Annotated in this window: 110 protein-coding genes (2 of these 110 only partly in view); 46 read left to right on the top strand and 64 right to left on the bottom strand. The window is 65.4% G+C overall.

The window, feature by feature from the left end:
• From JN280_RS07335 to JN280_RS07310, 6 genes are all read right to left on the bottom strand, one after another.
• Positions 1–57: the beginning of a DUF3309 family protein gene (locus JN280_RS07335; RefSeq protein WP_202311103.1), read on the bottom strand. It extends 102 nt beyond the left edge of the window; the window shows 57 of its 159 coding nt (coding positions 1–57); its start codon is at positions 55–57; the stop codon falls past the left edge of the window.
• A 307-nt stretch (positions 58–364) separates the two neighbouring features.
• Entirely contained in the window at positions 365–3,526 is a 3,162-nt protein-coding gene (locus tag JN280_RS07330) for an efflux RND transporter permease subunit (protein ID WP_202311101.1), read from the bottom strand.
• A 3-nt stretch (positions 3,527–3,529) separates the two neighbouring features.
• Positions 3,530–4,660, bottom strand: a complete 1,131-nt coding sequence (locus JN280_RS07325; RefSeq protein WP_202311099.1) for an efflux RND transporter periplasmic adaptor subunit — start codon at positions 4,658–4,660, stop codon at positions 3,530–3,532.
• Positions 4,661–4,851: 191 nt separating this feature from the next.
• A complete protein-coding gene (locus tag JN280_RS07320; protein WP_244743070.1) occupies positions 4,852–5,430 on the bottom strand; it encodes a hypothetical protein in 579 nt (192 codons plus the stop codon).
• Between the two features lie 14 nt (positions 5,431–5,444).
• On the bottom strand, positions 5,445–7,721 hold the full coding sequence (locus JN280_RS07315; RefSeq protein ID WP_202311095.1) for a xanthine dehydrogenase family protein molybdopterin-binding subunit: 2,277 nt from the start codon (positions 7,719–7,721) through the stop codon (positions 5,445–5,447).
• Between the two features lie 2 nt (positions 7,722–7,723).
• A complete protein-coding gene (locus tag JN280_RS07310) occupies positions 7,724–8,185 on the bottom strand; it encodes a (2Fe-2S)-binding protein (protein ID WP_202311093.1) in 462 nt (153 codons plus the stop codon).
• 100 nt (positions 8,186–8,285) lie between these two features.
• On the opposite strand from JN280_RS07310, the gene JN280_RS07305 reads away from it, so the two are divergent.
• The 3 genes from JN280_RS07305 to JN280_RS40255 all read left to right on the top strand — a co-directional run bounded on the left by JN280_RS07305 (position 8,286) and on the right by JN280_RS40255 (position 9,911).
• Positions 8,286–8,882 carry a TetR/AcrR family transcriptional regulator gene (locus tag JN280_RS07305; protein ID WP_202311091.1) on the top strand — a complete coding sequence of 199 codons (597 nt, stop codon included), beginning with the start codon at positions 8,286–8,288 and terminating at the stop codon, positions 8,880–8,882.
• Positions 8,883–9,015: 133 nt separating this feature from the next.
• Complete coding sequence (locus JN280_RS07300) at positions 9,016–9,708, top strand: hypothetical protein (RefSeq protein ID WP_202311089.1); 693 nt, start codon at positions 9,016–9,018, stop codon at positions 9,706–9,708.
• A complete protein-coding gene (locus tag JN280_RS40255) occupies positions 9,705–9,911 on the top strand; it encodes a PIN-like domain-containing protein (protein ID WP_202311087.1) in 207 nt (68 codons plus the stop codon). Before JN280_RS07300 ends, JN280_RS40255 begins: the two co-directional genes overlap by 4 nt.
• A 113-nt stretch (positions 9,912–10,024) precedes the next feature.
• On the opposite strand, the gene JN280_RS07290 is transcribed toward JN280_RS40255, so the two are convergent.
• From JN280_RS07290 to JN280_RS07275, 4 genes are all read right to left on the bottom strand, one after another.
• Positions 10,025–11,182: a patatin-like phospholipase family protein gene (locus JN280_RS07290; protein WP_202311085.1), complete on the bottom strand. Its 1,158-nt coding sequence runs from the start codon at positions 11,180–11,182 to the stop codon at positions 10,025–10,027.
• Positions 11,179–11,955 carry a 3-hydroxybutyrate dehydrogenase gene (locus JN280_RS07285; RefSeq protein ID WP_202311083.1) on the bottom strand — a complete coding sequence of 259 codons (777 nt, stop codon included), beginning with the start codon at positions 11,953–11,955 and terminating at the stop codon, positions 11,179–11,181. Before JN280_RS07285 ends, JN280_RS07290 begins: the two co-directional genes overlap by 4 nt.
• A gap of 274 nt (positions 11,956–12,229) precedes the next feature.
• Entirely contained in the window at positions 12,230–13,666 is a 1,437-nt protein-coding gene (gene pyk / locus JN280_RS07280) for a pyruvate kinase (protein WP_202311081.1), read from the bottom strand.
• Positions 13,663–14,115 (bottom strand): DUF1036 domain-containing protein, encoded by a 453-nt coding sequence (locus JN280_RS07275; RefSeq protein WP_342215988.1) that lies wholly within the window; start codon positions 14,113–14,115, stop codon positions 13,663–13,665. Before JN280_RS07275 ends, pyk begins: the two co-directional genes overlap by 4 nt.
• A 280-nt stretch (positions 14,116–14,395) precedes the next feature.
• Here JN280_RS07275 and JN280_RS07270 point away from each other — a divergent pair, with 280 nt between their 5' ends.
• Both JN280_RS07270 and JN280_RS07265 read left to right on the top strand, forming a co-directional pair.
• On the top strand, positions 14,396–15,193 hold the full coding sequence (locus tag JN280_RS07270) for an N-formylglutamate amidohydrolase (protein WP_202311079.1): 798 nt from the start codon (positions 14,396–14,398) through the stop codon (positions 15,191–15,193).
• 11 nt (positions 15,194–15,204) lie between these two features.
• Positions 15,205–15,513, top strand: a complete 309-nt coding sequence (locus JN280_RS07265) for a DUF1244 domain-containing protein (protein ID WP_202311077.1) — start codon at positions 15,205–15,207, stop codon at positions 15,511–15,513.
• Positions 15,514–15,546: 33 nt separating this feature from the next.
• Here the strand turns inward: JN280_RS07265 and JN280_RS07260 are convergent, their stop codons facing one another.
• Positions 15,547–16,413: an RNA polymerase factor sigma-32 gene (locus JN280_RS07260; RefSeq protein WP_202314599.1), complete on the bottom strand. Its 867-nt coding sequence runs from the start codon at positions 16,411–16,413 to the stop codon at positions 15,547–15,549.
• A gap of 131 nt (positions 16,414–16,544) precedes the next feature.
• On the opposite strand from JN280_RS07260, the gene JN280_RS07255 reads away from it, so the two are divergent.
• Together JN280_RS07255 and JN280_RS07250 are read left to right on the top strand one after the other, a co-directional pair.
• Positions 16,545–18,335 carry an acyl-CoA dehydrogenase gene (locus tag JN280_RS07255; protein ID WP_202311075.1) on the top strand — a complete coding sequence of 597 codons (1,791 nt, stop codon included), beginning with the start codon at positions 16,545–16,547 and terminating at the stop codon, positions 18,333–18,335.
• A gap of 113 nt (positions 18,336–18,448) precedes the next feature.
• Positions 18,449–18,928 (top strand): SRPBCC family protein, encoded by a 480-nt coding sequence (locus JN280_RS07250; RefSeq protein WP_202311073.1) that lies wholly within the window; start codon positions 18,449–18,451, stop codon positions 18,926–18,928.
• Positions 18,929–19,009: 81 nt separating this feature from the next.
• On the opposite strand, the gene JN280_RS07245 is transcribed toward JN280_RS07250, so the two are convergent.
• From JN280_RS07245 to JN280_RS07230, 4 genes are all read right to left on the bottom strand, one after another.
• On the bottom strand, positions 19,010–19,585 hold the full coding sequence (locus JN280_RS07245) for a CarD family transcriptional regulator (protein WP_202311071.1): 576 nt from the start codon (positions 19,583–19,585) through the stop codon (positions 19,010–19,012).
• A gap of 370 nt (positions 19,586–19,955) precedes the next feature.
• Positions 19,956–20,294: a ferredoxin FdxA gene (gene fdxA, locus JN280_RS07240; protein WP_202311069.1), complete on the bottom strand. Its 339-nt coding sequence runs from the start codon at positions 20,292–20,294 to the stop codon at positions 19,956–19,958.
• Between the two features lie 256 nt (positions 20,295–20,550).
• On the bottom strand, positions 20,551–20,934 hold the full coding sequence (locus JN280_RS07235) for an RNA-binding S4 domain-containing protein (protein ID WP_202311068.1): 384 nt from the start codon (positions 20,932–20,934) through the stop codon (positions 20,551–20,553).
• Positions 20,935–24,282, bottom strand: coding sequence for a helicase-related protein (locus JN280_RS07230; protein ID WP_202311067.1), 3,348 nt, complete (start codon positions 24,280–24,282; stop codon positions 20,935–20,937).
• An 881-nt stretch (positions 24,283–25,163) separates the two neighbouring features.
• Here JN280_RS07230 and aqpZ point away from each other — a divergent pair.
• Positions 25,164–25,853 (top strand): aquaporin Z, encoded by a 690-nt coding sequence (gene aqpZ, locus JN280_RS07225; RefSeq protein WP_202311066.1) that lies wholly within the window; start codon positions 25,164–25,166, stop codon positions 25,851–25,853.
• 328 nt (positions 25,854–26,181) lie between these two features.
• Here aqpZ and phbB read toward each other — a convergent pair whose 3' ends face one another.
• The gene (phbB, locus tag JN280_RS07220; protein ID WP_202311065.1) at positions 26,182–26,904 is read right to left on the bottom strand and encodes a beta-ketoacyl-ACP reductase; all 723 of its coding nucleotides are present in this window, start codon (positions 26,902–26,904) and stop codon (positions 26,182–26,184) included.
• Positions 26,905–27,034: 130 nt separating this feature from the next.
• Positions 27,035–28,219: an acetyl-CoA C-acetyltransferase gene (locus JN280_RS07215; protein WP_202311064.1), complete on the bottom strand. Its 1,185-nt coding sequence runs from the start codon at positions 28,217–28,219 to the stop codon at positions 27,035–27,037.
• A 312-nt stretch (positions 28,220–28,531) separates the two neighbouring features.
• Here JN280_RS07215 and phaR point away from each other — a divergent pair, with 312 nt between their 5' ends.
• Positions 28,532–29,137, top strand: a complete 606-nt coding sequence (gene phaR, locus JN280_RS07210) for a polyhydroxyalkanoate synthesis repressor PhaR (RefSeq protein WP_202311063.1) — start codon at positions 28,532–28,534, stop codon at positions 29,135–29,137.
• A gap of 396 nt (positions 29,138–29,533) precedes the next feature.
• On the opposite strand, the gene ppa is transcribed toward phaR, so the two are convergent.
• Complete coding sequence (gene ppa, locus JN280_RS07205) at positions 29,534–30,067, bottom strand: inorganic diphosphatase (protein ID WP_202311062.1); 534 nt, start codon at positions 30,065–30,067, stop codon at positions 29,534–29,536.
• 145 nt (positions 30,068–30,212) lie between these two features.
• On the bottom strand, positions 30,213–30,719 hold the full coding sequence (locus JN280_RS07200) for a GNAT family N-acetyltransferase (protein ID WP_202311060.1): 507 nt from the start codon (positions 30,717–30,719) through the stop codon (positions 30,213–30,215).
• Positions 30,720–31,009: 290 nt separating this feature from the next.
• Between JN280_RS07200 and JN280_RS07195 the strand changes: the two genes are divergently transcribed.
• Positions 31,010–31,714 carry a hypothetical protein gene (locus JN280_RS07195; RefSeq protein ID WP_210387835.1) on the top strand — a complete coding sequence of 235 codons (705 nt, stop codon included), beginning with the start codon at positions 31,010–31,012 and terminating at the stop codon, positions 31,712–31,714.
• 150 nt (positions 31,715–31,864) lie between these two features.
• Here the strand turns inward: JN280_RS07195 and JN280_RS07190 are convergent, their stop codons facing one another.
• From JN280_RS07190 to JN280_RS07180, 3 genes are read right to left on the bottom strand one after another with little or no spacing between them, the layout of a single operon-like run.
• Complete coding sequence (locus JN280_RS07190; RefSeq protein ID WP_202311056.1) at positions 31,865–32,503, bottom strand: TPM domain-containing protein; 639 nt, start codon at positions 32,501–32,503, stop codon at positions 31,865–31,867.
• A gap of 3 nt (positions 32,504–32,506) precedes the next feature.
• Positions 32,507–33,391: a TPM domain-containing protein gene (locus JN280_RS07185; protein WP_202311055.1), complete on the bottom strand. Its 885-nt coding sequence runs from the start codon at positions 33,389–33,391 to the stop codon at positions 32,507–32,509.
• A gap of 40 nt (positions 33,392–33,431) precedes the next feature.
• Complete coding sequence (locus JN280_RS07180) at positions 33,432–34,058, bottom strand: LemA family protein (protein ID WP_202311054.1); 627 nt, start codon at positions 34,056–34,058, stop codon at positions 33,432–33,434.
• A gap of 189 nt (positions 34,059–34,247) precedes the next feature.
• On the opposite strand from JN280_RS07180, the gene JN280_RS07175 reads away from it, so the two are divergent.
• From JN280_RS07175 to JN280_RS07155, 5 genes are all read left to right on the top strand, one after another.
• Entirely contained in the window at positions 34,248–34,490 is a 243-nt protein-coding gene (locus tag JN280_RS07175; protein WP_202311053.1) for a hypothetical protein, read from the top strand.
• A 7-nt stretch (positions 34,491–34,497) separates the two neighbouring features.
• Positions 34,498–35,382 carry a pyridoxal kinase PdxY gene (gene pdxY, locus JN280_RS07170; RefSeq protein ID WP_202311052.1) on the top strand — a complete coding sequence of 295 codons (885 nt, stop codon included), beginning with the start codon at positions 34,498–34,500 and terminating at the stop codon, positions 35,380–35,382.
• Entirely contained in the window at positions 35,379–36,143 is a 765-nt protein-coding gene (locus tag JN280_RS07165; protein ID WP_202311051.1) for a DUF429 domain-containing protein, read from the top strand. Before pdxY ends, JN280_RS07165 begins: the two co-directional genes overlap by 4 nt.
• Positions 36,144–36,258: 115 nt before the next feature.
• Positions 36,259–36,687 carry an OsmC family protein gene (locus tag JN280_RS07160; RefSeq protein WP_202311050.1) on the top strand — a complete coding sequence of 143 codons (429 nt, stop codon included), beginning with the start codon at positions 36,259–36,261 and terminating at the stop codon, positions 36,685–36,687.
• A 74-nt stretch (positions 36,688–36,761) separates the two neighbouring features.
• Positions 36,762–37,406, top strand: a complete 645-nt coding sequence (locus tag JN280_RS07155) for a carbonic anhydrase (RefSeq protein WP_202311049.1) — start codon at positions 36,762–36,764, stop codon at positions 37,404–37,406.
• Positions 37,407–37,520: 114 nt separating this feature from the next.
• Here JN280_RS07155 and JN280_RS07150 read toward each other — a convergent pair whose 3' ends face one another.
• Both JN280_RS07150 and JN280_RS07145 read right to left on the bottom strand, forming a co-directional pair.
• Positions 37,521–38,750: a multidrug effflux MFS transporter gene (locus JN280_RS07150; protein ID WP_202311047.1), complete on the bottom strand. Its 1,230-nt coding sequence runs from the start codon at positions 38,748–38,750 to the stop codon at positions 37,521–37,523.
• The gene (locus JN280_RS07145) at positions 38,747–39,223 is read right to left on the bottom strand and encodes a MarR family winged helix-turn-helix transcriptional regulator (RefSeq protein ID WP_202311046.1); all 477 of its coding nucleotides are present in this window, start codon (positions 39,221–39,223) and stop codon (positions 38,747–38,749) included. The genes JN280_RS07150 and JN280_RS07145 overlap by 4 nt, the downstream gene beginning before the upstream one ends.
• A gap of 135 nt (positions 39,224–39,358) precedes the next feature.
• Here JN280_RS07145 and JN280_RS07140 point away from each other — a divergent pair, with 135 nt between their 5' ends.
• Positions 39,359–41,404 (top strand): M3 family metallopeptidase, encoded by a 2,046-nt coding sequence (locus tag JN280_RS07140; protein ID WP_202311045.1) that lies wholly within the window; start codon positions 39,359–39,361, stop codon positions 41,402–41,404.
• A 60-nt stretch (positions 41,405–41,464) separates the two neighbouring features.
• On the opposite strand, the gene JN280_RS07135 is transcribed toward JN280_RS07140, so the two are convergent.
• Complete coding sequence (locus JN280_RS07135) at positions 41,465–42,577, bottom strand: class I SAM-dependent methyltransferase (RefSeq protein ID WP_202311044.1); 1,113 nt, start codon at positions 42,575–42,577, stop codon at positions 41,465–41,467.
• Positions 42,578–42,636: 59 nt separating this feature from the next.
• Here JN280_RS07135 and JN280_RS07130 point away from each other — a divergent pair, with 59 nt between their 5' ends.
• On the top strand, positions 42,637–43,716 hold the full coding sequence (locus JN280_RS07130) for an AraC family transcriptional regulator (RefSeq protein ID WP_202311043.1): 1,080 nt from the start codon (positions 42,637–42,639) through the stop codon (positions 43,714–43,716).
• Between the two features lie 102 nt (positions 43,717–43,818).
• Here the strand turns inward: JN280_RS07130 and JN280_RS07125 are convergent, their stop codons facing one another.
• The 8 genes from JN280_RS07125 to JN280_RS07090 form a co-directional block, all read right to left on the bottom strand.
• Complete coding sequence (locus JN280_RS07125; protein WP_202311042.1) at positions 43,819–44,748, bottom strand: dihydrodipicolinate synthase family protein; 930 nt, start codon at positions 44,746–44,748, stop codon at positions 43,819–43,821.
• Between the two features lie 80 nt (positions 44,749–44,828).
• Positions 44,829–45,170: a ferredoxin gene (fdxA, locus tag JN280_RS07120; protein WP_202311041.1), complete on the bottom strand. Its 342-nt coding sequence runs from the start codon at positions 45,168–45,170 to the stop codon at positions 44,829–44,831.
• Between the two features lie 4 nt (positions 45,171–45,174).
• Entirely contained in the window at positions 45,175–45,951 is a 777-nt protein-coding gene (locus tag JN280_RS07115) for an enoyl-CoA hydratase-related protein (RefSeq protein WP_202311040.1), read from the bottom strand.
• The gene (locus JN280_RS07110; RefSeq protein ID WP_202311039.1) at positions 45,948–47,159 is read right to left on the bottom strand and encodes a CaiB/BaiF CoA transferase family protein; all 1,212 of its coding nucleotides are present in this window, start codon (positions 47,157–47,159) and stop codon (positions 45,948–45,950) included. Before JN280_RS07110 ends, JN280_RS07115 begins: the two co-directional genes overlap by 4 nt.
• A gap of 14 nt (positions 47,160–47,173) precedes the next feature.
• Positions 47,174–48,523, bottom strand: coding sequence for an FAD-dependent oxidoreductase (locus tag JN280_RS07105; RefSeq protein WP_202311038.1), 1,350 nt, complete (start codon positions 48,521–48,523; stop codon positions 47,174–47,176).
• Between the two features lie 40 nt (positions 48,524–48,563).
• Positions 48,564–49,403, bottom strand: a complete 840-nt coding sequence (locus JN280_RS07100; RefSeq protein ID WP_202311036.1) for an ABC transporter permease — start codon at positions 49,401–49,403, stop codon at positions 48,564–48,566.
• A gap of 1 nt (position 49,404) precedes the next feature.
• A complete protein-coding gene (locus JN280_RS07095) occupies positions 49,405–50,223 on the bottom strand; it encodes an ABC transporter ATP-binding protein (protein ID WP_202311034.1) in 819 nt (272 codons plus the stop codon).
• A gap of 135 nt (positions 50,224–50,358) precedes the next feature.
• A complete protein-coding gene (locus JN280_RS07090; RefSeq protein WP_202311033.1) occupies positions 50,359–51,393 on the bottom strand; it encodes an ABC transporter substrate-binding protein in 1,035 nt (344 codons plus the stop codon).
• A 240-nt stretch (positions 51,394–51,633) separates the two neighbouring features.
• Here JN280_RS07090 and JN280_RS07085 point away from each other — a divergent pair, with 240 nt between their 5' ends.
• Entirely contained in the window at positions 51,634–52,599 is a 966-nt protein-coding gene (locus JN280_RS07085) for a LysR family transcriptional regulator (protein ID WP_202311032.1), read from the top strand.
• Positions 52,600–52,696: 97 nt separating this feature from the next.
• Here JN280_RS07085 and JN280_RS07080 read toward each other — a convergent pair whose 3' ends face one another.
• The 6 genes from JN280_RS07080 to JN280_RS07055 all read right to left on the bottom strand — a co-directional run bounded on the left by JN280_RS07080 (position 52,697) and on the right by JN280_RS07055 (position 60,543).
• On the bottom strand, positions 52,697–55,837 hold the full coding sequence (locus JN280_RS07080; RefSeq protein ID WP_202311031.1) for an efflux RND transporter permease subunit: 3,141 nt from the start codon (positions 55,835–55,837) through the stop codon (positions 52,697–52,699).
• An 84-nt stretch (positions 55,838–55,921) separates the two neighbouring features.
• Complete coding sequence (locus JN280_RS07075) at positions 55,922–57,004, bottom strand: efflux RND transporter periplasmic adaptor subunit (protein ID WP_244743063.1); 1,083 nt, start codon at positions 57,002–57,004, stop codon at positions 55,922–55,924.
• Positions 57,005–57,025: 21 nt separating this feature from the next.
• Positions 57,026–57,622 (bottom strand): TetR family transcriptional regulator, encoded by a 597-nt coding sequence (locus JN280_RS07070; protein WP_210387834.1) that lies wholly within the window; start codon positions 57,620–57,622, stop codon positions 57,026–57,028.
• A 79-nt stretch (positions 57,623–57,701) separates the two neighbouring features.
• Positions 57,702–58,202, bottom strand: coding sequence for a PaaI family thioesterase (locus JN280_RS07065; protein ID WP_202311028.1), 501 nt, complete (start codon positions 58,200–58,202; stop codon positions 57,702–57,704).
• A 107-nt stretch (positions 58,203–58,309) separates the two neighbouring features.
• A complete protein-coding gene (locus tag JN280_RS07060) occupies positions 58,310–58,774 on the bottom strand; it encodes a MarR family winged helix-turn-helix transcriptional regulator (RefSeq protein WP_202311027.1) in 465 nt (154 codons plus the stop codon).
• Positions 58,775–58,980: 206 nt separating this feature from the next.
• Complete coding sequence (locus JN280_RS07055) at positions 58,981–60,543, bottom strand: 4-hydroxyphenylacetate 3-hydroxylase N-terminal domain-containing protein (protein WP_202311026.1); 1,563 nt, start codon at positions 60,541–60,543, stop codon at positions 58,981–58,983.
• 159 nt (positions 60,544–60,702) lie between these two features.
• Here JN280_RS07055 and JN280_RS07050 point away from each other — a divergent pair, with 159 nt between their 5' ends.
• From JN280_RS07050 to JN280_RS07035, 4 genes are all read left to right on the top strand, one after another.
• Positions 60,703–61,308 carry an FAD synthetase family protein gene (locus JN280_RS07050; RefSeq protein ID WP_202311024.1) on the top strand — a complete coding sequence of 202 codons (606 nt, stop codon included), beginning with the start codon at positions 60,703–60,705 and terminating at the stop codon, positions 61,306–61,308.
• 5 nt (positions 61,309–61,313) lie between these two features.
• On the top strand, positions 61,314–61,796 hold the full coding sequence (locus JN280_RS07045; protein ID WP_244743484.1) for a flavin reductase family protein: 483 nt from the start codon (positions 61,314–61,316) through the stop codon (positions 61,794–61,796).
• Positions 61,797–61,812: 16 nt separating this feature from the next.
• Positions 61,813–62,757, top strand: coding sequence for a LysR family transcriptional regulator (locus JN280_RS07040; protein WP_202311020.1), 945 nt, complete (start codon positions 61,813–61,815; stop codon positions 62,755–62,757).
• Between the two features lie 97 nt (positions 62,758–62,854).
• Positions 62,855–64,006: a muconate cycloisomerase family protein gene (locus JN280_RS07035; protein ID WP_202311018.1), complete on the top strand. Its 1,152-nt coding sequence runs from the start codon at positions 62,855–62,857 to the stop codon at positions 64,004–64,006.
• Between the two features lie 15 nt (positions 64,007–64,021).
• On the opposite strand, the gene JN280_RS07030 is transcribed toward JN280_RS07035, so the two are convergent.
• Positions 64,022–64,909, bottom strand: a complete 888-nt coding sequence (locus tag JN280_RS07030; protein ID WP_202311016.1) for a LysR family transcriptional regulator — start codon at positions 64,907–64,909, stop codon at positions 64,022–64,024.
• Between the two features lie 213 nt (positions 64,910–65,122).
• Complete coding sequence (locus JN280_RS07025; RefSeq protein ID WP_202311014.1) at positions 65,123–65,998, bottom strand: dioxygenase family protein; 876 nt, start codon at positions 65,996–65,998, stop codon at positions 65,123–65,125.
• 257 nt (positions 65,999–66,255) lie between these two features.
• Between JN280_RS07025 and JN280_RS07020 the strand changes: the two genes are divergently transcribed.
• Both JN280_RS07020 and JN280_RS07015 read left to right on the top strand, forming a co-directional pair.
• Positions 66,256–66,642 (top strand): hypothetical protein, encoded by a 387-nt coding sequence (locus tag JN280_RS07020; RefSeq protein WP_202311012.1) that lies wholly within the window; start codon positions 66,256–66,258, stop codon positions 66,640–66,642.
• Positions 66,639–67,475: an alpha/beta fold hydrolase gene (locus JN280_RS07015; RefSeq protein WP_202311011.1), complete on the top strand. Its 837-nt coding sequence runs from the start codon at positions 66,639–66,641 to the stop codon at positions 67,473–67,475. Before JN280_RS07020 ends, JN280_RS07015 begins: the two co-directional genes overlap by 4 nt.
• A 219-nt stretch (positions 67,476–67,694) precedes the next feature.
• Here the strand turns inward: JN280_RS07015 and JN280_RS07010 are convergent, their stop codons facing one another.
• The 7 genes from JN280_RS07010 to JN280_RS06980 all read right to left on the bottom strand — a co-directional run bounded on the left by JN280_RS07010 (position 67,695) and on the right by JN280_RS06980 (position 72,029).
• Positions 67,695–68,303, bottom strand: coding sequence for a glutathione S-transferase family protein (locus JN280_RS07010; protein ID WP_202311010.1), 609 nt, complete (start codon positions 68,301–68,303; stop codon positions 67,695–67,697).
• Between the two features lie 20 nt (positions 68,304–68,323).
• Positions 68,324–69,070 (bottom strand): DUF899 domain-containing protein, encoded by a 747-nt coding sequence (locus JN280_RS07005; protein ID WP_202311009.1) that lies wholly within the window; start codon positions 69,068–69,070, stop codon positions 68,324–68,326.
• Between the two features lie 51 nt (positions 69,071–69,121).
• Positions 69,122–69,601: an SRPBCC family protein gene (locus JN280_RS07000; RefSeq protein WP_202311008.1), complete on the bottom strand. Its 480-nt coding sequence runs from the start codon at positions 69,599–69,601 to the stop codon at positions 69,122–69,124.
• Between the two features lie 16 nt (positions 69,602–69,617).
• Positions 69,618–70,091, bottom strand: a complete 474-nt coding sequence (locus tag JN280_RS06995; protein WP_202311007.1) for an SRPBCC family protein — start codon at positions 70,089–70,091, stop codon at positions 69,618–69,620.
• Positions 70,092–70,123: 32 nt separating this feature from the next.
• A complete protein-coding gene (locus JN280_RS06990; protein WP_202311006.1) occupies positions 70,124–70,462 on the bottom strand; it encodes an ArsR/SmtB family transcription factor in 339 nt (112 codons plus the stop codon).
• 2 nt (positions 70,463–70,464) lie between these two features.
• Positions 70,465–71,121: a glutathione S-transferase family protein gene (locus JN280_RS06985; RefSeq protein ID WP_202311004.1), complete on the bottom strand. Its 657-nt coding sequence runs from the start codon at positions 71,119–71,121 to the stop codon at positions 70,465–70,467.
• Between the two features lie 110 nt (positions 71,122–71,231).
• Complete coding sequence (locus JN280_RS06980) at positions 71,232–72,029, bottom strand: SDR family NAD(P)-dependent oxidoreductase (protein WP_202311002.1); 798 nt, start codon at positions 72,027–72,029, stop codon at positions 71,232–71,234.
• Between the two features lie 102 nt (positions 72,030–72,131).
• Here JN280_RS06980 and JN280_RS06975 point away from each other — a divergent pair, with 102 nt between their 5' ends.
• The 4 genes from JN280_RS06975 (at position 72,132) to JN280_RS06965 (ending at position 75,257) form a co-directional block, all read left to right on the top strand.
• Entirely contained in the window at positions 72,132–72,644 is a 513-nt protein-coding gene (locus JN280_RS06975) for a winged helix-turn-helix transcriptional regulator (RefSeq protein ID WP_202311001.1), read from the top strand.
• A gap of 47 nt (positions 72,645–72,691) precedes the next feature.
• Positions 72,692–72,814, top strand: a complete 123-nt coding sequence (locus JN280_RS39950) for a hypothetical protein (protein WP_274609068.1) — start codon at positions 72,692–72,694, stop codon at positions 72,812–72,814.
• Between the two features lie 115 nt (positions 72,815–72,929).
• On the top strand, positions 72,930–73,964 hold the full coding sequence (locus JN280_RS06970) for an aspartate-semialdehyde dehydrogenase (protein ID WP_202311000.1): 1,035 nt from the start codon (positions 72,930–72,932) through the stop codon (positions 73,962–73,964).
• 342 nt (positions 73,965–74,306) lie between these two features.
• Positions 74,307–75,257: an IS110 family transposase gene (locus JN280_RS06965; protein ID WP_202304435.1), complete on the top strand. Its 951-nt coding sequence runs from the start codon at positions 74,307–74,309 to the stop codon at positions 75,255–75,257.
• 211 nt (positions 75,258–75,468) lie between these two features.
• Here JN280_RS06965 and JN280_RS06960 read toward each other — a convergent pair whose 3' ends face one another.
• Positions 75,469–75,870: an ACT domain-containing protein gene (locus tag JN280_RS06960; RefSeq protein ID WP_202310998.1), complete on the bottom strand. Its 402-nt coding sequence runs from the start codon at positions 75,868–75,870 to the stop codon at positions 75,469–75,471.
• A gap of 107 nt (positions 75,871–75,977) precedes the next feature.
• Here JN280_RS06960 and JN280_RS06955 point away from each other — a divergent pair, with 107 nt between their 5' ends.
• The 12 genes from JN280_RS06955 to JN280_RS06900 all read left to right on the top strand — a co-directional run bounded on the left by JN280_RS06955 (position 75,978) and on the right by JN280_RS06900 (position 88,316).
• A complete protein-coding gene (locus JN280_RS06955) occupies positions 75,978–77,330 on the top strand; it encodes an MFS transporter (RefSeq protein WP_202310997.1) in 1,353 nt (450 codons plus the stop codon).
• 221 nt (positions 77,331–77,551) lie between these two features.
• The gene (gene rsfS / locus JN280_RS06950) at positions 77,552–77,923 is read left to right on the top strand and encodes a ribosome silencing factor (protein ID WP_202310987.1); all 372 of its coding nucleotides are present in this window, start codon (positions 77,552–77,554) and stop codon (positions 77,921–77,923) included.
• Positions 77,924–77,946: 23 nt separating this feature from the next.
• A complete protein-coding gene (gene rlmH, locus JN280_RS06945) occupies positions 77,947–78,429 on the top strand; it encodes a 23S rRNA (pseudouridine(1915)-N(3))-methyltransferase RlmH (protein WP_202310985.1) in 483 nt (160 codons plus the stop codon).
• 209 nt (positions 78,430–78,638) lie between these two features.
• The gene (locus JN280_RS06940) at positions 78,639–79,961 is read left to right on the top strand and encodes a murein hydrolase activator EnvC family protein (RefSeq protein ID WP_202310984.1); all 1,323 of its coding nucleotides are present in this window, start codon (positions 78,639–78,641) and stop codon (positions 79,959–79,961) included.
• Positions 79,951–81,276: a S41 family peptidase gene (locus JN280_RS06935; protein WP_202310983.1), complete on the top strand. Its 1,326-nt coding sequence runs from the start codon at positions 79,951–79,953 to the stop codon at positions 81,274–81,276. The genes JN280_RS06940 and JN280_RS06935 overlap by 11 nt, the downstream gene beginning before the upstream one ends.
• Before the next feature lie 273 nt (positions 81,277–81,549).
• Positions 81,550–82,710: a divergent polysaccharide deacetylase family protein gene (locus JN280_RS06930; RefSeq protein ID WP_202310982.1), complete on the top strand. Its 1,161-nt coding sequence runs from the start codon at positions 81,550–81,552 to the stop codon at positions 82,708–82,710.
• Between the two features lie 8 nt (positions 82,711–82,718).
• A complete protein-coding gene (locus tag JN280_RS06925) occupies positions 82,719–83,240 on the top strand; it encodes an RNA pyrophosphohydrolase (RefSeq protein WP_202310981.1) in 522 nt (173 codons plus the stop codon).
• 55 nt (positions 83,241–83,295) lie between these two features.
• The gene (locus JN280_RS06920; RefSeq protein WP_202310980.1) at positions 83,296–84,561 is read left to right on the top strand and encodes an MgtC/SapB family protein; all 1,266 of its coding nucleotides are present in this window, start codon (positions 83,296–83,298) and stop codon (positions 84,559–84,561) included.
• A gap of 119 nt (positions 84,562–84,680) precedes the next feature.
• Positions 84,681–85,901 (top strand): NAD-dependent epimerase/dehydratase family protein, encoded by a 1,221-nt coding sequence (locus JN280_RS06915; RefSeq protein WP_202310979.1) that lies wholly within the window; start codon positions 84,681–84,683, stop codon positions 85,899–85,901.
• Positions 85,898–86,725 carry a glycosyltransferase gene (locus JN280_RS06910; RefSeq protein ID WP_202310978.1) on the top strand — a complete coding sequence of 276 codons (828 nt, stop codon included), beginning with the start codon at positions 85,898–85,900 and terminating at the stop codon, positions 86,723–86,725. The genes JN280_RS06915 and JN280_RS06910 overlap by 4 nt, the downstream gene beginning before the upstream one ends.
• Positions 86,722–87,660, top strand: a complete 939-nt coding sequence (locus JN280_RS06905; RefSeq protein WP_202310976.1) for an NAD-dependent epimerase/dehydratase family protein — start codon at positions 86,722–86,724, stop codon at positions 87,658–87,660. Before JN280_RS06910 ends, JN280_RS06905 begins: the two co-directional genes overlap by 4 nt.
• 173 nt (positions 87,661–87,833) lie before the next feature.
• Positions 87,834–88,316: a methyltransferase family protein gene (locus JN280_RS06900; protein ID WP_202310975.1), complete on the top strand. Its 483-nt coding sequence runs from the start codon at positions 87,834–87,836 to the stop codon at positions 88,314–88,316.
• A gap of 19 nt (positions 88,317–88,335) precedes the next feature.
• Here JN280_RS06900 and JN280_RS06895 read toward each other — a convergent pair whose 3' ends face one another.
• The 10 genes from JN280_RS06895 to JN280_RS06850 all read right to left on the bottom strand — a co-directional run bounded on the left by JN280_RS06895 (position 88,336) and on the right by JN280_RS06850 (position 99,706).
• Positions 88,336–89,178, bottom strand: coding sequence for an aldo/keto reductase (locus tag JN280_RS06895; RefSeq protein ID WP_446720814.1), 843 nt, complete (start codon positions 89,176–89,178; stop codon positions 88,336–88,338).
• A gap of 121 nt (positions 89,179–89,299) precedes the next feature.
• Positions 89,300–90,445: a site-2 protease family protein gene (locus JN280_RS06890; protein WP_202310973.1), complete on the bottom strand. Its 1,146-nt coding sequence runs from the start codon at positions 90,443–90,445 to the stop codon at positions 89,300–89,302.
• 533 nt (positions 90,446–90,978) lie between these two features.
• Complete coding sequence (locus JN280_RS06885; RefSeq protein ID WP_202310972.1) at positions 90,979–91,386, bottom strand: F0F1 ATP synthase subunit epsilon; 408 nt, start codon at positions 91,384–91,386, stop codon at positions 90,979–90,981.
• 109 nt (positions 91,387–91,495) lie between these two features.
• A complete protein-coding gene (gene atpD / locus JN280_RS06880) occupies positions 91,496–93,043 on the bottom strand; it encodes a F0F1 ATP synthase subunit beta (RefSeq protein ID WP_202310971.1) in 1,548 nt (515 codons plus the stop codon).
• Between the two features lie 61 nt (positions 93,044–93,104).
• Positions 93,105–93,983, bottom strand: coding sequence for a F0F1 ATP synthase subunit gamma (locus JN280_RS06875; protein WP_202310970.1), 879 nt, complete (start codon positions 93,981–93,983; stop codon positions 93,105–93,107).
• 18 nt (positions 93,984–94,001) lie between these two features.
• Complete coding sequence (atpA, locus tag JN280_RS06870; RefSeq protein ID WP_202310969.1) at positions 94,002–95,531, bottom strand: F0F1 ATP synthase subunit alpha; 1,530 nt, start codon at positions 95,529–95,531, stop codon at positions 94,002–94,004.
• Complete coding sequence (locus tag JN280_RS06865) at positions 95,531–96,091, bottom strand: F0F1 ATP synthase subunit delta (protein WP_202310968.1); 561 nt, start codon at positions 96,089–96,091, stop codon at positions 95,531–95,533. The genes atpA and JN280_RS06865 overlap by 1 nt, the downstream gene beginning before the upstream one ends.
• Positions 96,092–96,327: 236 nt before the next feature.
• A complete protein-coding gene (locus JN280_RS06860) occupies positions 96,328–96,723 on the bottom strand; it encodes an AGROH133_08824 family phage infection protein (RefSeq protein ID WP_202310967.1) in 396 nt (131 codons plus the stop codon).
• Between the two features lie 430 nt (positions 96,724–97,153).
• The gene (locus tag JN280_RS06855) at positions 97,154–97,444 is read right to left on the bottom strand and encodes a type II toxin-antitoxin system ParD family antitoxin (RefSeq protein WP_202310966.1); all 291 of its coding nucleotides are present in this window, start codon (positions 97,442–97,444) and stop codon (positions 97,154–97,156) included.
• 78 nt (positions 97,445–97,522) lie between these two features.
• Positions 97,523–99,706, bottom strand: coding sequence for a primosomal protein N' (locus JN280_RS06850; RefSeq protein WP_202310965.1), 2,184 nt, complete (start codon positions 99,704–99,706; stop codon positions 97,523–97,525).
• A gap of 90 nt (positions 99,707–99,796) precedes the next feature.
• Between JN280_RS06850 and fsa the strand changes: the two genes are divergently transcribed.
• A complete protein-coding gene (gene fsa / locus JN280_RS06845; protein WP_202310964.1) occupies positions 99,797–100,450 on the top strand; it encodes a fructose-6-phosphate aldolase in 654 nt (217 codons plus the stop codon).
• A gap of 3 nt (positions 100,451–100,453) precedes the next feature.
• The gene (locus JN280_RS06840) at positions 100,454–101,269 is read left to right on the top strand and encodes a 2-keto-4-pentenoate hydratase (protein WP_202310963.1); all 816 of its coding nucleotides are present in this window, start codon (positions 100,454–100,456) and stop codon (positions 101,267–101,269) included.
• A 144-nt stretch (positions 101,270–101,413) separates the two neighbouring features.
• On the opposite strand, the gene JN280_RS06835 is transcribed toward JN280_RS06840, so the two are convergent.
• From JN280_RS06835 to leuS, 3 genes are all read right to left on the bottom strand, one after another.
• Positions 101,414–102,319 carry a 1-acyl-sn-glycerol-3-phosphate acyltransferase gene (locus tag JN280_RS06835; protein ID WP_202310962.1) on the bottom strand — a complete coding sequence of 302 codons (906 nt, stop codon included), beginning with the start codon at positions 102,317–102,319 and terminating at the stop codon, positions 101,414–101,416.
• 82 nt (positions 102,320–102,401) lie between these two features.
• Positions 102,402–102,974, bottom strand: a complete 573-nt coding sequence (locus JN280_RS06830) for an LPS assembly lipoprotein LptE (protein ID WP_202310961.1) — start codon at positions 102,972–102,974, stop codon at positions 102,402–102,404.
• Complete coding sequence (gene leuS / locus JN280_RS06825) at positions 102,961–105,606, bottom strand: leucine--tRNA ligase (protein WP_202310960.1); 2,646 nt, start codon at positions 105,604–105,606, stop codon at positions 102,961–102,963. Before leuS ends, JN280_RS06830 begins: the two co-directional genes overlap by 14 nt.
• Before the next feature lie 159 nt (positions 105,607–105,765).
• Between leuS and JN280_RS06820 the strand changes: the two genes are divergently transcribed.
• The gene (locus JN280_RS06820) at positions 105,766–106,428 is read left to right on the top strand and encodes a YggS family pyridoxal phosphate-dependent enzyme (RefSeq protein ID WP_202310959.1); all 663 of its coding nucleotides are present in this window, start codon (positions 105,766–105,768) and stop codon (positions 106,426–106,428) included.
• Between the two features lie 29 nt (positions 106,429–106,457).
• Here the strand turns inward: JN280_RS06820 and JN280_RS06815 are convergent, their stop codons facing one another.
• Complete coding sequence (locus tag JN280_RS06815; RefSeq protein ID WP_202310958.1) at positions 106,458–107,369, bottom strand: LysR family transcriptional regulator; 912 nt, start codon at positions 107,367–107,369, stop codon at positions 106,458–106,460.
• 120 nt (positions 107,370–107,489) lie between these two features.
• Between JN280_RS06815 and JN280_RS06810 the strand changes: the two genes are divergently transcribed.
• Positions 107,490–108,674, top strand: coding sequence for an MFS transporter (locus JN280_RS06810; protein WP_202310957.1), 1,185 nt, complete (start codon positions 107,490–107,492; stop codon positions 108,672–108,674).
• 32 nt (positions 108,675–108,706) lie between these two features.
• Positions 108,707–109,741, top strand: a complete 1,035-nt coding sequence (locus JN280_RS06805; protein WP_202310956.1) for an aldo/keto reductase — start codon at positions 108,707–108,709, stop codon at positions 109,739–109,741.
• A 142-nt stretch (positions 109,742–109,883) separates the two neighbouring features.
• On the opposite strand, the gene JN280_RS06800 is transcribed toward JN280_RS06805, so the two are convergent.
• Positions 109,884–110,156: an usg protein gene (locus JN280_RS06800; protein WP_202310955.1), complete on the bottom strand. Its 273-nt coding sequence runs from the start codon at positions 110,154–110,156 to the stop codon at positions 109,884–109,886.
• A gap of 305 nt (positions 110,157–110,461) precedes the next feature.
• Between JN280_RS06800 and acs the strand changes: the two genes are divergently transcribed.
• Positions 110,462–112,171: the 5' portion of an acetate--CoA ligase gene (acs, locus tag JN280_RS06795; RefSeq protein ID WP_202310954.1), read on the top strand. Its footprint extends 255 nt past the window's final position; the window shows 1,710 of its 1,965 coding nt (coding positions 1–1,710); it begins with the start codon at positions 110,462–110,464; its stop codon lies beyond the right edge, outside the window.

Here is a 112,171-nt window from a genome sequence, read left to right as displayed (position 1 = left end):
AAAAGCACCGAGCAGGAGAAGGATCAGGATGATGATCAGAAGTGTCGTGAGCGTCATGGAAATCCCCTGAAAGGTTTCGCATTGGACGAGCAATGCCCAAGCCCACGCTTTGTTCCGCTATCGTTCCGAGAATTTCGAGGAAGGTGCAGCTATAGCGAGACAGCCATCAGCCGGCCTCGCAACAGGGCGGGAAGCTGAGCCGGCAGGCGACATCTTCTCGATGGCCGCCCCTCGGCGGTCTAGGGCGGCGTCATTGCCGCACGTCGCCCTTTCCTTTTTGCTGCTGTTGTGGTGGAGGTGGCCACCCAGGCTTCGAAGAGCGGCTCGATAATCGGTCGCCGCGCCGGTCGTGCTGGGGCCTCTTTTACTCCGCAGCCTTCGGGAACGCTTCCGCCGGGGCACCGGGCTCCGCTGCTGCCGGCGCGGTCTCCTTGGCTTGCTTGCCGCGACGGAACAGCCGGCCCCACCAGCTCCTTTCGCCCTTGCGGTGCTTTTCACGGGTGAACACCATCAGCATCGCCGGGGTCACCACCAGCGTCAGCAGCGTCGCGAAGGACAGGCCGAACACGATCGCCGATGAGAGCGAGATCCACCATTGCGTCGACGGCGCATTGATCGTGGTCTCGTGATGGAAGATCTCCAGGCCGAGGCCAAAAGCGATCGGCAGCACGCCGAGGATAGCCGACAGCGCGGTCAGCACGACCGGTCGCGCACGCTCGCGGCAGGTCTGCAGCACGGCGTCGAGCTTGCCCCAGCCTTCCTCGCGCAGCCTGTCATAGGTGTCGATCAGCACGATGTTGTTGTTCACCACGACGCCGGCCAGCGCGATGACGCCGATACCGGACATCACCACGCCGAAGGGCTGCCCGGTGATCAGCAGGCCCAGGAAAACGCCGATCGTGGACATGACCACGCAGGACAGCACCAGCCACACGCTGGTGAACTTGTTGAACTGCGCGAGCAGCACGATGAAGATCAGGAAGATCGCCGCGCCGAAGGCTTTCGACAGGAAGTCCTGGGCAGCTTTGCTCTCCTCGTCTTCGCCGGCGAGCTTCCAGCGGATGGCGCCGAGATCCTGCTTGGCCATCATCTCGTTGACCTGGGCCTGCACCGCCGCCGGCTGGAAGCCGCTGGCGATGTTGGCCTGCACCACGATGGTCCGCTGGCCGTCGATGCGGTTGAGGACGCCGACGCGGGGCTCCGGCTTGCGATTGACGAAATTCGAGATCGGAACGGACCCCTCAGCGGTCTCGACGCGCAGCTGGTCGAGCGTCGCCAGCGTGCGGCGGTCCTCGGGCAGGCGCAGCCTGATGTCGACGGCGTCGTCGGCGCCGGCGGGCCTGTAGTCGGAGAGCTTCAGCCCGGTCGTGACGAGCTGCACCACGCTGCCGACCGCGAACGGGCTGATGCCGTATTGGGCGGCCTTGCCGCGGTCGACCTCCAGCGCCCAGTCGATGCCGGGCGGCGGCAGGCCGTCGGCGATGTCGATGACGCCCGGAATCGCGGCGAGCTGCGCGGCGACCTCCTTGGCCTTCTCGTTCAGGCCTTCGGGATCGGCCGCGGAAAGGCGGACCTGGATGGCCTTGCCGGTCGGCGGCCCGGCTTCGGGCACCAGCACCTCGATATCGACCCCCGGGATGCCGGCCATGGCCACACGAAGCTCGTCGAGCACCTCATGGGCGGGCTTGCGCTGGCGCCAGTCGATGAACTCGTACTGGATGACGCCGACCACATCCTCGGCAACGTTGTTGGCGCTGCCAGTTGCCTTGCCGGCGCGGGTGTAGACCGATTTCACGCCTGGCCAGCCGAGGATCCGCTCCTCGGCGAGCCCGGTCGCAAGGTCCATCTCGGCCAGCGAAAGATTGCCGCGGGCATGGACATAGAGCAGGCCGTATTCCGGCTCCACATTGGGGAAGAATTCGAGGCCGGCACCGTATTTGGAATAGGCGACCTGCACGCCGACCAGCAGGCCGACAGTGAGCAGCAGCACGGTCTTGGGGAAACGGACGGCGGCCTTGACGGTGGCCATGTACCAGCCGTCGCGATGCTCGGGCTCGGGATGCGCCTTGCCGAAGATCGCACCCAGCGTCGGGGTGAAGACAAGGGCGTAGAGCATCGATGCCGACAGCGTCACGATCAGCGTGATCGGCATGTATTTCATGAACTCGCCGACGATGCCCGGCCAGAACAGCAGCGGCGAGAAGGCGGCCACGCGCGTCATGGTCGCCGCGATCACCGGGCCGGCCATGCGATTTGCGGCAAGCGCATAGGCTTCCTTCCTGTCCATGCCCTCCGACATGCGCCTTTCGGCGAACTCAGTGACGATGATGGCATCGTCCACCAGCATGCCGACCGCGAGGATCAGGCTGAACAGCACCACGATGTTCACCGTGAAGCCGGCCATGGACAGCATCAATATGCCGAGCAGGAAGGAAGTCGGGATGGCGAGCCCGATCAGCATCGAGGCCCGGCCCGACAGCGAATAGAGGATGACGATGAAAACCAGGATGACCGCGATCATCACATGGTTCTGCAGGTCGCCGAGCAGTTGGCGGATGGTCGTCGACTTGTCCTGGCTGTAGGATACGACGGTACCCTCGGGAAGCCGCTTGGCGAACTCGCCCGCGGCGGCCTTCACGGCGTCGACCGTCTCGACCAGATTGGCGCCGGTGCGCTTCTTCACCTCGATAGCAATGGCCGGCTTGCCGTCGAGCCGGGTGACCGTCTCGGCATCTTTGTAGGTCGCGCGGATGGTGGAGATGTCGCGCGCGCGCACGACCGCACTGGGCGTGGCCACGACGGGCAGGTTGGCGACGTCTTCCGGCGTCTCGATCAGCGACGGCACCTTGACCGCGTAGCGCCCTTCGGAGCCTTCGATGTTGCCTGCGGCGACCAGGCTGTTGCCGGCGACGACGCCCTGGATGAGCTGGTCGAGCCTCAAGCCGTAGGACGACAGCCTCACCGGATCGATGATGACCTCGACGAGATCGTCGCGGGCGCCCTGCAGGTCTGCCTCCAGCACGCCCGGCACTTCCTCGATGCGGTCGCGCAGTTCGCGCGCTGCGGCCGTCAACGCACGCTCGGGCACGTTGCCGGCCAGCGTCACAACCAGCACCGGAAACTCCGACAGATTGACCTCGTTTACGGTCGGTTCGTCAGCGTCCTGGGGCAGGTCGCGCTTGGCATCCTGGACCTTGGCGCGCACATCCTCCAGTGCCGTCGAGAGATCGGCGCCGGCATTGAACTCGACCAGCACGAAGCCGCCGCCCTGATAGGCCGACGAGCGCATTTCCTTGACGTTGGAAAGGCTCTTCATGCGCGTCTCGACGGGCCGCAGCAAAAGCCGCTCGGAATCTTCCGGCGAGATGCCCTGGTAGGTCAGGCTGACATAGATGATCGGAATCTGGATGTCCGGCTCTGCTTCCTTGGGGATCGACTGATACGCGAGCGCACCGGCGATCAGGAAGAACACCATGATCGAAAGCGTGAGGCGAGCGTTCCGGATTGCGAGGCGGACGATATCCATGGGCTAGAGTGCCCCGCCGCTGACGTCGCCCACCAGCCGCTTGATCGTGTCCGGATCAGCCACGACGGGGTTCACGATGTCGCCCTCCGTGACCAGATCCTGACCGGCGACGATGATACGCGCATCGGCCGGAATGCCGCCGAGCACCAGCCCCTTGGGCGTGTCGTCGATCAGGTCGATCGGATAAAAGGCGACCTTGTTGTCCTTGCCGACCGCCCGGATGCCGAGGTCGCCGGCAGCGCTCAGCGTCACCACGGAACGCGGCAGCGCCACTGCATCGACGGGCTCGGAGCGCAGGATGACCTCCGCTGTCATGCCCGCCGGTATGGCCTTGTCGGGATTGGGGATCGCCACCTCGACGCGGAAGGTGCGTGTGGCGGCCGACGCGTCGCGGCTGATGTAGCGCAGTGTGCCTTTGACGGTCTCGCCATTGACCAGCCGAACCTCGGCTTCCTCGCCCTTGCGCAGGAACTGCAGGTCGCGCTCGCTCACCTCGCCGACGCCGATGACCGGGTCGAGGCTGATGATGGTGGCAACCTCGGTGCCCTGCATGATCATGGCGCCCCGCTCGACGTCGACGCGGTCGACCAGCCCGTCGAATGGCGCGCGAACCTCGTTGCGGGCGAGATCGGCGACCATGGCTTCAAGCTGCGACTTGGCCGTGGCGAGCTGGGAGCGCGCGAGCTCGAGCTGCAGCTTCGGCGTGCTGCCGGCCTTGTGGAGCCGCTCGGCGGCTTCCCATTCGGCCTGGCGCTGACCGAGCACGGCCTTGGCCATGTCGACGGCGGCTGCCTTTTCCTCGTCGGCAAGACGCAGGATCAGGTCGCCGGCCTTGACGCGGTCGCCCTGCCTGACCGGCAGTTCGTCGATGATGCCGCCGCTGCGCACGGCGAGCGCCGCGCGTTGATCGGCTTCGGTCTGTCCGGAAATACGGATCGCGCGGGCGTGCCGGAGCCGTGGCGGCGTCACGACTGCGACCGTGCGGGCGGGTGCCTTGGCTTCCTCCGCCGCCGGTTTCGCGCCGGCCTCGGACTGGGCGCTGCCCACTGACGAGAATTCACCCGTGGCAATCCAGGTGGCGAAACCGATCGTCACGGCCAGGGCCGCAAACTTGTGGTACCTGATTCTCGACATGCGTCGCTTTCCGTTGGCGGTCGCGGCCCGACCACTCCATCCTCCGAGCGCGACGCTCGATATGGGATCGCGCCCGGTCGAATTCAATTATCTGATGCCCGCATTCCCGCGGAGCGTGCGTCTTCTACAGCAAAGTCAACCTGCAAAATAGTCGGAAAAGCACTTCGCCCCACGACTGCCCCAGAACGACATCAGCCGCCGGGACAAGGCGCTCCCGCCGCGCTCCAGTTACGGATCGCTTCGTAGGTTTCCTGCGCCGAGCCCGGCGCCACCTCACGACCGGGCCCAGGCGCCCAGCCCCAGGCGACGAGCTTGTCGTCCCGGACATGCGTCGCGACCTCTTCCAGCGTGCGGCCGCCATTGCGCTCGGGATCCTTGATCTGGGCGCAGATCTCGGCCGACGACTTCTGCCACCAGACCATCTCAGCAGGCGCGAGATGCCACCCCTCGACACCGGGCGGTCCATGCAACGCGCTGGAATTGCTGTCGAAATGGCATGTCGTGCAACGCTGCCCGGCATTGCCGAAGCCGGAACCGTCGGCGCCGCGCCCGACATTGAAGCCGTGATGTCGCGCAACCGGAAACTCCGGCCCGGACCAGCGCGGATGCTCATCTTCAACATGGCAGTTGGCGCAACGCGGATGCGAGAAGACCGCATGGATCTTCTCCCATTCCCCGAGGCCTCGGGCAGGATCGGCTACAGTTGCCGGCGCTTCCTGCCCGCTCGCGCCTGCGGCGAGCGTGACCAGCATGGCAGCAGATGTCAGCAATCTGCCGCCCCCTGTCATGCGAAGCCGACTTCCTTGTTGAGCGGCAGCCGGCGGATGCGCTTGCCGGTGAGCGCGAAGACGGCATTTGCCAGCGCCGGGGCCGCCGGCGGCGTGCCGACCTCGCCGACGCCGCCCATCCGGTGATAGTTCTCCAGGATCGCGACTTCGAAAGTCGGGCATTGGAAGATGCGCATGGCGTCGAAGTCGTGGAAGTTCGACTGCTCGACCATGCCGTCGGCGAAGGTGATCTCCTGGCCGACCGCGGCCGACAGGCCGAAGACCGCCCCTGACGTGAGCTGCGCCTCGATGATGCCGGGATCGATGGCGGTGCCGACATCTGCGGCGATCCACACCTTCTCGATCCGGATGCCCTCAGGCGTGTCGGCGACCTGGACGATCTCGCCAACCCAGCTTCCGAAGGAGAGGGTAAAGGCGAAACCCCTGGCCTTGCCGGCTGGCAGCGCCTCGCCCCATTTCGACATCTCGGCAACCTTGTCGACCACCTTCACCGCGGCCGGGTAATCGGCCATCAGCTTGCGGCGCATCTCGACAGGATCGATTTTGCCTGATGCGGCGATCTCGTCCATGAAGCTTTCATGGAAAAAGCCGTTGTAGGAGTTGCCGACGGAACGCCAGAAGCCGACCGGCACCGAGACGGCGGCGGGGATCGCGGTGACCCTATAGTTGGGGACCGTATAGGGCTGATCGTGCGATCCTTCCGTGATCGTCTTGTCCGGCCCCGCGGCGGGAAGCGACGGGAAGGTGCGGCGCAGCGTGCTGGCAATCGTCGAGGGCGAGGCAATCCTCATATCGATCGCAACGGGCAATCCATCCTCGCCGAGCCGCGCCTGGAACCGTCCGGCTGCAGCCGGTCGATAGACGTCATGGCGGATGTCCTCCTCGCGGGTCCAGACCACCTTGACGGGGCGGCCCGCGGCCTCCCTGGCGAGCAGCGTGGCGAACATCGAATAGTCCATCTCGCCGCGTCGGCCGAAACCGCCGCCCAGATAGGTCGTATGGACGTTCGTCTTGTCCTGTGTGACGCCGGCGAGGCCGGCGCAGAGCTGGCGCGTGATGGTCGGCATCTGGTTCGGCGACCATATGTCGAGCACGCCGTCCTTCAGCCGCGCCGTGGCGTTCATCGGCTCCATGCAGGCGTGGGCAAGATAGGGGACCGCGTAATCCGCCTCGACGATCCTTTCGCGGGGCGCGTCGGCGAAGGCGGTGTCGACGTCACCATCGTCGCGCAGCACCGAACCGCCGCCGGCGGCGAGCGCATCCTGCAGTGCCTTTTCGATGGCTGCGCTGTCGGGCGGATATTCGGCGGCGCCCCATTCGACCTCGATCGCCTCGGCCGCCTTGAAGGCGGCCCAACTGTTCTCGGCGATCACACCGAAGCCCGAGCCGTAGGTGGTGTCGATGGGCACGATCTTGACGACGCCAGGCATCTTCTCGGCCTTGGACAGGTCGGCCTTGACCGGCCTGGCCCAGAAACGCGGGCTCATCTTCACCGTGCCATAGAGCATTTCGGGCAGGTCGACGTCGACGCCGAAGATCGGCGCCCCAGTCACCTTGGCCAGCATGTCCTGGCGCATCTGCGGCTTGCCGAGCAGCTTCCATTCGGCCTTATGACGCAGCGTGACCGTCGAAGGCGGGGAGGCGGCCCCGGCTGCGACCGCGACCTCGCCATAGGTGACCGACCTTCCCGTCGCCGGATGGCTGATCACTCCCTTGGACGTCTCGAGATCGACCGCCGGGACACCGAGCCTGTCGGCCGCGGCGGCGACCAGCATGAGCCGCGCGGCAGCACCCGCCTGCCGCATCTTGTCGAAACCGTCGCGCATCGAGGCCGAGCCACCGGTGCCCTGGAAGCCGAGGATCTTGCCAACCGCGCCCATCACATCGCGCATCGTCTCGGCGGCGATGCCCTCCTCGTAGAAGGCGAAGGGGCCGCCCTCGGCCAGCATTTCGGAATTGTAATAGGCCCATGAGGCCGGGCCGTGCTCGACCCTGACCTGGGCGAGATCGACGTCGAGTTCCTCCGCGACGAGAGCCGCGAGCGACGTCGAGATGCCCTGCCCCATCTCCGCCCGCGGCGCGACGACGGTGATGGTGTTGTCGTCGGCGATCTTCACATAGGGATTGAAGGTCGCCTCGCCGTCGGCGAGTTCGCCTTCGAGGGGGTTCGGATAGGGCCTGCGATAATAGTAATAGCCGACCGCCACGCCGCCGGCGATCGCGGCGGCCCCGATCAGGAAAGTACGGCGAGCGATTGTTCCAAGGCTTGCCATGGTTAGGCCCTCGCGAGTTTGAGGGCGGCCGCTTTCTTGATGGCCGCCCGGATGCGCGGATAGGTGCCGCAGCGGCAGAGATTGCCGCCCATCGCATTGTCGATGTCGGCGTCCGTGGGGTTGTCGATTTCGTCGAGCAGCGCCACCGCGCTCATAATCTGGCCGGCCTGGCAATAGCCACATTGCGCGACCTGGTCTTCCAGCCAGGCCTGCTGGACCGGATGCAGCTTGCCGTCGGCGGCCAGGCCTTCGATCGTCGTGATCTCGCCCTCGACCGCGCCGACCGGCAGCGAGCAGGAGCGTATCGGCGTGCCGTCGACCAGCACTGTGCAGGCGCCGCAGGCGGCGATGCCGCAGCCGAACTTGGGACCCTTGATGTTGGCCAGATCGCGCAGCGCCCAAAGGAGCGGCATGTCGGGATCGGCCTCGATGTCGATGTCCTTCCCGTTTACGGTCAGGCGCATGGGGATACCCTCCGTTGTCGTCCATGGCGCTGGCTTATGCAGCTAGGACATCTTGACAAATTCCGTCATTTTGTCAAGAGAGAGAGGAGGAACATCAGACATGACGCCGGAAGCCGAATTCACCGCAGATCCCAAACGCGCCCGCATCATAGAGGGCGCGATGCGGATGTTTCTTGCCTACGGCTTCGCGCGGACCACGATGGACGACATTGCCCGCGCGGCGGAGGTATCCCGGCCGGCGCTCTATCTCCTGTTCAAGAACAAGTCGGATATCTATCGGGCGATCGCGACGATGCTGTTCGACCAGTCGATCGCGACCGCGCAGGCCGAACTTGCCGTGGAGGCTCCTTTCGGCGAGCGTGTCGTGGCGGCGATCGACAAGTCGCTGATCGGCATGATGCAGCCCTTCGCCCAGTCGCCGCATGGCGCCGAGATCCTCGATATGAAGAACAGCCTCGCCGGCGAGCTGATGGGCGCCTGGAGGGAGAGGCTGGTCGGCCTGCTCGCCGAGGCAACCGCCGCGGAGGCCGCGCGCACCGGAACCGATCTCGCAGCGCGAGGGCTTTCGGCGCAGACCCTCGCCGAACTGCTGCTCGACGGGCTGGAAGGCATGAAGATGCGCACCAGCGACCCCGACGAGCAACGGCAAGCGGCGCGCGGGCTGGTCACCGTGATCGAACTGGCTCTGCGGGCCTGACGCCCGCGGTGGAATCTGACTGGCCCCGCCGGTGAAGAACTCTCCGGCTCTTGCCTCTTGCTCTCTCCCGCAATCCCGATTGACACCGGCAATGGTCGATGACTCTATGCCCGTGGAACGGGAGATTTCTCTCATGAGTGACGAACTGATCGGCATGGGAGTCTACACGCCATCGGAGGCCGGCCGGCTGTTGCACATCCCGGCTGCAAGGATCACGCGTTGGCTTCGTGGTCATAGGATCGGGGAGCAGGCGTACGAGCCTCTTTGGCGACCTGAAGTCACGCTCGACGACCGTGTGTTCCTCGGCTTCCGGGACCTCATGGAAGTGCGCGTTGTCGACGCCTTCATCCGAGCAGGCGTGCCTGCGCTTCGCCTACGTATGGCAATCCAACTGGCGCGCGACATTCTGGGCAACGATCATCCGCTCTCCACGAACCACTTTCGGACCGACGGACGGGAGATATTTCTCAGGGTCATTGAGACCGACCCGGACGGAAGTGAACGCGAGCGTCTGCTAAACCTCTTCAGGCGGCAGTATGAATTCAACGATATCATCAATCCCATCCTGAAGACGGTAGACTTCGATGATCACGGTGCGCCCTTTCTGTGGTGGCCTGGCGGCCGTCGCCTGAATGTAGTGGTGGATCCGGCTCGCTCCTTTGGTCAACCGATCGACGCAGCGTCGAGCGTCCCGACCGCCGTCCTGGCAGCCGCCGCAAAAACAGAAGGTGTTCAGGGAGCAGCCACGGCGTTCGAGGTCTCCGAAGCCTCAGTGCGTAGGGCCATCGAGTTCGAAGCATCGATGGAACAGAAGCTGGCTGCGTGAACGTCCTTTTCGACAACTGCACGTCACCGGTACTCGCAACGACCCTGCATGGCTTCATCCAGCATTTTGGCCACGCCGCTTACCACATCAAGGACGTACCGGGGCTGTCGAACGGACGCCACTCTGCCGATCTGGAATGGAAACGCCTCTTCATCAAGTCGCAGCGACGATCGTGTGGCGATGGCCGGATATTTCTCAGGTAATTCGCCTCGTCGCCGCGCCGTCAATGCATGAAGTTCCCATCGGCAGGCAGACGAAGCTGCGGCAGCTATCCGTCTGAGTGGTGGGCGGTCGAAACAGGGTACCAAGTCCCGGTTCACGCCTGCCGGACGGCAGCCGGCTTTCTCCTCCGCGCGAGGAATTCCCGGACCCGGTGTCCCGGTGCGGTGCTCGGTCTCGGCGTCATACCCGGCACCAGCATATCGGAAAGATCGAGCGTCGGTTCTTTTCCGACCTTGTCGAAATGCTCTTCCAGCCAGTCATCTGCGGCCGAGCGGCCGAGGTCGCGCAGATATTCAAGAAACGCCCACTCCGCATTCACCTTGGACGAAGCGCTGAGATCCTTGAACGCCTCGTCGGCGTCGATGCGATGCATGCGGATGTCGCGATAGTCGTCGTGGCCGATCTTTCCGCTGCGGATCAGTTCCTTGACGAAGGCGATGGCGCGGAACTCGCGCAGCAGCCCCGCATTGAAGGTGATTTCGTCGACCCGGTTCTGGATCTCGTTGACGGTCTTGGGCACACCCTCGCGGAAAACAGGATTGATCTGGATCAGCAGCACATCCTCGACCGCGCTGGCGTAGAAGAACGGATAAAGCGCCGGATTGCCGCCATAGCCGCCGTCCCAATAAGGGGCGCCGTCGATGCGGACCGCCTGGAAGATCTGCGGCAGGCAGGCCGAAGCCATGACCACGTCCGCGTTGATTTCTCCTGTCTCGAAGACCCGCAACTGGCCGGTCTCGACATTGGTGGCCGACAGGAACAGCTTGATGTCATGGCAGCCGCGGACATTGTCGAAGTCGATCTCGGTCTCGACGACATCGCGTAGCGGATTGACGTTGAAGGGATTGGCCGCATAGGGCGAGAACAGCCGCGACATCGCATCGAACCAGAAATAGCCCGGCGTGTTCTCGACCGACCAGTTGCCCCACAACACGTCCCACGGCGTGCGCTGGACGGGGCTGAACCGGCCTGTCCGGCCGACCGCGCGCCAGAAGTCGTCGAGCTTGCGCCGGGCGCCGTCGCGGCCGCCGCGAACCAGCCCGTCGGCGAGCGCCACCGCGTTCATCGCGCCGGCGCTGGTGCCTGAGATCGCCCTGAAATCCAGGCGCCCGTCCTCGAGCAGGCGGTCGAGCACCCCCCACGAAAAGGCGCCGTGCGAGCCGCCGCCTTGCAACGCAATGTTGATCGGCTTGCGCGACGCCGCTTCGACGACATCGGCCGGCCACGAGTCCTTGGCGGGGGCTATCGTCATTCCGCGGTCCAACCGCCGTCGACCGAGATATGGGTGCCGTTGATCTGGGCGGCGTCCTCCGAGCAGAGGAACGACACCGTCGCAGCGATCTGCTCGACCGTCACGAACTCCTTGGTCGGCTGCTTCTCGAGCATCACCTCGCGGATCACCGTCTCGCGATCCATGTCGTGCGCCTTCATCTGGTCGGGGATCTGCGCTTCGACCAGCGGGGTGAGCACATAGCCGGGGCATACCGCGTTGCAGGTGATCCCGTCGCGCGCGATCTCGAGCGCCACCGTCTTGGTGAAGCCCATGATGCCGTGCTTGGCCGAGACATAAGCCGATTTGAAGGGCGAGGCGACCAGCCCGTGGGCCGAGGCGATGTTGACGATCCGGCCCCAGCCGGCGGCCTTCATCAACGGGATCGCGGCCGCCGTCGTATGGAAGGCCGAAGAGAGGTTGATGGCGATGATGGCGTCCCATTTCTCGACCGGAAACGCCTCAACCGGCGCGACATGCTGGATGCCGGCATTGTTGACCAGGATGTCGGCCGTCCCGAAACGTTCGGCCGCCGCGGCGATCAGGGCGCGGCATTCCGCCGGCTTCGACATGTCGGCCTTGATATAGGCGGCGCGCGCACCATGCCTGGCAGCGATCGACTCGGCGGCGGCGTGATCCTCGGCCGTATCGGAGAAGGAGTTGACGACCACGTTGCAGCCTTGTGCCGCCAGCCTGTGGGCGATGGCGAGGCCGATGCCGGAGGTCGAGCCTGTGATGATTGCTGTCCTGGTCATCGGGTATCCTTTCAATTCCCTGGATATTGCGTTGCAGCATAGATACTGCATTGCAGCAGAATTGCGAACCCGGTCTGACGATCGCGCTTGCGCAGTCGAGCAAAAGTGACACGCCGGCAGGCCTGATCGAGCCTGACGGCGTCGATTGGGGACTTCCGATCGGCGAGCGGCCCTACAGCGTGTTGCGTGAAAACGGATTCACGCTCGCTGTAGGTCTTTGGTTTGACGCATGTCTTTGTCCCCGAAACCGGTACCCACTTTCGGGAGACATGCTTTAAAGCGCGCCCAGCCCGTCGGAGCCGATATAGGCGATGCGCAGCATATTGGTCGCGCCCGGCGTGCGCAGCGGCACGCCCGCGGTGATGATGACCCGGTCGCCCGGCTGGCCGAACTCCTCGGCAAACGCGATGCGGCAGGCGCGATCGACCATGTCGTCGAGGTCGGTGGCGTCCTCAGTCACCACGCAATGCGTCCCCCAAAGCAGCGAAAGGCGCCGCGCCGTCTCCAAGATCGGCGACAGCGCGATGATCGGCACCTGCGGCCTTTCGCGGGCGGCGCGCAGGCCGGTCGTACCCGATGCCGTGTAGGTGACGATCGCGGAAAGCTTCAGCGTCTCGGCGATCTGGCGCGCGGCGGCCGAGATCGCATCGGCGCCGGTCGCCTCCGGCTCCGAGCGCTGGGCGTTGATGATGCCGAGATAGACCGGGTCCTGCTCCACGCGTTCGGCGATCCTGTTCATCATGCCGACGGCCTCGATAGGATACTCGCCGGCTGCCGATTCGGCCGAAAGCATGATGGCGTCGGCACCCTCGAAGACCGCGATCGACACGTCCGAGACCTCGGCACGGGTCGGCACCGGCGCGCTGATCATCGATTCCAGCATCTGCGTGGCCACCACGACCGGCTTGCCGGCGCGGCGCGCGGCGCGCGTGATCTGCTTCTGGATGCCGGGCACGGCTTCCACCGGCATTTCGACGCCGAGATCGCCACGCGCCACCATGATGGCGTCGGACAGCTCGATGATCTCGGCCAACCGGGCGACCGCCTGCGGCTTCTCGATCTTCGACATCAGTGCGGCACGGCCGCGCGCGATCTTGCGCGCCTCGGCGAGGTCCTCCGGCCGCTGGATGAAGGACAGCGCCACCCAGTCGACGCCGGTCGCGAGCACCGCGTCGAGATCGCGCCGATCCTTCTCGGTGAGCGCACCGAGCGGCAGTTCCGTGTCGGGCAGGCTGACGCCCTTCTTGTCGGAGATCCTGGTGCCGGTGACGACCCGCGTCACGATAGACTTTCCGTCGGTCTCTTCCGCCACCAGATGCAGCCGGCCGTCGTCGATCAGCAGCCGGTCGCCCGGCTCCACCGATTTCAGGATCTCGGGATGCGGGAGATGGACGCGCTCGGCATTGCCGGGTTCGGGATTGTCGTCGAGCGTGAATGTCTGGCCCGGCTTCAGCTCTTCCCTGCCCCTGGCGAACTTGCCGACCCTGAGCTTCGGGCCCTGCAGATCGGCCAGGATGCCGATCGGACGGCCGACCGCCTGCTCGACCGCGCGGATGCGTCCGACCAGCGTGCGCATCAGCTCGTGGTCGGTATGGCTCATATTGATCCGGAAGACGTCGGCGCCTGCTTCGAAGAGCTTTCGGATCATGGCCTCGTCGGAAGAAGCCGGGCCGAGCGTTGCGAGGATCTTGACCTTTCGGCTGCGTCTCATTGAGTTCCTGTTCCCGTGACGGCCGGTGCGCCGCCGGTTGCGGGCTGATCGGTCAGCTGCACCATCCAGCTCGCCTGCTCGCCCGTGTCGTATTCCTGGAATCCTGCGCGCTGGAAGCCGCGGGCGACGCAGTCGCTGACGCCGGCGATCTTGAACTCCTTCTCGGCGACGCACATGTTGATCGGCCCGTCCCAGCGCCCACCGCGCTCGGCATCCTCTGCATACAGATAATAATAGCGTGATGACAAAGGCCCCTCGATCAGGGTCTTGCAGGTCGATCCTTCGACATGCCACCAGCCTTCGGTGACCCAGCCGGCCTTGGCGCGATAGCCGATCGACACGCCGATGAGGTTCTGGGTGGCATTGCAGACCCGAAAGTCCGCCAGGGCCGGGGAAGACGCAACGGCCGCGACGATGGGGATACCCGGCAAAAGCAAGAGCGCGGCCATCAGGTGGCGAAGGCGCAGCCTGCCGGCGAATATCATCCTGAAGCCCCTCGACAGTGAAATCGGCATCGTTGACGCCCCTTTTCGGCAAAGTCCGGGCGCATGTCAACGCGCGCCCGCTGCGGAACCCAATCGATTTAGAACGCGACCGCCGGACGAGTTCGTCACCCTTTTGGTCATTTCAGTAAAAAGATTGGCCAAACAACGGCATTGCAACCCCGACACCGCCGTGAAATGACGGGTCCCACGCCGAAATGGACGAACAGGGGACAATTCGACCCGCATGACACGCTCCGCAGTCTTTGCTCCCTTCGAGGTCGTCGAGGGCTCCCGAAAGCGTGGCCTCGTGCTGATCGCGGATCACGCGCGGCGCGACCTGCCCGAGGAATATGGCGATCTTGGCCTGCCGGCCGGGGAGTTCGACCGCCACATCGCCTATGACATCGGCGTCGAGCATGTCACGCGGCGGCTTGCCGCTCTGCTGGACGCGCCGGCCGTGATCGCCAATTTCTCGCGGCTGCTCATCGACCCCAACCGCGGCGAGGACGACCCGACGCTGATTCGCCAGCTCTATGACGGCACCGTCGTGCCGGGAAACTATCCGATGGCGCCGGAGGAGCGCGAAAGACGGCTCGAGCGCTTCTACCGGCCCTATCACGATGCGGTCGCGGCGGTTACCGCCTCGGCCGCGCATGATTCCGGCCATGCGCCCTTCGTCATGTCCATCCATTCCTTTACGCCGGTGATGCAGGGCTTCGTGCGCCCCTGGCATGTCGGCGTGCTGTGGGACCTCGATCCGCGCGCGCCGCTGCCGCTGATCGACCAGTTGTCGCAGGATCCGGACCTCGTCGTCGGCGACAACGAGCCCTATGACGGCGCCTTGCGCGGCGACACCATGTTCAGGCACGCCATCGTCAACGGCTTCGCCCATGCGCTGGTCGAGATCAGGCAGGATCTGATCGCCGACGAGCATCAGGCCACGCGCTGGGCCGAGCGGCTCGCGCCGATCGTTGACGCGATCAACCGTCGCCCCGATATACATGAGGTCAGGCGCTACGGCTCCCGCACCGGGCCAGTGTGAAGGAGATTGGAATGAGCGAACTCACCGACGAGCAGAGGCGTGATTTCGAGGCGGCCGCCTTCCGCACGCTGGTCGCGCATCTGCGCAATCGCGCCGACGTCCAGAACATCGACCTGATGAACCTCGCCGGCTTCTGCCGCAACTGCCTGTCGAACTGGTATCGCGACGCCGCCAACGCGGCCGGCCTCGACATGAGCAAGGAGGAATCGCGCGAGATCATCTACGGCATGCCCTATGCCGAATGGCAGGCGCGCCACCAGACGGAAGCCTCCGACGCCAAGAAGACGGCCTTCGAGGCCAACCGGCCGAAGGACCATTAGACCCGACGTTCTGTCTACGACGACGGCAGCCGGTCACGCGGCCTGCGATTCGAAGGCCGGATTGGCCTTGACCAGCGCGACCTTGAGCTTTTCGAGCGCACGGTTCTCGATCTGGCGAACACGCTCCTTGGAGATTCCCAGCGTCTCGCCGAGCGCCTCCAGCGTGGCGCCCTCGTCGCACAGGCGCCGCTCGCGGATGATCTTGAGCTCGCGCGGATTGAGCACGCAGAGCGCGCTGTTCAGCCAATCGCTGCGGCGCTCGTCGTCGATGGCGTCGCCGACGATCTCGTCCGGAAGCGGCTCATCCGAGATGAGGAAGTCGAGACGGTCCGAAGCGCCGCTGCCCTCTTCGGCGATCGGGGCGTTGAGCGAGGCGTCGGGACCGGACAGCCTGGAATCCATCAGCGCGACATCCGCCTCGGGCACGCCGAGCGCAAGCGAGATCTCCCGATAGGCTGCCGCGCTCGACAGCGGGTCGGATCCTTGCGCCAGGCGCGCGCGCAACCGCCTCAAATTGAAGAACAGGGCCTTCTGCGCCGAACTCGTGCCGCCGCGAACGATCGACCAGTTACGCAGTATGTAATCCTGGATGGAGGCGCGGATCCACCATGTGGCATAGGTGGAAAAGCGCACCTCGCGCTCCGGCTCGAAACGTGCCGCAGCCTCCAGAAGACCGACATGACCTTCCTGGATGAGATCGCCCATCGACAGCCCGAAATTCCGGAATCGCGCCGCCATCGAGATGACGAGCCGCATATGGGCGGTGGTGATGCGGTGGAGCGCTTCCTGGTCGTGATCCTTGCGCCAGCGGATAGCCAGCGCCAGTTCTTCATCGCGCTCCAGATAGGGCGCCTTCATCGCCGCCCGGATCATCGTCCGTCTCGCCGACTCGTCCGTCATCATGCGCTCCACAAGATGGCCGTTCACGAATCCCGGTCCGCAACGGACCGTGATAGGCATAGGGTGCGTCGAGCGGCTAAACTCCGGCCCGCCGTCCAGAACCATCAACGTACCGGATGAGGAAATGTTCCATGATCAGCGTCGACCGGACCGATCTCGCCTTCCAGCTTTTCGACGTGGTCAGGGCAGAGGAACTCGCTGCCGCGGCGCGCTTCGCCGACTATGACCGCGCGGCGATCGAGGCCGCGCTCGATACCGCCGAGCGCATCGCATTCGACCATTTCCTGCCCCACGCCGCCGCCCTCGACGAGAACGAGCCGCGCTTCGTCGACGGAAAGGTGGTCATGGACGGGCGCGTCGGCGAAGCGCTCGCCGCCTACCGCGAGGCGGGCTTCTTCGGTGCGGGCTTCGACCATGAATGGGGCGGCGCGCAGATGCCCGAAACCGTGCGCAGCGCCTGCGCCTTCATCTTCTCCATGGCCAATGTCGGCACCGCCGGCTACCCGTTCCTCACCGTCGGCGCGGCCAATCTGATCGCCGCCTTCGGCACCGCGGAGCAGAAGGAGCGGTTCCTGAGGCCAATGGTCGAAGGCCGGTTCTTCGGCACCATGTGCCTTTCGGAGCCGCAGGCGGGCTCGTCGCTCTCCGACATCACCACCCGCGCCGAACGGCAGGCCGACGGAAGCTGGCGGCTGACCGGACGCAAGATGTGGATCTCGGGCGGAGACCAGGAGATCTCCGAGAACATCGTCCACATGGTGCTCGCCAGGATCCCCGGCAGCCTGCCCGGGGTGAAAGGCATCTCGCTGTTCATCGTGCCGAAATATCTGGTCGCCGACGACGGCAGCCGGGGACCTCGCAACGGGGTCGCGCTGGCCGGCCTCAACCACAAGATGGGTTATCGCGGCACGACCAACACGCTGCTCAACTTCGGAGAGGGCACGCCCTGCACCGGCTATCTGGTCGGCGAGGAGAACAAGGGGCTCGCCTACATGTTCCAGATGATGAACGAGGCCCGCATCGGCGTCGGCCTCGGTGCGACGGCACTCGGCGCAGCCGGCTACCGCGCATCGCTCGCTTATGCCCGGGAACGGCCGCAGGGCCGCCAGCCCGACGGCAAGGACGCCGCCAGCCCGCAAATCGCCATCATCGAGCATGCCGACATCAGGCGCCTGCTGCTCGCCCAGAAGGCGGCGGTCGAAGGCGCGTTCGCGCTCCTTCTCCAGGCGGCCCTGCTTGTCGACACGATCCGCACCGAAACCGACGAGACGAAGCGCCGCGAGACAGAGCTGCTGCTCGACCTGTTGACGCCGATCGCGAAGTCCTGGCCATCGGAGTTCTGCCTCGAAGCCAACAAGCACGCGATCCAGGTGCTCGGCGGCTACGGCTACACCCGCGACTATCCCGTCGAGCGGCTCTATCGGGACAACCGCCTCAACCCGATCCATGAAGGCACGCACGGCATCCAGGGCATGGATCTGCTCGGCCGCAAGGTGGTGCAGGCGGGCGGCGACGGCATGCGCGTCTTTGCCGCCCGCGTCATGTCCGATGTGGCCGCGGCGAATGCGACCGATGCCTTGCGCGCCCATGCGGCGGATCTCGCCGCGCACCTCTCGGAGACCGTGGCGACGACGGGCAAGCTCGCCGCCGCACTAGCCGAGAACCCGCGACTGGCGCTGGCCAACGCCACCGCCTATCTCGACATGACGGGTCACGTCGCCATCGCCTGGATGTGGCTTAGGCAGGCGGTGACGGCATCGCGCAAGCTCGCAGCCGGCGAAGGAGACGCGGATTTCCTGCAGGGCAAGCTCGCCGCCTGCCGCTACTTCTTCACCTACGAGCTGCCGAAGGCGCGTACCCAGCGGGCCCTGCTCGACAGCCTCGACGATACGACACTGTCGATGCGGCCGGCCTGGTTCTAGCCTCTGCTGGTCCGCTTGGACACGCAAGGGACGCCCTGTAGCATCAAGGTCCGGAGATCGAGAATCCACTGTGTTGCGATTTTCGACGGGAACGACACGCAAGCAGAGAGACCATGCGAATCCGCAAGGCAGATTTCCTGCTCGACATGCGCCGGACCTTCCGCGCGCCGCCGTCGCTGGTGTTCGAGACCTTCACCCGCGCGGAGCTGCTGCGCCGGTGGATGTGCCCGCATGGCTACACTGTCCAGACGGCCCATGCGGATGCCCGGATCGGCGGTGGCTTCCGGATCGAGATGCAGTCACCCGAGGGGGTGGGCTACGAGGTGGCAGGCCGCTACCTCGAGATGCGTGCGCCCGAGCTTCTTGTCCTCAGCTGGATCTGGGAGAAAGGCCACGGCATGGCCGGCATCGAGACTATCGTCCGGGTCGAGCTTTCCGCGCAAGGCAGCGACACGCTGATGGTGATGACCCATTCCGGACTGCTCGGCGAGCACGAGCGCGCCGATCACGAACAGGGCTGGAGCGGCGCTTTCGACAATCTGGCGGGGCTGCTCGCCCGGCTCGGCGGCCCAGGCAGCGGCACGTCTGCGTAGGTACCAGCTTTCGGAAGACATGCTTCAAAGAAAAACCCGGCGCGACGGCCGGGCTCTTCGGTATCGTGACGGAATGCCGGCTCAGGCCGCCTCTTCCTGCTCGGCCTCTTCGTTGTCGGCCTTGGCTCCGCGCTTCGGCCCCTTGGCCAGATTGGCCTCGATGAGGCGCACGGCTTCGGTCTCCGACATCTTGTTCACGGCAGCGATCTCACGCGCCATGCGGTCGAGAGCCGCCTCGTAGAGCTGGCGCTCGGAATAGGACTGCTCGGGCTGGTTCTCGGCGCGGTAGAGGTCGCGCACCACTTCCGAGATCGATATCAGATCGCCGGAATTGATCTTGGCGTCATATTCCTGGGCGCGGCGCGACCACATGGTGCGCTTCACGCGGGCGCGGCCCTGCACGACCTTCAGCGCGCGATCGACATAGTCGGTCTCGGACAGCTTGCGCATGCCGATCGACGTGGCCTTGGCCACCGGCACCTTGAGACGCATCTTGTCCTTCTGGAAGTCGATGACGAAGAGTTCCAGCTTGTGGCCCGCGACCTCCTGTTCATCGATCGATACGATCTGGCCGACGCCATGCGCCGGATACACGATGAACTCGCCGGTCTTGAATCCGTGACGCGTCGCCGCTGTCTTCTTCTGGGGGGTTGCCATACGCCCTGCACTCCTTTGCGCTGCCGGCGGAATCGCCGGCCAGACTTGACATGGCCGCCGACATGGCGGGCCTTAGATTGCCGCACAACAGGTCTCACATCCGGAATAAGCCGAGCCGCAGCACAGGTACAAATCATACCCGCCTGGCCCAGTTCGCCTGGTCCGGAGTGTGTGCATCACCTTTCAATGATTTGAGGCGTTCGCCATCAATCGACGTTGTGTCACCGGCATGTTTTTTACGGATAGCACAAAAAGTCGACAGAATCAACAATTTGCTGCACACGCGAAGAATCGGCCGTTGTCAATGCGGCTGAGCAAGGTGACAATTCGGACGAAATTGATCAAGCCGGTTACAATTTCCGGGCGAAGATCAGTCCCCTTCGCCGGGCTCGGGAGAGAAGAATTTCTCGAACTTGCCCTCGATACCGTCGAACTCCTTGGCGTCGGCCGGCGGCTCCTTCTTGGAGGTGATGTTCGGCCAGGCCTCGGAATACTGGGCATTGATCTTGAGCCAGTCGTCGAGCCCGGGCTCGGTGTCCGGCTTGATCGCGTCGGCCGGGCATTCGGGTTCGCACACGCCGCAGTCGATGCACTCGTCCGGATGGATGACGAGCATGTTTTCGCCTTCGTAGAAACAGTCGACCGGACACACCTCTATGCAGTCCATATATTTGCATTTGATGCAGTTGTCGGTGACGACATAGGTCATGGAGGCGGCTCCGGGAGGTCCCGTATTCTACTGGTTGCGTTCGTGAGGTAGACCCTTTGACGGACCATGGCAAGGGCGGCCATTGCGCGCAGTCGCGCCCGCGAGGAACCGATTTTCGGGCCAGCCCGGACGGGCGCATTTTCCGCCTGCGGCGTATCGCCTGGAGGACGGTTCAAACGACACGCACTGCAGGTTCCTGATCAGCGCATGCCCTTTTCCCGAGACCGCTGCACGCTTTGGGGGGCATGCCTGGTATCTACTCGCCGGAGCGGAAGCGGTCGGTCTCGCGACGTTCCTTCTTGGTGGGTCGGCCGCTGCCCGCATCGCGCAAGGGCGGCAGCGCGTCGGACAGGGCTGCATCGCGCGGCGCCGGCGGCGGCGTCAGGTCTTCATAGAGGGTGCGCGCCTCCTCGGCCGGCCCGCGGCGGACGCCGCCGGCGAGCACCTTCAGCACGAGAATGCGCCGGTCGAGCGTGATCGTAAGAACATCGCCCGGCCTGACCGGATGCGCCGCCTGCTCGGCCTTGTCACGGTTGACCCGGACGCGGCCCGACTGGACCAGCTTGGCTGCGAGCGATCGCGATTTCACGACGCGCGCGAAGAACAGCCATTTGTCGAGCCGCCGCCGCCCGCCGTCCATCTATTTCTTGAGCTGGTCGCGCAGGGCGGCGAGCTTGGCGAAGGGCGAATCCGGGTCGAAGCGCGGGGCGCGCTCCTCGCGCGGCCGCGGCTGGAAGCGTTGCTTCTGCCCCTCGCCGCCCTTGCGCTGGTCGCGATCCCGGTCGCGCCGCTGGTCGCCGCTCCTGTCGCTTCGCTGGTCGCCGCTCCTGTCGCTTCGCTCCGGTCGATCGCCCCCGTCGGGCCCGTTGCCGGGCTTGCCGGCGAACTTCTTCTCGAAGCGCTGCTTGCCGCCCGGTCCGCCGTCGCTCGTACGCTCATGGCGCTCGCCGGGCGCGCTGTGACGCGGCCCGCCATGGCGCTGACCCTCCTTGCCGCGCGGGTGATGGCGGTGGCGCGGGCGCTGCTCGAATCGCGCCTGGCGCCAGAGCATGATCGGCTTCGCCTCCTCCGCGGCGGCTTCGGTGGTCGCGGTGGCCTCGTCGGCCTTGCCCCCGTCGCCGGCAGCCGCCACACCGGCTTCAGCCTGCGCAGCGGGCTCGTCGGCCGCCTGGGAACCGCCGGCAGCCGAGGCCGGGGCGATCTCGGCTTCGGTCGTTACGACTTCCGCAACGGGCGCTTCCGCAGCGGCCTGCGGCTCGACAGACATAGCTTCCGCGGCTTGCCCGCTTTCCTCGGCGGAAGACGTGTCGGCAGCAGCAGAGACGTCCTCAGGGGCCTCGGCCTCACCTGAGACGGCCGCGTCTACGGTCTCGTCTACGGCCCTCTCGGTGACTTCCGCTTCAACCGCCTCGGTCTGAGCCGGGGCGGCTTCCGCTGCTGCCGCTGCAGCAGCCTGGGCCGCAGCCTTGGCAAGGGCTGCCGCCTTCGCTGCCTCGTCGATCTCGGCGAGCCTCGCCTTCACCTCGGCCGCGGGTTTCGGTTCGCCGCGATAGCCAAGACCCTTCAGGATCTCCTCCATGTCGTCGGCGGTGGCGCCGAGGATCGACATCATGGGCGGGGTTACGAGGAAAGCGTTGCCGTCCCAGGCGCCGTCGGGACGGGCCCCGATGCCGGCCCGCCAGGCGAGCGCCGGACGGATCAGGTCCGCTAGCCTTTCCAATATGTCGACGCGCACGGCGCGACGGCCGAGGATGCGGAAGCCGGCAAGCTTGTAGAAAGCCCGATCGAAACTCTGGTTGACCACGACGGAGGTGCGACCCGCGGCCAGGGCATGGACGATGTCGCCGAAGCCTGCCTTGTCCTTGCCGTCGTTCTTCAGCGCCCAGAGCAGCGTCACCAGGCTGGCCGGGCCGGGCTTGAGCAGCGCCGGCGCAAAGACGTGGTAGGCGCCGAAGCGAACGCCAAGCTTGCGCAGCGCGGCGCGGCCGTCCTGGTCCAGCGACTTCACGTCTTCCGCGATATCGCGGCGGTTGATCAGGCCGAGTTCCTCGACCAGGCGGAAGGCGATGCCCTTGCCGATGCCAGGGATGTGTTCGGCGCCCTTCAGGTCGATCAGCGGCTTCAGCAGCGTGTCGATCTGGTAGTTGACGAAACGATCGGCCCGCGCCGCGACCTTGTCGCGCGCGGGGCCGGTGAGTTGATCGTCGGCCAGGAGGATGACGCGCGGCCGCAACGGATCCTCGCCGGCCACCAGCGTGCCGATCGGCGCGCCGATCCATCGCAATATGCCGTCCGAGGCAAGCGCGATGTCGCCGTTCGGCGCGATCGCGAACTTTTCCGCGCGCGCCTCGAACTCCGTGGCGAGCGCCTTCTGCGCGGCGGCGCGCACGGCCTTGGCATCCTCGCCGCCGGCGCTCTGGTCGGCGGTGAAGCGGAATCCCTGCAGTTCGCCGACGTGATGACCCTCCACGGTCACCGTCCCGGCAGGGCTGATCTCTGCTTCCAACATGCTATTCTCTCTCAGGCGCCTCATGAGCACGGATGTCCTGCGGTCTACGAAGCGTTTCGTCAACCGGTCATGCAGGGCATCCGACAATCTGTCCTCGATCTCGCGCGTTTTTTCCTGCCAGTGTGCCGGATCGGCCAGCCAGCCAGGCCGATTGGAGACAAAAGTCCAGGTCCTGATCTGGGCAATCCGGTGGGACAGGGCGTCGATGTCGCCGTCGGTGGAGTCTGCGCGGCGCACCTGCTCGGCCATGTAGTTCTCGTCGACATGGCCGGTGCGGACGAGGTCGAGATAGATCGAGCCGATGAGGTCGGCATGCTGCGCAGGCGCGATCTTGCGATAGTCCGGCAGGGCGCAGGCTTCCCACAACAGCGCCACCCTGGCGGTGCCGTGCGCCAGGTCGCGGATCTCGGGATCGCGCGACAATTGGTCGAGCGCCTGCTGGTCGACGGCCGGCAGCGCGCGCGTCAGTCCCTCGACCGGCGCCGTCGTCTCGATCGAGCGCTTCAGGGCATCGAGGCTCGCATAATCGAAGACTGCCGTGCGCCACTGCAGCACCTTCACCGGATCGAAATTGTGGCTCTCGATCTTCTCCACCAGTTCGTCGCCGAGCGGATCGACCTGGCCGGTGACGCCGAAGGTGCCGTCGCGCAGATGGCGGCCCGCGCGGCCGGCGATCTGGCCGAGCTCGGCTGCACTCAGGTCGCGATACTGATAGCCGTCGAACTTGCGGTTCTGGGCGAAGGCGACGTGGTCGAGATCGAGATTGAGCCCCATGCCGATCGCATCGGTTGCCACCAGATAGTCGACATCGCCATTCTGGTAGAGGGCGACCTGGGCGTTGCGGGTGCGCGGCGACAAGGCGCCGAGCACCACGGCCGCACCGCCGCGCTGACGGCGGATCAGCTCGGCGATCGCATAGACCTCGTCGGCGGAGAAGGCGACGATCGCCGAGCGGCGCGGCAGGCGCGTCAGCTTCTTCGAACCGGCATAGGCCAGATGCGACAGCCGCGGCCGCGTGACCAGCGACACGCCCTTGAGCAGGCGCTCCAGTATGCCGCGCATGGTGGCAGCGCCGAGCAGCAGGGTCTCCTGGCGGCCGCGCAGATGCAGGATGCGATCGGTGAAGATGTGGCCGCGCTCGAGATCGCCGGCGAGCTGCACCTCGTCGATGGCGACGAAGGCCGCATCCGTTTCGCGCGGCATCGCCTCGACCGTGCAGACGGAATAGCGCGCGCCAGCCGGCACGATCTTCTCCTCGCCGGTGATCAGGGCGACCTTGTTCGCGCCGACCTTCTCGCAGACCCGGCCATAGACCTCGCGCGCCAGGAGCCTCAGCGGCAGGCCGATCAGGCCGCTCTCATGGGCGACCATGCGTTCGATGGCGAGATGGGTCTTGCCCGTATTGGTCGGCCCGAGCACGGCAGTGACGTCACGGCCCGACAGCACGAGCGGAGCATTCGGTTTCGGCTGGATGTTCATGAAGCTTCTTCGGGCCTTTCGGCTGGAGCCCCCCGCGTGTCCATCTGGACGCACACGGGCGCTCTCTACTTTGAATCTACGCGTCGCGCTTGCCGGAAATCGAGCACGATTTTCGAGCCGATGCGGTAGAGGCGAGGATCCCCGATCCGCTGCTCAAAGGCAGGCCGCCTTGGATGGGCAGACATATAGGAACTGAAGCCGGCTGCAACAGGCAAAATCGTCGGATTTTCTGCCGCCTCACGCCGGAGACCCGGCCCGCCGCGACGCCGATCGATACAACACAGATTAAGCTTTGGAACGAGTCTGGAACGAATCAGCGACGAATCGCTGACTCCGGAAGATTCATCTTTTGTTCACGGCTAGATGTGGCCCCTGGACGAGGGATTCTAACCAGATGCTGAATCCGTCGTTCCGGATTTCCGACGCTTCATGAAGAACGCCATGGCACCCGTTAACTTTTGCGGCCGGCGGCCGGCGCATCCGATCACTCCATCGGGCAAGATTATGAAATTCTTCACTTTTCCTAAGCAGAGCCTAACCGGAGCGACGCCACGGGCGCGCTCTCGCGTTAACGATCGGGCCAAAGCCGGAACGAATCAGCGACGAATCGCTGATCGCGCGGCGTTCCCTGTCTGTTCACCGCGAGATGTTGTGGCCGGGCGCTGCCGATGACCGATTGCGGCAGCCATGCGGCCGATGTTTGTTTCCGTCGCGCTGGCTGGCGTTAACCGGCTTGCCCCGTTTCGGGACAGCTCGGCCGCCGGGTTATCAAAAAGCCTGTGACTTGCCGATAGGGAAGCTTTTGCCATCTTGCGTTGCGCTTCACGCGGGAGTTGGGTTGTCATGTTCGACAAGACACTTGGTACGAGGAGGGATCTACCATGTCGAAGAAACTTGTCGCCGAATTCCTCGGCACGTTCTGGCTGGTCTTCGGCGGCTGCGGCAGCGCCGTGCTGGCAGCCGCATTTCCGGATCTGGGCATCGGCCTGCTCGGCGTGGCGCTGGCCTTCGGCCTGACCGTGCTGACCGGCGCATACGCCTTCGGCGGCATCTCCGGCGGCCATTTCAACCCCGCCGTCTCGGTCGGCCTGATGGTCGCCGGCCGCTTCCCGGCGAAAGACCTCATTCCCTATGTGATCGTCCAGCTGATCGGCGCCATCGTGGCGGCGGCGGTGCTTTATGTCATCGTCACCGGAAAGGCCGACTTCACCACCATCGGCGGCTTCGCCGCCAACGGCTATGGCGAACACTCGCCGGGCGGCTATTCGCTCGCATCGGCTCTGGTCATCGAGGTCGTGCTTACCTTCATGTTCCTCATGATCATCCTGGGGGCCACCCACGGCCGCGTGCCGACAGGATTCGCCCCGATCGCCATCGGCCTCGCGCTGACCCTGATCCACCTGATCTCGATCCCGGTCACCAACACCTCGGTCAATCCCGCCCGCTCGACCAGCCAGGCGCTGTTCGTCGGCGGCTGGGCCCTGCAGCAGCTCTGGCTGTTCTGGGTCGCGCCAATCGTCGGCGCCGCGATTGCCGGTATCGTGCACAAGGCAGCACTCGGGGACGACTGATGAAGCCCGAAGCGCGGCGGCGCGATGGTCGATGAAAAAGGCGCGCGTCCTGTAAAGAACTGGATTTTTGCAGGACGAGGCCGGTTTTCGGGCTTCACGCCATCGGCGTCGGGCCAGAGCCCGTCTGGGCATGATCGGATCGCGGACGGTGCAGCAGAAAGGCTTCGCTGGCGAGAGCAGGCCGCAAGACCTCGACAGTGAAATGATGTGTCGGAAAATCGCTGAACCCGGCGCCGCGGTCAACCGCGAACGCCGGGGGTCATCGAGAATTGATCGAGGCTGCCTGGATGCGCCAGCGTCCAGGCCCGCCGGTCAGGCGAAATACTGGTCAGGCGAAATACTGGCCGCCATTGGCGGTGATCGTCGATCCCGTGACGAAGCCGGCGTCGTCGGAGGCCAGGAAAACCACGCAGCGCGCGATCTCGGCCGCTTCGCCCAACCGCCCTACCGGAATCTGGGCGATGATCGATTCGCGCACCTTCTCCGGCACCGCCATCACCATGTCGGTGGCGATGTATCCCGGGCAGACGGCATTGACCGTGATGCCGACGCGCGCCCCTTCCTGGGCGAGCGCCTTCGTGAAGCCGAGATCGCCGGCTTTGGAGGCGGAATAATTCGCCTGGCCGAACTGCCCCTTCTGGCCGTTGATCGAGGAAATGGTGACGATGCGGCCGAACTTGCGCTCCCGCATGCCGTTCCACAAGGGATGCGTCATGTTGAAGACGCCGTTCAGATTGGTGCCGATCACCTCGTTCCACTGCTCGCGCGTCATCTTGTGGAAAGGCGCGTCGCGGGTGATGCCGGCATTGTTGACGAGGATGTCGATCGGGCCGAGATCGGCTTCGACCTTGGCGATGCCGGCCGCGCAGGCGTCGTAGTCGGCCACCGACCATTTGTAGACCGGAATGCCGGTCTCGGCCTTGAACTTCTGGGCCGCCTCATCGTTGCCGGCATAATTGGCGGCGACCTTGTAGCCGGCGTCCCTGAGGGCGATGGAGATGGCCGCGCCGATGCCGCGCGAGCCGCCGGTGACGATTGCCGTTCTTGCCATGGTTCCTCCTCCCAGGAAGCAAAGTTCAATGTCGGAATAGTGAATGGCGAATGGGCGTCACGCAAGTATCAGGAGAAGCCGATCGACCTTCCCTAACGTAAGCCCATTCACCATTTCTCGATTCACCGGGTCAGAGTGCTTCGACGCACATCGCCACGCCCATGCCGCCGCCGATGCACAGCGTGGCGAGGCCCTTCTTCGCGCCCCGGCGCTTCATCTCATGGACGAGCGTGTTGAAGATGCGGGCGCCGGACGCGCCGATCGGATGCCCGATGGCGATGGCGCCGCCGTTGACGTTGACGATGTCGGGGTTCCAGCCGAGCCCCTTGTTGACGGCGCAGGCCTGGGCCGCGAAGGCTTCGTTCGCCTCGACGAGATCGAGATCGCCGACCGACCAGCCGGCCTTCTCCAGCGCCTTCCTGGAAGCCGGGATCGGGCCGGTTCCCATGACCTGCGGGTCGACGCCGGCGGTCGCCCAGGAGACGATGCGCGCCAGCGGGGTGATGCCGCGGCGGGCTGCCTCGGCCTCGGTCATCAGCAGCGCGGCTGCGGCGCCGTCATTGAGACCGGAGGCGTTGGCGGCGGTCACGGTGCCGTCCTTGTCGAAGGCGGGCCTGAGCTTCTGCATTGCGTCGAGGGTCGCGCCGTGGCGGATATACTCGTCCTGGTCGACGATGGTATCGCCCTTCCTGCCCTTGACGGTGACGGCGACGATCTCGTCCTTGAACCGGCCGGCCTTCTGCGCGGCCTCGGCCTTGTTCTGCGAGGCCAGCGCGAAGGCATCCTGGTCGTCGCGGGTGATCTGGAACTGCCGGGCAACGTTCTCGGCCGTGTTGCCCATATGATAGCCGTTGAAGGCATCCCACAGGCCATCCTTGATCATGGTGTCGATCAGCTTCAGGTCGCCCATCTTGGTGCCGGCGCGAAGATGCTGGCAGTGCGGGGAGAGCGACATGGATTCCTGGCCGCCGGCAATGATGACCCTGGCGTCGCCGGTCGCGATCTGCTGCATGCCGAGCGCGATCGCGCGCAGGCCCGAGCCGCAGACCTGATTGACGCCCCAGGCGGACGCCTCCTTGGGAATGCCGGCGCCGATGGCGGCCTGTCGCGCCGGGTTCTGGCCCTGGCCAGCCGTGAGTACCTGGCCGAGGATCACTTCGTCGACTTCGCTGGCGTCGACGCCGGCGCGGCCGAGCACTTCCTTGACCACGACCACGCCGAGCTCATGAGCGGGCGTGTTGGCGAAGGAGCCATTGAAGGAGCCGACCGGGGTGCGGGCAGCGCTGGCCACCACGATTGCATTGGACGCGGACATGTTCATCTCCAGACTTGAATGCCAGACTTGAATGAAGGCGGGGCGACGGTCTCTTCATCCTGTTTCTTGCCCTTTCCCGAACCCGAGTCAAACCGGAAATCGGCGGCGAGCCCGCGATGCCCGGCCATGCTGCACCTTTGCTGCGCTCATGCTGCACTCATGCTGCGCAGCATTTTTCGGGCCGCGCTGCGGCATAGCGGTTCCGCAGCGCACAAACCGCTTGGAATTGCATGCTCTTTGCGCATATCCTGATCGGAAAAGGTGATCGCAGCCGCGGCTTGCGAAAGCATCGCCGCTTCCGGGAGGATGGAAATGCCCGCCAAAGACGAACCGGTTGTCATCAAGAAATACGCGAACCGGCGCCTCTACAATACGGGCACGAGCACCTATGTGACGCTCGAGGACCTCGCCGAGATGGTCAAGAGGGGCGAGGACTTCACGGTCCAGGACGCCAAGACGGGCGAGGACATCACCCACCCGGTGCTGACGCAGATCATCTTCGAGCTGGAGAACAAGGACGGCCAGAACATGCTGCCGATCCCGTTCCTGCGGCAGCTCATCGCCTTCTACGGCGACCAGATGCAGATGATCGTGCCGAGCTTCCTCGAGCAGTCGATGATCGCCTTCGCGAAGGAGCAGGAACGCCTGCGCGAGCAGATGAAGTCGGCGTTCGGCAAGAGCCCGATCGACGTCATGAAGCTGACGCCGATGAAGGCGATCGAGGAGCAGACGCGGCGCAACATCGAGATGTTCCAGAACGCCATGCGTATGTTCACGCCATTCCCGCCCGCGGGTGTGCCGGGCGGCGCGGCGCCGGCCGAGGCGCCGAAGAAGGACGCGCCCGAAAAGGCGAACGAGCTCCAGGAACTCAAGGAGCAGATCGCCGCCATGCAGCGCAAGATCGATTCGATGGGGTGAGAAGTGGTCCGCGTAGCGGACGAAAAGCCAATTGCTTGGCTTTTCGAGCTTCGAACGCCCTGAGCGAGAGCGAAGGGCCGGGCCGCCGGGCGAGCGAACGCCGGGGCGCTGCGAAGCAGCGGGGACCCGGCAGGGGCGCGGTTCGCGTAGCGGAACGCTGCCTTCGTGTTGGAAAGACGGCGCTGCCCCTCATCCGCCTGCCGGCACCTTCTCCCCGCAAGCGGGGAGAAGACCGATGGCTTCGACGGCTTCGCCAACCGCCAAGGGTGCAGAATGAGAACTGTCGCTGCGGCAGGCTGTCATCTCCCCGCTTGCGGGGAGAAGGTGCCGGCAGGCGGATGAGGGGCCGGCGCCGGGGTTCCCGAACGCGGAGGCGCTCGCAGCCCAGACCGCCGATTACTTCGACTTCTTCGCCCGCTCGATCGCCTCGACGATCATCTTCCTGGCATAGGCGGCGTCGTGCCAGCCGCCGATCTTGACCCACTTGCCGGGTTCCAGATCCTTGTAGTGCTCGAAGAAATGCTGCACCTGCTCGCGGGTGATCTCGGGCAGCTGGGTGTATTCGACGACGTTCTCGTAGCGCCGGGTCAGATGCGGCGAGGGCACAGCGATGACTTTTTCGTCCTCGCCGGCATTGTCTTCCATGATCAGCACGCCGATCGGCCGGACATTGATGACGCAGCCCGGCATAAGAGCGCGCGTGTTGCACACGAGGACGTCGATCGGATCGCCGTCGCCCGACAAAGTGTGCGGCACGAAGCCGTAATTGCCGGGATAGCGCATCGGGGTGTAGAGGAAGCGATCGACGATCAGCGTGCCGGCTTCCTTGTCCATCTCGTATTTGATCGGCTCGCCGCCGACCGGAACCTCGATGATGACGTTGATATCTTCCGGCGGATTCTTGCCGGCACTGATCGCATCGATGCGCATGGCTATGTCCCTCGTTTCGGGCGGACCGATAGCGTCCCGAGCGCCATTGTGCAATGCACGAAAATCGGCAGCCGGCGTTGCTATTCGTGAAGGGCGTTCGAGGCGACAAGACGCCGCATCCGTCGGCCGGATCCGGCAGCAGTTTTCAATCCCAGACGAAAGCGACCTTGCGCAGCGCCTTGTGGTCGAAGACCTCGACGCCCTCGGCCACGTCGCGTCCGCCGGCGCCGGCATAGAAATCGAGCGCGCCGACATTCTCCTCGAGCGCCCAGACCACGAGGCCTCGAAGCCCGTGATCGCGCAGCCTCTGGCGGGCCGCGCCGAATAGACGGGTGCCCAGCCCGATGCCCTGATATTCGGGCTTCAGATAGAGCTCGTAGATCTCGCCCTCCTGCCTGAGCTCGCGGGCGCGGTTTCGACCGATCGTGGCATAACCGGCGATCTCGCCGCCGATCTCCAGGACCAGAACCGACGCGGCGCGGCGTATCGCATTCGCCCACCAGTCGCGGCCGCGGCGATTGATCATGGCGTTCAGCGCGCGGTGCGGGATGATCCCGGCATAGGCGCCGCGCCATGCCTCATGATGCACATCGGCGATCGCGGACGCGTCGCCTGGCTCTGCCTTTCGGATATCGATCGAGAGCGTGGTCATAACCCTTTAACCATAGCTGCTTCGCCCGCCGCTGCGCAAGCGATCGATATGGCTCCTCCTGCCGATACACCCTCCTGCAAAATCATGCGGCGCATCCGACGCGTTCCAAAGGTGAAGACCCGAATTGGGCTTCAGGGAAATGGGCCGCAAAGCAGCGCGGTGCGGAAGCCTCTGCCCGCGCCGGACAACGCCACGCCGCCACTTGGGCCGCAGGAGCAGAAATATTCGACTGCCAAAGACATCGACGGCGCCGGCTTTCTTATCTATTGTCGTGCGCCAGGCTCCGGCAATTGTCCAACAAGACATCCGAGGGGGTATCCATGAAAACGTGGCAGGACGTTCTGAACAAGACGAAGGAGCGCCGCAAGCTGGGAGATGACGAATCCGCGAACAAACTATCCGGCGTCACCACAAATATACTCTTCTCTCTCGCAAATGACAGCAAGGTACAAGAGCTGTCCAATACACTGAAGAATACGAAAGAACTGAGCCAGACGACGATCTCCGTCGGCATCACGAAGATACATGACTTTCCCTATGCGGTCATCTGCAAGAAAGGGTCCACGGACCAATTTGCCGATATCATCGCACAGGCGCTCGTTCGTGTCATCGGTCCCATCATCGTCATCGAGACCATCACGAACAATCAAACGGGGCTCCACGCCGAAATGGCGATCCTGAGACATTTTTCCCAGCTCGGGATCAGCAAATACAATATGGAAGACCGCGTCTTCATCATGTGCATCGGCAAGCCCGTATGCAAGGATTGCGCGGGCTACATGAATTCACAGTCGATCGGTCACTGCAGCCTCGTTTCGGACGGATCGATGGGGCTCATACAGTTCTCATGCGGCAGCGTGTCGACCATGGGTGGCGGACAGTGGGAACACCCCTTCACCGGCTCGGTCTATATCGGGGGAAACAACATAAACTCCTATCAGAACAAGAAGATGTCCCAATCGCTCAACCAGTTCAAGACGTCGTTCACCGTCTGACGTCGCGTTTCCTGGGTTCTGAAGCATGTCTCCCGAAAGTGTGCCGCGGTTTCGGGATAAAGACATGCGCAAGGTCAGGTATCTACAGAGTGTCGCGATAATCCTTTTTCGCGCGGCATGCTGTAGACTGGATCGGCACGGAGGCATGGTTCAGAGCTCGACGACGTGATCGTCGAGCTCGTTGAAGTCCGCCTCGCCGACGGGAAAATGCTGCGCCAGGAGCGAGCCGACGCTCCCGACCGCTGCGACGAAACCGTTGGCGAGATCGCCGCGCCGGGCATGGTCGAGGAGCATCGCGACCACATCGTTCCAGGCGACCTGGTCGACCCGCCGGTTGATGCCGGCGTCGGCCACGACCTCGGCATAGTGTTCGGCGAGCGACACGAAAAGCAGCACGCCGGTGCGTGCCGTGGTGATGTGCACATTGCGGGCGAAGAACTGCTTGAGCGCGTTCTCGTGGGCGCGCCGGAACTGCAGCCGCTTCGGCACAAGCCGGATACGCAGGGCGGGAAAGAACCAGAGCACGACCAGCGCGCAGGCGATGGCGAGCAGTTGCGCAAGCGCCAGCGTCGCCGGCCTGACGTCGAACCACCAATGGTGCAGCGCCAGCGACACGAAGAGGCTGAGCGTGACGATGGCGACCGTCACGAAGAAGGCCGCGGGGAACAGATAGCTGTCGCTCGCCCGCGCCACCACGCAGTAGATCTCGCCTGATGTCCGCGCCTCCGCCTCCCGCACCGCGGCAGCGATCAGGGCATGTTCCTTCTGCGTCATCGATCGCGTCGTCATCGCCTACCAGCTCCCGGACGCGCCGCCGCCGCCGGACGACCCGCCGCCGCCCGAAAATCCACCCCCGCCGGAGGACCAGCCCCCCGATGAGCTTCCCGACGACCAGCCTCCTCCCCCGGAGTAGCCGCCGCCGGAGCCGCCGCGCTGGTTGTAGTCGAAGTCCATGCCGAGCCAGCGATAGCGACCCGGGCCGATCTTGCGGCCGAACATCGGCGGCAGGAAGGCCATGGCCAGGCCGCCGAAAAACAGCGTGGCCCAGATGGCGATGAAGATGAGGACCGGCAGGTCGACGAAATCCGGGCCGGTCGCCTGGTTGCGTTCGGCACGGGCCTGAAGTTCCGCTCCGTTGCCTTCGAGCACCATGATGATGTCGTCGACGGCGCCGGAGATCCCGCCCGGGAAGTCGCCGGCCCTGAAGGCCGGCACCATGGTGTTCTCGATGATCAGCTTCGAATGCAGGTCCGTGAGCGTGCCTTCCAGTCCGTAGCCGACTTCGATGCGCATCTTGCGGTCGTCGCGCGCAACGAGCAGCAGGATGCCGTTGTCCTCGCCGGCCTGGCCCAGCTTCCAGGCACGGAACAGGCGGTTGGCATAGGGCTCTATCGCTTCGCCGCCTGTGGTCGGCACGGTTGCGACGACGATCTGGTCGGATGACTTCGTTTCGAAATCCGCGAGCTTCCGGGTCAGCGCTTCCGATGTCGCCGCATCGATCAGGCCGGCATCGTCGACCACCCGGCCTGTGAGAGCGGGCAGATCGTCGGCGATGGCGGCGAACGGCAGGAAAAGCAGCAGGAGAATGGCGCAGGCGATGCCCGCCGTTTCCGCGGACAACCCCTCTAGTCGCCGGCGAAGACAGACTTGCCGTGGGAGAGAGGAAGCAGCCGGCATCAAGAATCCCTGCGCTCGCGAAGGATGCTGAAGCGCGCCCTCAGCCGCCCTGCTTTGTGCCGAAATCGACCTTCGGCGCCTGAAGCTTGTCCTCGGCGACAGTGAAGTTCTCGAACGGCTCGTTGTTGGTGAACCAGAGGATCGCCCAGACGATCGACGGGAAGGTCTTCAGTGTCAGATTATATTCCCGCACGGCGTCTATATAGTCGCGGCGGGCGACCGCTATGCGGTTCTCTGTGCCTTCGAGCTGTGCCTGCAGGCCGAGGAAATTCTGGTTCGCCTTGAGATCGGGATAGTTCTCGACCACGGCGAGCAGCCGAGACAGGGCACCGGTGAGCCCGGCCTGGTTCTCCTGGAACGCCTTGAAAGCGTCAGGGTCGGACAATGTGGCCGGCGTGACGGTCACCTGCGTGGCCTTGGCTCGGGCCGCGACAACCGCATCCAGCGTGTCCTTCTCATGGGCGGCATAGCCCTTCACGGTCTCGACCAGGTTGGGGATCAGGTCGGCACGACGCTGATACTGGTTGAGCACCTCGCTCCAGGCGGCCTTGGCCTTTTCCTCGGCGGTCGGAATGGTGTTGTAGCCGCAGCCCGACAGCAAAGGCAGCAACAGAAGCAGCACGGCCGGCAGCAAGGCGACGGGCCGTGAAGCGGATCGAGCAAACATGGAGAACCCCTCGTGTCGTGACCGTCTGCGCCGCGACGATAGCCAGAATCTCGCGATATGGGAACATCCCGGCCGCCGCAACCTTCGGACGAGAAGATGGCGGCTCGATCATCGGGACTGTGACAGGCCCGTCGAACGCGCTAGATTGCATGGGTGTCCTGCGACGCAGCGAAGAGGGATGGATCGCGCATGGCCGACGACCGCGAGCGGCTGGCCGAATCCCGGCAGATTCTCGATCGTGTCGAACGCGAGGCCGATGCGTCCGGACTGCTGGGCGGCGCAGCGCGCCGGACGGGCGCCCGTCTGGCCGCACAGGACGCCGACCAGGAGGACCGTATCGAGCTCTGGGGAACACGCATCGGGCGCGTGCTCGGGCTTGTCATCACGCTCGGCCTGTTTGTATGGCTGGTTCTTTATCTCTTGCGCGGATGAGCAGCGAATGAGCGAAGAGCAAGCCGACGCGCCGCGGGCCGTCATCGTCATCTCCAGCCATGTCGCGCGCGGCTCGGTCGGCAACCGGGCGGCCGTCTTCGCGCTGGAGACTCTGGGCTTCCCGGTCTGGGCCGTGCCGACCGTCATCCTGCCCTGGCATCCCGGCCATGGGCGCGCGACCCGGATCGTGCCCGAGCCCGAACAATTCGCCGCGCTGATGAAGGATCTGGAACGCGCGCCCTGGCTCGGCGAAGTGGCGGCCGTGCTTTCGGGCTATCTGGGCGACCCAGAGCAGGCCGGGGCGGTCGCCTCGCTGGTCCGAACCGTCAAGGCCAGGAATCCGCAGGCGCTCTATGTCTGCGACCCCGTGATGGGCGATCTCGGCGGGCTCTATGTTCCCGAAGCCACGGCCGTGGCGCTGCGCGACGAGCTGATGCCGCTGGCCGATGTCGCGACCCCCAATCGCTACGAGCTGGAATGGATGACCGGGACGAAGCTCCCCGACCTGCGCTCGGTGATCGCCGCCGCCCTGCATGCCGGTCCGCGCATGGTTCTGGTCACCTCGGCGCCATCGCTGATGTCGGGCGGCACCGGCAACCTGCTGCTCACATCCAGCGAAGCGCTACTGGCCGAGCATCGCAGCATCGATCGTCCGCCCAACGGTCTCGGCGACCTCACGGGAGCCGTGTTCCTGGCGCGCCTCCTGCGGGGCTCGCCGGCGGGCAAGGCTTTGCAGTCGACGACCGCGGCCGTGTTCGAGATCCTGGCGCGCACGGCAAAACGCGGCGCCGACGAGCTCACACTCGAAACGGACGCCCAGAGCCTGTCGCATCCCATGGCCATGGTGCACCTGCGGCATCTTACCCACCCCAGCAGGGACCGGCGCGCTTGAGCGATCGGGTCGCCGCCGGGGTCGACGGCTGCAAGGCCGGTTGGATCGCCGTCGTGCGAGAGCCGGGACGCGCAGCCTATGCTTGTGTCGTCGGCAGCTTCGAGGCCCTGATCGCGATGCTTCCCGGCGATGCCGCGATCGCCGTCGATATGCCGATCGGCCTGCCGGACTTCACCCGTCATGGCGGACGCGGGCCCGAGACGCTGGTTCGGCGATTCCTCGGCGAGCGCCAGTCGAGTGTGTTCTCGATCCCCTCGCGGGCAGCCGTCTATGCCGCGGACGAGCCTTTCACGACGGTCGAGCGCTGGTACGAGACGCATCGCCTGGCCAGCCGTGTCGCGCGTGAGACCTCCGACCCGCCGCGCGGCGTGTCGATCCAGGCCTTCGGCATATTCTCCAAGATCCGCGAACTCGACCGCCTGCTGCTGGCCCGGCAGGAGCTGCGCGGCCGCATCATCGAATCCCATCCGGAGGCCGCCTTCTGGCGGTTGAACGGCGGCGAGGCCATGGCGCTGCCGAAGAAGATCAAGGGCCGGATCAACCCGCCAGGGATGGAGGAGCGCAAAGCGCTGCTGGCGCGCAGCGGTCACGATCGCACCTTCCTCGACCGACCGCCGCCGCGCGGCGCTGGCGAGGACGACCTGCTCGACGCCGCCGCGGTGACGCTGGTGGCCGAGCGCTTCATCCGCGGCGAGGCTGTGAGCTTTCCCGACCCACCCGGGAACGATCGCCTCGGCAACCCGATAGCGATATGGACCTGACCCAATGGACCTGACGCTGACGGCGCGAGATCCGGCTTCCGGCGACATCGTGGCCGGTGGTTTTTCCGTCCGCGATCGATTAGATGATCGATCGCGAAACGAAAGGATCACCTCCATGAAAGCGCGCGTGAAATGGGTCGAGGACCGGACCTTCGTCGGTGAATCCGGCACCGGCCACAAGCTCGTGTTCGGAACCGCGCATGGAGAGGGCGGACCGAAGCCCGGCCCGAGCCCGATGGAGCTTGTGCTGATCGGCACCGGCGGCTGCTCCGCCTTCGACGTCGTCCACATCCTGGAAAAGGGACGCGAGGCGGTCGAGGACTGCGTGGTCGAGCTGGATGCCGACCGCGCCGAGACCGACCCGAAGGTCTTCACCCGCATCCACATGCATTTCGTGGTCAAGGGCCGCAACCTGTCGGAGGCCAAGGTGAAGCGTGCGATCGACCTGTCGGTCGAAAAATACTGCTCGGCATCGGCGATGATGGCCAGGACCGCCACGCTCACCCACGATTTCGAGGTCGTCGACACGGCTGCGGCGAGTTGATCTCGCGCGACCCACACCGTGCCATGCGTAATTGCGTATTGATCGTCGGAACCGATTGCCGGTAGGAAAGGTCCATGTCACACCTGCCCGACCACCTGCTCGCCGGCTATCGAAACTTCATGAGCGGACGATACGTCGCCGAAAGCGGCCGATATCGTTCGCTCGCCCGCGAAGGCCAATCGCCCGAGACGATGGTCATCGCCTGCTGCGATTCCCGCGCGGCACCCGAAGCGATCTTCGACGCCGGGCCGGGCGAGCTGTTCGTGGTCCGCAATGTCGCCAATCTGGTGCCGCCCTATTCGCCCGACGGCGAGTTCCATTCGACTTCGGCCGCGCTCGAATTCGCCGTGCAGAGCCTCAAGGTCCGCAACATCGTGGTCATGGGGCACGGCCGCTGCGGTGGCATCCGCGCCGCTCTCAATACGGATGCAGCGCCGCTTTCGCCCGGCGACTTCATCGGCAAGTGGATGAGCCTCGTCGCCCCGGCGGCCGAGACCGTATCGGGCAACGCGCTGATGACGCCGGGCGAGCGCCAGACGGCGCTGGAGCGCATTTCGATCCGCTATTCCATCGCCAATCTCAAGACCTTCCCTTGCGTAAAGATCCTCGAGACCAAGGGGAAACTCACGATCAGCGGAGCCTGGTTCGACATTTCGACCGGCGAGTTGTGGGTGATGAACCGCGATAGCGGAGATTTCGAACGGCCCGACTTCGACTGATCGACGTCTCGATCTACAGCGGGTCGCGTGAAAGGATTCACGCGACCCGCTGTAGGTACTTGATTTTGCGCATGTCTTTATCCCGCACCGCGGCACACTTTCGGGAGACATGCTTTAAGCCTTGGGCTGGCCCATCGCCGGCTCCGGAAGCCGGCTCCAGGCCAGCCATGACAGGACCGCGATCAACCCCATGGCCGGGATCACCATCGCCATTGCCGTCACCGGCTCGGCGATCAGGGCACAGACCATGCCGCCGACCAGCCCGCCGCCCATCTGGAAGAATCCGTTCATCGACGCTGCCGCTCCGGCCATGTGCGGGAAGGGCGCCAATGCCGCCGTCGTCATGGCCGGCATGATGAAGGCAATGCCGAAGGCGAGGAACCCTACAGGTCCCATGACCAGCAGGAAGGTTGGTTCGTGGAGATGCAGACCAGCCACCAGGGCCGCGTCGCCGATCAGCACCATGCCGAGCCCGACCGGGACGAGCCGGAAGGCGCTGACGGTGGACAGCAGTTGGCGCACGGCCAGCGAGCCGATCAGGAACATGCCCGACTGCATCAGCATGCCCAGGCCGAACTGGGTCGGCGTCAGGCCGACCCGGTCCATCAATATGAAAGGCAGCACCGTCGCCTGCGTATAGATCGCGCCTACGGAACCCGCGGTGATCAGGCTCGCCAGCACGAAATAGGGCGAGGTCAGCAGGCTGCGGTAGGATTTCGCCAGAGCCTTGGGCCGGATGCGCGACAGGTCGCGCTGGACGGTCTCGACCATGCGCAGGTGGATGATGAGCATCATGATGACCGCTGCCGCGAACATCACGAGGAAGATCGCGTGCCAGCCGGCGATCTCCATGGTGATGCCGCCGAGCGTCGGTGACACAGCCGGGCCGATGCCCAGGATCAGGCCGATCAGGTTCATGATCCGCGCCGAACTCTCACGCGTGAAGAGGTCGCGCACCATGGCGCGGGAAATAGCGATGCCGACCGCGGCGCCGACGCCTTGCAGGAAGCGTGCCGCGATCAGGAGCTCGATGTCAGGGGCAAGAAGCGCCAGCAGCGAGGCGACGAGATAGATGCCGAGGAAGGCAAAGGTCACCGGCTTGCGGCCGAAACCGTCCGACAGGGGTCCGCAGACGAGCTGGGCGATGGCGAAGCCGGCGAAATAAAGCGACAGCGTCATCTTCACCGCCGCTTCCGTCGTACCGAAGGCGTGCACCAGCTCAGGCATCGCCGGCGTGAACAGCGCCATGGAAACCGGGCCGATGGCGGCCAGCATGGCGCCCAGCAGGCCGACGCGGCGCTCGCTCATCAAAGGCGCCAGCGGCGCGGAGAGCTGCATGTTCATGCGGCCGCACTTTCCCTGCGCGCACCTTCCAGCCGCGCTTCGGTAAGGTTGGCGCGCACGATCTTCAGCGTGTCCAGGAAACGCTGCCAGTCGGCCTGCGCGACGCCCTTCGAGGCATCCGCCCGCATCCCGGCGGCAATGGGCTGGATTCGGGCCAGCATGTCCTGGCCGGACTCGGTGACGTGGACCTGCTTGGCACGCCGGTCGGCAGGGTCTGGTTGTCGTTCGATCAGGCCATGGGCTTCCAGGCGGTCCAGCGCCGTGCTCAGCGTCATCGCCTCCACGCCCATTCGCTCGGCAAGCACGGTCTGGCGCACCGCGCCTGCGCGCGCCGCATGCGACAGGGTTCGGCCCTCGCCCGGCGTCAGGCCGAGCCCGGCCTCTCCGATGCGCCGGTCGAGCTCGGCGCGAACGAGGCGCTGCACGTCGGTGACGAGGAAACCGAAACTGTCGGGGTCGATGCGCTGCGGCATTTTACTAAGCCTTACTTATTATAAGTTCTACTTATTGTCTAAACTCAAAACCGTCAAGGCGATTGCGCGACGCCGTCGGCGCTCCTAAATGGTTGCGAAGCCCTTCCCGCCGACCAGCATCCGGAAAAGACCTCCATGACCACGATCGACCTCGGCAGCCATCCCCTGACGCTCTGGACCGGCCCGCTCGGCCTGCCTGATTTCTCCGCTGTTTCGGACGATGCCTTCGGCACGGTCTTCGACGCGGCACTTGTGGCACATCAGGCCGAAATCGACGCCATCGCCGCCAGCCCGCAGCCTGCGACCATCGACAACACGCTCGCCGCAATGGAACTTGCCGGCGAAGCGCTCGGCCATGTATCGGCGATCTTCTGGTGCCTCGCCGGCGCGCACACCAATGACACCATCCAGGCGCTGGAGCGTGAGGTCGCGCCGAAGATGGCGCGGCATTATTCCGGCATCTCGATGAATGCGACGCTGTTCGCGCGCATCGACGCGCTCTATCAGGCGCGCGCAACACTCGATCTCGATGCCGAGACGCTCCGGGTGCTCGAGCAGACCTGGAAAGGTTTCGTCCGCTCCGGCGCCCGGCTCGACGCCGCCGGCAAGGAGCGGCTGGCCGCGATCAACGAGGACCTCGCCGGTCTCGGCGCCCGTTTCGGCCAGAACGTGCTCGCCGACGAGAAGGACTGGGCGCTTTTCCTCGAAGAGGGCGACCTCGCGGGTCTGCCTGACTTCCTGAAGAGCGCGATGGCCGAGGCCGCCGAAACGCGCGGCCAGGCCGGCAAATACGCCGTCACCCTGTCGCGCTCGATCTATGAGCCCTTCACCACCTTCTCGGAACGGCGCGACCTGCGCGAGAAGGCGTTCAAGGCCTTCACCCGGCGCGGACAGAACGGCGGCGCCACCGACAATGGCGAAGTGGTGAAGCGGACGCTCGAGCTGCGCGCGGAAAAGGCACGGCTGCTGGGTTACGACAGCTTCGCCGCCCTGAAGCTCGATGACACCATGGCCAAGAAACCGGAGGCCGTGTTCGGCCTGCTCGATCCGGTATGGGACAAGGCACGCGCGAAGGCGGCAGCCGACCAGGCCGAACTGCGGCGCCTCGCCGCCGCGGCCGGCAGCAACGAGCCCTTCGCCGCCTGGGACTGGCGCTTCTACCAAGAGAGGCTGCGCGCCGAGAAATACGACTTCGACGAAGCCGAGCTGAAGCCCTATCTGCAGCTCGAACGTGTCATCGCCGCCTGCTTCGACGTCGCGACGCGGCTGTTCGGTATCAGCTTCGAGGAGAAGAAGGGGATCGCCGCCTGGCACCCTGACGTGCGTGTCTTCGAAGTGAAACACCCTGACGGTTCGACGCTCGGCACGTTCCTGGCCGACTACTTCGCCCGCCCCTCGAAGCGATCCGGCGCCTGGATGAGCGGACTGGAGTCCGGCTACCGGCTCGGCAAGGGGGCGAAGCCCGTCATCTACAACGTCATGAATTTCGCCAAGCCGCCGGCGGGCGCGGCAGCGCTGCTCTCCGTCGACGAGGCGAAGACGCTGTTCCACGAATTCGGCCATGCGCTCCACGGCATGCTGAGCGACGTGACCTGGCCATCGGTCTCGGGTACGTCCGTCAGCCGCGACTTCGTCGAACTGCCCTCACAGCTCTACGAGCACTGGCTGACCGTGCCTCAAGTGCTGGAGAAACACGCTCTCCACGAGAAGACCGGCCAACCGATGCCGAAGGTTCTCATCGACAAGATGCTGGCCGCCCGCAATTTCGACGCCGGCTTCGCCACCGTCGAATTCACCTCCTCGGCGCTGGTCGACATGGCCTATCATGCGAGATCCGACGCGCCGGCCGATCCGCTGGCCTTCGAGGCCGAGACGCTCGAAAAGCTCGGCATGCCCGACGCGATCGCCATGCGCCACCGCACGCCGCATTTCAGCCATGTGTTCTCGGGCGACGGCTATTCGGCCGGCTACTATTCCTACATGTGGTCGGAAGTGCTCGACGCCGACGCCTTCGCCGCCTTCGAGGAAACGGGCGATCCGTTCAACCCGGATATGGCAGCCAAGCTCAAGCAGCATATCTACGCCGCGGGCGGGTCGAAGGACCCGGAAGAGCTCTATCTGGCCTTCCGCGGCAAGATGCCCTCGCCCGAAGCGATGATGGTGAAGCGCGGCCTGGCGTAACGGCGCATCGACGCGCCGCGCCGACGACCTGCATCCCGTCGGCGCGGCTCGTGGCCCTGGTCAGTTCTTGGTTGCCGTGATGATGAGCGCCGGCATGTCGAAGGCAACAACGCCATTCGCCGAAACGAAGCCTTGGAGCGCTTCCTCGGCCTCGTCGACCAGCTGCTCGAACTGGGCCTGGTCGAGCAATCCGCCGAGCGTCCACACACATGCTCTTTCGGTGGAAATGAGCGACTCGATTGAGGCAAAGCGGACCATTCCATGGTGTCGCTTCACGCTGGCATTCGCCACGCCCGCTTTCGCGCAGATCGTGTAGAGCAGTTCGGGGTCGCCAAGCACGAACGGGGCACGGAAAGCATTCGCGACCCCATCTCCGAACAGCCGTTCCAGCAGCGCCGCCACTGCGGCGTAGCCCGGCGAGCGCTCGAGCGCATCGCAAACCGCGACAGCGAGCCGGCCGCCCGGCTTCAGCACGCGCATCATTTCGCGCAGGCCGGCGACGCGGTCGTCGAAGAACATCAGGCCGAACTGACTGACGACTGCATCGAAGCGCGCATCGGGAAATGGAAGCGCCTCGGCTCGCGCGTCGCGCCAGTCGATGCGGTCGCTCTTGCGGCGTGCGACGCTGAGCATATCAGGGTTTGCGTCGATCCCGAGAACCTTGCCCTGCGGCCCGACGCAGTCGAGTGCTGCGAGTGCCAGTACCCCCGTTCCGCAGGCGACGTCGAGTACCTGCTGGCCTCCAGCGATCTGCGCCGCGTCGGCAACGACAGGTCCCCATTGCCGGAACAGCGCCGGAACGAACAGTGCGTCATAGATCTCTGCCGGTGACTTCGATTCCCTTCGTTCGATCGTCGCGGCGTCCGCCCTGGGGATCACCCCTTCGAGGAAAACGGCGTTGGATCGGGTTCCGGCCAGGCGAAGCGCCTTCAAAGGCTCGTATTCGCGCGACCAATACCAACGTTGCGCCTGTTCTCCGTCGGAAAACTCCACGATGACCGGATAGACCGGCTGCCAGTCTCCTTCGACGAGATTGGATTTGCCGCCCAGCACCAGATAGCGTCCCCCATATTGTTCAACCGTAGCGAAGACTCCCGTAACATATTGATCGACCTTGGCCTGGTCGGTGATCTCACGCACATCGAAGAAACAATAGGCGGCCATGACGGTCATCCTTCATCCGTTCGGAGCTGCTCGGTGGATATGCTGTTCCGCACGTTGTAGACTTGGTCATGGGTACGTTCCATGACCCTGCGTCTCGATCGCTTGACCCCGCGTCCTTTCATGCCGGGCCGCCCGAACCCATCGCTGGTTCGTCGTCCGTCGAACCGGGCAAGGATGTGCTCTCGGACGTGCTGCGCGCGATAAAGCTCACCGGCGCACTGTTTTTTCGGGTCGATGCTTCTTCTCCCTGGAGCGTGGAGGTTCCGGAGGCTGGCCTGTTCGCCCACACCATCCTGCCACGGTCCCGGCATGTCGTTTCCTACCACATCATCACCAGGGGATCGGGCTGGATCAGCGTCGGCGGTGGTTCGCCGACGGAATTCGCCGAAGGCGACATATTGGTGATTCCACAGGGAGACCGCTACGCAATGCGCGGAACGCGAAACGAAAGATCGGGCATGACGTCGGAGGACTCGCTCGATTTCTTTCGCGCGATGGCGGCAGGCCGGCTGCCGTTCGTGGTCTCCGAGGGCGGCGGCGGCGCGACGCTCACGAAATATGTATGCGGCTTTCTCGGTTGCGACGCGGGACCATTCAATCCCCTTCTGGGCGCCCTGCCCAGGCTGATGCGTATCGCGCGCGTGACCCATCCGGCGGACGACCTCCTGGATCGGCTGATCGACATGACGCTGGCCGAGCCGCCCCAGCCGCGGGCGGGGGCAGAGTGCATCCGCCTTCGCCTCGGCGAACTCATGTTTGTCGAGGTCATCAGACGCTATCTCGAGACGTTGCCGCCGGACCAGAGCGGCTGGCTTGCCGCATTGCGCGACCCCGCGGTCGGCCGGGCGATCGCGATGCTTCACGACGATCCGGCGCGCGACTGGAGCCTGGAAGAACTGGCGCGGGAGGCCGGGGTATCGCGCTCCGTCCTTGCGGCCCGCTTCGCCAGCCTGGTCGGCTGGGCGCCGATGCGGTATCTTGTCCGCTGGCGCATGCAGCTCGCAGCCCGGCTGCTTGCCGACGGGAACACCAAGGTTTCGGCAGTAGGGCGCGATATCGGGTACGAATCCGAGGCCGTCTTCAGCCGAAGCTTCAAGAGGATCGCGGGTGTCTCACCAAGAGAATGGCGTGACGCCTGTCGAAACTGACCCGCAGGACGCGAAGAGGCAGGACGCGAAGAGAAAGTGCGCCCGCGGAAGCCTCGCCAGCGGCCTGTCCTGTCGAACGATCAGACCCTGACGCGCCCGATCTCAGCCCGCTTTGGACAGGGCTGCAGCCCCTGAACCAAGCAACGCGGTCGACGCCAGGCCTTTGACCAGCGCCTCCCTTTCGGCCTCGCTCAACGCAGTGAGCGGCGGCATCATGCGACGCCACTTCGCATTGCCCGAGATCAACGCCAGGGTTTCCTTGACTGCCGCCACCAGCGGGAACTTCGCGATCTCGGCGCGGATGCGCACCGCCTCGGCGAGGCCCGCTTCCCGCTCCGCCTGCGTCTTCCCGGTGAAGGCGGCCTGGGCGAACGGTCCCGTGACATTGGCGGTTGCCGAGATGCAGCCGGCGAGGCCGAGCTCGGCCGCCCGGCCGATCGCGGCTTCCGCGCTCGGGAAGACGTCGAAGCCGGGCAGCGCCCTGGCGAGCCCGCCCGAATAATCGAGATCGCCGGTGCTGTCTTTCAGGCCCTTGAGCGCATCGGGCAAACGGTCGCGCAGCCTGATGACGGCATCGTGCGTATAGGGGACGCCGGAATTGCCGGGGAAATGGTAGAGATAGAGCGGCAGGCCGTCACGCCCGACGCGATCGACGACGGCGGTCACGTAGTCCACGAGGGCATCGGCGCCGATTCCCTTGTAATAGAAGGGCGGCAGGAGCAAAGCGCCGGCAAAGCCGAGCACCTTTGCCTCAGCCGTCAGGCGGCAGGCGTCCTCGAAGGCCGCAGCCCCCGTACCGACCATGAAGCGCGAAAGCGGCAGGCCCGACGAGGCGACGGCGCGCATCGCGGCGACGCGCTGCTCCACGGAAAAGGACGTCGCCTCGCCCGTCGTTCCCAGGAGGTTGATGCCGTCGCAGCCACCCGCCTCCAGGAGATGGGCGCAGTGACTGACAAGGCCGTCGAGATCGATCGACAGATTGTCGGTCAACGGCGTCGCCGCTGCGGCGATGACGCCCTTCAGCATGGTCATGTCAGGCTCCGATTTGGCATCGGCCCGAAAATCGGGATCGAATTTCGGAAGGCACGATGCGAAGGCTCAAAATCCCGGTTTCAGGTCGTCGCCGTCTCGCGGCGCGGGGCGGCGGCAACTTCGGCGTGGTCGAGTTCGGTCCGGTAGGTCGCCGTCGCTCCGCCCGGCTCGCCCCAGCCGGTGACGCCGGGCCCGAAGAACTCTTCGTTGATCCTCTGGAAGCGCTGCTCGTGGGGCGGCAGCTCGTCCTCGGACCAGATCGCATCGACGGGGCAGATGGAGAGGCACAACCCGCAGCTTATGCATTCCACGGGATGGATGTACATCATCCGGCCGCCTTCATAGATGCATTCGACCGGACAGACGTCCTGGCAGGCGCCGTCCTTCACGTCGATGCAGGTCGATGCGATCACATAAACCATCGGTTCAGCGCCCTTGCCAACTGGGCGGGCGCTTCTCCCGGAAGGCGGCCACGCCCTCGTCCTGGTCCTGCGACTGCAGCGCCTCGACGAGCTGCGGCAGCCGCAGCATCTGCGCCTGTGCCGCGCTCATTCCTTCGCCGGCCCGCACCATCGCCTTGATCGCCCGCACCGACAGCGGCGCGCAGGCCAGGATGTCGGCGACCCAGCGGTCGACGGCCTCGTCGAGCGCCTCATGCCCGACGACCTCGTTCACCAGGCCGAGCGCATGGGCTTCGCCCGCCGGGATGCGCCTGCCGGAAAGCAGCAGCCCCATGGCGTGAACATGGGGGATGCGCCGGGTGAGCAGCGCGATGCCGCCGTCGAGCGCCAGCCGTCCCACCCGCGGCTCCGGCAGGCCGAAGCTCGCTTTGTCAGACGCCACCACGATGTCGCAGCCGAGCACCATCTCCATGCCGCCGCCGAGCGCGTGGCCATTGACGCGGGCAATCACCGGCACGTCCAGCGTGTCGCGCAGGGCGATGCCGCCGAAGCCGCCGGGGCGTGGTGCCGCCCAGTATTCGAGGCCGGAGAGACCGCTGCCGCCCTTCATGTCGGCGCCGGTGCAGAAGGCACGGTCGCCCGCGCCGGTGAGTACGACCACCCTGACGTCGCGATCCTTCTCGATCGCCTCCCAGATGCGCACGAGCTCGGCCTCGGTGGCGAGATCGACGGCATTCATCCGGTCCGGGCGGTCGATCGTGACCCGCGCCACATGGTCCTTGACGATGAAGGAGACGTTCATGCCGCCTCGCTTCGGCGTTCGCCGGAAAGCACGCCCGAGGCGATCAGCGCGTCGATCTCGCCGGGCGCGTAACCCGCCTCCTCCAGCACGGCGCGCCCGTCGGCGCCGAGTGCCGGCGGCGCGTGACGGACCTCGAAGGCACCCTCTCCCATGGTGAGCGGCGAGCCCAGAAGCCGGGCCTTGCCGTCGCCGGCCGGGTCGATCACCGATCCGTTCGCTTCGGTCTGGCCGTGTTCCAGCGCCTGGGCGAGCGTCAGCACGGGCGCGCAGAGCAGGTCCTGTTCTTCCAGCCGGGCGAGCCAATGCTCTGTCGTGCTGGAGGCGAAGCGCTCGCGGAACATCGCCTGCAGCTCGGCCTTGTTGTCCATCTGGCGCGCGAAGCTGGAGAAACGCTCCTCGAGCGAAAGGTCCGGCAGGCCGAGTGCTGCGGAAATGTCGCGCAGCGGATTGGTCTTGAAGGCGCCGACCAGAACCACCGCACCGTCCGTCGTCTCGAAGACGCCGGTGAGCGGGAAGGAGGCCCAGTTGAGGTCCTTGCGGCGCTGCAGCCACATGGCCGCCTCCTGCATCTGCATGGCCAGCATGGATTCGAACAGCGAGACCGACACTGGCTGGCCGCGGCCGGTCTTTTCGCGCTGCAGCAGCGCGAGCAGGATCGCCTGGACCAGATGCATGCCTGCCGAATAGTCGGCAAGCGCCGTCGGATAGATGCTCATCGGCACCGAGGGGTCGGCGCGCCGCGCCATCACGCCCGACAGGGCCTGGGCCAGGATGTCCTGCCCGCCCTTGTGCGACAGCGGCCCCGACGGGCCGAAGCCCGAACCGAAGGCCGAGATGATGCGCGGATTGATCTCGCTGAGCCGGTCGTGGCCGAAGCCCATGCGTTCCATCACGCCGGCGCGGAAATTGTTGACCACGACATCGGCCGAGCGCACCAGATTGTAGATGACCTCCTTCGCCTCTTCCTTGCGCAGGTCGAGCGCGATCGACCGCTTGTTGCGGTTGAGGCTGCGGAACACCGGATTGTCGTGTCCGTCGGGATCGTCGGCGATCGAGGTGCGGGAGAGATCGCCCGCCCCCGGCCGCTCGATCTTGATGACGTCGGCGCCATAGTCGGCCAGCACCTGGGTGCAGCAGGGGCCGAGCATGACCTGCGTGAAGTCGATGACCTTGACCCCTGAAAGCGGCTGGGTTGCGGCTGAAGGCATGATGGCTGCTCCTGTCATTCTGCGGCGATCGAGAAGGATGCGTTGGACGCCGGCCGGTCGCCGGGATCGGCGCCCTGCTCGCGCAGCAGGTGCTGTACCTTCGCTATGTCGACCTTGTCGACCGTCACGCCCTGGGAGAGGGAGACCGCCGCGGCGACGCCGACCGCCTCGCCCATCGCCATGCAGGGCGGGATCTCGCGCGAGATGCGCTGCGCGGCGGCGGTCGAGGAATAGTGCCGGCCGGCGACCAGGAGCTGCCCGACATTCCTGGGCAGCAGCGAGCGATAGGGATAATAATAGTCCCGGCCGCGCGCCACGCTGTCGGCGAAATGACGGCGCGACGCGACGTCCTCCTTGCTCATGACATGGACGCCTTCGAGCAGGCGAGAGGTGCGGATGCCGAGTTGCGGCGCGACGTCGATGACGAAAGCGTTGGCGAAACCGGGGACTCTGGCGCGCGCATAGTCGACCAGTGCGGCGATCCGCTCGCGCCCGTGGGCATCCGCGCGCGTCAGGTCCTCGACCGAGGTGCCGTCGAACCCGGCCATATGAGGGCAGTTGCACCACACCACGCCGGGAAGCGGCGTCTTCAGCCACCAACGCTCCCACGATCCGCCCATGATGCGCTTGGCTTCGCGGTCGACAGCGGCGAAGGCCTCCGGCTCCTCATATTCGAAGCGCTCGGCCTCTTCCGTGTCGATGCCGCCCAGGCGGAACACGGTGGTGACGATGAAGGACCCCTTGCTGTAGGGCGCGCCGGCCGAGGCCGCAACATCGAGGTCCCCCGTCGCATCCACCACGACCTTGCCAAGCACGGCCTGGCGGCCGGCCTTCGTCTCGCAGACCACGCCCTTGACGACGCCGTCCTCGACGATCGCCCGCGAGAACCAGCTGTGCAGGCGCAGATTGACGCCGGCCTCGGCGACCATGTCGTTGGAGGCCCGCTTGAAGCCGTCGGGGTCGAAGGCCGATGCGTAGCAAATCGGCTGCGGCTTCTGATGCGAATGGAAGTTGTAGACGCCCCAGCGCGCCCATTGCCGAAACTTCGCCTCGTCGGCGATCCAGTCGGCCTCCGGCGGCGTCACGCACAGGCCCATCGTCGTCATGCGATCGATCAGCTCCGAGCAGAGGCCCCGCACGGAAACCTCGTTGCCGTTGCACATATCGTCGAGCACCAGCACCATGCCGCCCGAGGCCAGCCCGCCGAGATAGGCGTAGCGCTCGAGCAGCGTCACGGAAAGGCCGTTGCGGGCGCCGGCCACGGCGGCGGCGATGCCGGCCGGCCCGCCGCCGACCACGACGAGGTCGGATTCGGCCACCACCGGCACCTTGCCGCCGGCTTCGTCGATCGTTTGAACGGACATGTGGGTCTCCCTGAAATCTGATTGGCGGTGAGGGCTGCGCTCAGCGCGTGCCGACGTTCCACTTGAGGAAATGACGCTCGGCCCAGGAGATGACGGCGAAGAAGCTTGCCGAGAAGACGGAGCCGACGACAATGGTGGCGTAGAGCAGAGGCGAGTCGAAATTGTAGGTCGCCTGGATGATCAGCGCGCCGATGCCCACCGTCGAGCCGATCCACTCGCCGACGATGGCGCCGATCACGGCCGTCGAGGCGGCGATCTTCAGCGCGGAGAACAGGTAGGGCAACGCATTCTTCATCCGCACCTTGAGGAACACCTCGCGCGGCGACGCGGACAGGACATGCATCAGTTCGAGCTGCTGCTTGTTCACGTCGCGCAAGCCGCGGGTCATGTTGACCAGAGTGGGGAAAAAGCAGATCAGCGCCGCGATCGCGATCTTCGGCTCCATGCCGTTGCCGAGCAGCAGCACCAGGATCGGCGCCTTCGCGACGACGGGGATGGTGTTGATCATCACCGCGATCGGGAAGAAGGCTTCCTCCAGCGTTTCCTTGTAGGCGAAGGCGGTGGCGATCGAGATGGCCGCGAGATTGCCGATCGCGAAACCGGCGACCGCCTCGATGGCGGTCGGCATGAGATTGGACAGCAGCATCGGGAACTTGCTCACCAGCACGGCGAAGATGGCGCTGGGCGCAGGCGCGATGAAGGGTTTTATGTCGAAGATCAGGACCGCGATCTCCCACAAGACCACGAGGGACAGGAAGGCGGCGACGGGAAGCAGCCTGCGGCGCCACAGGAGGCGGCGTTTCGCTGCCAGGTAGATCGCTTGGGCGTGGCCGTCCTCGGTGAAGGCGCCGTTCGAGCTTTCGGCGGTGGAAACGGACATGTCAGCAGGTCTCCAGGACGCGTCTCAGATGTGAGACGAGGGCGACGAATTCGGGGGTTTCGCGCATGGCGATCTTGCGCGGCATCGGCAGGTCGACGGGCACGCGCTCGCGCATCCGTCCGGGCCGCGCCGCAAGCAGCAGCACCTCCTGGCCGAGGAAGGCGGCCTCGTAGATCGAATGGGTGACGAACAGGATGGTGGTGCCGGTGCGTTCCCACACTGCCAGCAGCTCCTCGTTCAGCCGGTCGCGGGTGATCTCGTCGAGCGCGCCGAAAGGCTCGTCCATGAACAGGAGCCGCGGGCCGGACACCAGCGCCCTGGCGATCGACACGCGCTGGCGCATGCCGCCCGACAGCTCGTGCGGGAAGGCGTTCTCCCACCCGGCGAGGCCGACGAGATCGAGCAGCTCATGCGGATCGCGACCGCGTCCGGCCGGGGCTCCCCCGCCCACTTCGAGCGGCAGGGTGACGTTGTCGATGACGGTCCGCCAGGGCAGCAGCGCGGCATCCTGGAAGACGAAGCCGATGTCGCGCCGGGAGCGCGCCTCGGCCGGGCGGCCGCCGAACACCCGGGCGCTGCCGCTGGTCGGCTGGATGATATCGGCCACGACCCGCAGCAAGGTGGACTTGCCGCAGCCCGACGGTCCGAGCAGCGTGAGGAAGCCGCCCTTGGGCACGGTCAGGTCGATGCCTTCCAGCGCGGTGATCGTGCCGCGGTCGGTGGTGAAGCGGACCGAGACCCGCTCCAGTTCCACCGCGAGTTCCGCCGGCTCGGGCAGGCGCTCGACACGCCTTTGATGGTCGATTGCGGCAACAGCCATGTCGAAAGTTCTCCCATTGGACGTCACGGCCCGCCACGGACGGGTCCGGCGGGGCGCAGCCTATCGTGACGGAACGGCTCCGGCTTGCGTTTCGGCGGCCTCCGACGGCCACCGTCGCAGGACGGCCGATGTCGCTCAGCCGATCTTCGGGCGGGCGTCGGCGGTGGCGTCGAGGATAGCCGTCGTGATGACGTCGTCCAGCTTCGGCGCCCCGGCAGAGAATTGCTTCAGCTCGTCGTAGAGGCTGATCTGCGCTTCCCAGACCGCGGGATCGAAGGTGCCCCAGCCATTCTTCGCGGTGGCCGCGGTGAACATATGGGCAAGCAGCACATCCACCGCCTTGACCTCGTCGGCCTTGACGAGATTCGGGTAGTCCTTGAGCAGGAGGTCGACCGCCGCCTCGCGGTTGTCATGGGCATATTGCCAGCCCTTGGCCGCTGCGCGCAGGAAGCCCGCCAGCATCTCCGGCTCTTCCTCGATCATGGCCGTGGTCGCATAATAGGGGTTGGCGTAGAGCTGCACGCCGTTGTCCCAGAGCTTCATGACCACCTTGTCGTCGCCGAGCGCGGCGAGCGCCGTCGTGTTGGTGAGCCAGCCGGTGACCGCGTCGACCTGGCCCGAGACCAGCGGCGTCATGTCGGCGCCGATGACGACCACCTCGACGTCGCCCTCGGGAATGTCGTGCTTCTTCAAAAGCGCCGACAGCAGCACCTTGCCCGTCGCCTGGATGCCGATCTTCTTGCCGATCATGTCCTTCGGCGCGCTGATCGGCTTCGATGCCAGCGAGAAGAATGCGTAAGGGTGCTCCTGCACGCTGACGGCGAAGGATTTCACCGGGATGCCCTGGGAGGCGGCGAGCATCAGCGACGGGCTCGACGACACCTGGCCGATCTCGTAGCGGCCCGAAGCGACGATGGCGACGCCGTCGATATTCGGTCCGCCGGGCTGGATGGCGAAATCGATCTTCTCTTCCTCGAAATAGCCCAGATGCCTGGCGACGACCTCGCCGAGTTGATTGCCGCCGGCAAGCCAGCCAAGCTGCATGTTGACGGCGCGCGTGCCCGATGCGGCGAGCCCCCGGCTCGACACGATCGCCGGCAGCGCCAAGGCACTCGCCGCGGCTGCGCCGCTCCTGAGCAGGCTGCGCCGTGTCATGATGAAATTGGTCATGTCCTGTTCCCCTGTTCGAGTGTGAGACCGTTCCTGGAATCCCATCGGTCTCGCGGGCGTCTTCGGCCAATCTTTCGAAACCGGAGGCGAGTTTATGTTTGCTTGGGTGCTGTCGAGAAGCATAGAGTTTCGACATAGCCGATGCCAAATCGGCATCACCCGAGCAGGCTTCGGAAAAGTGTCCCACGGTTTTCCGACAAGAGCCTGCGACAGAAAAAAGCCAACAGGCGAAGCGTGGCCGTGGCCACGCTTCACCTGGTTGGAGAACAGGGGGATGACATGCACGCCGCGGTGCTGCGCTACATCGATCAGGTCGCCAGGCTCGGCTCGATCCGGCGTGCCGCAAGCGTGCTCAATGTCGCTTCATCGGCCGTGAACCGGCAGATCCTGAAGCTGGAGGCCGAACTGGGGACGCCGCTCTTCGAGCGCGTCGGCAACGGCGTTCGTCCGACGGCAGCGGGCGACTATCTCATCCGCCACGCCCGCGAGACGCTGGCCGGCTGGCAGAATGTCTGCGGAGAGATCGCGACCCTGTCCGGAAACGTGCATGGCGAGGTACGGATCGTGTCCATTCCGGCGCCGATCGTGCGCATCCTGCCGAACGCCATCGTCGCGACGTCGCAGCGGCATCCGAACATCACCTACCGCATCATCGACGCCACGCCGCAGGAACATGCCGAGGAGATGCGGGCACGCCGCCCCGACATCGCGATCCTGTTCATCGACCGCCGGTATCGCGGCTACAATGTCGTCGCGCGCATCAAGATGCGGCTCGGCGCCATCATGCGCCCCGATCATCCCTTGGCGAGCCGGAAGGAACTCAGCCTGACGGAATGCGCCGCCCATCCGGTCATCATGCTCAGCGACCCCTGGATCCTGAACGCGGCCGCCGAGGCCGAGTTCACCCACAGCGGCGCTCAGTTCAAGGCGACCGCGCTGACCAACTCCCTGCCGATGACGAAGGAGATGATGCGCGCCGGCCTCGGCATCGGCTTCTTCACGCCGGCCGGCTTCATCAACGAGCTGAAGGCGGGCGAACTCGTCCATGTGCCGCTCACCGAGCCCGATCTCTCGCTGAGCGAGATCGGCGTGCTCATCCATCGCGACCGCCAGTCCGCCCCGCCGGTGCGGGCGCTGAGCGCGAGCCTGATCCAGGAATTCGCAAGTCTTGAGGAGGACATCAAGGCCTGGACGGCTTCGCGTTAGAGCATATCCGGATCAGCAAGCGGTTCGAGGAGTCGCTTCATCCGGACAAGACCTTCGACTTGTGACGGAAATGCCCGGCCGCCAGCAAGCGTGATGCTCACTCGGCGGCCAGCGCCAGCGGCGCTCGTTCCGCCTCGATCGGCTCCACCGGCTCATTCGCGGGCACCTGCTCCTCGGCCTTGATGCGGCCCCGGAACCACAAGGCGTAAAGCGCCGGCAGGGACAGGAGCGTCAGGAAGGTCGCGACGAACAATCCGCCCATGATGGTGTAGGCCATCGGCCCCCAGAAGGCACTTCGGGTCAACGGGATCATGGCCAGTATCGCGGCGAGCGCGGTCAGGATGACGGGCCGCGCCCTCCGGACGGTCGCCTCGACGATGGCGTCGCGCAGCCTGTGGCCCCCGTCGCGCACATCCGCCTCGATCTGATCGACCAGGATCACCGCGTTGCGCATGATCATTCCGGCCAGCGCGATCAGGCCGAGAAGGGCGACGAAGCCGAACGGCATGCCTGACATGTTCAAGGCGAGCGAGGCGCCGATCAGTCCCAGCGGAGCGGTGAGCAGCACCAGGACCAGCCGCGAGAAGCTCTGAAGCTGGATCATCAGGATCGTCAGCATCGCGACCAGCATCAGCGGGAAGACGGCGAAAATGGAGCTGTTGCCCTTCTCCGACTCCTCGATCGCGCCGCCGACCTCGAGGCGATATCCCGGCTCGAGCCCGTCGCGCAGTTCCTCCAGCCGTGGCCAGATCTGGTTGGTGACATCGGGCGGCTGCACCCCGTCGACGACGTCGGCGCGCACAGTGATCGACATGTCGCGGTTGCGCCTCCACAGGATCGATTCCTCGGCATCCGGCACGATGCGCGCGACCTGGGACAAGGGCACCGCGTTGCCGTTCGGCGACAGGATGGTGAGGTCGCCGATCTGGCCGAGTTCGAGGCGTTCGCCGGGAACGGCGCGCGCCACGACTTCGACCTTCTCGGTTCCGTCGCGGACATTGGTGACGCCGTAGCCCGAGATCAGGGTCTGCAGCGTCTGGGCGACGTCCTGCGGCGTCAGGCCGAGCGCGCGGGCGCGGTCCTGGTCGATATCGAGACGGATCGACGCCATGCGCTCGTTCCAGTCGAGATGCGGGTCGATGGCGTTCTTGTTGGCGCGCATGATCTCGCGCACGTCATAGGCGATGCGGCGGACCTCCATCGCGTCCGGTCCGACCACGCGGAACTGGACGGGGAAACCGACCGGCGGTCCGAAATTGAAGCGGTCGACACGCACGCGTGCTTCCGGCAGGGCGCCTTCAGCCAGTTCCTTCTCCAGCCGTGCCTTGATGCGCTCGCGTGCCTCCACATCCTGCGAGACGATGACGATTTCGGCGAAGGCCTCGTTCGGCAGTTGCGGGTTGAGGCCGAGCCAGAAGCGCGGCGAACCCTGGCCGATATAGGTGGTGTAGGTGGTCACGTCCTTGTCGCCATCGACCATCGCCTCCGCCTTGCGCGCGGTCTCGGTGGTCGCACCGATCGAAGTCCCTTCGGGCAGGCGCATCTGGAAGAACAATTCGGGCCGTTCGGAAAGCGGAAAGAACTGCTGCGGCACCCGGCCGAAGCCGACCACGGCGCTGACGAAGACGGCGACCGTGGCCAGGACAACGATGACGCGATGGCGAACGCACCAGTCGATCAGCCGGCGCAAGGCATTGTAGGACCGCGTCTCGTAGATCTCGTGCGGATCGTGATGCGCCGCGGCGGTCCTGGCGAAATCAGGCAGAAGCTTCACGCCGAGATAGGGCGTGAACACCACCGCCACGAACCAGCTGGCGATCAACGCGATCCCGACGACCCAGAAGATGCCGCCGGCATATTCGCCGACGGCGGAATTGGCGAAGCCGACCGGCAGGAAGCCGGCCGCCGTCACCAGCGTGCCGGTCAGCATCGGGAAGGCGGTCGAGGTCCAGGCGAAGGAGGCGGCCCGCATGCGGTCCCAGCCCTGCTCCATTTTCACGACCATCATCTCCACCGCGATGATGGCGTCGTCGACGAGCAGGCCGAGCGCGATGATGAGCGCACCGAGCGAGATCCGGTGCAGGTCGAGATCGATGATGCTCATCACGATGAAGGTGATTGCGAGCACCAGCGGGACCGACAGCGCCACGACGATGCCGGTGCGCCAGCCGAGCGAGATGAAACTCACCAGCAGCACGATGCCCAAAGCTTCGGCGAAGGACTTGGTGAATTCGTCGATGGCATGGTCGACGACATGCGGCTGGTCGGCGATCTGCTCGAGATCGATGCCCTGCGGCAGGGCCGCCTCGATCCGTTTCACCGCGGCTTCCACATCTTCGCCGAGTTTCAGGATATTGGCGCCGCCGGCCATGACGATGCCGATGCCCAGCGCCGGCTTGCCGCGTTGATGCACGAGATAGGTCGGCGGGTCCTCGAAACCGCGCGTCACGGTGGCGATGTCGCCAAGGCGGAAGCTCGAGCCCCCCGATTCGACGGGCGTATCTGCCACCGCCTTGACGCTGTCGACGGCTCCGGTGACGCGCAGGGGCACACGCTGAGCGTTCGTCTCGACCGTGCCGGCCGGGGTCACGGAATTCTGCCTGGCAAGGGAATCGAAGATCGCCTGCGGCGAAATCCCGAGCGTCGCCAGCTTGGCGTGGCTGAATTCGACGAAGATCTTCTCGTCCTGCACGCCGTAGAGGTTGACCTTGGCGACATTGTCCACCTTGAGCAGCCGCTGCCGCATGGTCTCGGCCACGCGCTTCAGCTGTGCGAAGTCGGCGCCGTCGGCCGTCAGCATGTAGAGGATGGAATCGACGTCGCCATATTCGTCGTTGACATTGGGGCCTATCAGACCCTGAGGCAGGTCCGCACGGATGTCGTCCAGCTTCTTGCGCAGCTGGTAGAACAGTTCCGGCACCTCGCGGGGCGGCGTGGAATCCCTGAATTCGACCTGCATCGCCGTGAAGGACGGCTTCGAATAGGTCGTGACCTTGTTGAAATAAGGCAGTTCCTGCAGTTTCTTCTCGATCGGATCCGCGACCTGGTCCTGCATTTCCTGCGCGGTGGCGCCCGGCCAGATCGTCGTGACGACGGCGACCTTGATCGTGAAGTTCGGATCCTCGGCGCGGCCGAGCTTCAGATAGGCGAAGATGCCGGCGGCCGCCAGGATCAGGATCATGAACAGGACGAGCGGCGGGTGCCGGACGGCCCAGGCGGAGAGATTGAAACGGCTCATCGCGGGATCCTCACGATCTCGTACTTCCCGCGCCGCCTGTTCGCGGCGGCTCGGGAGTGTCGTATTGCGGTCGGTTTCGCCGGATCAGAATTGCAGGCTGTCGACAACCCGCACCTTCTGCGCGGTGTCGAGCTTCTGCGTGCCGAGGGCCACGACCCATTCGCCTTCGGCCACGCCGCCCTTCACCAGAACGTCGCGCGCCTCGTAGCCGGCCACCTCGACGGGCTTTTGCGCGAGCTCGCCGGTCTGCCTGTCGACGACGAACAGCGCCGGCCCCTTGCCTTCGTCGAGGACGGCCGAAAGCGGCACGCGTGCGACCTGACCGGCTGCCGGGTCGCTGAGGATGACGGTGGCGGTCATGCCGAAACGGACATCGTCCCCGGCGCGCAGGATAGTGAAGCGCGCCTGATAGGTACGCGTGGCAGGATCGGCTCCCGGCGAAAGTTCACGCAGCCGCGCGGCGTAGAAACGGTCCGGCTGCGACCACAGGCTTACCTTCACTTCGCCCTTGGGGAGCCGGCCGACGAGCGCCTCGGGAACGGCGACGACGGCTTCCTTCTCCTCCAGCCGCGCCACGCGGACCGCCGTTTGGCCGGCGGCGACCACCTGGCCCGGCTCCACGGCCGTTGCGGTCACGACACCGTCGGCGTCGGCGCGCAGGCTGGCATAGGCGAGTGCATTGCCGGCCAGCGACACGGCGCGTTCGGCCCGCAGGACCCGCGCATCGGCCTCGTCGGCCGCCGCGCGCTGCTTTTCGAGATTGGCATCGGTGGACCAGCCGTCCTTTCGCAACACCTCGCCGCGCCTGAGATCGGCCCGGGCCTGCACCTGACTGCCTCTTGCGGCCCGCAGCTCGGCTTCGGCCTGATCGAGCTGGAGCTGAAGATCGCTCTCGTCGAGCATGGCGAGCACCTGATCGGCTTTCACCGTCTCGCCGACCTCGACCAGTCGGCGGGCCACCTTGCCGGTGACCCGGAAGGCAAGATCGCTCTCGATGCGCGGACGCACGGTGGCAACGAAGCTGCGCTCACGCACAGCGGTCTCGTAGTGGATCTGCCGCGCCAGGACCGGCCGCGTCGGCGGCTCGTCCTTGACCTCGGACTTGCCCTCGGTGCAGGCGGCCAGCGCCAGGGCCATCATCGGCAGGAGAGCGGGGGCGAAACGCATGACCATATCCTCGAAGCGGGATCAGGGACGCAGGGAACGAAGGATGAGCGAGACCGTGCGACGGGCCTCGTTCTCGGCGTTCTCGTGGTTGTTCTGGGCCACGAGCGTCGGATGGCAAAGGCTCGCGCAGAGCATGAAGACGGACTCGCCGGTCGTGACCGGATCGAGCGCGGCAAACTCACCGCTGGCGATACCCTCGGCGATCACCGCAGCGTAGTAGCCTTTGATCTTGTCGCAATGGGCCTGGATGGCTTCCCAGTTCTCTGCCATCGCGACTTCGACCATGTCGTGCAGACGCTTCTCGCGCACGAACTGCGCCCTGTTGTAGCGGTTGATGCCGATAATGATCCGCTCAAGCCGGATTGCCGCCGGCTCCGGCGAGGCGATGATCTCCTCGATCATCGCATGCTCCTGCCCGAGGAGCTTGTGGCAGATCGCGTCCCTGATCGCGCTTTTCGATGGAAAGAACCGGTAGACATTGGCCGGCGACATGGCGAGCGCGGCCGCGATGTCCGCCACCGCCGTCTTGGCATAGCCGACGCGGCGGAAATGCTCTTCGGCGGTCTCCATGATGCGAAGACGGGTTTCCTCCGGAGAGACTCGTGCCCTGATGTTCATGCGAACGACCGCGCGCTCTGACGATTGACGATTTTCGTTTTTTATCACTCATCAGCATCGCAGCGCAACATCCCCTCGATCACGTCACCGTGTTCGTTCCGGCATCCAGGATCATGCAGGTCTCGCTGCCATGGGCGATCAGGCGTCCCCTGGAATCGACGAGCCGGCCCTCGCTGCTCGCCATCCTCGATCCCGAATGGACCGCCACGGCCTCGCAGCGCACCTCGCCGGCATCGGCCGCGAGCGCCCGCACATAGTTGATGGTCATTGACGTCGTCGTATAGAGCTGGCCCGGTCTCAGCGTCGAATGGACCGCGCAGCCCATGGCGCTGTCCAGGATCGTGGCAATCCAGCCGCCATGCACCGTGCCCATCGGGTTGAGGAAGGCGAAGTCCGGCCGGCCGGTGAAGACCACGCGCCCTTCGTCCACCTCGGCGAGATCGATCAGCGTGGTCGGCGCGAAGGGCGGAGCCGGCAATTCGCCCCGCATCACCCTGGCGAGGGTCTCTTTTCCCGTAAGGCCCGCTATGCCTTCGCGCGGCAGCGGTCGAGCGACGAGTTTGCGTTCGGCGAGGGTCATGACGAGAGCTCCGGAGGGTTGCGACGGGTGACGCCGGCCGCGCGACCAGCGTTGTATATACACATTAATAAACGGAGTGGAGCCTTGGCTTGGTCGCGCATGGCTGTTCAGGAGGCTGGCGCCAGGACGCCCCGCGCGGCGCGGCGCAGCAGTTTGAAATCCTCGCGGATATCGTCGTCCTTGTCGGCGGGCAGTCGCGCCAGGAGATCGTTCTGCGCGTCGCGCCACAAGGGCAGCGCCGCCGCCACCATGTCCAGGCCCTTGTCCGTCAGCCGATGGGTGACGCGCCGGCCGTCGCCTTTTTCGGCGGCGACGAGGTCGGCGGCGACAAGCCTGTCGAGATTGCGCGCCAGCGTCGAGCGTTCGACGCCCACCATCTCGGCCAGTTCCGAAGCCGACTTCGCCTTGGCGAGCGCGATGGTGCACAGGATGGTGAACTGCGTGACCTCGATGCCGAGCGACGCCAGATGCTGGTTGTAGGCGCGCGTCACCAGATTGGCCGTCCGGCGCGCCGCACGCCCGAGGCAGGCCGCCCCGATCAGCGTCAGTTCATGTAGCGGTGTGCCGTCCATGACTGTGTATGTACAACAAAATGCTTCGCCTGACAAGCTGATGATGTCACTCACTTGCAACCTGAGCAGGTTCGGCAAAAGTGTTCCGCGGTTTTGCGGCGAGAACCTGCGGCAAAAGAAGAATCCAAGCAGGCGATTCGTTGGCTTGCCAACGAAATTCTGCTTGGGAGAATGCCCGCCGCCGGGTCCCGGCGGCGGGCAGCCGCTTACGTCGTGGCCAGCCTGCGCAGGGCCGAGACATCACCCGGATTGACGAGATCCTTGGCTACCCAGCCGGAGAGGTCGTATTCTGCCATGCAGCGCCGCGCCATGTCCTGGAGCATTTCCAGTTCGCCCGTCGCCTGCGCGGCCAGCAGCGTCTCGATGCGCAGGTTGTCCTGATTGCCGGCATAATTGCGCTCGTAGAGTTCGTGGCGCGCGCCGAATTCCGAGCCGATGGCGTCCCACAGAAGCTTCAGCAGCTTAACCCGGTCGATTGCCGCATAGCCATTGGAGCCGCGTACGAAGCGGTCGAGATAGGGGCGGATCGCCGGGCTTTCGAAATCCGCCACCGAGGATGGCAGGTAGATGAGACCGGAAGCGACGTTCTGCTCGATCAGTTCCTTGATCTTCGGATAGGCAAGCGGCGCAAGCACCCGATAGGCGAGGCCGTAGTTCATGTTGGGCAAATTGTAGCCATCCGTGCCCTGCCAGGGGATCGGCGACTTGACCATGGCGTCGGCAAGGCCGTGGAAGGTATTGCGCCATGCCAGCGCTTCGCCCACTGCCGCCTGCACGCCGCGGAATGTGGAGGAGCCGGTCGCTTCGACGGCCATCGAGAACAGGCCGGCGATGAAGTCGAGCTTCACCGCGAAACGCGATACGCCATGCAGCGTGAAGCGCGGCACGAAACCGGAAGCCGGGAAGAAGGCGTTCACCTTTTCCGTGTCGCCGTAGATGAAAATGTTCTCCCACGGAACCAGCACCTTGTCGAAGACAAGGATGGAATCGTTCTCGTCGAGCCGGCTCGACAGCGGATAGTCGAACGGGCTGCCCATTACCGCGGCCTGCGCCTCATAGGACTGGCGGGCGATGAGCTTCACGCCCTCGGCATCCATCGGGACGGTGAAGATCAAGGCGAACTTCTTGTCCTTGATTGGAATGCCGTAGTGGGCGATGAAATTGTAGTGGGTCAGCGCCGAGCCGGTGGCGACGACCTTGGCGCCCGACACGACCACGCCCGCGTCCGTCTCGCGCTCGACATGCATGTAGACATCCGCGACCTCCTCGATCGGGCGGTCGCGGTCGATCGGCGGGTTGACGATGGCATGGTTCCAGTAGTCGAGCCGCTCCTGGGTGCGGTTGTACCAGTTGCGGGCGTTCTGGGCATACTCGCCATAAAAGGCGGAATTGGCGCCCAGCGTGCCGAGGAAGCTCGCCTTGTAGTCCGGCGAGCGGCCCATCCACCCGAAGGCGGGCTGCTGCAGATCCATGATCGCCTGCTTCGCCTTTACGAGATCGTCTGAACTGCGCGAGCCGAGGAAGAACGGATGCGTCACCTTGCCCGATCCGTTGTCGCAGGGCACGCCGATTTCGGCCGCGTTGTCATGGAAGCGGTCGTACCAGCGCGCCACCATTCGCGCCGAATTGCGGAACGCGGGATGGGTGGTCACGTCCTTGACGCGCTCGCCATAGATGTAGATCTCGCGGCCGTCGCGGATGCTTTCGAGGAACTCGTTGCCCGCATAGGCGTCGATGGTGGGGGCGGCTGTAGGGTTGATCTGGTCCAAGGTGTCCTCCCGTGCTGGATCGGCAGGAACTGTCCCATCATCTTGTCCTTCCGATAAGGTATCGTGCCTTACCTGCGCGGGCATTGCCGCGTGCCGCTTCCTTCGCCAGCTTGAACGTATTCGGCGACCATCCGCCGGCGTCGGGAAGGAGGAGTCCGGATGCGAACACCGCCGTCGCTCAACGCACGAAGGCGCGCTGCGGCCGCCTGCATCGCCATCGGCGCTTTCGATGGTGTCCATCTCGGCCATCAGGCAGTGATCGGCGCCATGTTGCGCCGGGCGCGCTCGCAGGACATGGCGGCTCTCGTCCAGACCTTCGACCCCTTGCCCAAGGTGGCGTTCGGGCGCGGACGGCCGATCTGCACGCTTGCGGAGAGGGTATCGCGTCTCTATGCGCTCGGTGTCGACCGGGTGCATGTGGCCAGCTTCACCCCCGACTATGCGGCCCGCCCGGCCGAAGCCTTCCTCGACGACCTGGCCGAACTCGATGTTCAAGAGGTCCATGTCGGCGAGGATTTCCGCTTCGGGCGCGGACGCAGCGGCGATCTGGCGCTGCTTGCCGCGCATTTCCGGGTAATCATCGCCGACGGCGTGACCTGCCCTGAAGGCGAGCGCATATCCTCCACCCGCATACGCGGCCTGCGTGCCGGCGGCCAGGTCGGTGCGGCGCGCGCCCTGCTCGGCCTTTTGCCCAGTGCCTTTGCCCTTGTGCAGGAAGCTGCCGTCCAACCCCTTTCTCCCCTCGACCTGGAGGTGTTGACGTGACCACGATGGCCTCCGTTCTCGACGCTCGCGAATTCCGGAACGCCTGCGGCGGTTTCAGCACCGGCGTCACCGTCATCTCCACGCGTTGCGGACAAGGCGACCATGCCATGACAGCCAACGCCTTCATGTCGATCTCGCTCGACCCGCCGCTTATCGCCATCTCCATTGCCGGCACGGCCAGAATGCTCCCAAGATTGCGCGCCGCAGGCGCCTTCGCCGTCAGCGTCCTGCGCGAAGGGATGGAGGACATCGCCTGGCATTTTGCCGGCAGACCCCGCCTCGATGGGCCCGCGCCCTTTGCCGAACTCGCCGGCCTGCCGGTTATCGGCGATGCCGCCTCGATCTTCGTGGCCGACGTGCACAGCGAAGTCGCGGCCGGCGACCATGTCATCGTCATCGGCCATGTCCATTCCATGCGCCGCGACCCGCAGGCGCGGCCGCTCGTCTTTCATGGCGGGCGCTTCGCCAGCCTGCCGGAGGTGGCATGATCATGGAGAGGGTCCGATGAGCGCCGAAGACGGCGCGAACACGGCGCAGCCCTTCGATATCAGGCGGCTGCGCTATTTTCTCGCCGTTGCACGCGAACTGCATTTCGGCCGCGCCGCCGACCGGCTGGGCCTCGCCCAGCCGCCGCTGTCGCGCATGATCGCACAACTCGAACGCGACCTCGATGTCCAGCTTTTCGACCGCAGCCGCAGCCAGATCGCGCTCACGCAAGCCGGCGACCTTTTGAAGACGCGGGCGAGCTATATCGCCGAGCAGCTCGACCGCGCCGTGCGCGATGTGCGACTGATCGGCAAGGGTGGTTCCGGCGTGCTGCGCGTGTCCTTCGTCGGCTCGGCCACGCACGGCCCGTTCCCGACGCTCATCAAGCGCTTCCGCTCCGCCTATCCGGAAGTGGACCTCAGGCTCAGCGCCATGAACAACGCCGAGTCCCACGAGCAACTTATCACCCGCGCCATCGACGTGGCGCTGGTGCGGCCGAGCCTCGATGACGCCACCTTGCGCCAGCAGCTCTTCGTCGAGGAGCCGCTTGTTGCCGCGGTGCATGAAGGCGCGGCGAAGGAACTTGGCTGCTCCATCCGCCTCGCGGCGTTGAAGGATCGGCCTTTCGTGCTCTTTCCGCGCAAGCCGCGCCCCTGTTTCGCGGACATGGTGCTCAGCCTGTGCGCCGGAGCCGGCTTTCAGCCGCCAGAAATCGTGTGGGCGCCGGACTACCAGACCGCAATCAGCCTGGTGGCGGTGGGCGAAGGCATATCGATCGTACCGGCATGCTGCGAGGCCGCAAACCGACCAGGCGTCAGCTTCTGCCATCTGAGCGACGAACAGGCCCGCACCCGCCTGTCGATCTGCGCCCGCAGCGACAACCAGAGCCCGCAGGTTTTCAAGTTCCTTGATTTCGCCCGCTGCTTCGCGCGCAGCGTCGCCAACGGACAGGTGGCGGCATGATGCGGTGCGGTATCGCGCCAGACCTGCCGAGTATTGGACAATTGGCCGCTCCGCCTCGAAACTCCACCGGAGACTGCATCGAAGAAACGAGCGTGACGTGACCACCACCATCGACCAGATCGAAAGCATCATCATCGACGTGCCGACCGTGCGCGGCCACGTGCTGTCGATGACGACGATGATGACCCAGTCCGTTGTGCTGGTGCATGTCCGTTTCTCCGACGGATCGGAAAGCTGGGGCGAAGGCGCCTCCATCGGCGGCCTGTCCTACGGTCCCGAAAGTGTGGAGAGCATCAAGCTCGCCATCGACACCTATATCGCCCCGGTCCTGCTCGGAAAGGATGCCGACCGCATCTCCGCCGCATTCGGGCTGATGGCGCGGGCGGTCAAGGGCAACCATGCGGCCCGCGCGGCGGTGGAAACCGCTCTCTGGGACGGGCTCGCTCGCCGGCTCGGCGTTCCGGTCGCGCAACTCTTCGGAGGCCGCATCCACGACCGGCTGTCCGTGGCATGGACGCTCGCCTCCGGCAACAGCGAGACCGACATCGCCGAGGCCGAGCGTATGCTTTCCGAGCGCCGCCATCGCGATTTCAAGCTGAAGATCGGCAAGCGCAAGGTGAAGGACGACCTCGCCCATGTTGCGGCGATTGCCCGAGCGGTCGGCGACCGCGGCACCATCCGCGTCGACGTCAACCAGGCGTGGAGCCTGACCGAGGCCCGCTACGGGGTGAAGGGTTTGCAGGAGATCGGCTGCGTGCTGGTCGAGCAGCCGGTGCCGCGCGAACGCCTCGACGGTCTGCGCGCGCTCACCCACGGCTACGAGATCGCCATCATGGCCGACGAAGTGCTCCAGGGTCCCGCCGACGCCATGCGCGTAGCCGCTGAGCGTGCCGCCGACGTCTTCGCCGTCAAGGTCTGCCAGTCGGGCGGGCTGATGCCGGCCGCCGAGGTCATCGCCATCGCACGCGCCGCAGGCATCGGGCTCTATGGCGGCACCATGCTGGAAAGCGGGCTTGGAACGGCGGCTGCCGTTCAGCTTTTCGCCACGGTGCCGGAACTGGCCTGGGGGACGGAACTGTTCGGCCCCCTGCTGCTCACCGAGGAAATCCTCGCCGAACCTCTGTGCTATGGCGACTTTTCCGTTACCGTGCCCGACGGACCGGGCATCGGCACTGCTCCCGATCCCGACAAGATCAGGTTCTATCGCCGTGACCGCTCCAGCTCGCGGATGGCGGTGAGCACCGCCTGATCCCGAGCCGCCTCCTCAGACGACCTTGCGCGCCACTTTCTGCGCCAGCGTCACGAAATTGTGGACGTGGATGCCCTGCTCGTCGACGCGGTGATTGACGGAAATTCCGGTCCGCACGGTCAGCCCCGCGATCTCGTGATAGCGCACGCCGTTGCGCTGGGTAGTGCCCACCGAAGCGGGCACCAGCGCAACCCCTTCGCCCACCGACACCAGCGCGATGGCCGTCTGGAAATCCATGGTGAAGACCCGCCGCGCCGTGTCCGCGCCCACGCTCTCGCAGGCGGCAATGACGATATCGGCAAATGAAGGGCGCGGATATTCGGGATAGAGGATGTAGGCCGGCTGGCCGAGATCGGGCAGCGACACCGGTCCGGGCGTCGTGATCAACGCGTCCGGTGCTGCCAGCACGAGTGGCTCTTCCATAAGCTTACGGGTGACGATCTCGCTGTCGTTCAAGGCCGGCCGTGCAATGGCGATGTCGATGTCGCGCCGGACCAGCGAGCGCTGGAGCTGTGCATTGTTCATCGGCGCCAGCGACAGGTTCACCTCCGGGTATGAAGCCCGGAAGGACTTCAGGATGGTCGGCAGCATGCCGTAGGTGGCGGAGCCTACGAAACCGATGCGCAGCCGCCCCTCGGCCCCCTGCCCGATGCGCCGGATCTCCAGCCTGATGTCGTTCAGTTCCGCCACCAGGGCCGAGGCGCGCTCATAGAAGCGTTCGCCGGCCTGGGTGAGCGAAATGGCATTGCGGCCGCGATTGATGAGTTGGGCACCGAGATCACTCTCGATCTGCTGGATCTGGCGTGAAAGCGGCGGCTGCGCCATGCCGAGCCGCTCGGCGGCGCGGCCGAAATGCAGCTCCTCGGCAAGGGCGATGAAATATTCGATCTGCTTCAGGTTCATCGGCGTCCTCCCGGCTCCAAGCTGACGAAGGGCCACCCATATGGCAAGCGCCGCGCTCATGACAGGCAACGATCGGGTAAGGGGGCCTTGCGGCGTCGCCCCAGCCACACAGCGGCCCGGACGGCGGCCAGTCGCGGCTCTGCGCGCCGTGACTGGCGCACACGAAAAAGCCGCGCCCCGGAGGGCGCGGCATCATTGCTTGGGAGATGAAGTCTATTCGGCCGCGAGCATCTTCTCTTCCGCCTGCGGCTTCAGCGTGAAGTCGAAGCGGACGTGGAGATCGGTATCGTCGCCGGGCCGGCCGGGCTCGAACCTGGCGACAAGGCTGTTCTTCACCGCGAACACCGAGTCCTCGTCCAGCCACGGGCTGTCGGCGTCGAATATCTGGCTGACCAGTGTGCGGTATCCGTCCTTGGCGAGGATGAAGTGAAGGTGCCCCGGTCGGTTGGGATGGTGGCCCATGTAGCGGATCAGTTCGCCCGCCGTCTCGTTGTCCGGGATCGGATAGGGAACCGGCCGCACCGCGCCCAGCGCGAAATGGCCATCCTCGTCCGTCTCGAAGCGGCCACGCAGATTGTATTCGGGCTGGTCGGGATCGTGGTTCTCGTAAAGGCCGTTCGGCGCGTCCTCCCAGATGTCGAGCGTGACGCCGGCCAGCGGCTTGCCATCAGTGTCGCGCACATAGCCCTCGACCAGAACGCTTTCTTCGTCGTCGAAATGCTTTTGTACGGTCGACGCTCCCTTGGGCAGGACCGGCGGATTTTCGCGATAGAACGGCCCGAGCACGGTGGACTCGCTCTCACTGCCGTCGATCGGGTTGGAGAGCATGTCGACCAGCACCTCGACGCCGAGGATGTCACCCAGAAGGATGAACTCCTGCCGCTTGTCGTCGCAGACCTTGCCCGCACGGGCCAGGAAGTCGCAGGCCTGCAGGAACTCGTGGTGCTGCAGCTTCACATCACGGCAGAAGCCGTGCAGATGCCTGAGCAGAGATGCCATGATCTCGCGCTGGCGCGGCGAGATTTCGCCGTGCCGGCCCAGCGACCCGATCACGGCGTCGGTGACGTTTTCGATGGTTACGTTGCGCATGCCTTTCCTCCCGGATATGCCATCGGGAGCTTTCCCTGCTCCCTGAACTGTCCCGACTATCCACGCCCCGCGCGGCCTCGCCAATGCCCCGGCCGGTATCGCTCGATACCCCTCTTTGCCCTTTCTCCTGGCGGTATGAGGGCATACCCCGGCCGGCATTGCCAAGGGAGGCTCCCTGTCCTTGATGGGATGATGCCGCGTCGCCTCGGAGAGGTCGATGCCGGCCGAGGTCGATGCCGGCCGGAGGATAAAGACACATGCTGGAAACCCTGTTGACGATGCAGCAGCGGCTTAACGCCACGCCGCATCTCCTTCGCCTCGGAAGGCTCTTTTGCGAAACCGTCCTCATCGAGGTCGAAGACCAGTCGTTCTATCTTGAATTCCGCGACGGGCGCCTGGTGTCGGTCACGCCTGGCCCCTCGACCAGGACGCCGTGGCGCTTTGCGTTGCGCACCGACAGGGCGGCACTTGAAGCTTTCTGGGAACCGCTCCCCAAACCCGGGTTCCACGACATTTTCGGGCTGGTGAAGATCGGGCGCGGCCGTATCGACGGGGACATCCTGACGCTGGTGAAGAACCTGCGCTTCTTCAAGGAATTCATGGCGCTTGGCCGCCTTCAAGGCAATGAGGAACGACCGGCATGAGGTTCGAACCGATCACCGGACGCTATATCAATGTCACCGTCGCCGGACGCGCCCAGCGCATCTATGTCGAGATGGCCGGCGAAGGCCGCCCGGTTCTGTGCCTGCACACGGCTGGCGCCGACACCCGCCAGTGGCAGCATATCCTCAACGATGCCGACCTGACCGGCTCGCACCGCTTCATCGCCTTCGACATGCCGTGGCATGGCAAGTCGCTGCCTCCGCAAGGTTTCGAGACGGAAGAATATCTGCTGACCACCGAATCCTATATCGAAACCGTGCTGGCGGTGGCCGATGCCCTTTCGCTGGACAAGCCTATCCTCGCCGGCTGTTCGATGGGCGGGCGCATCGCGCTTCAGATCGCAGCACTTCGCCCCGAGCGCTTCTCGGGCTTCATCGCCATCGAGGCCTCGGATTTCCAGCCCGCCTGGTACGATATCGACTGGTTCCATCGGCCTGACGCCCATGGCGGCGAGATGGGAGCGGCCCTCGTCTCGGCCAACATCACCCCGCACGCACCGGCCCAGAACCGCTGGGCCACACTATGGATGTTCATGCAGTCTGGGCCCGGCGTGTTCCGCGGCGACCTGTCCTTCTACACGCAGGACCCAAGCCTGATCGAGCGCCTGCATCTGATCGACACCAGCGGCACGCCGGTGCATCTGCTGGTCGGGGCTTATGACCTTACCTGCACGCCGCATGATGCGCGACGCACCGCTGATGCCATTGCCGGTGCGACACTGACGATCATGCCGGAGCTGGGGCATTTTCCGATGTCCGAGCACCCGCAGGCCTTCCGGCCCTATTTCGCTGACGCATTGAAGCGCATGGGCTAAGCGCAGCGGCCCCCGCCATGAGGAAATCGCATGGCGCGGGGCCACCGCCGTTCCCGGACGAGAATACCCTCGTCACAGCCGCCGCGGATCCAGAGGTTCATTGCCGACAAATGGCACCTCGCTGAGATGCTCGCCTCCATCAACGGCGGGAAACACTGCTGCAGCGCGCCATCGACGGGGGCGGAACCGTCCCGCCCTGTCGCCTCCATCAGCTGAGGGCTACGCGTTCCAGCTCGGCCGCGCTCGCATCCGCCGGTCCCAGGCGCCCACATTGTCGAGGCCATCAGGAATGACCATTCCGAACACGTCGCCGAGCCATGACGCGACCATGCCGATGATGTCGGCGGTCGAGAAGGCGTCGCCGGCGATGTAGGGCCGGCCGTCGGCCAGCTCACGGTCGAGCCAGGCCCATTTGCGAGGTACGTCAGCCCGTTGAGCCTCGGCAAAGGCCGGCACCTGGGTCAAGCGTTCCTTGAAAAACGGGTCGGTGTGGAGGGCGACATTGCCGATGGTCGCGAACACCTCCTGCTCCATGCGTCTGTTCCACATTTCTATTTTTCCCTGGCTGACCGCATCGGCGCCGAACAGCGGCGGCTCAGGGTGGAGCGCTTCGAGGTATCGGCAGATGGCGATGCTCTCGGTGATGACGGTGCCGTCGTCGAGCTCGAGCACGGGAACCTGGCCGAGCGAATTCAGCTTCAGGAACTCCGGCGCCTTGTGCTCCATCCTGGCGAAGTCGATCTGAACGGAGGGCAGCTCTATGCCCTTCTCGGCCATGAAGATGCGCACGCGATAGGAATTCGGGCCGATGCTTTGGTAGAGTTTCATGCTTTCCTCCCGGTACGCGTTCAATTCTCGAAAGTCGGCGAGGCCTCTCGCACCAGGTCGGCGCGACCCTTCGGCTCTTCCCATTGCTCCTGGCGCCCGAGCGCGGTCAAATCCAGCCAGTAGTAGGAGCCTCCAAACATCTCCGCGCCGCGTCCGAAGGTGGAATAGGTGTGATAGATCGTGTCGCCGTCGCGCAGGAAGATGCTGGTGCCGGGCTGTTCGAGGGGTGGCTCGCCCTCGAAATAATATCCGGTTCCGGCAGCCTCGTGCTGCTTTCTGGTCTTGTAGTTGTAGACCGCCGGCTTCACGCGCTCGTCGATGGTGACGTCGAAGTCGTAATTGAAGTCGCTGCCGAAGGACGAGTACCAGGGGAAGGTCCAGCCCTTCTTTGCCTTGTAGGCTTCGATCTTGGCGATCGGCGCGCGCGAGACGGCGGCATAGGTCGTATCGCGCTTGTGAAGATGCGCCAGCAGCCCGTCCGAAATCTCGTCCGCGCCGGCCGAACAGCCGGGGCAGCCGTTTTCCCAGCGCGGATCGAACATGAAATGGCCGAGGATCAGCTGGCGCCGGCCTTCGAACAGGTCGAGAAGGGAGGCCTTGCCGGCGGAGCCTTCGAAGACATAGTCCTTTTCGATCCTGACCATCGGCAGCATGCGGCGCTCGACATTGAGCGCGTCGCGGGCGCGCGTCATCTCCTTTTCCTTGGCGAGCAGGGCCTTGCGTGCGGCCAGCCATTCTTCGCGGGAAACGATATCGGGTAACGTCATGACATTCTCCTTCCTTCGTTTGTTCGATCGGCGTCGATCGCATCGCGGCGATCAGGCTGCCACGTCGCGTTCGAGCTCCAGGGTGAGGTTGTCGAGGGCGCCTTCGAGGCCTGCCCTGTGGCCGTCGATCATGCTTGCGCCGCCATAGGCGGCCACCTGGTCGGTGAGGACCAGCCGGCTGCCGCCTACCGTCGCCTCGAAGTCGACTGTGATCAGCGCGAAGGACAGCGGATACTCTCCCTGGCGGACGACTTCCGAGTAGACGATGCGCTGTCCCGGGATGATGTCGTGGTAGCGCGCCTCGACGTGATAGATCAGCTTGCCGCGCGGACCGCACCGGCTGACGTCCAGCCCGCCGACGCGGAAATCCGCCTTGTCATAGACGAGCTCGACATTGCTCGACGGCACGCCCCAGCGCATGCGCGCGGCGGGGTCGGCGAAAGCCGCGAACAGCCTGGCGGGCGACGCCGCATAGCTGCGCTCGAAGACAAGCGTGGCATGATTGACGGGAGGCTTGGCGAGTTCGGTCATGTTCTTCCCCGTCGGTTCAGGCCGCGGCGCGACCGCGCTTCAGTTCGTCGCCGAGTTGGTCGAGCATCTGGCTCCAGCCGGCTTCATGGTTCTCGGGCCGGTCGTATCCGTCGAGGAATACGCCCTGCTCGGTCATCACCATGCGGCAGCCGGAGCCGGCGGCATGGAATTCAACCGTGAGCATGCCGGCGAAGAGGCGCTTGTCGCTCGACGACATCGACCCGGCCGAAACGATGCGTTCATTGGGCACGATGTCGAAGTAGCGGGTCTCGTTGACATAGACCTCGCCGCCTTTCGGGCCGAAGCGGCAAAGGTCGCCGCCGCCTTCCCGGAACTCGAACCGCTCGTAGCTCATCTCCCAGTCGTCGCCGGGCGATCCCCAGCGCAGAAGCGCCTCCGGCGTCGTCCACGCCGCGAAGACCCGCTCCGGTGAAGCCTCGTAGGCGCGTTCGAGCACGATGGTGGCGGGATGGACGGATCGCTTGGTCATCATTCTCTCCCTTGTTTCTGTTGCTCGGGGTTCTATTCGGGCTCCCCGGGATTCTCTGCGAGGAACCGGCCGAGCCGGTCGAAGCGGCGCTCCCAGGTCGCCCGTCTTTCGCTGACCCAGCGCTCGACGGTTCCGAGCGCCTGCGGCTCGATCCGGCAGGTGCGCACGCGCCCGACCTTCTCGCTGTGGACCAGCCCGCTGGTCTCCAGGATCTGGAGATGCTGCATGACCGCCGAAAGCGACATGTCGAGCGGCTCGGCGAGCTGGCTCACCGAAGCCGGACCAAGGCTCAGCCGCTCGACCATGATGCGGCGCGCCGGATCGGCCAAAGCCTGGAACATCCGGTCGATCTGGGCCGGATCATGATACATGATCAGACCTCCTTGACCGGAAAGAGGTGGAAATAAGGCTTGGCCTCTTCGAGCACGCGCGCCACCGAACCGCGCCGCGACAGCCGGTCGAGATAGGCCCTGACATTCGGGAAACGGTCGCGGAGCGGCGAAACCTTGTCGGCGTAGAAGAGCGCGGGGAATGCCGCGCAATCGGCGAGCGTGAACGCGTCGCCGACCGCCCAGGGCTTCGTCGCCATGTCGGCATCGATGATCGCGTAGGAACTTTCGATCCGGGCGCGCGCCTGGTCGACGCCATAGGGATCCCTGCGGTCTGCCGGCCGCAGATAGTCCGCGACGTACCTCTGCATCGGCTCGTGCACGTAGAAATCATAAAAACGGTCGGCGAGCCGTACCTGCAATGCAAGCTCGGGCTCGTCCGGCATCAGCCGCAACCGCCCCGGATAGAGCCGGTCGAGATACTCGATGACGATGGTCGATTCCGGCACGGTCCTGTCGCGGGCGTCATCACGCAGCACCGGCATCTTGCCGACCGGCGTCAGCTTGAGGAACGCGGCGCGGGAGACGGGATCGCCGAGGTCGACGATGACAGGCTCGAACGGCGTGCCGTTCTCGTAGAAGGCGATCAGCGCCTTCCAGCAGAACGAGGCCAGCGGATGGAAATGGAGCGTCAGGGACATCGTTTTTCAGAACTCACCCTGGTTTCGGTGTCAATTGTGAAGCCATCACTTAACTATCGCATCGGTCTGTCGCGGTCAATGGTTAAGTCATCGCTTCAGTAACTGTCCGGTTAGTCGACCACGGCGCCGCATGTCAGGTTGGCAACCACGCCGGTCATCGCGCCGGCCCGGTCCGACGCCATGAAGGCAGCCGTTTCGGCCACCTGCTCCAGGGTGGGAAGGCGCTTGAGCAGCGTGCCCTCCGCGGCTCCCTCAAGCATCTCGCCGACGGTGAGGCCGGCCCGCTCGGCTATCGGCCGAAAGACCTTCTCGCTATGCGATCCTCTCGCGGAGGCTTCGGGAATGGCGTGCGGCCGCAGGCAGACCACACGGACGCCGACGGGCGCCAGCTCCGCGGCGAGCAGCCTGGCCATGCCCTCCTTCGCGGCGCAGGCCGTGCCGTAGCCGAGATAGCCGGTGCCCGCCAGGCGCGCGCCCGGCGTCGATATCATCATGAAGACGCCGGAGCCCTTGCAAGCCATGAAGCGGGACGCCGCCTTTGCGGTGATGAAGACCGTCCGCGTGTAGGCTTCGATCGGAAGCATGAAGTCCTCGACCGAGAGTTCCGCAAATGGTTGTCCCTGCACATGGAAAATCCCGACCGCATTCAGCGCCACGTCAATTGCGCCCGCGGCTTCCGCGACGGCCTCGGCATGGCGTTCGACCGATTGCGCGTCGAGCGCATCCACCACGGCCGTGGCAGCCGCTCCGCCGAATCGCGCGATGTCGCAGGCCACTGCCTCTAGCTTTTCAAGGCTGCGTCCGGCCAGAAAGACCTTTGCCCCTTCCCGGGCGAACGCTCTGGCGGCGGCGCCGCCAATCGCTCCGCCGCCGCCATAGACAATGGCCGTCTTGTTCTGGAGCAGCATCTGCGTCCTCCGGCTTGCTTCGACAGACTGATAGCAATATGAAACTGGTTGCACCATATGATCACTGATACGGATTTGCAACCGGTTTTTCGAGGTAGCGGAATGGACGCGACACATCGCTCGGGATGCCCGATCAATCTCTCGCTCGAAGTGTTCGGCGACAAATGGAGCCTGCTGATCCTGCGCGATATGATCTTCGGCGGGAAACGGCATTTCCGCGAATTGCTGCGATCCGAGGAAGGCATCTCGTCCAACATCCTCGCCGACCGGATGAAGTCGCTGGTCGAGCTCGGCCTGCTCACCAAGGCGGACGATCCGACGCACAAGCAGAAGGCCATCTACAGCCTGACGGAGATGGCGATCTCGCTGGTTCCGGTCTTTGCCCAGCTCGGCGCCTGGGGCCGCAGGTGGCTGCCGGCCACACCCGAACTCAGCATCCGGGCGCAGCTCCTCGAGGAAGGCGGACAGCCGCTCTGGGACCGCTTCATGGCCGAACTGCGCCAGGAGCATCTCGGTATCGCCGCCGGCGCAGGCGAACCGTCCGTGCGCGCCACCCTGCAGGCCGCCTACGAAGCGGTGGTGGCCAGGCAGGCTGCGGCACGATCGCTCGATTGACTATTGCGGGAAACCGCGTAAAAGGCGCGGTCGATACGGAGACCTCCATGCGCGGCCTTTTGATGGCGCTTTTTGCAGTCGATTTCCCCGGCCATGCCGGAGAGAGCGACCGTGCGCGTCTCCATTCGACCAAAACCCCGGCCAAAAAAACGACGACCAAAACCGTCTGAATCCCTTGGCCAGCTCGCCCTCTCTCCCCGGGTCAGGCCGGGGGAGCGAGAACCCGCATCGGCCGGCGGTGTTCCCGAAGCGAAACGAGCGGAGAGGGAACAGGAGATGAAAGCCATGGGTTTCAAGGTTGCGATCGCCGGCGCCACGGGCAATGTGGGCCGCGAAATGCTCAACATTCTGGAGGAGCGCGGTTTCCCGGCCGACGAGGTCGTGCCGCTCGCCTCGCGCCGCTCGGTGGGCACCGAAGTGTCCTATGGCGACCGCACCCTCAAGGTGAAGGCGCTCGACGGCTACGACTTCTCCGACACCGACATCTGCCTGATGTCGGCCGGCGGCAACGTCTCCAAGGAATGGTCGCCGAAGATCGGCAAGCAGGGCTGCGTCGTCATCGACAATTCCTCGGCCTGGCGCTACGACGCCGATGTGCCGCTGATCGTGCCCGAGGTCAACGCCGACGCGATCACCCAGTTCTCCCGCAAGAACATCATCGCCAATCCGAACTGCTCGACCGCGCAGCTCGTCGTGGCCATGAAGCCGCTGCATGAGCGCGCCACCATCAAGCGCATCGTGGTGGCCACCTACCAGTCGGTGTCCGGCGCCGGCAAGGAGGGCATGGACGAGCTGTTCACCCAGACCCGCGCCGTCTTCGTCGCCGATCCGGTCGAGGCCAAGAAGTTCACCAAGCGCATCGCCTTCAACGTGATCCCCCATATCGACGTCTTCATGGAGGACGGCTTCACCAAGGAAGAATGGAAGATGGTGGCCGAGACCAAGAAGATGCTCGACCCCAAGATCAAGCTGACCGCCACCTGCGTGCGTGTCCCGGTCTTCATCGGCCACTCGGAAGCCGTCAACATCGAGTTCGAGAAGCCGATCACGGCCGACGAGGCGCGCGAAATCCTGCGCGAGGCGCCCGGCTGCCTCGTCATCGACAAGCGCGAGGACGGCGGCTACATCACGCCGCTCGAATCTGCCGGCGAGGACGCCACCTACATCTCCCGCATCCGTGAGGATTCGACCGTCGAAAACGGCCTCGCCATGTGGGTGGTGTCGGACAATCTGCGCAAGGGCGCCGCTCTCAACGCCGTGCAGATCGCCGAACTCCTGGTCGAGCGCGGGCTGATCCAGCCCAAGCGCCAGGCGGCTTGATGTCGCTCAAGGGCGGTATTGCATCGCTCACGGGCCGTTCCGCCGCCTGACGGCGGCTGGCCCTGCGCGGGCGCGCCGGACGACCGGCGGCCCGCGGTCGCGGGCTTGATCGTCGACATTGGCGGATCGTGGAGTACCCCTTGTATGAGGAAATCCTGCTATGGATGAGGAGTTGGCTCTGCAGGGGTGGCCACCCCTGCAGAGCCGGTCGATTGTCGGATCGGAAACCCCTGAGCCGTTGCTGGCTGAGGATGAGCGTGATCGCAGTCGACTTTCTTCATCGGACCCGGATGGTTGCTTGAACACCCTGGTTCGCATTAACGCAAGGTTGGGTCGACGAAGATGAACGATACTAGCATGAAATGCGCCGGTGTGGATGTCTCCAAGGCCAAGCTCGACGTTGCCGTTTTCGACGGGCAGCGTTTTGTGGAGACCAACGACGCCGCCGGCCACCGCCGGCTGGCGGCGCGGCTGACGGCGGCCGGGGTCGAACGGGTCGGCATGGAGGCGAGCGGCAACTACGAAGCCGCCGTCAGAGCGGCGCTCGAAGTGGTGGGCTTCGCGGTCAAGGTCTTCGATCCGCGTCAGGTCCACGGCTATCGCATCTTTCGCGGTCGCCGTGCCAAGAATGATGCGATCGATGCCCATCTGATCCTCGCCGCCACGGCGGCGCTGGGCAGCGGCGGCGCGGCGGCCGATCCGCGGCTGGCGGCCTTTCAGGAGCACATGACGCTGATCGACGCCCTCACCGACGACATTGCCCGGCACGAGACCCGGCGTGACCGCTTCAGCGATCCGGCGCATCGGCGCTACCTCGAGGCCGAGATCCGGCGGTTGAGCAAGCGCAAGTCCAAGGAGCTCGCCAAGCTCATTGCAAAGGTGAAGGCCCATGCCGATCTGGCCAAGCGGTTCGCCCTGCTGCTGAGCATCCCCGGCCTGGGCGAGATCACCGCCCTGGTCTTCGTCGTGCGCATGCCTGAACTCGGCCGCTTGAGCCGAGCCGAGGCGGCGGCGCTCGTCGGCGTGGCCCCCTTCGACCACGACAGTGGAACCCATGCCGGACAGCGCCGCATCGCGGGTGGACGCCGGCGGCTGCGCAAGGCCGTCTACATGGCGGCCTTCTCGGCCGCCAACCACTGGAACCCGATCCTCGTGGCCTTCAGGAAACGCCTGGTCGACGCGGGCAAGACCTACAAACAGGCGATCGTCGCTTGCGCCAGAAAGCTGGTCCACATGGCCAACGCTGTCCTCGCCAGAGGAACGCCGTGGAACCCTCAAAATGCCAGCGCCTGAATCATGGTTGCTCATCCGACCGCGCTGCGCGCGGCCACCTTCTCCCACAAGGGGAGAAGGAAACACCCTGCAGCAGCGTCTCGGCCAATCGCAGACGTTGACGATTTGCAGAGCCGGCCAAGCCAGGCTCCGGCCTTCTCCCCTTGTGGGAGAAGGTGACCTCGCGCAGCGAGGTCGGATGAGGGGTAGCCCAGCGGCAAGCGAGCAGCACTCACGCCTCCCGCGCCATCTCTTCCAGCAGCGCGACCGCTTCCTCGGCACGGTCCGCCGGCACGAAGAGATGGTCGTGATAGAAGGCCGAGACCGGGTTGACGCCCATCCCTGACGCCGCCAGCCGCGTCGTGATCGCCGCCAGGAAACCGACTGCTTCCAGCGCGGAGTGGATCTCGAGCGTGATCATGCGGCATCGGAAGGTCACGTCGAGCCCCAGCTTTGCGGCGTCCCCTTCTGTCAGGATGAATGTACAGCCTTCGGCCTCCTGGAAGACCATCACGGGTTCGACCATGGGCGGCGCCGGCTGGCCCGGCGGCAGGGTTGCAAAGACATAGACCCCGTCGCGCAGCCGTGGCTTCATGCCGCCGATCAGAACGGCCAGATCCGTTTCACCCTGCATTCCCGTTCCTCGCAGGTCATACCACCGGCTTCTTCCCTGTGGTCCAGCGCGCGCCGATGTCGCTTTTGCAGCTTCATGTCGCCGCACTGCCGGCGAAGCTCCGCCGCATGACCACACTACGCGAAAAGCCTCGGGAAGATACCGGCGCGGGCGAGGCGGCCGCATCGCTTGTCGCCATAACCAGCGTCATCGTCTCGGTGACGCTGGTGGCGGTCGGCAACGGTCTGCTTTTCGCCTATGTACCCGTGCGGTTGGGCGCGGAAGGGCTTCCGCCGATCTGGGCGGGGCTGATCCTGACGGGGCTGTCGGCCGGGGGAATGCTCGGCTGCTTCCTGACCGGCGCCATGGTGCGACGCGTCGGGCATGCCCGCGCCTACATGACCGTCTCGGCGATGATCATCCTGTCCAATGCCGCCCTTGCCGCGGGCACCTATCCGGTGCTCTGGATGGCCTCGCGCGCGCTCTACGGCTTCGCAATCTGCGGTCTCTTCATCGTCGCGCAGAGCTGGCTGAACGACGCCGTGGGAAACGCCATCCGCGGCCGCGTCATGGCGATCTTCTACATCTGCTACATCGTGGGGCTCGGCCTCGGCTCCCTGACGCTGAGCTTCATCCCGATCGACACGCCGGCCGCGCCGATCGTCGCGGTCTGCTTCGCCGCCCTGTCGATCATTCCGGTCGGGCTGACCAGCCTGCGGCCGCCGCCGGCGCCGGAATCCGCCTCCATCGCCATTGCCCAGGCCTGGCGCATCTCCCCGGTCGGTCTCGCCGGCATGCTTGCCGTCGGCGGGCTTTCGATGATGGTCGCCGGCTTCGCGCCGATCTATGCCACGGACAGCGGGTTCACCAAGAACGAAGTGTCCGTCCTGCTGCTGTCGATGCAACTCGGCACCATCCTCATCCAGCTTCCCTTCGGCTGGCTCTCCGACCGAACCGACCGCCGCTACGTCCTGGTCGCCGCCTCGGCCGTGGTGACGCTGGCCGGCCTGGCAGCCAGCCTGACCATCGGCGCCCCTTTCCTTACGGTCGTCCTGATCTTCATGATCTGGAGCGGCGCCACGGAATCGATCTACTCGATCGCCAGCGCCCATGCCGGCGACCGCGCCGGCAAGGAGGATCTGGTCGCGCTTTCGAGCACGATGCTGTTCGCGTGGTCCTTGTCCGGCTTCCTGATCCAGGGCGCCGCGACGGCGTTGACGGCTGCCTTCGGTACCGAAGCCTTCATGTATGTCGCGGTCGCCATCGCCGCCACCTTCTGCGCCTTCGTCGTCTGGCGGCTCACACAATCGCCGGCGGCGCAGCCGGAGATCCCCTCTCCCTTCGCGCCGATGTCGGCGCAGGCGCCTCTGGCCGCTGATCTCGCCTTCCCGTCCGAGGGCCCGGCCGACCATCACGGCGCGGTGGATCCGGAACCGGCATTCGGGGAGGCTGCGGCAGGAATGCCGAACCTGCGGAATTGACCGATCGCCTCCCTCCGTGGAGGTAGAGGCGCCCGGGGAGCCGTCGACCATCGGTCGGCGGCGGCGGTCCATATCGAACATTTGGCCGATCGCAGGCGTCTTGAAACTGTTACCCAACTCTGACTATCTATGTTGTATCGCCTGCTTCGTCGGGTGATTTGGTTGTTCTTGTCGCGAAAGGAAAGACACTGAGAACAGCACTACGGAAGAAGGCCGATATCGTGCCTTCGCCGGCCGGGATGAACGACTTCGTGTCCCGCGCCCTCAAGACGGTTCTTGCCAGTCTCGAAGACTCCAAGGCCGAAAACATCGTCCCCATCGACATCCAGGGTAAATCGAGCCTCGGCGACTTCATGGTCGTCGCGTCGGGCCGGTCGCACCGCCATGTCGCCGCCGTGGCGGACAATCTGCTCAAGGCGCTGAAGGATGGCGGCTTCGGCAAGGCCCGCGTCGAGGGCCTGGCCAGCGCCGACTGGGTCCTGATCGATTCGGGCGACATCATCGTCCATGTCTTCCGTCCGGAAGTCCGTGAGTTCTACAATCTGGAGAAGATGTGGCTGGCACCGGACCTCGAGGAAGAGACGCTTCACTGAGCGCTTCCGCCTGAGGTCTGGACATGCGTATTGCGGTACACGCCGTGGGCCGGATGAAGGCCGGCCCCGAACAGGAATTGGCGGACCGCTTTTTCGACCGTTTCGCCAAGAGCGGGCCGGCCGTCGGGCTGGAATTCCCGGGCGTTTCCGAAGTGCCGGAAAGCCGCGCGCGGAGCGTGGCCGAGCGCAAGCGTGAGGAAGCCGAGCGTCTGCGCACCCAGCTCGCGCCGGGCGCCACGCTTATCCTGCTCGACGAGCGCGGCAGGAACATTTCCTCCGAAGCCCTGGCGCAGAAGATCGCCACCCTTCGCGACGGCGGCCACAAGAGCCTCGTCTTCGCCATCGGCGGGGCCGACGGGCACGATCCGGCCCTGCGCGACACCGCCGAGCTGGTGATTTCCTTCGGCGCCGCGACCTGGCCGCATCAGCTGGTGCGCGTCATGCTCGCCGAGCAGCTCTATCGCGCCGCGACCATCCTTTCCGGCCACCCCTATCATCGTGCCTGAAACCGATGGGCCAGAAGAGCGCTCCTGCTGCCGATCTTGTCGACCGCGGGCATGATACGTCCGGCGAAGATCCGCGCCGGCATTTCGACACGATGCCGCGCTTAGCTCCTCCGTGGGCGGTCGGGCAACGCCGATGTTATGGTTGATGATTCGTTAACGACCCGATTCTAAGGTCGAGGCTTCATGATCCGGTTGGCACGGTGAGCGCTATGTTGTCCAAATCAGGCGCGGTGGCGCGGCTCCTCCTGCTCGTCGCGGCGCTGGCGGCGCCGCCGGCCTTCGGCCAGGAAGCCGACGGCGCCGCGGAGATGGAGGCCCGTCAGGCCGAGAGCCAGGCGGAATATGAGCGCGTCTCGCGCGAGATCGCGCTGTCCAAGGAACGGCTCGACCGGCTGTCTGCCGAGATCGCCGATATGCGCAAGGACCATGCGAGCCTGACGGCCGCCCTGATCCAGACCGCCAAGACCGAAAAGAAGCTCTCCCAGGACGTCGAGGACATCACCGACCGCCTGGCCGGGCTCAAGGGGCAGCAGGAGGAGATCCAGCTTTCGCTCAGCGCGCGGCGCGACGTGCTGGCTGAGGTGCTGGGGGCGCTGCAGCGCATGGGCCTGAACCCGCCGCCGGCCCTGCTCGTCAAGCCCGAGGACGCGCTCTCCTCCGTGCGCAGCGCCATCCTGCTCGGCGCGGTGGTGCCGGAACTGCGCGCGGAGACGGCCGTGCTGCTGAACGATCTCAAGGAACTCGCCCGGATCGCCGCGACGATCGAAGCCGAGCGCGACCGGCTGAGCGCCACGATCGGCGAGCAGGTCGCCGAGCAGCAGCGGCTCAACCTGCTCCTGCTGGAGAAGCAGACGCTCCAGCAGAAGTCCGAGGCAGCGCTCGACGAAGAGCGGCAGAAATCCGAACGGCTCGCCGCAAAGTCCCGGAATCTGCAGGATCTCATCGCATCCCTCGAGAAGGATATCGCCGCCACCCGTTCGGCCGAGGAGAAGGCGCGCCGCGCCGAGGAAGCACGCAAGGCGCGCGAGGCGACGCTCGCCGCCCTGCCGGTGCCGGAGGCCAACCGGCTGATCGAGACAGCGCCGTTCTCGCTGATGCAGGGAAAGCTGGCGCTGCCCGCGGCCGGCCGTTTCAGCCGCCGTTTCGGCAAGGGTGACGGTAACGGCGGGGTGATGCGGGGCGACATGCTTGCGACACAATCGGGCGCCATCGTCACCGCGCCCGCCGATGGCAGCGTGCTTTATGCCGGTCCGTTCCGCTCCTATGGTCAACTCTTGATCCTGAACGCCGGCGACGGCTATCATGTCGTCTTGGCGGGAATGGGCAGAATCAGCGTGTCGCTGGGTCAGTCCGTCCTGGCGGGCGAGCCGGTGGGCACCATGGGGGAAGCCAGGGTGGCGAGCGCTGCGGCTTTCGAGAATGGCAATACCGCGCCGGAACTCTATATTGAGTTCCGCAAGGATGGAAAACCCGTCGATCCGGCACCGTGGTGGTCGGAGCGTCTTTCTGGAAGGACAGGAAATGATTCGTAAGGTGTCGCTTCTGCTTGCCGGAGCGCTGATGGGTGCCTCGGCCATGAGCCTGGTCCACGGGGCGGTGGGTACGACGGCGAATGCGGCAGGGTCCGAGACCTACCGGCAGCTGGCCATTTTCGGCGATATTTTCGAGCGCGTGCGCAGCCAGTACGTCACCCCGCCGGACGAGAAATCCCTGGTCGAGAACGCCATCAACGGCATGCTCACCTCGCTCGATCCGCATTCCTCCTATCTCAATCCCGATGCCGCCAAGGACATGCGCGTCCAGACCAAGGGCGAGTTCGGCGGCCTCGGCATCGAGGTGACGATGGAGAACGAGCTCGTCAAGGTGATCACGCCGATCGACGACACGCCCGCGGCCCGCGCAGGCGTGCTTGCCGGCGACTTCATCTCGGCGATCGACGGCGAGGAGGTGCGCGGCCTCACTCTCAGCGAGGCGGTCGACAAGATGCGCGGCCTGGTCAACACGCCGATCGAGCTCACGATCCTGCGCGAAGGGGCCGACAAGCCGATCAAGCTGACCATCGTGCGCGACGTCATCAAGGTGAAGGCGGTCAAGTTCCGCGTCGAGAACGATGTCGGCTACATGAAGATCACGTCCTTCACCGAAAAGACGGACGACGATCTGCGCACTGCGATCGAGACGATCAAGAAGCAGATTCCGGCCGACAAGCTCAGGGGCTATGTGCTCGACCTGCGCCTCAATCCGGGCGGCCTGCTCGACCAGGCCGTGGCGGTCTCCGACGACTTCCTCGACCGGGGCGAGATCGTCTCGACGCGTGGACGCGACCCGAAGGACATCACGCGGTTCGACGCGCGCGCCGGCGACCTGACCGACGGCAAGCCGATCATCGTGCTGATCAACGGCGGCTCGGCCAGCGCGTCCGAGATCGTCGCGGGCGCGTTGCAGGATCAGCGCCGGGCCACCGTGCTCGGCACCCAGTCCTTCGGCAAGGGCTCGGTCCAGACCATCATCCCGCTCGCCGAGAACGGTGCCCTGCGGCTCACCACCGCGCTCTATTACACGCCGTCGGGCAAGTCGATCCAGGGCAAGGGCATCACCCCCGACATCAAGATCGAGCAGCCGCTGCCGCCGGAGTTGCAGGGTCGCGACGTGTCGCGCGGCGAGTCCGATCTGAAGGGTCACATCAAGGGCGTCGAAGAGAGCGATCAGGGCTCGGGCTCTGCCGCCTACGTGCCGCCGGATCCGAAGGACGACCTCCAGCTCGGCCACGCGCTCGACCTGCTGCGCGGCGCCAAGACGGATGCGGCCTTCCCGCCGAATCCGGACCAGGCCGTGCTCGACCAGTAGCGACGGGCGGCCGACCGGCCGCCGTGTCATCGTTGCTCGACTGCCGGGGTCGTCCGATTCCGGCAGTCTCGATTCCAAAGCATGTCTCCCTGATGCGGGAACCGGTTTCGGGGACAAAGACATGCGCAAGAACAAACAGCTAAAGCGTGCAAAGCGAATCCGAAGGGTCGCGACGCGCTTTAGGGTCTAGATTTGGCGCATGTCTTTTTCCCGAAACGGCAGCACACTTTCGGGAGACATGCTTCGGAAACCGGTTCGCGGCAGGGGGGCGCGATGTCGCCAGCGAACAATTCCCTCGACAGCCCGCTCGGGCAGTCGGCCAAGGCGCGGCAGCAAGGCCGGCGCCTCTTCAAGGTGACGAAAGGCGGCGTCGGGCTGGTCCTGGCGGCTGTCGTCATCGTGGCGGCCTCCAGCCTTGTCGCCCTGCGCGAAAGGCCCTTCCGCACGCCTGTCGTCGCGGCGGCTCCGGAGCCCGCCCCTGCGTCCGACATCGCCCGGGCCCATCCCGCGCCCTCCAAGCAGGCCCCGACCGACGGAAGCCCTGCAATCATCCGCGTAGACCCCGAAACGCCGCGCTCGGGCGGCAATGTCGTCATCCTCCGTGATCCGTCGGCGATCGGGCAGAATCTCAGGGTGGCCCATCTGCCCGACAAGGCGCTCATCGAGGCGTCGGCCATAGGCCCGCTGCCGATCCGCTCCGCCGACGGGCGGCGGCCTTTCGATGTCTATGCCCGGCCGTGGTCGGGCGCCCGCGGCGCCCGCGTCGCCATCGTGATCGGCGGCCTTGGCGTTTCCCAGACGGGGACGATGGAGGCGATCGAAAAGCTGCCTCCCGAGGTGACGCTCGCCTTCGCCTCGCAGGGCAACAGCCTCGGCCGCTGGATGCAGGCTGCGCGCCAGCGCGGCCACGAAATCGTCATGCAGGTGCCGCTGGAGCCGTTCGACTATCCGAATGTCGATCCCGGCCGCAACACTTTGACGGTCGCGGCCAGCCCGGCCGAGAACGTCGAGGCCCTGCGCTGGTCGCTGTCGCGCATCACCAATTACACCGGGGTGATGAACTACATGGGCGCGCGCTTCTCGGCCGACGCCGACGCCATGGCGCCCCTCATGGAGGAACTCGGCAGGCGCGGCCTGCTTTATCTCGACGACGGCTCCTCGGCCCGCAGCACGGCGGCCGAGCTCGCCCTGAAGTCGGGCGTGCCCTTCGCGGCCGGCGACACGGCAATCGACGCCGCCCGGGAGCGCGGCGATATCCTGAAGAAACTCGACGAGTTGGAGCGCATCGCCCGCGCCAAGGGTTATGCCGTCGGCACCGGCTCCGCCTTCGACGCGACCGTCGATGCCGTCGCAAGTTGGGTGGAAGAGGCGAAGCGTCGCGGCATCGAGATCGTCCCGGTCTCCGCTGTTGCCAGCGATCCCGAGCGCGGATAACGGAAATCATGGCCAAGAAGAACCGGACGATCAACCCCGAAACCCTGCCCTACCGCCCGTGCGTGGGCATCATGGTGCTCAATCGCGACGGGCTCGTCTGGGCCGGCAGGCGCATCGCCGCGTCGGACAGCGAGTTCGCCGGCAGCACGCAGCTCTGGCAGATGCCGCAGGGCGGTATCGACAAGGGCGAGGAGCCCCTGCCGGCGGCCCGCCGCGAACTCTATGAAGAGACCGGGATCCGCTCCGTCTCACTGCTCGCCGAGGCGCCGGAGTGGATCAAATACGATCTGCCGCGCGAGGTCCTGGGCATCGCGCTCAAGGGAAAATTCCGCGGTCAGGCGCAGAGATGGTTCGCCTTCCGCTTCGAGGGCGACGACAGCGAGATCTCCATCCAGCCGCCTCCGGGCGGCCACGAACCGGAATTCGACGCCTGGGCGTGGAAGCCTATGGCCGAGCTGCCCGAATTGATCGTGCCGTTCAAGCGCAAAGTCTATGAAGAAGTGGTCGCCGCCTTCCGGCATCTGGCGTGACCCGCTTATTGTCGCGATTGACCGCCTTGAGCAATTCGGCCGATAAGGTCCGCTCATGGACATCGAAATCTTCGAGCGGCTCGGTCTGGCGATCGCGATCGGCGCCCTGGTCGGCGCCGAACGCCATTGGCGTGAACGCGACGCCGGAGCGGGGGGACGCACGGCCGGGCTGAGGACCTACATCCTCATCGGCATGCTGGGCGGCGTCACCGGACTGATCGCGCACGCGTTCCCGCAGTCGGGCCCCGCGGCGGCGATCACCGTGGTCGGCGTCTTCATTGCCTTCTCCTCGGTTTTCGCCGTCTTCCAGTATCGCGAACAGGTCGCCGAGAACGACTTCAGCGTCACATCGGTGGTCGCCGCCATGCTGACCTTCGCGCTCGGCGTCGTCGCGGTCGTCGGCGACATTGGCCTGGCATCTGCGGGCGGTGTCGTGCTGGTCGCCGTGCTCGCCAGCCGCGAAGCGCTGCACGGCTTCGTGCGCCGGCTCTCCTGGGACGAGCTGCGCGCGGCGATCATCCTGCTCGCCATGACCTTCGTCATCCTGCCGCTGGTTCCTTCCGATCCGATCGGTCCGTTCGGCGGCATTTCGCCGGCAAGGACCTGGATACTGGTCATCATGCTGGCCGCCATCTCCTTCTGCGGCTACATCGCGGTGAAGTTGCTGGGAAGCGCGCGCGGCGAGCTGGTGGCCGGAGCGGTGGGCGGCCTTGTCTCCTCGACCGGAACCACGCTCACCAATGCCCGCCGCGCGGCCGGCGGGGCCGATGCCCCTACGCTGGCGGCGGGCACGCTCGCGGCCTCGGCCGTCTCCTGTATCAGGACCGCCTTCCTGGTCGGCCTGCTGGCTGCCCCGTTGATGAAGCTTCTGGTACCGGCCCTATTGGCTGCCGCTTTTATGATGATCGCCTATGCCGGCCTGCTCGCCCGCAAGGACGCGACCGAGCATCAGGAACATAAACCAAAAAACCCGTTCGATCTCGATTCCGTCGTCACCATGGCGTTGGTGCTCGTCGCCGTCGCCTTCATCGCGCGCGCTGCCGCTGCATGGTATGGCGAGAGCGGCGTGCTGGTGGTCTCCACCTTGTCGGGTCTGGCCGACGTCGATGCGGTGACGGTGACGGTCGCGGGCATGCTGGACACACTGTCGACGACGGTGGCCGCCGCGGCGATCGCCATCGCCGTGGCCTCCAACACGATGGCGAAAGCCGCCTACGCGATCGCCTTCGGCAGCCGCGCCTTCGCAATCCAGGTGGCGCTGGCGCTGCCCGTCTCGCTCGTCGCCGGCGCGGCCGTCTTCTGGCTGTCCGCCGTGGCGTGACTGCCCTACTTATGTGTCGACTGGAAACCTTTTGTGATCGATCCAGTCGCATCTCGCTTTGAAATTGCTGTCAAACTAGATTTGCGGCAAATGCGTCTTACCAGCGAGGGAGCGATTCGATGCGGCTTGCAATTCTGGGCGGCGACGGCTTCATCGGATGGCCGACGGCCTTGCATCTTTCGGCGCGCGGCCACGAGATCCATATTCTCGACAATTTGTCGCGCCGCTGGATCGACACCGAACTCGGCGTACAGTCGCTGACGCCGATGGATTCCATCCAGGAACGCACCCGCATCTGGCATCTGGAGACCGGGCGGCGCATCCATTTCCACCTGATCGACCTCGCGCGCGACTATGAGGTGCTCAAACGCTGGCTGGCCGACCATCGGCCGGACGCGGTCATCCATTTCGCCGAACAGCGCGCCGCGCCCTATTCGATGAAGAGCGACCGGCACAAGAACTATACGGTCAACAATAACGTCAACGCCACCCACAACCTGCTCAACGCGCTGGTCGAGCTCGATCAGGATGCCCATCTCGTCCACCTCGGCACAATGGGCGTCTACGGCTATTCGACGATCGGGGCGGCCATCCCGGAGGGCTACCTGTCGGTCGGCATCGAAACGCTGACCGGCGAGACGGCGAGCCAGGACATCCTTTATCCGGCTAATCCCGGCTCTATCTACCACATGACCAAATGCCTCGATCAGCTGCTCTTCCAATTCTATGCGAAGAACGACGGCGTGCGCATCACCGACCTGCACCAGGGCATCGTCTGGGGCACGCACACGCAAGAGACGCGGCAGCACCTGCAGCTCATCAACCGGTTCGACTATGACGGCGACTACGGCACGGTGCTCAACCGCTTCCTCATCCAGGCGGCGATCGGCCATCCCCTCACAGTGCACGGCACCGGCGGACAGACCCGCGCCTTCATACATATCCAGGATTCGGTCCGCTGCATCGAGCTCGCGCTCGACAATCCGCCCAAGCGCGGCGACAAGGTGAAGATCTTCAACCAGATGACGGAGACGCACCGCGTCCGCGACCTGGCCAGGATCGTTTCCGAGATTACGGGCGCCCGCATCGCGCATCTGCCCAATCCGCGCAAGGAGGCGGTCGAGAACGAACTCGTCGTGCGCAACGACCAGTTCAGGGAGCTCGGCCTGGAACCGATCACGCTGGAAAAGGGCCTGCTCTCGGAAGTCATCGACGTAGCGAAGAAATATGCCTATCGCGTCGACCGGAGCCGCATTCCGGCCGTGTCCGCCTGGACGAAGGACATCGCCCCGACGCTGGAACGCGACCCCGAGGGCAAGCGGCTGAAGAGCGTCTCGTGACCAAGGTCTCGGCGGGCCGCGCCTATGCGACGCTGGTCACCAATGCCGACTATGCGAGGGGGGCGCTCGCGCTGGTCCGCTCACTGCGCCTGACCGGCACCGAAGCGGACATCCTCGTGCTGTATACAGGTGGCGTTGCTGCCCGCGACCTCGCGCCGCTCTCCGCGCTGGGCGCACGCCTGTGCGAGGCGGAGCTGCTGCCGACGTCGGAGGCGTTCAACGAGCGGCATGCGCGGGCCAGGCTTCATGCCAATGCGCCCTTCACCAAGGGACGAAAGCCTGAATTCCATACACCGCTCGACAATTTCGCCAAGCTTCGCCTGTGGCAGCATGTCGAATTTGAGAAGATCGTCTTCATCGACGCCGATGCGATCGTGCTGCGCAACATAGACCGGCTGTTCTCCTACCCTGAGTTCTCGGCCGCTCCGAACGTCTATGAGAGCCTGGCCGACTTCCACCGGCTGAATTCAGGCGTATTCGTCGCAAAGCCGTCGCATGAGACCTTTGCCGGCATGCTCGCCCGTCTCGACCGGCCCGATGCCTTCTGGCCGCGGACCGACCAGACCTTCCTGCAGGCCTTCTTTCCCGACTGGCACGGCCTGCCCGTGTTCTGCAACATGCTGCAATATGTCTGGTTCAACCTGCCCGAACTGTGGGACTGGAAGTCGATCGCGGTGCTTCACTACCAGTATGAAAAGCCCTGGGAGAAGAACCATCCCAAGGCCGACAGGCTCGGCCCGTTGATCGCACTGTGGCAGGCCTTTCACGACGGCGGGCCTATCCCCGACATCGCCGCCCTGCCCGGCCCGGCCGCGCGGGGATGAGACGGCCGGCGACATTGGTATCGGGCGGCACCGGCCTGGTCGGACGGTTCATCGTCGAGCATCTCGCTGCGGCCGGCCACGACGTCATTGTGCTAGGCCGCACGTCTCCGCCGAAAGGCTTCTTCAGCAATCCCGTACGCTTCCTCGAGGGAGCCCTCGACCCCGACCGCGATCAATTCCAGGCATTCGACGGGATGGATTTCTTCGTCCACGCAGCCTTCGATCATCTGCCGGGAAAGTACAGGGGCGGCGAGGGCGGCGATCCCGACGGCTTCTGGCGACGAAACCATGAGGGTTCGGTCGCCCTGTTCGATGCGGCCCGGCGTGCCGGCGTGGCGCGGACCATTTTCCTGTCCAGCCGCGCCGCCTATGGCGGGGAGGCGCCTGGTGCTCCTCTGCACGAGGACCTGGCCTGCGCCCCCGACACGCTCTACGGCAAGGCCAAGCTCGCCGCCGAGTCGGCCCTGGGCCGGCTGACAACGCCCGAATTCGCTACGGCATCGCTGCGCATCACCGGCGTCTACGGTCCGGCGGGACCGGGCCGGGAGCATAAATGGTCCGCACTGCTCGGCGACTATCTCGCGGGCAAACCCATAGAGCCTCGAGCCGGCACGGAGGTCCATGGCGAGGATGTGGCCACCGCGGTCGAGCTGATGCTCACGGTGGCCGCAAAAACGATGTCCGGGAAGCTCTTCAACGTCTCCGACATAGTGGTGGACCGGCACGACCTGCTCGCCATCGTCAAAGAAAGAACGGGATCGCCGCATGCCTTGCCTGGCAGGGCGGATGCCTCTTCGCTGGGCGTCATGGCGACCGACAGGCTGCAAAGGCTGGGATGGAGACCGGGCGGCCACGGGTTGTTTCGGGATACGGTAGCGAAGCTGGTCGCGGAACATGCGCGTTTCGCTCCGTTCCAAGGTCCCTTATCGGTTTGATCGTCTCTCTGCGGCGCGCACGCAGCGCGTCGATTTCGTGAGCGCCAGGCGTTCATCCGGACGTGCAAGGGCGCTTGGCCGCCGTGCGTGCCGGCCGATGCGCCAGGTTTCCACACAAGGGCACCCCTTGTGCTATGATCGCCGCCGAGGTCCAAGCATCACCTGATGGCGAGATGAGCGAGGCGAGCGGCAATCTCCACGACACATCGGGCCCGATCGTGCGCCCACCGATCGCCATGGCGCTGGCAGTCGTGGCGGGGCTCGTTCTTCAGTGGCTGTATCCGCTGCCGTTTCTGCCGGCCGCAATGCCGGCCAGCTGGGTCGGCGGCCTCGTCTTCCTCGCCGGTCTCGCGTTGCTGTTCTGGGCCGCCTCGACCTTTCGCCGGGCAGGAACGGCGGTCCCCACAAGCGTACCGACGACCAGCATCGTATCCGATGGCCCGTATCGCTACAGCCGCAATCCAATCTATGTCGCCATGTTCATCGGCCTCGTCGGTGTCTCCATCGGCTTCGACAGCCTATGGCATCTGATCCTGCTGGTGCCGTTCTATCTGGTGATCCGCCATGGCGTGGTGGCGCGCGAAGAGATCTATCTCGCGCGCAAGTTCGGCGACGCCTATCTCGGCTACAAGCGAAGTGTGCGCAGGTGGTTATGACCAGCTCACGCGCAAGCCTTCATATCATTTCCAGCGGCCGCTTGCCCCGGGGAGGCGGAAAGGCGCGGTCGACTTCAGCCAGATCCTCAGTCGTCAGTTCGAGGTCGAGTGCCGCCCGGTTGTCCCTGACATGCTGCGGACGGCTGGCCTTGGGGATGGCGATCACGCCGTCCTGGCGCAGCAGCCAAGCCAAGGCGACCTGCGCGGCGGTGGCGCCCAGGCGTCGTGCCATCGCCTCGAGCCGCCTGTCGTTGCCGAGCCTGCCCTGCTCCACCGGAGAATAGGCCATGACCGGGATGCGGCGACGGTTGGACCAGGGCAGCAGGTCGTAGTCGATACCGCGTCGTGTGAGGTTGTAGAGGACCTGGTTCGTCTGCACCGCCGCACCGGCCGGGAGGCGCAGCAGTTCTTCCATGTCGTCCGTGTCGAAGTTGCTGACGCCCCAATGCCGTATCTTGCCGGCCGACTTCAGCTCCTCGAAAGCCTCGATGGTTTCCGATAGCGGCATCGCGCCGCGCCAGTGCAGCAGATAGAGGTCGATGACCTCGGTTCGCAATCTTTCGAGACTTGCCTCGCAGGCTTTTTGGACACCCCGCCGCGTCGCATTGGTCGGCAGCACCTTGCTGACGATGAAGACCTCCTGCCGCCTCCCGGCCATGGCCTCCGCGACGATCGCTTCGGCGCCGCCGGAAGCATACATCTCGGCCGTATCGATCAGCGTCATGCCGAGGTCGAGGCCGAGTCGCAGGGCGGCCACCTCTTCGGCGCGGCGACGCGGATCCTCGCCCATATTCCAGGTGCCCTGGCCCAGACGGGGAACTACCTCGCCTGCCGGAAGCATGGCGGTTTTCATCACATCCATCCCTTCCCATGTTCGTTTCACGATCGTAAAGCGCGTGGGCAAAGATGCAAATCCGCCGGTTCGAGCCTATCGCTACCGTCGCCGTTATCGGGCGTGTCTTTCCGGAGCTTGCCGGCCCGAACTATGTTTCCCGGGCGTGACGTCCTTTCGTCTGGAGCCCCTCGCGGCGCAGACGTCCGAAGCGAAAGCCATCCGCAAGCGCCGAACGGACCATCAGCATTTCGCCAAGAGTTTCGAAGGTCATCAGGCCGACGAGCCGATCGTCCCGGGCTGTCACCGCCACGGCTGGCGCGCCCTTCTCCTGCATCAACCGCAGGCAGGCCCGCAGGCTTTGCTGCCCGTCGACCACGGGAATGTCGGACCGCATGCCGCCAACGACGGATGCAGACGCGCCGCTCTCCTTCAGCGCCTTGACGATGTCGTTGCGGGTCAGCAGGCCGGCGAAACGTCCGTCCTCGCCGACAACGGGGAATTCGTGCTGCGTCGTCGCCAGCAGCTTCTCCACCGCCTCCTCGATGGTCGCAGAACGTTCGAGGGTCGCGAAATCGGTGACCATGACGTCCCGCACAAGCAGGCTTGATGCAACGTCGCGCAACTGCGCGTTCTGTGCCTCGGCAGCCGCAGCGAGATAAACGAAGACCGCGATCAGGATCAGCAGCGGGTTGTAAAACAGGCCAAGGAAGCCGAAGACAAAAGCGAGGCCTTGCCCGATGGTGGCGGCGATCTGCGTCGCCCGCCACCATGGCATGAAAATCGCCATCACTGCCCTCAGCACCCTGCCGCCATCCATGGGAAAGGCGGGAATGAGGTTGAAGAGGACCAGGAACACGTTGACGGCGGCGAGGCGGGCCAGGAAGTCGAGCCGCGGGTCCTCGATCAAGACGAGTTCCTGCGCGGTTGACCATCGCCCCAGATAGAAAAAGATCAGGGCGGCAATCACGACGTTGACCAGCGGCCCAGCCAGGGCAACTACGATCTCCTCTACGGGCTTTTCCGGTATGCGTTCCAGGCGCGCGACCCCACCGATCGGAAGGAGTGTGATGTCGGGCGTTCTTATTCCGTAGTAGCGCGCGGCGGCGATGTGGCCGAACTCATGCAGTATGACGCAGGCAAAGACGGCGATCACGAAGAGCACGCCCTCCCATGCAGCCTGGGCACCGCCGGTGTTGAAGTGCATGATCCGCACCCACACCAGGAGCAACAGGAACAGGACGTGGACGCGCAGCGTCGTGCCCGCAATCGTGCCGAGGTTCAAGGACCAGCCCATACCCAGCCTCCATTCATCTCATCGCACAGAAATGCGTTTCGGTCATCAAGAACCATAGCTCGAAACCATGGCAAGCGCCCGACTCATCATTCCACTACCGTCCGACGGCCTGATCGCGACAGTTGGCGATTGCCTGCGGCACACTCCGCGCGGCTGAAAGAGCGGGCCGCCTGTGTGACCCATTGCTCACTGTGACGAGCATTCGAAAGAGCCGGCGGCTTGACTTGACTCAGACAATTGCCATGCGCTCGGAGGCAGCGGTATCGGCCTATTCAACCCCATGTCAGACATGCCGGCGGGTCGGCGCGGGTCTCCCGTCTGCAAGGCCGTTGGTCTCCGCGCCTGGTTTCAATCCCCTCCATCAAGGGAAAGGCGCGGCAAACCTCCCGCCTCCCCTCGTTGAGGAGACCGGACGAGCCGCAAGAGTACCTTGCAGGGGGTCGAAACAGCGTGACCCTCTGTACGATCGGACGAGGTCCCTCAACAAAAAAGCCGGGTCGATGCCCGGCTTTTCTCTGCTATGTCTGCAAAGCTCAGGCGGGCAGGATAGCGCCTTCGAGCGTCGTCAGCTGGCCGAGGAACTGTTCGGCTTTGGTCCGCGCCTGGTCATCCTTCGCATCGACGACGTCTTCCCTCGCCTCCTGGATGCGACGGGCGAGGTCGTTGCGGTCGATGTCCCGCACGGACACGGCGGATTCGGCGAGCAGCGTGCAGCCCGAAGGCAGGATGTCGGCGAAACCGCCGAACACCACATAACGCTCTTCCCCGCCCGCTGCCGGCTTGACCGTCACCACACCGGGCTTCACCGTGGTCATGACAGGCGCATGGTTCGCCATGACCGTCATCTCGCCTTCGGCGCCCGGGATGACGACCGACTCGACGTCTTGCGAGACGAGCAAACGCTCCGGCGAGACCAGTTCGAATTTGAAAGCTTCAGCCATGTCGTCTCACAAACGCTCTTCAAGCAGGATCCGGTGAGCACCCACCGGTTCGGCCCGTGGGCCGGACTGCGGGGCGCGGGCCGAAACCCGCGCCTTCCGATAGTTGTGCTTACGCCGCCTCGGCGGCCAGGCGCTGCGCCTTCTCGACGGCTTCCTCGATGGTGCCGACCATGTAGAAAGCCGCTTCCGGCAGGTGGTCGTAGTCGCCGTTGCAGAGGCCCTTGAAGCCCTTGATCGTGTCAGCCAGGTCGACGAGCTTGCCCGGCGAGCCGGTGAAGACTTCGGCGACGAAGAAGGGCTGCGACAGGAAGCGCTCGATCTTGCGGGCGCGGGCAACCGTCATCTTGTCCTCTTCGGACAGTTCGTCCATGCCCAGGATCGCGATGATGTCCTGCAGCGACTTGTATCGCTGGAGGATCGACTGCACCTGGCGAGCGACCTGGTAATGCTCCTCGCCGACGATCATCGGATCAAGCATGCGCGACGTCGAATCGAGCGGATCAACCGCCGGATAGATGCCCTTTTCCGCGATGGCTCGGTTGAGCACCGTCGTTGCGTCGAGGTGAGCGAAGGATGTCGCCGGCGCCGGGTCGGTCAGGTCGTCGGCCGGCACGTAGATGGCCTGGACCGAGGTGATCGAGCCCTTGGTCGTGGTGGTGATGCGCTCCTGCAGGGCGCCCATGTCGGTCGCGAGCGTCGGCTGGTAGCCCACCGCCGAGGGAATGCGGCCGAGCAGCGCCGACACTTCGGAACCCGCCTGGGTGAAGCGGAAGATGTTGTCGACGAAGAACAGCACGTCCTGGCCCTGGTCGCGGAAATATTCCGCAACGGTCAGGCCGGTGAGGCCGACACGGGCGCGAGCGCCCGGCGGCTCGTTCATCTGGCCGTAGACAAGGGCGGCCTTGGAGCCTTCGCCGCCGCCCTTCTTGTTGACACCCGATTCGATGAACTCGTGATAGAGATCGTTGCCTTCGCGGGTGCGCTCGCCGACGCCGGCGAACACCGAGAAGCCGCCATGCGCCTTGGCGATGTTGTTGATCAGTTCCTGGATGATCACGGTCTTGCCGACGCCGGCTCCACCGAACAGGCCGATCTTCCCGCCCTTGGCGTAAGGAGCCAGCAGGTCGAGAACCTTGATACCAGTGATCAGGATCTGAGCCTCGGTCGACTGGTCGACATAGTCCGGAGCCGGCTGATGGATGGCACGCTGTTCCGTCGCGGTAAGCGGACCTGCCTCGTCGACGGGCTCGCCGATGACGTTGATGATGCGGCCGAGCATTTCAGGACCGACCGGAACCGAGATCGGCGCCCCGGTGTCGGTGACCGACTGCCCGCGGACGAGACCATCGGTGGAGTCCATGGCGATCGTGCGCACCGTGTTCTCGCCGAGATGCTGCGCGACCTCCAGAACCAGCCGGCTGCCGCGATTGTCGGTCTCGAGCGCATTCAGGATCGCTGGCAGGTGATCCTCGAACTGCACGTCGACGACGGCGCCGATGACCTGGCGCACCTTGCCGACCGCACCGGAGGCCTTTGCCGCCGTCGTGGGTGCCTTCGCCGCGGCAGCCCTGGCGGGAGCCGCCTTCTTCACTGCGGGTTCCTTCGCCGCCGCAGCCGCGGCTGCGGGAGCCTTCTTCGGGGTCGCTGCTTTCGCCATCTCTCGTTACCCTTTGCCTATCTGGTTTCTCACGTGCCGCGCCGCAAAGCGGCGGCCGTGCCTAGAGCGCTTCCGCGCCCGAAATGATCTCGATCAGTTCCTTGGTGATCTGCGCCTGGCGCTGGCGGTTGTAGGTGATCGACAGCTTGTTGATCATGTCGCCGGCGTTGCGCGTCGCATTGTCCATCGCGCTCATCTTGGCGCCCATCTCGCCGGCGGCATTCTCGAGCAGCGCGCGGAAAATCTGGACGGCGATATTGCGCGGGATGAGGTCGGAGAGGATCTCGCCCGGCTCCGGCTCGTATTCGTAGACGGCGCCGGCCTCGCCGGTGCCGCCATTGGCGGCCGACGCGGCCGGAATGATCTGCTGCGCCGTCGGGATCTGCGAGATCACCGACTTGAACTCCGAGTAGAACAGCGTGCAGACATCGAACTGGCCGTCGTCGAACAGCGCGATCACCTTCTTGGCGATGGCGTCGGCATTGACGAAGCCCAGCGTCTTCACTTCGCGCAGCTCGATCCGGTCGATGACCAGCGCGGCATAGTCGCGGCGAAGGATATCGTAGCCCTTCTTGCCCACGGCAATGATCTTCACCGTCTTGCCGGCTGCCTGCAGCTTGCGGATATGATCGCGTGCAAAACGCGCGATCTGGCTGTTGAAGCCGCCGCAGAGGCCGCGCTCGGCCGTGCAGACGACGAGCAGATGCACGTCGTCCCGGCCGGTCCCGGTCATCAGCGCCGGCGCATCGCCACCGCCGCCGACCGCCTGGGTGATGTTGGCCAGAACCGCACCCATGCGCTGCGAATAGGGGCGTGCCGCCTCCGCCGCTTCCTGGGCGCGGCGCAGCTTCGCCGCGGCGACCATCTGCATCGCCTTGGTGATCTTCTGCGTCGCCTTGACCGAGGCGATGCGGTTGCGGAGGTCTTTTAGCGAAGCCATGCCCCGAACCTACTTCCCTCAGGCGAAATTCTTGGCGAAGGCGTCGATCTGCGCCTTGAGCTTGGCCCGGAGATCGTCGGACAGCGCCTTCTCGGCACGGATGCCTTCGAGCACGTCCTTGCCTTCCGAGCGCAGATGCGCGAGCAGACCCTGCTCGAACTTCTGCACCTGGTTGAGGGCGAGTTTGTCGAGATAGCCGTTGACGCCGGCAAAGATCACCGCGACCTGCTCTTCCGTCTTGAGCGGCGAGAATTGCGGCTGCTTCAGGAGCTCGGTCAGGCGGGCGCCGCGGTTGAGCAGGCGCTGCGTCGCGGCGTCGAGGTCCGAGCCGAACTGCGCGAAGGCCGCCATTTCGCGGTACTGCGCGAGCTCGCCCTTGATCGAGCCGGCGACCTGCTTCATCGCCTTGACCTGCGCCGACGAGCCGACGCGCGACACCGAGAGACCGACGTTCACGGCCGGGCGGATGCCCTGGAAGAACAGGTTGGTCTCGAGGAAGATCTGGCCGTCCGTGATCGAGATCACGTTTGTCGGGATGTAGGCCGACACGTCATTGGCCTGCGTCTCGATGATTGGCAGGGCGGTCAGCGAACCGGCGCCGTTGTCATCGTTCATCTTCGCCGCGCGCTCGAGCAGGCGGGAATGCAGGTAGAACACGTCGCCGGGATAGGCTTCGCGGCCCGGCGGGCGGCGCAGCAGCAGCGACATCTGGCGGTAGGCGACGGCCTGCTTCGACAGATCGTCATAGGCGATGAGGGCATGCTGGCCGTTGTCGCGGAAGTACTCGCCCATGGTGCAGCCGGCGAACGGCGCCAAGAACTGCATCGGCGCCGGATCGGAAGCGGTGGCGGCGATGATGATCGAATAGTCGAGCGCGCCGCGCTCCTCGAGCACCTTCACAAACTGCGCGACGGTCGAGCGCTTCTGGCCGACGGCGACGTAGACGCAGTAGAGCTTCTCCTTCTCCGGGCCGCTCTCGTGGATGGCCTTCTGGTTCAGGATCGTGTCGAGGATGATGGCGGTCTTGCCGGTCTGGCGGTCGCCGATCACCAGTTCGCGCTGGCCGCGGCCGACCGGGATCAGGGCATCGATGGCCTTGAGGCCGGTCGACATCGGCTCGTGAACCGACTTCCTGGGGATGATGCCGGGGGCCTTGACGTCGACGCGCTTGCGCTCGGTCGCCTTGATCGGGCCCTTGCCGTCGATCGGATTGCCGAGGGCGTCGACGACGCGACCCAGAAGGGCCGGACCGACCGGCACGTCGACGATGGCGCCGGTGCGCTTGACGGTGTCGCCTTCCTTGATGTCGCGGTCGGCGCCGAAGATGACGACGCCGACATTGTCGCTCTCGAGGTTGAGCGCCATGCCGCGGATGCCACCGGGGAACTCGACCATCTCACCGGCCTGGACATTGTCCAGACCGTAGACGCGGGCGATGCCGTCGCCGACGGAAAGAACCTGACCGACTTCCGAGACCTCGGCTTCCTTGCCGAAGTTCTTGATCTGGTCTTTCAGAATTGCGGAAATTTCCGCTGCGCGGATATCCATCAGCCGACCTCTTTCAGTGCAAGCTTAAGCGAATTGAGTTTGGTTTTGAGCGACGTGTCGATCTGGCGCGAGCCCATCTTGACGATAAGGCCACCGAGCAGGGACGGATCGACCGTGACGGTGATTGCGACATCCTTGCCGGCAACGCTTTTGAGCGCGGCCTTGAGCTCGGTCTCCTGGGCGGCGGAAAGCGCATGCGCCGAGGTGACTTCGGCCGCGACTTCGCCGCGACGTTCTGCGGCGATGCGGCGGAAGGCCTTGATCATTCCGGGAATGGCGAAGAGGCGACGGTTCCTGGCGACGACACGCAGGAAATTGCCGGCGAGCCCACCGATTCCGGCCTTCTCCAAGACCGCCGCGATGGCGCGGGCCTGGTCGTCGGCGGAGAATACGGGGCTCTTGATCAGCCGCTGCAGATCCTCGCTGCCCTCCAGAAGCGCCTCGAACCTGCCAAGGTCGGCCTCCACGGCCGGTACGGACTTCGCCTCGGCGGCGAGGTCGAACAAAGAAGCGGCATAGCGCTCGGCGACACCGGAGATGGGCGAGGTTGACTGGGCCACGGACCGTCTTTTCTCTGTCTGACAGGCCGCAAGATTTTTGGCGCGAGTCGGGTACTCTAGCTAAATCTTTGACCTTATTGCATTTTGCCGGCCGCAAGGGTGCATTTACGGCGTCCCCAGGCCGAAAGTCGATTGCCGTCTAGCACAGGCTTCTTACGACCGCAACACGATCTCTAACAGGCTTTTCCGGCAGTTTTGTCGCAGTCCGCGCGGGGTCGACGCGGCGACGCGGTGATTCACGGCAGAAAGCCGAAGGCGAAGCCGAGCGGAAGGGCCGCGAGCACCAGTTCGACAACGACCGCAGACCAGTTGTAGGCGGTGTTGCCGCGGTCCGACAGCATCGAAATGATCCGCCCGAAACCCGTCAGCAGCCAGGAGAAGCCGAGCGCCATGTAGAGCAGCGGCTGGGCGAGCAGGATACAGCACAGGCCCGTGCCGAGATAGAAGCCGGACATGGTGGCGCGGGCCCCGGCAATCGCCTCCGGATGTTCCGCCGTCGGCTGCAGCCGGAGGACGCGGAGCGAGATTCCCGGCGCGAACAGGAGCAGGAGCCCGAACAGAACAGTGACCGCCGCCGACGCCCAGGCCAGCCACTCGCCCTGGCTCAGCGGCCACGGAAACGCGAATTCCATCGAAGTCCCCCCTGCAGAATCAGCGCCATCGGGGGTGCATCTTAGCCGGGCGCGAGAACGGCGCCAGACCGAAAAGATGTGCCGAGCGTCTCCGCCAGATCAAGCTTCCCCGCGCAGCGCCGCGGCGATCCTGCGTGTCGGTTCCATGGCGTCAGCGAGGACCCGAAGGATCGCCAGTTCGGGATCGTCAGCGCGACCGGGGACACGGTAGTAGACGATGTGAGACGCGCCATCTCGGCGGCGCGCTGCGAATTGCAGGTGAAAGGAACGAACCCCTGCTCTGATCTCACTCCAATCCCGAGAAGACGGCCGCGCGGGATTCTCCCGGAGCATGGAAATCCCTGCATGGAAATCCCTGCATCGATGATGCCGGCATAACGACGCACCTGATTTTCGCCGAAAAGACGAAGGGTCTCGGCGAGTATTCGCTCTATGTCACGATCGGCTTCCCTGGTGAGCCGGACCTTCGATTGCTTCGCCGATTTAGAACCGACTCGGCAATCCCGTCGACCGTGCGGCTGGAGAATTCACCGCGCTCCGACTGCTCGTATCCGCGGTCGATCTCTTCGCGGAGGAGCCTGAACTTCGCTTCCTCTCGCTCCTTTTCACGGCGCATCAACCTGATCGCGTCGCGTACCACCTCGCTCGCGGAAACATAGTCGCCGCTGGAGACTTCGCCCTCGACGAACTCCACCATTTCGGCAGTCAGGCTCACATTCATTGTCGGCATCTTCGCCTGCTCCGTCGCACAAGAGAATGTAGCCGTGAGACCCCTGTTTCTCAAAATTTGCCAATCGCTTCAGAGAAAGCTCTGCGGGTCGATATCGACCTGCACCCTGACCGAGCCGCGCGGCCTCGGGCCGTCGACCAGAAGCTTGCGGACAAAGCCCTGCATATCCGAGCGCCGCTCGCCATGGACCAGGAGCCGGAAGCGGTGGCGCCCGCCGACCAGCGCTAGCGGCGCCTCGGCCGGGCCGAGGATGTCGATGCCGGCGACATGAGGCGCTGCCCGGCGTAGGTGGCGCGCATGGGTCTCGGCCTCGGGCCTGGTGGCGGCGCTGACGATGATGCCTGCCAGCCGACCGAAGGGTGGCAGATGCGCGCGCTCCCGCTCGATCGTCTCGCGCTCGTAGAAGGCTTCCGCATCGCCCGAGACGATCGCCCGCATCACCGGATGGTCGGGCTGGTAGGTCTGCAGCAGGCCGACGCTCTTCCTGCCGGTGCGGCCGGCGCGGCCAGTGACCTGCGACAGGAGCTGGAAGGTGCGCTCCGCCGCCCTCGGATCGCCATTGGCGAGGCCGAGATCGGCATCGACGACGCCGACCAGCGTCATCCCGGGGAAATTATGGCCCTTGGCGACGAGTTGGGTGCCGATGACGATATCGGCTTCGCCGTTCGCGATCGCCTCCAGCTCGAGCCGCAGCCGCTTCACCCCGCCCAGCATGTCGGAGGAAAGCACGATGGTGCGGGCCTCCGGAAAATGGCCGTCGATCTCTTCGGCGATCCGCTCCACGCCGGGGCCGCAGGCAACCAGATGATCGAAAGTCCCGCATTCGGGACAGGCATCCGGACGTTTTTCGTTGTGCCCGCAGTGGTGGCAGACGAGCTGTCCGCGGAAGCGGTGCTCGACCAGCCAGGACGAGCAGACCGGGCAGCCGAAGCGGTGGCCGCAGACGCGGCAGAGCGTCAGCGGGGCATAGCCGCGCCGGTTGAGGAAGAGCAGCGACTGCTCGCCGCGCGTCAGCGTCGCCCGGACCTGGTCGATCAGAACGGGCGACAGGAAGCCGCCGCGCGCCGGCGGCGCCCGGCGCATGTCGATCGCCTTGATGTCGGGCAAGGCTGCTTCGGCATAGCGACCCGGCAGCACGACCCGGGCATATCTGCCCTGCTGGGCGTTGACACGGCTCTCGAGCGATGGGGTCGCGGAGGCGAGCACGACGGGAAAGCCGCCGAGCCGGCCGCGCACCACCGCCATGTCGCGGGCGCTGTAGAAGACGCGGTCCTCCTGCTTGTAGGCGGGGTCGTGCTCCTCGTCCACGACGATCAGTCCGAGGTCATGGAACGGCAGGAACAGCGCGGAGCGGGCGCCGGCCACCACCCTGACCGAGCCTTCGGCCACCTGGCGCCAGACCTTTTCGCGCATGCGCGGGGGCAGATCCGAGTGCCACTCGGCCGGCCGCGCGCCGAACCGGTCGTGGAAGCGTTCGAGGAAGGCCTGGGTGAGCGCGATCTCCGGCAGCAGGATCAGCACCTGCCGGCCCTTCGCGATGGCCGCGGCGACCGCCTCGAAATAGACCTCCGTCTTGCCCGAACCGGTGACGCCGTCGAGCAGGGTGACGCCGAAGCCGCCCTTGTCGACGGCTTCGCGCAGCGCGTCGCCGGCCGCCTGCTGGTCGGCCGTCAGATCGGGCCGGGAAAATGACGGATCGGGGGGTGCCACCACCGGCCGGGGCGGGATCCAGGTGGTCTCGAAGACCCCCTGCTCGCGCAGCCCGTCGACGACGCCGAGCGACACGCCGGCGGCATGGGCAAGGCCCGATCGGGTCCAGGCCACGCCTTCGCCGGCGATCTCCATCACGCGCTCGCGCGCTGCCGTCAGCCGCTCCGGCCGGGAGCCCGTCGGCCGCAGCCCTTCCGTCCACGGTTCCGGATCGAATGCCTCCGGCGCGCGCAGGAACATGCGCGCCACCATACCGGGCGCGGCCAGCGTGTAGGCCGCGATCCAGTCGACGAAGCGACGCGACGCCTCGTCGATCGGCGGACAGTCGAAGACCTGGGCGATCGGCCTCAGCTTCCTGGGGTCGACCGCCTCGCCCGGCCCGTCCCAGACGATGCCGGCGACCTCCCGCGGGCCGAGCGGCACCCGGACGACCGAACCCGGCACCACCGTCATGCCGTCGGGCACGGCATAGGTGTAGGGCCGCTCGGCCGGCATCGGCACGAGCACCGGCGCTGCCCGGCTTTTCGGCGAATCTTCCTTCATCGGGCGTGACCTTGCCCCGAACTTGTTCTAGAGCAAAGTCCCAAAGGGAGATGGCCCGTTGCCGTCGATCCGTCATCCAAGGAGACCGTCATGAAATTCTTTGTCGACACCGCCGACGTGAAGGAGATCCGCGAGCTCAACGATCTCGGCCTGCTCGACGGCGTGACCACGAACCCGTCGCTCATCCTGAAATCGGGACGCGACATCAAGGAAGTGACCAAGGAGATCTGCGACATCGTCTCAGGGCCGGTCTCGGCCGAGGTGACCGGCACCGAATATGCCGACATGATGCGCGAGGCCGCGGTGCTCGCCAGGATCGCCGACAATATCTGCATCAAGCTGCCGCTGACGCTCGACGGCCTCAAGGCCTGCAAGGCGCTGACCTCGGACGGCCACAAGGTCAACGTCACGCTCTGCTTTTCGGCCAACCAGGCGTTGCTGGCTGCCAAGGCCGGCGCCACCTTCATCTCGCCCTTCATCGGCCGCATCGACGACATCGGGATCGACGGCATGGAGCTGATTTCCGAGATCCGCACGATCTACGACAATTACGACTTCCGGACCGAGATCCTGGCCGCCTCGATCCGCACGGTGAATCATGTCAAGCAGGCCGCGCTGATCGGCGCCGATGTGGCGACCGTCCCGCCGGCGACGCTGAAGGCCCTGGTCAAGCACCCGCTGACCGACAGGGGCCTCGAAATGTTCCTGGCCGACTGGGCCAAGACCGGCCAGAAGATCGGCTGATCCGTGGCAGCCGGCGGCACTGGCGATATCGCCGCCGAGATACTGGCGACCCTCGACGCCGGGCGCCAGGTCGAGCCGCTGACGGCCCGCATCGGCGGCTTCGACAGCGCGGCCGCCTATGGCGTCGCGAGCGCTCTGCGCGACCTGCGCGTCGCGCGCGGCGAAAGAGCGATCGGCCGCAAGATCGGCTTCACCAATCGCAACATCTGGGCGGAATACGGCGTCTACGAGCCTATCTGGGGCGACGTCTACGATCGCACGCAGCACGACATCGCCACCGGCACTCGGATCCGGGTGTCGCATCTTCCCGAGCCGCGCATCGAGCCCGAGATCGTGCTCGGCCTCGGCCGGGACGTGACATCGGATATGACCCTCGACGACATTGCCGGCGCGATCGACTGGGTCGCCCATGGTTTCGAGATCGTTCAGTCGATCTTCCCCGGCTGGCGATTCGGCGTGGCCGACTGCATCGCCGACGGCGGTTTGCACGGCGCGCTCTTCGTCGGGCCCCGACGGTCGGTGCGGGAAGGCGAAAGACCCGGCCTGACGGCCGCCCTGGCCGGCCTCGCGGTCACCCTTTCCCGGAACGGGACTGCCGTCGATCGCGGCATCGGCTCCAACGTGCTCGACGGCCCCATCCAGGCGCTCGGTCATCTGGCCGGTGTCCTTGCCGGGGATCCCCTCGGCCCGCCATTGCGCAAGGGCGAACTGGTGACCACGGGCACCGTGACGCGGGCCTTTCCCGTGGCGCCGGGCGAGAAATGGTCGACCGAAATCGAGGACTTCGATCTGCCCGGCCTCGCCGTCGAGATCGCCTGAGACCCCGGCCGGGTAAAGTTCGGGCCAGAGCGCCGCGCGTCCATTCGGACGCGCAAAGGACGCTCCAACTCTTTGAATCCACGCATCGCGCTTTCCGAAAATCGAGGACGATTTTCGGGGCGATGCGGAAGTGGGTCGCCGAGGCTACTTGGCCGGCACCGGGAAAGCCGCGAACTCTGCCTGCGGGTCCCGCGCCAGGGCGTGAACCGTGTGCTCCTGCAAGCGCGCGGCGACCTCGGCCACATCACCGGCGAGGGCCTCCGCCGGGATCGGCCTGCCGACGACGATCGAGAAGGGCCGCCCCTTCTTGTTGAGGAACTCGTGGAAGATGGTGATATCCCGGAGATCCGTCGAATATTTCGACAGCAGATAGAACAGGCCCGAATTGCGCGACGAGATGCTGGCCGGCACGATCGGAAAGTTGTAGCGGCGAGCGAGGGCGACGATCGAGCCCTGCCATGGCCTCTCGGTCAGCCGGTCCTCGTTCCAGTAGGCGATGCGTCCCGCGGGGAAGAGCACCACGGCCTTTTGCGCCGCAAAAGCCTTGGCGGTCATCTCCAGCGTGTCGCGGCTCTTGGCGTGGCTCTTTTCGCCCTGCCGCCATTCGACGGGGATGATCATGTCGCGGAAGCCCGGCGCCGCTCGCAGCGCGTCGCGATTGGCGAAAATCGCCATGTCGGGCCGGATGTGCTTCAGCGCGTCGAACACCGCAATGCCGTCTGCGATGCCGGTCGGATGGCTGGGAGCCAGGATGAAGCCGCCTTTCGCGGGCAGGTTCTCGCCGCCGCGCATGTCGATCTTCAGCGCCAGAAGCGTGCTCAGATAGCTGAAGGCGTCCCAGCCCGACATGCCGGCGACGTCGTCGCACATGCGCACAGCCTGGTTGTAGTGGAAGAACCGCATCAGAAACGGCTTCACCAACGGCCACCAGGCATGCCGCGATAGCTCGACGGAACGTTCGTCGATCAGCTGGTCGACGATGTGGCGGCTGCCGGCCGCGGCGATTCGGGCCGGCATCCCCATCGCGGCGGGTCTGGTCCTCGGATCCATGAGGTCAAGCTCCCTGCCGCTTCATCCGGCGAACGATCATCGCGTCACAGCCGGACAAACATGAGCGACCCGCCTGGACGCATCACTTGCTGGCGATGTCCTGCGCGATCGACATGCGCAGCAACTCCGCCAGCTCGCGCGACGACCGGTTCTCCGCGTCACGTAGTGCGCGCAAGGCGGCGAACTCCTGGCGCGGCACGTCATAGGACGACATGATCTGCCGTCGGCCGGTAGCGACCACCTCGCCCGTGCCCGCCTTCTTCAGCGAATAGCTGCCGATCAACGTCACCGTCGAGGCGGTCGGCTCGTCGTCGACGGTGGTGACCTGGGTCGTGGCCGCGACCTCGACCCTGCGCGCAACGTTCAGATCGAGCGTGTAGGCCGGCGAGGACGGTTGCCCGGCGCCTCCGTTGAACAGGAAGATCAGATTGTTGCGCACTTCCTGAGCATATCTGGTCGATACCGGCTTGATCGAGATCGACGACAGTTCGGCCGCCATCGAGGCCGTGCCGCTGGTCGTGGCCGGAGCGTTGGAGTAGAGCGGCCGCACGGTACAGGCCGAGACGGCCGCCACGGACAGCAAAAGGCCGAGCCCGACGCCAAGTCTGGCGAATCTGACGTTCACCGGATTTCCCCCTCGCTCAGGCGACGACATTCACGATCCTCTGCGGGACGACGATGACCTTGCGCGGCGGCTTGCCCTCGAGCGCCTTCTGCACGACGTCGAGAGCCAATGCCGCTTTTTCGACCGCAGCTTGATCCGCGTCGCGGGCAATTGTCAAATCCCCGCGCTTCTTGCCGTTCACCTGGACCGGCAGCGTGATCTCGTTGTCGACGGTAAGCGCCGGATCGAAATCGGGCCAGCGCCGGTTCGCCGCGAGGTCTTCGCCGCCGAGGGCGGCCCAGCATTCCTCGGCCAGATGCGGCATCATCGGCGCGAAAAGAGCGAGCAGGATCTCGACGGCCTCGCGGAGCGCCGGCAGCGTCGCCTGGTCGCCCTTGTCCTCGCCGAGGGCCGTGAGCGGCGCCTGCAACGTGTTGACCAGCTCGTAGACGCGCGCGACCGCCTTGTTGAAGGAGAGCTTGCCGATGTCGTCGCCAACGGCCTTCAGCGCCTTGTGCGCAGCCTTGGAGATGGCAGCGGCCTCGCCGTCGGTCGCAGTTCGCGCCGTGACGTCCTTCAGCCGCGGCGCCGCTTCGGAGACCAGGCGCCAGACGCGCTGGACGAAGCGGTGAGCGCCCTCCACGCCGGCTTCCGTCCAGATGACGTCGCGGTCGGGCGGCGAATCGGACAGCATGAACCAGCGTGCCGTGTCGGCGCCGTAGCTGGCGATGATGTCGTCGGGATCGACGACATTCTTCTTCGACTTCGACATCTTCTCGATCGGCCCGATCTCGACCGGCGATCCGTCGGAGATCAGCGAAGCCTGCCGCCTGCCGTCGGTCTCAGCGATCCTGACCTCGGCGGGCGTCACCCAGTTCGCATTGGCCCCGGTACCCAGGCGATAGGTCTCATGCACGACCATGCCCTGCGTGAACAGGCCCTCGAACGGTTCCGTCACCTGATTGAGGTGGCCGGTGGCCTTCATGGCTCGGGTGAAGAAGCGCGAATAGAGCAGGTGCAGGATCGCGTGCTCGATCCCGCCGATATACTGGTTGACCGGCAGCCAGCCGTTCGGACCGTCGACATAGGCCGACGTCGTCGGCGCCGTCTCGTTCCACGGATCGGTGAAGCGAGCGAAATACCAGGACGAATCGACGAATGTGTCCATCGTGTCGGTATCGCGCCGCGCCGGCTTGCCGCATTGCGGGCAATCGACATGCTTCCAGGTCGGATGATGATCGAGCGGATTGCCCGGCCGGTCGAAGCTGACGTCGGTCGGCAGCACCACGGGCAGCGCACCCTGCGGCACCGGAACCGCCCCGCAGGCCTCGCAATGTATCACCGGGATCGGGCAGCCCCAGTAGCGCTGGCGCGAGATCAGCCAGTCGCGCAGCCGGAACTGCACCTTGCGTTCGCCCATCGGCCGCCCGCCGATCGCGACGCCGGAGAGCCGCGTGGCGACATCGTCGAAGGCATCGCCGGGCTTCATGCCGTCGAGGAAGCGCGAATTGATCATCACGCCGTCGTCGACATAGGCCTCCTCGGTAATCTGGAAGGTCCTCGCGTCGGCTCCTTCCGGCATCACCACCGGCACCACCGGCAGGCCGTATCTGTTGGCGAAGTCGAGGTCGCGCTGGTCGCCTGACGGGCAGCCGAAGATGGCGCCCGTGCCATAGTCCATCAGCACGAAATTCGCGACGTAGACGGGCAGCGTCCAATCGGGGTCGAACGGGTGCACGACCCTGATGCCGGTGTCGAAGCCCTTCTTCTCGGCCGTTTCGAGCGCCGCGACCGAGGTGCCCATATGGCGGACCTCGTCGATGAAGGCGGCGAGCCCGGGGTTGTCCTCGGCCGCTTTCCTGGCCAGAGGATGGTCGGCCGCGATCGCCATGAAGGACGCCCCGAAGATCGTGTCGGGGCGCGTCGTGTAGACTTCCAGCTCGGTCTCGCCGGCGGGTGCGGTCCCTTCGGCCAGCGGCCAGCGGATCAGCAGGCCTTCCGACCGGCCGATCCAGTTCTGCTGCATGATGCGGACCTTTTCGGGCCAGCGATCCAGCGTGTCCAGGCTGTCGAGCAGGTCCTGCGACATCGCGGTGATCTTGAAGAACCACTGCGTCAGGTCGCGCTGTTCGACCAGGGCGCCGGAACGCCAGCCGCGGCCGTCGATCACCTGCTCGTTGGCCAGAACGGTCATGTCGACCGGGTCCCAGTTGACCTTGGCCGACTTGCGTTCGACCAGTCCGGCCTTCCAGAAATCCAGGAACATCTTCTGCTGGTGGCGATAGTAGCCGGGGTCGCAGGTGGCGAATTCGCGTGCCCAGTCGAGCGACAGGCCCATTGTCTTGAGCTGGCCCTTCATCGTGTCGATGTTGGCATGGGTCCAGTCGCGCGGATTGACCTTGTTGTCGCGCGCCGCGTTCTCCGCCGGCAGGCCGAAGGCATCCCAGCCCATCGGATGGAGCACGTTGTAGCCATTGGCGCGGCGAAAGCGCGCTACCACGTCGCCCATGGTGTAGTTGCGGACATGGCCCATATGGATGCGCCCCGACGGATAGGGGAACATCTCGAGCACGTAGTATTTCGGGCGCGGATCGTCGTTCCGGGTTTCGAACAGCTTCGCCTCGGCCCAGGCTTTCTGCCATCGGGGTTCGGAAGCGCGGGGATTGTATCGTTCGGTTGCCATGCCCGGATTTTCACTTAAAAGACATGCGGAAAAACCGCTAGGCGCGCGCCGCGCGGTCGAGAGCTCGGTTGGGGTCTTCACCATGGATTACCGGACCCGTCAACCGAAAGGGCGTCTCCGGCGCCAAAATCACGCATGGCAAGACGGCAGGATCAGGGCATGAACGACGCAGTGACGCGGCTGGGGCAGGTCAGGGACAATATCGCAGCCGCCGAACGCGAGGCCAGCCGCGCGGCCGGCTCGGTGACGCTGGTCGCCGTCTCCAAGACTTTCGACGCCGACGCCATCCGCCCGGTGCTCGAGGCGGGCCAGCGCGTCTTCGGCGAGAACCGGGTGCAGGAGGCTCAGGGCAAATGGCCGGCGCTCAAGGCCGAATTCGCCGATGTCGAACTCCACCTTATCGGACCGCTGCAATCCAACAAGGCGAAGGAGGCGGTTGCGCTCTTCGACGTCGTGGAGACTGTCGACCGGGAGAAGATCGCTGCCGAACTCGCCAGGGAAATTCGCCGGCAGAGCAAGGCGCCGCGGCTCTATGTGCAGGTCAATACCGGCTCCGAGCCGCAGAAGGCCGGCGTCGACCCGCGCGAGGCGGTCGCTTTCGTCAGGCGCTGCCGCGAGGTCCATGGCCTTGCCGTAGACGGACTGATGTGCCTACCGCCCTTCGAGGACAACCCCGGACCGCATTTTGCGCTGCTCGAAAATCTCGCGCGCGAGGCCGGCGTGGAGCGGCTGTCGATGGGAATGTCCGGCGACTATCAGACGGCCATCGCCTTCGGCGCCACCAGCGTGCGTGTCGGCACGGCGATCTTCGGTGCCCGCTGAGCGCCTGGCGCAGCCGGGCACTCCATCCCCTATCCCGGTGCATCGACATGCGCGGCGAGGAAATCGAGGAAGGCGCGCACGCGGGCCGGCAGATGCCCTCCCTGGCCGACATAGATGGCATGGAGCGCTTCCTCGTCGCCGGGGTTGAATTCCTCCAGCACCGGAACCAGCGACCCCGCGGCGATGTCGCGCGCGATATGGAAACGCGACAGCCGGGCGAGACCCAGGCCTGACAGTGCGGCGAGCCGCATCGCCTCGCCGTCGCTGACAAGCGCGTTGCCTTGCGGATGGAAAACCAGGGCCCTCCCATCGGCCTCTCGGAACGGCCAGCCTTCGATCAGCCGCGAAAAGCAGAAATCGAGGCAGTTGTGACCCGCCAGATCTACCGGCGAATGCGGAGCCCCGCGCTTCTCCAGATAAGCGGGCGCGGCGACCAGCACCATCCGGCTCTGCCATAGTTTCCGCGCGACCAGGCGCGAATCGCGCAACGGGCCGGCCCGGATCGCGACGTCGGCCCGTTCCTCCAGGAGATCGACCACCCTGTCGGTGAGCGAGATGTCGACCGCGATCTCGGGATGCGCCGCAAGGAAGGCCGGGATCAGCGGCATCAGATAATGCTGACCGAAAGGCACGTTGCAGTTCACCCGCAGCCGGCCGCGCGGCACCGCGCCGGCCGCCGCTTCGCGTTCGGCCGCCTCGATCTCGCCCAGGATGCGCACGCCGCTTTCGTAGAAGGCGGCGCCCTCCGGGGTCAGCCGCAACTTGCGGGTCGTGCGGTTGAGCAGGCGCGCGCCGAGCCTGTCTTCAAGACGGCCGATCAGCTTGCTGACCGCCGAGGGCGTCATGTCGAGCGTCTCGGCCGCTGCGGACAAGGTGCCCCGGTCCACCACGCGGACGAAGACTTCGATCTCGCCGGAGCGGTTGATGTCGAGGCGCGCCATTCGTGAATTGATCTCATAAATCATGTGAGCGCCGCAAGGGTGTTGCCGGCCACCCCGCATGCCGATCTTGAGGCCCGGACCGCGACGAGCGGAGCGCACAGCCAATCACGGGGACCGTCCATGCCTCTCGCCCTCTATGCCCTCACCGCCGGCGCCTTCGGCATCGGCGTCACCGAATTCGTCATCATGGGATTGCTGATCGAGGTCGGCGCCGATCTCGGCGTCTCGATCCCCGCCGCCGGCATGCTGATATCAGGCTATGCGCTGGGCGTCGTGGTCGGCGCGCCGCTGATGACGGTGGCCACCGCGCGCTGGCCGCGCAAGACCACGCTGATCGTGCTGATGCTGGTCTTCACCCTGGGTAACCTGGCCTGTGCGCTGGCCCCCGGCTATTGGCCGCTGATGGCAGCGCGGGTGCTGACCGCCTTTGCCCACGGCACGTTCTTCGGCGTCGGCTCCGTCGTGGCGACGAGCCTCGTTCCGGCCGACAAGCGCGCCTCGGCGATCGCCGTCATGTTCACCGGCCTGACCGTCGCCAACATACTCGGCGTTCCGCTCGGCACCTGGCTCGGCCAGGCCCATGGCTGGCGGTCGACCTTCTGGGCCGTCACCGCCGTCGGCCTGGTAGCCGTGGCCGTGATCGCCCTCTTCGTGCCGCGCGGCACCGCGAGAGCCGAGGAAGGGGGCAACTGGCGTTCGGACCTGGCGGTGCTGTCACGCCCGCAGGTGCTTCTCGGCCTCTCGACCACCGTGCTGAGCTGGGTCGGCGTGTTTGCCGCCTTCACCTATATCGCGCCGATGCTGACCGAGATCGCCGGCTTCCCCGCGGCTGCCGTCTCGCCGATCCTGCTGGTCTTCGGCGCTGGCCTCGTCGCCGGCAATCTCGTCGGCGGCAGGCTGGCCGATCGCCGGCTCGTGCCGACACTGCTCGGGAGCCTGGGCATGCTCGCAGTCGTGCTGGCCGGCATGACCGTCGCCATGCATGACCGCGTCGCAGCCGTGGTCTTCGTCGGCCTGCTTGGCGCAGCCGGCTTCGCAACGGTTCCGCCGCTCCAGATCTGGGTGCTGGAGAAGGCCGCGGGCGCCGGCCAGGCGCTCGCCTCCAGCCTGAACATCGCCGCCTTCAATCTCGGCAATGCGGCCGGTGCCCTGCTCGGCGGCCTCGTCATCGACCACGGCCCGGGCCTCGGCGCGGTCCCGTTGATTGCCGCGGTCGCCCCGCTCCTCAGCCTCGCTTTGGCCTCGCTCACGCTTCGCCTCGAGCGCGGCTCCGTCGTCGCGGCGCCCGCGGTCTCATGCCCCTGAATCCGCCTCCCAACCGAAGAAGGAACTCAATCATGGAATATCGACGTCTTGGCGCATCCGGTCTGAAAGTCCCCGTTCTCAGCTTCGGCGCGGGAACCTTCGGCGGAACCGGCCCGCTGTTCGGCGCCTGGGGCAACACCGACGCCAGCGAAGCCCGCCGTCTGATCGACATCTGCCTCGAAGCCGGCGTCAACCTCTTCGACACGGCGGACGTCTATTCGAACGGCGCTTCCGAGGAAGTGCTCGGCCAGGCCATCAAGGGCCGGCGCGACGCAGTGCTGATCTCGACCAAGACCTCACTGCCGATGGGCGATGGCCCCAACGACGCCGGCTCCTCCCGCTCCCGCCTGATCCGCGCTGTCGAGGACGCGCTGCGGCGGCTCGGCACCGACTACATCGACCTTTTGCAACTGCATGCCTTCGACGCCGGAACTGCGGTCGAGGAGGTTCTGTCGACCCTCGGCGACCTCGTCTCATCAGGCAAGCTGCGTTACACAGGCGTCTCCAACTTCTCAGGCTGGCAGTTGATGAAGTCGCTCGCAGCAGCGGAGCGCCACGGCTATCCGCGTTACGTCGCGAACCAGGTCTATTATTCCCTGGTCGGCCGCGACTACGAATGGGAACTGATGCCGCTGGGCCTCGACCAGGGTGTCGGCGCACTCGTATGGAGTCCCCTCGGCTGGGGTCGCCTGACAGGCAGGCTGCGCCGGGGTCAGGAACTGCCCAAGGGGAGCCGCCTTCACCAGACCGCCGATTTCGGTCCGCCCGTCGACGAGGCCTTGCTGTTCGACGTGGTCGATGTGCTGGATGCGATTGCGGCGGAAACCGGCAGGGCCGTCCCGCAGATCGCGATCAACTGGCTTCTCCAGAGGCCGACCGTCTCCTCGGTGATCATCGGCGCGCGCGACGAGACGCAACTCCGGCAGAACCTCGGCGCCGTCGGCTGGTCGCTTACCCCTGATCAGATTGCCCGACTCGATGCGGCAAGCACGGTGACGGCGCCTTATCCCTACTTCCCCTACCGCCGGCAGGAGGGCTTTGCGCGGCTCAACCCGCCGGCCGTGTAGAACTCAAGACGCTCGCGATTTCGGAGCAACGCGGCCTCACCCGCTTCCGGCTCGATGCCGTGATCGGGCCGCCGCCGGAACATCCGGGATGTGGCGAAGGATCGATCAAGTTCACGGCGCGCGAAGGCGCGCCGTGGCCGCCTCAGTGCAGGACGAACTCGCCGTCGACCTTGCGCCACTCATTGGGAGCGATCAGCCGGCGGTGCGTGTAGGTCACTGAATGGAGCGGGCCCTCCAGCTTGGCCTTCCAGAATTCGATGAAGCCGATCAGCGCAGGGAACTTCGGCGCCAGATCGTAGTCCTGCCACACAAAGGTCTGCAGCAGATGGGGGTGGTCAGGAAAATGGTAGAGAATCCTGGCCGTCGTCAGCCCATACCCTTCGAGCATCAGCTCGATCTCGCGCTTGTCAGGCATCGCGTTCCTCCGGCGCTCGGTCCTTCCTCCCGATGGAAGTGTGCGCCGCGATTGTTAATCGTCTATTGAAACGCCTTGTTTGGCAATAGGTTTCGCCTTTGAAAACAACATCTTGCCAGCAGCAGCGCCCGCTGAGTGCTGACACCACCCTTGATGAACCGCGGGCAGACCCTGCGTCATCCCGCCACGCCGAATCGAACGTCTAATATTGTGACCGGGCGCGAATTGATAATAATGCGCCCCGACGCGCCGCCGAACGGCGCAGCCGGGCTGCAACGGCCCGGGCGATTCCGGGGAGAAAACAGATGTCAGAGGTTCGTGTCCACCGTGTCCAGCCGGCTTGGAAGAAAGACGCGCTGATCGACAATGAGACCTATCTGAAATGGTATGCCGACAGCATCAAGAACCCGGACAAGTTCTGGGGCAAGCACGGCAAGCGCATCGACTGGATCAAGCCCTACACCAAGGTCAAGAACACCTCCTTCGACGGCAAGGTCTCGATCAAATGGTTCGAGGACGGCCAGCTCAACGTCTCCCAGAACTGCATCGACCGCCATCTCAAGAAACGCGGCGACCAGACCGCCATCATATGGGAAGGCGACAACCCTTATGACGACAAGAAGATCACCTACAAGGAGCTCCATGAGCATGTGTGCCGCCTGGCCAATGTGCTGAAGAAGCACGGGGTCAAGAAAGGCGACCGCGTCACCATCTACATGCCGATGATCCCCGAGACGGCCTACGCGATGCTTGCCTGCTCCCGCATCGGCGCCGTGCATTCCGTCGTCTTTGGCGGTTTCTCGCCGGATTCGCTCGCCGGGCGCATAGAGGACTGCCAGTCGACCTTCGTGATCACCGCCGACGAGGGCCTGCGCGGCGGCCGGCCGATCCCGCTCAAGGAGAACACCGACAAGGCCATCGACATCGCGGCGAAGATGGGCTGGTTGGTCAAGAACGTGCTCGTGGTGCGCCGCACCGGCGGCAAGGTCGCGTGGGCTCCGGGCCGCGATCTCTGGTACCACGACGAGGTGGCCAGCGTGAAAGCGGACTGCAAACCCGAGAAGATGAAGGCGGAGGACCCGCTGTTCATCCTCTACACCTCGGGCTCGACCGGCAAGCCCAAGGGCGTGCTGCACACGACGGGCGGCTATCTGGTCTATGCCTCGATGACGCACCAATATGTCTTCGACTACCGCGATGGAGACATCTACTGGTGCACGGCCGATGTCGGATGGGTGACCGGCCACAGCTACATCCTCTACGGGCCGCTCGCAAACGGCGCCACCACCCTGATGTTCGAAGGCGTGCCGAACTATCCGTCGCCCGCCCGCTTCTGGGAGGTGATCGACAAGCACAAGGTCAACATCTTCTACACGGCCCCGACCGCAATCCGCGCGCTGATGGGCGTCGGCGACCAGCATGTGAAGAAGACCTCGCGCAAGAGCCTTCGCGTGCTGGGCACGGTGGGCGAGCCGATCAACCCGGAAGCCTGGGAATGGTATTTCAACGTCGTCGGCGAGAAGAAATGCCCCATCGTCGACACCTGGTGGCAGACCGAGACCGGCGGCATCCTGATCACCCCGCTGCCCGGCGCCACCGATCTGAAGGCGGGCTCGGCCACGCGGCCGTTCTTCGGCGTGAAGCCGCAGCTGGTCGACAATGACGGCAAGGTGCTGGACGGTGCCGCCGACGGCAATCTCTGCATTGTCGACTCCTGGCCGGGCCAGATGCGCACGGTCTATGGCGACCATCAGCGCTTCGTGCAGACCTATTTCTCGACCTACAGGGGCAAATACTTCACCGGCGACGGCTGCCGACGCGACGAGGACGGCTACTACTGGATCACCGGCCGCGTCGACGACGTCATCAACGTGTCGGGCCATCGCATGGGCACGGCCGAAGTGGAATCCGCCCTCGTCAGCCATGACAAGGTGTCGGAGGCCGCCGTGGTGGGCTATCCGCACGACGTCAAGGGCCAGGGCATCTATTGCTATGTCACGCTGATGTCCGGCGTC

This window comes from Mesorhizobium sp. L-8-10, assembly GCF_016756635.1.
Taxonomy (GTDB): Bacteria; Pseudomonadota; Alphaproteobacteria; order Rhizobiales; family Rhizobiaceae.
Note: the sequence above shows the minus strand (reverse complement) of the source record. Positions and strands in the feature narration are given on the sequence as shown.

What these genes read in the sequence shown, in the direction of transcription:
- JN280_RS07330 (WP_202311101.1), bottom strand. Translation starts at nt 3,526, where the DNA reads ATGGATATCGTCCGCCTCGCAATCCGGAACGCTCGCCTCACGCTTTCG.
- JN280_RS07325 (WP_202311099.1), bottom strand. Translation starts at nt 4,660, where the DNA reads ATGTCGAGAATCAGGTACCACAAGTTTGCGGCCCTGGCCGTGACGATC.
- JN280_RS07315 (WP_202311095.1), bottom strand. Translation starts at nt 7,721, where the DNA reads ATGGCAAGCCTTGGAACAATCGCTCGCCGTACTTTCCTGATCGGGGCC.
- JN280_RS07310 (WP_202311093.1), bottom strand. Translation starts at nt 8,185, where the DNA reads ATGCGCCTGACCGTAAACGGGAAGGACATCGACATCGAGGCCGATCCC.
- JN280_RS07305 (WP_202311091.1), top strand. Translation starts at nt 8,286, where the DNA reads ATGACGCCGGAAGCCGAATTCACCGCAGATCCCAAACGCGCCCGCATC.
- JN280_RS07300 (WP_202311089.1), top strand. Translation starts at nt 9,016, where the DNA reads ATGAGTGACGAACTGATCGGCATGGGAGTCTACACGCCATCGGAGGCC.
- JN280_RS07290 (WP_202311085.1), bottom strand. Translation starts at nt 11,182, where the DNA reads ATGACGATAGCCCCCGCCAAGGACTCGTGGCCGGCCGATGTCGTCGAA.
- JN280_RS07285 (WP_202311083.1), bottom strand. Translation starts at nt 11,955, where the DNA reads ATGACCAGGACAGCAATCATCACAGGCTCGACCTCCGGCATCGGCCTC.
- pyk (WP_202311081.1), bottom strand. Translation starts at nt 13,666, where the DNA reads ATGAGACGCAGCCGAAAGGTCAAGATCCTCGCAACGCTCGGCCCGGCT.
- JN280_RS07275 (WP_342215988.1), bottom strand. Translation starts at nt 14,115, where the DNA reads ATGGCCGCGCTCTTGCTTTTGCCGGGTATCCCCATCGTCGCGGCCGTT.
- JN280_RS07270 (WP_202311079.1), top strand. Translation starts at nt 14,396, where the DNA reads ATGACACGCTCCGCAGTCTTTGCTCCCTTCGAGGTCGTCGAGGGCTCC.
- JN280_RS07265 (WP_202311077.1), top strand. Translation starts at nt 15,205, where the DNA reads ATGAGCGAACTCACCGACGAGCAGAGGCGTGATTTCGAGGCGGCCGCC.
- JN280_RS07260 (WP_202314599.1), bottom strand. Translation starts at nt 16,413, where the DNA reads ATGACGGACGAGTCGGCGAGACGGACGATGATCCGGGCGGCGATGAAG.
- JN280_RS07255 (WP_202311075.1), top strand. Translation starts at nt 16,545, where the DNA reads ATGATCAGCGTCGACCGGACCGATCTCGCCTTCCAGCTTTTCGACGTG.
- JN280_RS07250 (WP_202311073.1), top strand. Translation starts at nt 18,449, where the DNA reads ATGCGAATCCGCAAGGCAGATTTCCTGCTCGACATGCGCCGGACCTTC.
- JN280_RS07245 (WP_202311071.1), bottom strand. Translation starts at nt 19,585, where the DNA reads ATGGCAACCCCCCAGAAGAAGACAGCGGCGACGCGTCACGGATTCAAG.
- fdxA (WP_202311069.1), bottom strand. Translation starts at nt 20,294, where the DNA reads ATGACCTATGTCGTCACCGACAACTGCATCAAATGCAAATATATGGAC.
- JN280_RS07235 (WP_202311068.1), bottom strand. Translation starts at nt 20,934, where the DNA reads ATGGACGGCGGGCGGCGGCGGCTCGACAAATGGCTGTTCTTCGCGCGC.
- JN280_RS07230 (WP_202311067.1), bottom strand. Translation starts at nt 24,282, where the DNA reads ATGAACATCCAGCCGAAACCGAATGCTCCGCTCGTGCTGTCGGGCCGT.
- aqpZ (WP_202311066.1), top strand. Translation starts at nt 25,164, where the DNA reads ATGTCGAAGAAACTTGTCGCCGAATTCCTCGGCACGTTCTGGCTGGTC.
- phbB (WP_202311065.1), bottom strand. Translation starts at nt 26,904, where the DNA reads ATGGCAAGAACGGCAATCGTCACCGGCGGCTCGCGCGGCATCGGCGCG.
- JN280_RS07215 (WP_202311064.1), bottom strand. Translation starts at nt 28,219, where the DNA reads ATGTCCGCGTCCAATGCAATCGTGGTGGCCAGCGCTGCCCGCACCCCG.
- phaR (WP_202311063.1), top strand. Translation starts at nt 28,532, where the DNA reads ATGCCCGCCAAAGACGAACCGGTTGTCATCAAGAAATACGCGAACCGG.
- ppa (WP_202311062.1), bottom strand. Translation starts at nt 30,067, where the DNA reads ATGCGCATCGATGCGATCAGTGCCGGCAAGAATCCGCCGGAAGATATC.
- JN280_RS07200 (WP_202311060.1), bottom strand. Translation starts at nt 30,719, where the DNA reads ATGACCACGCTCTCGATCGATATCCGAAAGGCAGAGCCAGGCGACGCG.
- JN280_RS07190 (WP_202311056.1), bottom strand. Translation starts at nt 32,503, where the DNA reads ATGACGACGCGATCGATGACGCAGAAGGAACATGCCCTGATCGCTGCC.
- JN280_RS07185 (WP_202311055.1), bottom strand. Translation starts at nt 33,391, where the DNA reads ATGCCGGCTGCTTCCTCTCTCCCACGGCAAGTCTGTCTTCGCCGGCGA.
- JN280_RS07180 (WP_202311054.1), bottom strand. Translation starts at nt 34,058, where the DNA reads ATGTTTGCTCGATCCGCTTCACGGCCCGTCGCCTTGCTGCCGGCCGTG.
- JN280_RS07175 (WP_202311053.1), top strand. Translation starts at nt 34,248, where the DNA reads ATGGCCGACGACCGCGAGCGGCTGGCCGAATCCCGGCAGATTCTCGAT.
- pdxY (WP_202311052.1), top strand. Translation starts at nt 34,498, where the DNA reads ATGAGCGAAGAGCAAGCCGACGCGCCGCGGGCCGTCATCGTCATCTCC.
- JN280_RS07160 (WP_202311050.1), top strand. Translation starts at nt 36,259, where the DNA reads ATGAAAGCGCGCGTGAAATGGGTCGAGGACCGGACCTTCGTCGGTGAA.
- JN280_RS07155 (WP_202311049.1), top strand. Translation starts at nt 36,762, where the DNA reads ATGTCACACCTGCCCGACCACCTGCTCGCCGGCTATCGAAACTTCATG.
- JN280_RS07150 (WP_202311047.1), bottom strand. Translation starts at nt 38,750, where the DNA reads ATGAACATGCAGCTCTCCGCGCCGCTGGCGCCTTTGATGAGCGAGCGC.
- JN280_RS07145 (WP_202311046.1), bottom strand. Translation starts at nt 39,223, where the DNA reads ATGCCGCAGCGCATCGACCCCGACAGTTTCGGTTTCCTCGTCACCGAC.
- JN280_RS07140 (WP_202311045.1), top strand. Translation starts at nt 39,359, where the DNA reads ATGACCACGATCGACCTCGGCAGCCATCCCCTGACGCTCTGGACCGGC.
- JN280_RS07135 (WP_202311044.1), bottom strand. Translation starts at nt 42,577, where the DNA reads ATGACCGTCATGGCCGCCTATTGTTTCTTCGATGTGCGTGAGATCACC.
- JN280_RS07130 (WP_202311043.1), top strand. Translation starts at nt 42,637, where the DNA reads ATGGGTACGTTCCATGACCCTGCGTCTCGATCGCTTGACCCCGCGTCC.
- JN280_RS07125 (WP_202311042.1), bottom strand. Translation starts at nt 44,748, where the DNA reads ATGACCATGCTGAAGGGCGTCATCGCCGCAGCGGCGACGCCGTTGACC.
- fdxA (WP_202311041.1), bottom strand. Translation starts at nt 45,170, where the DNA reads ATGGTTTATGTGATCGCATCGACCTGCATCGACGTGAAGGACGGCGCC.
- JN280_RS07115 (WP_202311040.1), bottom strand. Translation starts at nt 45,951, where the DNA reads ATGAACGTCTCCTTCATCGTCAAGGACCATGTGGCGCGGGTCACGATC.
- JN280_RS07110 (WP_202311039.1), bottom strand. Translation starts at nt 47,159, where the DNA reads ATGCCTTCAGCCGCAACCCAGCCGCTTTCAGGGGTCAAGGTCATCGAC.
- JN280_RS07105 (WP_202311038.1), bottom strand. Translation starts at nt 48,523, where the DNA reads ATGTCCGTTCAAACGATCGACGAAGCCGGCGGCAAGGTGCCGGTGGTG.
- JN280_RS07100 (WP_202311036.1), bottom strand. Translation starts at nt 49,403, where the DNA reads ATGTCCGTTTCCACCGCCGAAAGCTCGAACGGCGCCTTCACCGAGGAC.
- JN280_RS07095 (WP_202311034.1), bottom strand. Translation starts at nt 50,223, where the DNA reads ATGGCTGTTGCCGCAATCGACCATCAAAGGCGTGTCGAGCGCCTGCCC.
- JN280_RS07090 (WP_202311033.1), bottom strand. Translation starts at nt 51,393, where the DNA reads ATGACCAATTTCATCATGACACGGCGCAGCCTGCTCAGGAGCGGCGCA.
- JN280_RS07080 (WP_202311031.1), bottom strand. Translation starts at nt 55,837, where the DNA reads ATGAGCCGTTTCAATCTCTCCGCCTGGGCCGTCCGGCACCCGCCGCTC.
- JN280_RS07075 (WP_244743063.1), bottom strand. Translation starts at nt 57,004, where the DNA reads ATGCGTTTCGCCCCCGCTCTCCTGCCGATGATGGCCCTGGCGCTGGCC.
- JN280_RS07070 (WP_210387834.1), bottom strand. Translation starts at nt 57,622, where the DNA reads ATGAACATCAGGGCACGAGTCTCTCCGGAGGAAACCCGTCTTCGCATC.
- JN280_RS07065 (WP_202311028.1), bottom strand. Translation starts at nt 58,202, where the DNA reads ATGACCCTCGCCGAACGCAAACTCGTCGCTCGACCGCTGCCGCGCGAA.
- JN280_RS07060 (WP_202311027.1), bottom strand. Translation starts at nt 58,774, where the DNA reads ATGGACGGCACACCGCTACATGAACTGACGCTGATCGGGGCGGCCTGC.
- JN280_RS07050 (WP_202311024.1), top strand. Translation starts at nt 60,703, where the DNA reads ATGCGAACACCGCCGTCGCTCAACGCACGAAGGCGCGCTGCGGCCGCC.
- JN280_RS07045 (WP_244743484.1), top strand. Translation starts at nt 61,314, where the DNA reads ATGGCCTCCGTTCTCGACGCTCGCGAATTCCGGAACGCCTGCGGCGGT.
- JN280_RS07040 (WP_202311020.1), top strand. Translation starts at nt 61,813, where the DNA reads ATGAGCGCCGAAGACGGCGCGAACACGGCGCAGCCCTTCGATATCAGG.
- JN280_RS07030 (WP_202311016.1), bottom strand. Translation starts at nt 64,909, where the DNA reads ATGAACCTGAAGCAGATCGAATATTTCATCGCCCTTGCCGAGGAGCTG.
- JN280_RS07025 (WP_202311014.1), bottom strand. Translation starts at nt 65,998, where the DNA reads ATGCGCAACGTAACCATCGAAAACGTCACCGACGCCGTGATCGGGTCG.
- JN280_RS07020 (WP_202311012.1), top strand. Translation starts at nt 66,256, where the DNA reads ATGCTGGAAACCCTGTTGACGATGCAGCAGCGGCTTAACGCCACGCCG.
- JN280_RS07015 (WP_202311011.1), top strand. Translation starts at nt 66,639, where the DNA reads ATGAGGTTCGAACCGATCACCGGACGCTATATCAATGTCACCGTCGCC.
- JN280_RS07010 (WP_202311010.1), bottom strand. Translation starts at nt 68,303, where the DNA reads ATGAAACTCTACCAAAGCATCGGCCCGAATTCCTATCGCGTGCGCATC.
- JN280_RS07005 (WP_202311009.1), bottom strand. Translation starts at nt 69,070, where the DNA reads ATGACGTTACCCGATATCGTTTCCCGCGAAGAATGGCTGGCCGCACGC.
- JN280_RS07000 (WP_202311008.1), bottom strand. Translation starts at nt 69,601, where the DNA reads ATGACCGAACTCGCCAAGCCTCCCGTCAATCATGCCACGCTTGTCTTC.
- JN280_RS06995 (WP_202311007.1), bottom strand. Translation starts at nt 70,091, where the DNA reads ATGACCAAGCGATCCGTCCATCCCGCCACCATCGTGCTCGAACGCGCC.
- JN280_RS06990 (WP_202311006.1), bottom strand. Translation starts at nt 70,462, where the DNA reads ATGTATCATGATCCGGCCCAGATCGACCGGATGTTCCAGGCTTTGGCC.
- JN280_RS06985 (WP_202311004.1), bottom strand. Translation starts at nt 71,121, where the DNA reads ATGTCCCTGACGCTCCATTTCCATCCGCTGGCCTCGTTCTGCTGGAAG.
- JN280_RS06980 (WP_202311002.1), bottom strand. Translation starts at nt 72,029, where the DNA reads ATGCTGCTCCAGAACAAGACGGCCATTGTCTATGGCGGCGGCGGAGCG.
- JN280_RS06975 (WP_202311001.1), top strand. Translation starts at nt 72,132, where the DNA reads ATGGACGCGACACATCGCTCGGGATGCCCGATCAATCTCTCGCTCGAA.
- JN280_RS39950 (WP_274609068.1), top strand. Translation starts at nt 72,692, where the DNA reads ATGCGCGGCCTTTTGATGGCGCTTTTTGCAGTCGATTTCCCCGGCCAT.
- JN280_RS06970 (WP_202311000.1), top strand. Translation starts at nt 72,930, where the DNA reads ATGGGTTTCAAGGTTGCGATCGCCGGCGCCACGGGCAATGTGGGCCGC.
- JN280_RS06965 (WP_202304435.1), top strand. Translation starts at nt 74,307, where the DNA reads ATGAACGATACTAGCATGAAATGCGCCGGTGTGGATGTCTCCAAGGCC.
- JN280_RS06960 (WP_202310998.1), bottom strand. Translation starts at nt 75,870, where the DNA reads ATGCAGGGTGAAACGGATCTGGCCGTTCTGATCGGCGGCATGAAGCCA.
- JN280_RS06955 (WP_202310997.1), top strand. Translation starts at nt 75,978, where the DNA reads ATGACCACACTACGCGAAAAGCCTCGGGAAGATACCGGCGCGGGCGAG.
- rlmH (WP_202310985.1), top strand. Translation starts at nt 77,947, where the DNA reads ATGCGTATTGCGGTACACGCCGTGGGCCGGATGAAGGCCGGCCCCGAA.
- JN280_RS06940 (WP_202310984.1), top strand. Translation starts at nt 78,639, where the DNA reads ATGTTGTCCAAATCAGGCGCGGTGGCGCGGCTCCTCCTGCTCGTCGCG.
- JN280_RS06935 (WP_202310983.1), top strand. Translation starts at nt 79,951, where the DNA reads ATGATTCGTAAGGTGTCGCTTCTGCTTGCCGGAGCGCTGATGGGTGCC.
- JN280_RS06930 (WP_202310982.1), top strand. Translation starts at nt 81,550, where the DNA reads ATGTCGCCAGCGAACAATTCCCTCGACAGCCCGCTCGGGCAGTCGGCC.
- JN280_RS06925 (WP_202310981.1), top strand. Translation starts at nt 82,719, where the DNA reads ATGGCCAAGAAGAACCGGACGATCAACCCCGAAACCCTGCCCTACCGC.
- JN280_RS06920 (WP_202310980.1), top strand. Translation starts at nt 83,296, where the DNA reads ATGGACATCGAAATCTTCGAGCGGCTCGGTCTGGCGATCGCGATCGGC.
- JN280_RS06915 (WP_202310979.1), top strand. Translation starts at nt 84,681, where the DNA reads ATGCGGCTTGCAATTCTGGGCGGCGACGGCTTCATCGGATGGCCGACG.
- JN280_RS06905 (WP_202310976.1), top strand. Translation starts at nt 86,722, where the DNA reads ATGAGACGGCCGGCGACATTGGTATCGGGCGGCACCGGCCTGGTCGGA.
- JN280_RS06900 (WP_202310975.1), top strand. Translation starts at nt 87,834, where the DNA reads ATGAGCGAGGCGAGCGGCAATCTCCACGACACATCGGGCCCGATCGTG.
- JN280_RS06895 (WP_446720814.1), bottom strand. Translation starts at nt 89,178, where the DNA reads ATGGATGTGATGAAAACCGCCATGCTTCCGGCAGGCGAGGTAGTTCCC.
- JN280_RS06890 (WP_202310973.1), bottom strand. Translation starts at nt 90,445, where the DNA reads ATGGGCTGGTCCTTGAACCTCGGCACGATTGCGGGCACGACGCTGCGC.
- JN280_RS06885 (WP_202310972.1), bottom strand. Translation starts at nt 91,386, where the DNA reads ATGGCTGAAGCTTTCAAATTCGAACTGGTCTCGCCGGAGCGTTTGCTC.
- atpD (WP_202310971.1), bottom strand. Translation starts at nt 93,043, where the DNA reads ATGGCGAAAGCAGCGACCCCGAAGAAGGCTCCCGCAGCCGCGGCTGCG.
- JN280_RS06875 (WP_202310970.1), bottom strand. Translation starts at nt 93,983, where the DNA reads ATGGCTTCGCTAAAAGACCTCCGCAACCGCATCGCCTCGGTCAAGGCG.
- atpA (WP_202310969.1), bottom strand. Translation starts at nt 95,531, where the DNA reads ATGGATATCCGCGCAGCGGAAATTTCCGCAATTCTGAAAGACCAGATC.
- JN280_RS06860 (WP_202310967.1), bottom strand. Translation starts at nt 96,723, where the DNA reads ATGGAATTCGCGTTTCCGTGGCCGCTGAGCCAGGGCGAGTGGCTGGCC.
- JN280_RS06855 (WP_202310966.1), bottom strand. Translation starts at nt 97,444, where the DNA reads ATGAATGTGAGCCTGACTGCCGAAATGGTGGAGTTCGTCGAGGGCGAA.
- JN280_RS06850 (WP_202310965.1), bottom strand. Translation starts at nt 99,706, where the DNA reads ATGAAGGAAGATTCGCCGAAAAGCCGGGCAGCGCCGGTGCTCGTGCCG.
- fsa (WP_202310964.1), top strand. Translation starts at nt 99,797, where the DNA reads ATGAAATTCTTTGTCGACACCGCCGACGTGAAGGAGATCCGCGAGCTC.
- JN280_RS06835 (WP_202310962.1), bottom strand. Translation starts at nt 102,319, where the DNA reads ATGGATCCGAGGACCAGACCCGCCGCGATGGGGATGCCGGCCCGAATC.
- JN280_RS06830 (WP_202310961.1), bottom strand. Translation starts at nt 102,974, where the DNA reads ATGTCGTCGCCTGAGCGAGGGGGAAATCCGGTGAACGTCAGATTCGCC.
- leuS (WP_202310960.1), bottom strand. Translation starts at nt 105,606, where the DNA reads ATGGCAACCGAACGATACAATCCCCGCGCTTCCGAACCCCGATGGCAG.
- JN280_RS06820 (WP_202310959.1), top strand. Translation starts at nt 105,766, where the DNA reads ATGAACGACGCAGTGACGCGGCTGGGGCAGGTCAGGGACAATATCGCA.
- JN280_RS06815 (WP_202310958.1), bottom strand. Translation starts at nt 107,369, where the DNA reads ATGGCGCGCCTCGACATCAACCGCTCCGGCGAGATCGAAGTCTTCGTC.
- JN280_RS06810 (WP_202310957.1), top strand. Translation starts at nt 107,490, where the DNA reads ATGCCTCTCGCCCTCTATGCCCTCACCGCCGGCGCCTTCGGCATCGGC.
- JN280_RS06805 (WP_202310956.1), top strand. Translation starts at nt 108,707, where the DNA reads ATGGAATATCGACGTCTTGGCGCATCCGGTCTGAAAGTCCCCGTTCTC.
- JN280_RS06800 (WP_202310955.1), bottom strand. Translation starts at nt 110,156, where the DNA reads ATGCCTGACAAGCGCGAGATCGAGCTGATGCTCGAAGGGTATGGGCTG.